General features: G+C 60.5%; 101 protein-coding genes, 1 pseudogene and 1 riboswitch (2 of these 103 only partly in view). Of the genes and pseudogenes, 64 read left to right on the plus strand and 38 right to left on the minus strand.

The window, feature by feature from the left end; translation table 11 throughout:
• Together J2T09_RS08780 and J2T09_RS08785 are read left to right on the plus strand one after the other, a co-directional pair.
• On the plus strand, positions 1 to 715 hold the 3' portion of the coding sequence (locus tag J2T09_RS08780) for a c-type cytochrome (protein ID WP_306833348.1). The gene continues 338 nt to the left of window position 1, outside the view; 715 of the gene's 1,053 nt are visible here — the last part of the coding sequence; the start codon falls outside the window, past its left edge; its stop codon occupies positions 713 to 715.
• An 83-nt stretch (positions 716 to 798) separates the two neighbouring features.
• Entirely contained in the window at positions 799 to 1,296 is a 498-nt protein-coding gene (locus J2T09_RS08785) for an RNase H family protein (protein WP_306833350.1), read from the plus strand.
• Positions 1,297 to 1,375: 79 nt separating this feature from the next.
• Here J2T09_RS08785 and J2T09_RS08790 read toward each other — a convergent pair whose 3' ends face one another.
• On the minus strand, positions 1,376 to 1,771 hold the full coding sequence (locus J2T09_RS08790) for a hypothetical protein (protein ID WP_306833352.1): 396 nt from the start codon (positions 1,769 to 1,771) through the stop codon (positions 1,376 to 1,378).
• Positions 1,772 to 1,975: 204 nt separating this feature from the next.
• On the opposite strand from J2T09_RS08790, the gene J2T09_RS08795 reads away from it, so the two are divergent.
• The gene (locus tag J2T09_RS08795; RefSeq protein WP_306833354.1) at positions 1,976 to 2,989 is read left to right on the plus strand and encodes an NADP-dependent oxidoreductase; all 1,014 of its coding nucleotides are present in this window, start codon (positions 1,976 to 1,978) and stop codon (positions 2,987 to 2,989) included.
• Positions 2,990 to 3,022: 33 nt separating this feature from the next.
• On the opposite strand, the pseudogene J2T09_RS08800 reads toward J2T09_RS08795, so the two are convergent.
• A pseudogene (locus J2T09_RS08800) lies at positions 3,023 to 3,274 on the minus strand (DUF1206 domain-containing protein); the annotation flags it as partial.
• A gap of 236 nt (positions 3,275 to 3,510) precedes the next feature.
• Between J2T09_RS08800 and katG the strand changes: the two are divergent.
• The 6 genes from katG to J2T09_RS08830 all read left to right on the plus strand — a co-directional run bounded on the left by katG (position 3,511) and on the right by J2T09_RS08830 (position 11,490).
• A complete protein-coding gene (katG, locus tag J2T09_RS08805) occupies positions 3,511 to 5,712 on the plus strand; it encodes a catalase/peroxidase HPI (RefSeq protein WP_306833356.1) in 2,202 nt (733 codons plus the stop codon).
• Between the two features lie 290 nt (positions 5,713 to 6,002).
• Positions 6,003 to 6,881, plus strand: a complete 879-nt coding sequence (locus tag J2T09_RS08810) for a DMT family transporter (protein WP_306833358.1) — start codon at positions 6,003 to 6,005, stop codon at positions 6,879 to 6,881.
• Between the two features lie 175 nt (positions 6,882 to 7,056).
• Positions 7,057 to 7,971 carry an ABC transporter permease gene (locus tag J2T09_RS08815; protein WP_306833360.1) on the plus strand — a complete coding sequence of 305 codons (915 nt, stop codon included), beginning with the start codon at positions 7,057 to 7,059 and terminating at the stop codon, positions 7,969 to 7,971.
• A gap of 3 nt (positions 7,972 to 7,974) precedes the next feature.
• Complete coding sequence (locus J2T09_RS08820; RefSeq protein ID WP_306833362.1) at positions 7,975 to 8,904, plus strand: ABC transporter permease; 930 nt, start codon at positions 7,975 to 7,977, stop codon at positions 8,902 to 8,904.
• The gene (locus J2T09_RS08825; protein ID WP_306833365.1) at positions 8,897 to 10,546 is read left to right on the plus strand and encodes an ABC transporter ATP-binding protein; all 1,650 of its coding nucleotides are present in this window, start codon (positions 8,897 to 8,899) and stop codon (positions 10,544 to 10,546) included. Before J2T09_RS08820 ends, J2T09_RS08825 begins: the two co-directional genes overlap by 8 nt.
• On the plus strand, positions 10,543 to 11,490 hold the full coding sequence (locus J2T09_RS08830) for a 2-hydroxyacid dehydrogenase (protein WP_306833367.1): 948 nt from the start codon (positions 10,543 to 10,545) through the stop codon (positions 11,488 to 11,490). Before J2T09_RS08825 ends, J2T09_RS08830 begins: the two co-directional genes overlap by 4 nt.
• 253 nt (positions 11,491 to 11,743) lie before the next feature.
• On the opposite strand, the gene J2T09_RS08835 is transcribed toward J2T09_RS08830, so the two are convergent.
• Positions 11,744 to 12,463 carry a GntR family transcriptional regulator gene (locus tag J2T09_RS08835; RefSeq protein WP_306833369.1) on the minus strand — a complete coding sequence of 240 codons (720 nt, stop codon included), beginning with the start codon at positions 12,461 to 12,463 and terminating at the stop codon, positions 11,744 to 11,746.
• A gap of 178 nt (positions 12,464 to 12,641) precedes the next feature.
• Between J2T09_RS08835 and J2T09_RS08840 the strand changes: the two genes are divergently transcribed.
• The 6 genes from J2T09_RS08840 to J2T09_RS08865 all read left to right on the plus strand — a co-directional run bounded on the left by J2T09_RS08840 (position 12,642) and on the right by J2T09_RS08865 (position 20,593).
• The gene (locus J2T09_RS08840; RefSeq protein ID WP_306833371.1) at positions 12,642 to 13,832 is read left to right on the plus strand and encodes an L-talarate/galactarate dehydratase; all 1,191 of its coding nucleotides are present in this window, start codon (positions 12,642 to 12,644) and stop codon (positions 13,830 to 13,832) included.
• 124 nt (positions 13,833 to 13,956) lie between these two features.
• Positions 13,957 to 15,474 (plus strand): aldehyde dehydrogenase (NADP(+)), encoded by a 1,518-nt coding sequence (locus tag J2T09_RS08845; protein WP_306833373.1) that lies wholly within the window; start codon positions 13,957 to 13,959, stop codon positions 15,472 to 15,474.
• Positions 15,475 to 15,498: 24 nt separating this feature from the next.
• Positions 15,499 to 16,404 (plus strand): 5-dehydro-4-deoxyglucarate dehydratase, encoded by a 906-nt coding sequence (locus J2T09_RS08850; RefSeq protein ID WP_306833375.1) that lies wholly within the window; start codon positions 15,499 to 15,501, stop codon positions 16,402 to 16,404.
• A 194-nt stretch (positions 16,405 to 16,598) separates the two neighbouring features.
• Positions 16,599 to 18,119, plus strand: coding sequence for an ABC transporter substrate-binding protein (locus J2T09_RS08855; RefSeq protein WP_306833376.1), 1,521 nt, complete (start codon positions 16,599 to 16,601; stop codon positions 18,117 to 18,119).
• A gap of 75 nt (positions 18,120 to 18,194) precedes the next feature.
• Positions 18,195 to 19,250 carry an Ldh family oxidoreductase gene (locus J2T09_RS08860; protein WP_306833379.1) on the plus strand — a complete coding sequence of 352 codons (1,056 nt, stop codon included), beginning with the start codon at positions 18,195 to 18,197 and terminating at the stop codon, positions 19,248 to 19,250.
• Between the two features lie 203 nt (positions 19,251 to 19,453).
• A complete protein-coding gene (locus J2T09_RS08865) occupies positions 19,454 to 20,593 on the plus strand; it encodes a polysaccharide biosynthesis/export family protein (RefSeq protein ID WP_306833380.1) in 1,140 nt (379 codons plus the stop codon).
• Between the two features lie 22 nt (positions 20,594 to 20,615).
• Here J2T09_RS08865 and J2T09_RS08870 read toward each other — a convergent pair whose 3' ends face one another.
• From J2T09_RS08870 to tssA, 14 genes are all read right to left on the minus strand, one after another.
• On the minus strand, positions 20,616 to 21,512 hold the full coding sequence (locus tag J2T09_RS08870) for a serine/threonine-protein kinase (protein ID WP_306833382.1): 897 nt from the start codon (positions 21,510 to 21,512) through the stop codon (positions 20,616 to 20,618).
• A complete protein-coding gene (gene tagF, locus J2T09_RS08875; protein WP_306833383.1) occupies positions 21,502 to 22,974 on the minus strand; it encodes a type VI secretion system-associated protein TagF in 1,473 nt (490 codons plus the stop codon). Before tagF ends, J2T09_RS08870 begins: the two co-directional genes overlap by 11 nt.
• Positions 22,975 to 22,985: 11 nt before the next feature.
• Positions 22,986 to 26,474: a type VI secretion system membrane subunit TssM gene (gene tssM, locus J2T09_RS08880; protein WP_306833385.1), complete on the minus strand. Its 3,489-nt coding sequence runs from the start codon at positions 26,472 to 26,474 to the stop codon at positions 22,986 to 22,988.
• Positions 26,471 to 28,003: a type VI secretion system protein TssL, long form gene (gene tssL / locus J2T09_RS08885; RefSeq protein ID WP_306833387.1), complete on the minus strand. Its 1,533-nt coding sequence runs from the start codon at positions 28,001 to 28,003 to the stop codon at positions 26,471 to 26,473. Before tssL ends, tssM begins: the two co-directional genes overlap by 4 nt.
• The gene (tssK, locus tag J2T09_RS08890) at positions 28,000 to 29,340 is read right to left on the minus strand and encodes a type VI secretion system baseplate subunit TssK (RefSeq protein WP_153357261.1); all 1,341 of its coding nucleotides are present in this window, start codon (positions 29,338 to 29,340) and stop codon (positions 28,000 to 28,002) included. Before tssK ends, tssL begins: the two co-directional genes overlap by 4 nt.
• Positions 29,330 to 30,547 carry an FHA domain-containing protein gene (locus J2T09_RS08895; protein ID WP_306833390.1) on the minus strand — a complete coding sequence of 406 codons (1,218 nt, stop codon included), beginning with the start codon at positions 30,545 to 30,547 and terminating at the stop codon, positions 29,330 to 29,332. Before J2T09_RS08895 ends, tssK begins: the two co-directional genes overlap by 11 nt.
• Positions 30,537 to 31,583 carry a type VI secretion system baseplate subunit TssG gene (gene tssG, locus J2T09_RS08900; RefSeq protein WP_306833392.1) on the minus strand — a complete coding sequence of 349 codons (1,047 nt, stop codon included), beginning with the start codon at positions 31,581 to 31,583 and terminating at the stop codon, positions 30,537 to 30,539. Before tssG ends, J2T09_RS08895 begins: the two co-directional genes overlap by 11 nt.
• A 26-nt stretch (positions 31,584 to 31,609) precedes the next feature.
• Positions 31,610 to 33,391 carry a type VI secretion system baseplate subunit TssF gene (gene tssF / locus J2T09_RS08905; RefSeq protein WP_306833396.1) on the minus strand — a complete coding sequence of 594 codons (1,782 nt, stop codon included), beginning with the start codon at positions 33,389 to 33,391 and terminating at the stop codon, positions 31,610 to 31,612.
• Positions 33,384 to 33,893 (minus strand): type VI secretion system baseplate subunit TssE, encoded by a 510-nt coding sequence (tssE, locus tag J2T09_RS08910; protein ID WP_306833398.1) that lies wholly within the window; start codon positions 33,891 to 33,893, stop codon positions 33,384 to 33,386. The genes tssF and tssE overlap by 8 nt, the downstream gene beginning before the upstream one ends.
• Entirely contained in the window at positions 33,886 to 34,713 is an 828-nt protein-coding gene (locus tag J2T09_RS08915) for a type VI secretion system accessory protein TagJ (protein ID WP_306833400.1), read from the minus strand. Before J2T09_RS08915 ends, tssE begins: the two co-directional genes overlap by 8 nt.
• Positions 34,710 to 36,101, minus strand: a complete 1,392-nt coding sequence (gene tssC, locus J2T09_RS08920; protein WP_306833884.1) for a type VI secretion system contractile sheath large subunit — start codon at positions 36,099 to 36,101, stop codon at positions 34,710 to 34,712. Before tssC (J2T09_RS08920) ends, J2T09_RS08915 begins: the two co-directional genes overlap by 4 nt.
• 79 nt (positions 36,102 to 36,180) lie before the next feature.
• Positions 36,181 to 37,662 carry a type VI secretion system contractile sheath large subunit gene (gene tssC, locus J2T09_RS08925; protein WP_306833403.1) on the minus strand — a complete coding sequence of 494 codons (1,482 nt, stop codon included), beginning with the start codon at positions 37,660 to 37,662 and terminating at the stop codon, positions 36,181 to 36,183.
• 129 nt (positions 37,663 to 37,791) lie between these two features.
• On the minus strand, positions 37,792 to 38,304 hold the full coding sequence (gene tssB, locus J2T09_RS08930) for a type VI secretion system contractile sheath small subunit (RefSeq protein WP_306833406.1): 513 nt from the start codon (positions 38,302 to 38,304) through the stop codon (positions 37,792 to 37,794).
• A gap of 89 nt (positions 38,305 to 38,393) precedes the next feature.
• Positions 38,394 to 39,464 (minus strand): type VI secretion system protein TssA, encoded by a 1,071-nt coding sequence (gene tssA / locus J2T09_RS08935; protein WP_306833408.1) that lies wholly within the window; start codon positions 39,462 to 39,464, stop codon positions 38,394 to 38,396.
• Between the two features lie 233 nt (positions 39,465 to 39,697).
• On the opposite strand from tssA, the gene tssH reads away from it, so the two are divergent.
• The 5 genes from tssH (at position 39,698) to J2T09_RS08960 (ending at position 45,081) form a co-directional block, all read left to right on the plus strand.
• Positions 39,698 to 42,481 carry a type VI secretion system ATPase TssH gene (tssH, locus tag J2T09_RS08940; RefSeq protein WP_306833409.1) on the plus strand — a complete coding sequence of 928 codons (2,784 nt, stop codon included), beginning with the start codon at positions 39,698 to 39,700 and terminating at the stop codon, positions 42,479 to 42,481.
• Between the two features lie 39 nt (positions 42,482 to 42,520).
• On the plus strand, positions 42,521 to 42,997 hold the full coding sequence (locus J2T09_RS08945) for an Hcp family type VI secretion system effector (protein WP_306833411.1): 477 nt from the start codon (positions 42,521 to 42,523) through the stop codon (positions 42,995 to 42,997).
• Positions 42,998 to 43,076: 79 nt separating this feature from the next.
• Complete coding sequence (locus J2T09_RS08950) at positions 43,077 to 43,955, plus strand: RNase A-like domain-containing protein (RefSeq protein WP_306833413.1); 879 nt, start codon at positions 43,077 to 43,079, stop codon at positions 43,953 to 43,955.
• Between the two features lies 1 nt (position 43,956).
• Positions 43,957 to 44,274 carry a contact-dependent growth inhibition system immunity protein gene (locus J2T09_RS08955; protein WP_306833415.1) on the plus strand — a complete coding sequence of 106 codons (318 nt, stop codon included), beginning with the start codon at positions 43,957 to 43,959 and terminating at the stop codon, positions 44,272 to 44,274.
• Positions 44,275 to 44,424: 150 nt separating this feature from the next.
• Positions 44,425 to 45,081, plus strand: a complete 657-nt coding sequence (locus tag J2T09_RS08960; protein ID WP_306833418.1) for a peroxiredoxin — start codon at positions 44,425 to 44,427, stop codon at positions 45,079 to 45,081.
• Between the two features lie 162 nt (positions 45,082 to 45,243).
• Here J2T09_RS08960 and J2T09_RS08965 read toward each other — a convergent pair whose 3' ends face one another.
• The 9 genes from J2T09_RS08965 to J2T09_RS09005 form a co-directional block, all read right to left on the minus strand.
• Complete coding sequence (locus J2T09_RS08965; RefSeq protein WP_306833420.1) at positions 45,244 to 46,293, minus strand: lipoate--protein ligase family protein; 1,050 nt, start codon at positions 46,291 to 46,293, stop codon at positions 45,244 to 45,246.
• A 26-nt stretch (positions 46,294 to 46,319) separates the two neighbouring features.
• The gene (locus J2T09_RS08970) at positions 46,320 to 47,138 is read right to left on the minus strand and encodes a MetQ/NlpA family ABC transporter substrate-binding protein (RefSeq protein ID WP_306833422.1); all 819 of its coding nucleotides are present in this window, start codon (positions 47,136 to 47,138) and stop codon (positions 46,320 to 46,322) included.
• Positions 47,139 to 47,281: 143 nt separating this feature from the next.
• Positions 47,282 to 48,190, minus strand: coding sequence for an ABC transporter ATP-binding protein (locus J2T09_RS08975; protein WP_306833423.1), 909 nt, complete (start codon positions 48,188 to 48,190; stop codon positions 47,282 to 47,284).
• Positions 48,187 to 48,990, minus strand: a complete 804-nt coding sequence (locus tag J2T09_RS08980; protein WP_306833426.1) for an ABC transporter ATP-binding protein — start codon at positions 48,988 to 48,990, stop codon at positions 48,187 to 48,189. Before J2T09_RS08980 ends, J2T09_RS08975 begins: the two co-directional genes overlap by 4 nt.
• Positions 48,987 to 49,865 carry an ABC transporter permease gene (locus tag J2T09_RS08985; protein ID WP_112727605.1) on the minus strand — a complete coding sequence of 293 codons (879 nt, stop codon included), beginning with the start codon at positions 49,863 to 49,865 and terminating at the stop codon, positions 48,987 to 48,989. Before J2T09_RS08985 ends, J2T09_RS08980 begins: the two co-directional genes overlap by 4 nt.
• 1 nt (position 49,866) lies before the next feature.
• On the minus strand, positions 49,867 to 50,844 hold the full coding sequence (locus J2T09_RS08990) for an ABC transporter permease (protein ID WP_306833430.1): 978 nt from the start codon (positions 50,842 to 50,844) through the stop codon (positions 49,867 to 49,869).
• Positions 50,845 to 50,908: 64 nt separating this feature from the next.
• Positions 50,909 to 52,555: an ABC transporter substrate-binding protein gene (locus J2T09_RS08995; protein WP_306833432.1), complete on the minus strand. Its 1,647-nt coding sequence runs from the start codon at positions 52,553 to 52,555 to the stop codon at positions 50,909 to 50,911.
• Between the two features lie 39 nt (positions 52,556 to 52,594).
• Positions 52,595 to 53,617 (minus strand): glycoside hydrolase family 3 N-terminal domain-containing protein, encoded by a 1,023-nt coding sequence (locus J2T09_RS09000; protein ID WP_306833434.1) that lies wholly within the window; start codon positions 53,615 to 53,617, stop codon positions 52,595 to 52,597.
• 15 nt (positions 53,618 to 53,632) lie between these two features.
• A complete protein-coding gene (locus J2T09_RS09005; protein WP_306833436.1) occupies positions 53,633 to 54,118 on the minus strand; it encodes a GNAT family N-acetyltransferase in 486 nt (161 codons plus the stop codon).
• Positions 54,119 to 54,430: 312 nt separating this feature from the next.
• On the opposite strand from J2T09_RS09005, the gene pip reads away from it, so the two are divergent.
• From pip to J2T09_RS09055, 10 genes are all read left to right on the plus strand, one after another.
• Positions 54,431 to 55,405, plus strand: a complete 975-nt coding sequence (pip, locus tag J2T09_RS09010) for a prolyl aminopeptidase (RefSeq protein WP_306833438.1) — start codon at positions 54,431 to 54,433, stop codon at positions 55,403 to 55,405.
• A complete protein-coding gene (locus tag J2T09_RS09015; protein WP_306833441.1) occupies positions 55,402 to 57,210 on the plus strand; it encodes a S9 family peptidase in 1,809 nt (602 codons plus the stop codon). The genes pip and J2T09_RS09015 overlap by 4 nt, the downstream gene beginning before the upstream one ends.
• A gap of 27 nt (positions 57,211 to 57,237) precedes the next feature.
• A complete protein-coding gene (locus J2T09_RS09020) occupies positions 57,238 to 58,668 on the plus strand; it encodes a M20 family metallopeptidase (RefSeq protein ID WP_306833443.1) in 1,431 nt (476 codons plus the stop codon).
• A gap of 81 nt (positions 58,669 to 58,749) precedes the next feature.
• Positions 58,750 to 60,366 (plus strand): ABC transporter substrate-binding protein, encoded by a 1,617-nt coding sequence (locus tag J2T09_RS09025; RefSeq protein WP_373458415.1) that lies wholly within the window; start codon positions 58,750 to 58,752, stop codon positions 60,364 to 60,366.
• Between the two features lie 12 nt (positions 60,367 to 60,378).
• Positions 60,379 to 61,455 carry an ABC transporter permease gene (locus J2T09_RS09030; protein WP_306833447.1) on the plus strand — a complete coding sequence of 359 codons (1,077 nt, stop codon included), beginning with the start codon at positions 60,379 to 60,381 and terminating at the stop codon, positions 61,453 to 61,455.
• Between the two features lie 7 nt (positions 61,456 to 61,462).
• Positions 61,463 to 62,407, plus strand: coding sequence for a nickel transporter permease (gene nikC, locus J2T09_RS09035; RefSeq protein WP_306833449.1), 945 nt, complete (start codon positions 61,463 to 61,465; stop codon positions 62,405 to 62,407).
• Between the two features lie 4 nt (positions 62,408 to 62,411).
• A complete protein-coding gene (locus J2T09_RS09040; protein ID WP_306833886.1) occupies positions 62,412 to 63,278 on the plus strand; it encodes an ABC transporter ATP-binding protein in 867 nt (288 codons plus the stop codon).
• Positions 63,279 to 63,286: 8 nt separating this feature from the next.
• Complete coding sequence (locus tag J2T09_RS09045) at positions 63,287 to 64,072, plus strand: ABC transporter ATP-binding protein (RefSeq protein WP_306833451.1); 786 nt, start codon at positions 63,287 to 63,289, stop codon at positions 64,070 to 64,072.
• Positions 64,069 to 65,094, plus strand: a complete 1,026-nt coding sequence (locus J2T09_RS09050) for a serine hydrolase domain-containing protein (protein WP_306833453.1) — start codon at positions 64,069 to 64,071, stop codon at positions 65,092 to 65,094. Before J2T09_RS09045 ends, J2T09_RS09050 begins: the two co-directional genes overlap by 4 nt.
• A gap of 92 nt (positions 65,095 to 65,186) precedes the next feature.
• Positions 65,187 to 66,545, plus strand: coding sequence for an MmgE/PrpD family protein (locus J2T09_RS09055; RefSeq protein WP_306833455.1), 1,359 nt, complete (start codon positions 65,187 to 65,189; stop codon positions 66,543 to 66,545).
• A 17-nt stretch (positions 66,546 to 66,562) separates the two neighbouring features.
• Here J2T09_RS09055 and J2T09_RS09060 read toward each other — a convergent pair whose 3' ends face one another.
• The 3 genes from J2T09_RS09060 to J2T09_RS09070 all read right to left on the minus strand — a co-directional run bounded on the left by J2T09_RS09060 (position 66,563) and on the right by J2T09_RS09070 (position 69,516).
• Positions 66,563 to 67,498, minus strand: coding sequence for a LysR family transcriptional regulator (locus J2T09_RS09060; protein WP_306833458.1), 936 nt, complete (start codon positions 67,496 to 67,498; stop codon positions 66,563 to 66,565).
• Between the two features lie 166 nt (positions 67,499 to 67,664).
• On the minus strand, positions 67,665 to 68,795 hold the full coding sequence (locus J2T09_RS09065) for a M24 family metallopeptidase (protein WP_306833460.1): 1,131 nt from the start codon (positions 68,793 to 68,795) through the stop codon (positions 67,665 to 67,667).
• Positions 68,796 to 68,814: 19 nt separating this feature from the next.
• The gene (locus tag J2T09_RS09070) at positions 68,815 to 69,516 is read right to left on the minus strand and encodes a type 1 glutamine amidotransferase (protein WP_306833462.1); all 702 of its coding nucleotides are present in this window, start codon (positions 69,514 to 69,516) and stop codon (positions 68,815 to 68,817) included.
• A 123-nt stretch (positions 69,517 to 69,639) separates the two neighbouring features.
• Here J2T09_RS09070 and J2T09_RS09075 point away from each other — a divergent pair, with 123 nt between their 5' ends.
• Complete coding sequence (locus J2T09_RS09075; protein ID WP_306833464.1) at positions 69,640 to 70,407, plus strand: LamB/YcsF family protein; 768 nt, start codon at positions 69,640 to 69,642, stop codon at positions 70,405 to 70,407.
• Positions 70,408 to 71,219: 812 nt separating this feature from the next.
• Here J2T09_RS09075 and J2T09_RS09080 read toward each other — a convergent pair.
• Genes J2T09_RS09080 through J2T09_RS09100 form a run of 5 tightly spaced genes read right to left on the minus strand, consistent with a single transcriptional unit; the run spans position 71,220 to position 75,839 of the window.
• A complete protein-coding gene (locus J2T09_RS09080) occupies positions 71,220 to 72,179 on the minus strand; it encodes a 5-oxoprolinase subunit C family protein (RefSeq protein WP_306833467.1) in 960 nt (319 codons plus the stop codon).
• Positions 72,176 to 72,913, minus strand: coding sequence for a 5-oxoprolinase subunit PxpB (gene pxpB, locus J2T09_RS09085; protein WP_306833469.1), 738 nt, complete (start codon positions 72,911 to 72,913; stop codon positions 72,176 to 72,178). Before pxpB ends, J2T09_RS09080 begins: the two co-directional genes overlap by 4 nt.
• Positions 72,897 to 73,844: an NAD(P)-dependent oxidoreductase gene (locus J2T09_RS09090; RefSeq protein ID WP_306833471.1), complete on the minus strand. Its 948-nt coding sequence runs from the start codon at positions 73,842 to 73,844 to the stop codon at positions 72,897 to 72,899. The genes pxpB and J2T09_RS09090 overlap by 17 nt, the downstream gene beginning before the upstream one ends.
• 1 nt (position 73,845) lies before the next feature.
• Positions 73,846 to 75,159, minus strand: a complete 1,314-nt coding sequence (locus J2T09_RS09095; RefSeq protein WP_306833473.1) for a hydantoinase/carbamoylase family amidase — start codon at positions 75,157 to 75,159, stop codon at positions 73,846 to 73,848.
• Entirely contained in the window at positions 75,159 to 75,839 is a 681-nt protein-coding gene (locus tag J2T09_RS09100) for a GntR family transcriptional regulator (RefSeq protein ID WP_306833475.1), read from the minus strand. The genes J2T09_RS09095 and J2T09_RS09100 overlap by 1 nt, the downstream gene beginning before the upstream one ends.
• 194 nt (positions 75,840 to 76,033) lie before the next feature.
• On the opposite strand from J2T09_RS09100, the gene J2T09_RS09105 reads away from it, so the two are divergent.
• From J2T09_RS09105 to J2T09_RS09175, 15 genes are all read left to right on the plus strand, one after another.
• The gene (locus J2T09_RS09105; protein ID WP_306833477.1) at positions 76,034 to 77,212 is read left to right on the plus strand and encodes a M24 family metallopeptidase; all 1,179 of its coding nucleotides are present in this window, start codon (positions 76,034 to 76,036) and stop codon (positions 77,210 to 77,212) included.
• 83 nt (positions 77,213 to 77,295) lie between these two features.
• Positions 77,296 to 78,837 carry an ABC transporter substrate-binding protein gene (locus J2T09_RS09110; protein WP_306833479.1) on the plus strand — a complete coding sequence of 514 codons (1,542 nt, stop codon included), beginning with the start codon at positions 77,296 to 77,298 and terminating at the stop codon, positions 78,835 to 78,837.
• 4 nt (positions 78,838 to 78,841) lie between these two features.
• Positions 78,842 to 79,792: an ABC transporter permease gene (locus J2T09_RS09115; protein WP_306833481.1), complete on the plus strand. Its 951-nt coding sequence runs from the start codon at positions 78,842 to 78,844 to the stop codon at positions 79,790 to 79,792.
• Complete coding sequence (locus J2T09_RS09120) at positions 79,785 to 80,603, plus strand: ABC transporter permease (RefSeq protein ID WP_306833483.1); 819 nt, start codon at positions 79,785 to 79,787, stop codon at positions 80,601 to 80,603. Before J2T09_RS09115 ends, J2T09_RS09120 begins: the two co-directional genes overlap by 8 nt.
• The gene (gene nikE, locus J2T09_RS09125; protein ID WP_306833485.1) at positions 80,600 to 82,276 is read left to right on the plus strand and encodes a nickel ABC transporter ATP-binding protein NikE; all 1,677 of its coding nucleotides are present in this window, start codon (positions 80,600 to 80,602) and stop codon (positions 82,274 to 82,276) included. Before J2T09_RS09120 ends, nikE begins: the two co-directional genes overlap by 4 nt.
• Entirely contained in the window at positions 82,273 to 83,487 is a 1,215-nt protein-coding gene (locus J2T09_RS09130; protein WP_306833487.1) for a M24 family metallopeptidase, read from the plus strand. The genes nikE and J2T09_RS09130 overlap by 4 nt, the downstream gene beginning before the upstream one ends.
• Positions 83,488 to 83,500: 13 nt before the next feature.
• A complete protein-coding gene (locus J2T09_RS09135) occupies positions 83,501 to 84,427 on the plus strand; it encodes a dihydrodipicolinate synthase family protein (RefSeq protein ID WP_306833489.1) in 927 nt (308 codons plus the stop codon).
• 215 nt (positions 84,428 to 84,642) lie between these two features.
• Positions 84,643 to 85,509: a transporter substrate-binding domain-containing protein gene (locus J2T09_RS09140; RefSeq protein WP_306833491.1), complete on the plus strand. Its 867-nt coding sequence runs from the start codon at positions 84,643 to 84,645 to the stop codon at positions 85,507 to 85,509.
• A gap of 147 nt (positions 85,510 to 85,656) precedes the next feature.
• On the plus strand, positions 85,657 to 86,400 hold the full coding sequence (locus tag J2T09_RS09145; RefSeq protein ID WP_306833493.1) for an amino acid ABC transporter ATP-binding protein: 744 nt from the start codon (positions 85,657 to 85,659) through the stop codon (positions 86,398 to 86,400).
• Between the two features lie 6 nt (positions 86,401 to 86,406).
• On the plus strand, positions 86,407 to 87,081 hold the full coding sequence (locus J2T09_RS09150; RefSeq protein WP_306833495.1) for an amino acid ABC transporter permease: 675 nt from the start codon (positions 86,407 to 86,409) through the stop codon (positions 87,079 to 87,081).
• Positions 87,082 to 87,090: 9 nt separating this feature from the next.
• A complete protein-coding gene (locus J2T09_RS09155; RefSeq protein WP_306833497.1) occupies positions 87,091 to 87,756 on the plus strand; it encodes an amino acid ABC transporter permease in 666 nt (221 codons plus the stop codon).
• A gap of 22 nt (positions 87,757 to 87,778) precedes the next feature.
• Positions 87,779 to 88,705, plus strand: a complete 927-nt coding sequence (locus tag J2T09_RS09160) for an N-carbamoyl-D-amino-acid hydrolase (RefSeq protein WP_306833499.1) — start codon at positions 87,779 to 87,781, stop codon at positions 88,703 to 88,705.
• A 10-nt stretch (positions 88,706 to 88,715) separates the two neighbouring features.
• Positions 88,716 to 90,176 (plus strand): dihydropyrimidinase, encoded by a 1,461-nt coding sequence (hydA, locus tag J2T09_RS09165; RefSeq protein ID WP_306833501.1) that lies wholly within the window; start codon positions 88,716 to 88,718, stop codon positions 90,174 to 90,176.
• Positions 90,173 to 90,841 carry an aspartate/glutamate racemase family protein gene (locus J2T09_RS09170; RefSeq protein WP_306833504.1) on the plus strand — a complete coding sequence of 223 codons (669 nt, stop codon included), beginning with the start codon at positions 90,173 to 90,175 and terminating at the stop codon, positions 90,839 to 90,841. Before hydA ends, J2T09_RS09170 begins: the two co-directional genes overlap by 4 nt.
• Complete coding sequence (locus J2T09_RS09175) at positions 90,838 to 91,755, plus strand: LysR family transcriptional regulator (RefSeq protein WP_306833506.1); 918 nt, start codon at positions 90,838 to 90,840, stop codon at positions 91,753 to 91,755. Before J2T09_RS09170 ends, J2T09_RS09175 begins: the two co-directional genes overlap by 4 nt.
• Positions 91,756 to 91,784: 29 nt before the next feature.
• On the opposite strand, the gene ribB is transcribed toward J2T09_RS09175, so the two are convergent.
• The 3 genes from ribB to J2T09_RS09190 form a co-directional block, all read right to left on the minus strand.
• Positions 91,785 to 92,414 (minus strand): 3,4-dihydroxy-2-butanone-4-phosphate synthase, encoded by a 630-nt coding sequence (ribB, locus tag J2T09_RS09180; RefSeq protein ID WP_306833508.1) that lies wholly within the window; start codon positions 92,412 to 92,414, stop codon positions 91,785 to 91,787.
• 127 nt (positions 92,415 to 92,541) lie between these two features.
• Positions 92,542 to 92,687: riboswitch (FMN riboswitch) on the minus strand.
• A gap of 99 nt (positions 92,688 to 92,786) precedes the next feature.
• On the minus strand, positions 92,787 to 93,569 hold the full coding sequence (locus J2T09_RS09185) for a glucose 1-dehydrogenase (protein ID WP_306833510.1): 783 nt from the start codon (positions 93,567 to 93,569) through the stop codon (positions 92,787 to 92,789).
• A 26-nt stretch (positions 93,570 to 93,595) separates the two neighbouring features.
• The gene (locus J2T09_RS09190) at positions 93,596 to 94,552 is read right to left on the minus strand and encodes a sugar-binding transcriptional regulator (RefSeq protein ID WP_306833512.1); all 957 of its coding nucleotides are present in this window, start codon (positions 94,550 to 94,552) and stop codon (positions 93,596 to 93,598) included.
• A gap of 347 nt (positions 94,553 to 94,899) precedes the next feature.
• Here J2T09_RS09190 and J2T09_RS09195 point away from each other — a divergent pair, with 347 nt between their 5' ends.
• From J2T09_RS09195 to J2T09_RS09245, 11 genes are all read left to right on the plus strand, one after another.
• Positions 94,900 to 95,715, plus strand: coding sequence for a transketolase (locus J2T09_RS09195; protein WP_306833888.1), 816 nt, complete (start codon positions 94,900 to 94,902; stop codon positions 95,713 to 95,715).
• The gene (locus J2T09_RS09200) at positions 95,715 to 96,671 is read left to right on the plus strand and encodes a transketolase family protein (RefSeq protein WP_306833514.1); all 957 of its coding nucleotides are present in this window, start codon (positions 95,715 to 95,717) and stop codon (positions 96,669 to 96,671) included. Before J2T09_RS09195 ends, J2T09_RS09200 begins: the two co-directional genes overlap by 1 nt.
• A 3-nt stretch (positions 96,672 to 96,674) precedes the next feature.
• The gene (locus tag J2T09_RS09205; protein WP_306833516.1) at positions 96,675 to 98,192 is read left to right on the plus strand and encodes an FGGY family carbohydrate kinase; all 1,518 of its coding nucleotides are present in this window, start codon (positions 96,675 to 96,677) and stop codon (positions 98,190 to 98,192) included.
• 48 nt (positions 98,193 to 98,240) lie between these two features.
• Positions 98,241 to 99,221 carry an ABC transporter permease gene (locus tag J2T09_RS09210; RefSeq protein ID WP_306833518.1) on the plus strand — a complete coding sequence of 327 codons (981 nt, stop codon included), beginning with the start codon at positions 98,241 to 98,243 and terminating at the stop codon, positions 99,219 to 99,221.
• Positions 99,222 to 99,312: 91 nt separating this feature from the next.
• Complete coding sequence (locus J2T09_RS09215; protein WP_373458405.1) at positions 99,313 to 100,239, plus strand: substrate-binding domain-containing protein; 927 nt, start codon at positions 99,313 to 99,315, stop codon at positions 100,237 to 100,239.
• A 62-nt stretch (positions 100,240 to 100,301) separates the two neighbouring features.
• Positions 100,302 to 101,813: a sugar ABC transporter ATP-binding protein gene (locus J2T09_RS09220; RefSeq protein ID WP_306833520.1), complete on the plus strand. Its 1,512-nt coding sequence runs from the start codon at positions 100,302 to 100,304 to the stop codon at positions 101,811 to 101,813.
• A gap of 9 nt (positions 101,814 to 101,822) precedes the next feature.
• Positions 101,823 to 102,599 (plus strand): SDR family oxidoreductase, encoded by a 777-nt coding sequence (locus J2T09_RS09225; RefSeq protein ID WP_306833891.1) that lies wholly within the window; start codon positions 101,823 to 101,825, stop codon positions 102,597 to 102,599.
• Positions 102,600 to 102,604: 5 nt separating this feature from the next.
• Complete coding sequence (tpiA, locus tag J2T09_RS09230; RefSeq protein ID WP_306833522.1) at positions 102,605 to 103,357, plus strand: triose-phosphate isomerase; 753 nt, start codon at positions 102,605 to 102,607, stop codon at positions 103,355 to 103,357.
• 1,069 nt (positions 103,358 to 104,426) lie between these two features.
• Positions 104,427 to 105,434 carry a D-xylose ABC transporter substrate-binding protein gene (xylF, locus tag J2T09_RS09235; RefSeq protein WP_306833523.1) on the plus strand — a complete coding sequence of 336 codons (1,008 nt, stop codon included), beginning with the start codon at positions 104,427 to 104,429 and terminating at the stop codon, positions 105,432 to 105,434.
• Between the two features lie 63 nt (positions 105,435 to 105,497).
• Positions 105,498 to 107,030 carry a xylose ABC transporter ATP-binding protein gene (locus J2T09_RS09240; RefSeq protein WP_306833525.1) on the plus strand — a complete coding sequence of 511 codons (1,533 nt, stop codon included), beginning with the start codon at positions 105,498 to 105,500 and terminating at the stop codon, positions 107,028 to 107,030.
• Between the two features lie 31 nt (positions 107,031 to 107,061).
• Positions 107,062 to 108,225 (plus strand): sugar ABC transporter permease, encoded by a 1,164-nt coding sequence (locus J2T09_RS09245; protein WP_306833527.1) that lies wholly within the window; start codon positions 107,062 to 107,064, stop codon positions 108,223 to 108,225.
• Positions 108,226 to 108,251: 26 nt separating this feature from the next.
• On the opposite strand, the gene pcaQ is transcribed toward J2T09_RS09245, so the two are convergent.
• The gene (gene pcaQ / locus J2T09_RS09250; RefSeq protein WP_306833529.1) at positions 108,252 to 109,178 is read right to left on the minus strand and encodes a pca operon transcription factor PcaQ; all 927 of its coding nucleotides are present in this window, start codon (positions 109,176 to 109,178) and stop codon (positions 108,252 to 108,254) included.
• Positions 109,179 to 109,268: 90 nt separating this feature from the next.
• Here pcaQ and pcaD point away from each other — a divergent pair, with 90 nt between their 5' ends.
• The 7 genes from pcaD to J2T09_RS09285 all read left to right on the plus strand — a co-directional run.
• Positions 109,269 to 110,066, plus strand: a complete 798-nt coding sequence (gene pcaD, locus J2T09_RS09255) for a 3-oxoadipate enol-lactonase (RefSeq protein ID WP_306833531.1) — start codon at positions 109,269 to 109,271, stop codon at positions 110,064 to 110,066.
• Between the two features lie 3 nt (positions 110,067 to 110,069).
• On the plus strand, positions 110,070 to 110,492 hold the full coding sequence (pcaC, locus tag J2T09_RS09260; protein ID WP_306833533.1) for a 4-carboxymuconolactone decarboxylase: 423 nt from the start codon (positions 110,070 to 110,072) through the stop codon (positions 110,490 to 110,492).
• Positions 110,489 to 111,229, plus strand: coding sequence for a protocatechuate 3,4-dioxygenase subunit beta (gene pcaH / locus J2T09_RS09265; RefSeq protein WP_306833535.1), 741 nt, complete (start codon positions 110,489 to 110,491; stop codon positions 111,227 to 111,229). Before pcaC ends, pcaH begins: the two co-directional genes overlap by 4 nt.
• Position 111,230: 1 nt before the next feature.
• On the plus strand, positions 111,231 to 111,848 hold the full coding sequence (pcaG, locus tag J2T09_RS09270) for a protocatechuate 3,4-dioxygenase subunit alpha (RefSeq protein WP_306833537.1): 618 nt from the start codon (positions 111,231 to 111,233) through the stop codon (positions 111,846 to 111,848).
• A 21-nt stretch (positions 111,849 to 111,869) separates the two neighbouring features.
• On the plus strand, positions 111,870 to 112,925 hold the full coding sequence (locus J2T09_RS09275; protein ID WP_306833538.1) for a 3-carboxy-cis,cis-muconate cycloisomerase: 1,056 nt from the start codon (positions 111,870 to 111,872) through the stop codon (positions 112,923 to 112,925).
• Between the two features lie 143 nt (positions 112,926 to 113,068).
• Positions 113,069 to 114,241 carry an ABC transporter substrate-binding protein gene (locus J2T09_RS09280; RefSeq protein WP_306833540.1) on the plus strand — a complete coding sequence of 391 codons (1,173 nt, stop codon included), beginning with the start codon at positions 113,069 to 113,071 and terminating at the stop codon, positions 114,239 to 114,241.
• Between the two features lie 331 nt (positions 114,242 to 114,572).
• Positions 114,573 to 115,343 carry the 5' portion of a branched-chain amino acid ABC transporter permease gene (locus J2T09_RS09285; protein ID WP_306833543.1) on the plus strand. The gene runs 96 nt beyond the window's last position, so 771 of the gene's 867 nt are visible here — the first part of the coding sequence; its start codon is at positions 114,573 to 114,575; the stop codon falls past the right edge of the window.

The following is a 115,343-nucleotide window of genomic DNA, read 5'->3' on the forward strand; positions in this document are numbered from 1 at the left end:
ATGGTCGGATGGTGAACTGTTCGAGATCGTCAAGCATGGCGTGCGGTTCACCGGCATGCCGGCATGGCCGACGCAGTCACGCGATGACGAAATCTGGTCGATGGTCGCTTTTCTCAAGAAGCTGCCGGAGATGGATGCCAGCGCCTATATCAAGGCTTCCGGCTTGCACGGAATGGGGCAGGCGGGCGAAGTCTCGCCATTGCCAATCACCTGCGAAAGCTGCCATGCCGAAAGCAAGCTGAATGATGGCAGTCTCGTCCCGCGCCTCGCCGGCCAGTCGGAAGCCTATCTTCTCAGTGCGTTGAAGGCATACACAGGAAAACAACGCCCAAGCGGCATCATGCAGGTCGCAGTTGGCACCTTGCCCGCCGAAAGCCTGCCGGAACTCGCCGCCTATTACGCCCGGCAGACACCCTCGGTTCGTGAAGCTGTCGCCCAAGATCCGGCCTTGATCGAAAAAGGCAAAACGCTCGCAGAAGTCGGCCGGGCCTCCGACAAGGTGCCTGCCTGCCTCAGCTGCCACGACAAGGCAGGCGCCAATCCGGCCTATCCAAAACTGTCCGGCCAGAATTCCGCTTATTTGCGTCAGCAGCTGTTGCTGTTTCAGGCCGGAACGCGGGGCGGTTCGTCCTACGGGCACCTGATGTCGGAAGCTGCCAAGGGTTTGACGCCGCAAGACATGGACGCGCTTGCAGCCTATTTCAGCCAGCGATAAGGCTGTCTCGATTCACCGACGCCGAGGCGGCGGCTCCACCAGTCATTGGTGTTTTCGTCACAATAGGTCCGACACGGGAAGGTATGAAATCCATGCATCCTGCAGATGCGCTGCAAGTCTTCACAGATGGCTCGTTCGATGTCTGTAGCCGAACGGGCGCATGGGCATTCGTGGTGTTTTACGATGATGAGCGGATTCACGCCGAGCGCGGTTCAGGGGAGGGCTTATCCAATAACGCATTCGAGGTGCTCGGGGTGCTGAACGCGCTTTCCTGGTTGGAAACGTCGGCTGCCGGGCGTGCCACCACCGTTTGGACCGACTCCCGACATGTCGTTGAAGGTGTTGATCACTGGCGGATGATCTGGCGCGGAAACGGATGGAAGCGCGTCAATCCCAATCCTCGTGCGCGACGACGTGAAATTCCTGATGCTGTGCATTGGCGAATGCTTGACGCGTCGCTCGACCGTAATCCGCATGTGACTGTCAGATGGTGCAAGGCGCATGTAGGCAATGCCGGCAACGAGTTCGCCGACGCGCTGGCTGCCGGGAAGACGCATGTCGAACGTCCGAAAGATCAGTAGCGCAGAACATAACGGCCGTCCGACGTTCCGAGAGGATGGCCCTGCATCCTGCTACCCGCCATTTTTACAGGCTCATCGTTTATCGCACCATTCCGCAAACGAAGCCGAGCAGTGCCGCGATGCCGATCGCCTGTAGCGGCTGTCTCCTGATACGTCTCCTAACATCGGCGAGCGCATCTGCCCCGCGGTCACCCAGGCTGAGAGCTTCGTCACGTAGGGCAGCGGCATGCTCTCGCGGTTCGACATAAGGGTCGTCGCGATGCTTTAGGATCGATTGCAGCGCTTCATCGACGCGCGGCGCATCCGCAACGCCTTTCTCTGCTTGGCCGGTCGGCACACCGGCTGCCGTGGCGGTAATCGGATCGGGTGTCGGAAATGTGGCTTCCAGGCTGGTATCGATGTCTTGTCGCCGACCGCCAAGAGCCTCCTGTTCGGTTTGCAATGACGTGACGGAGGGTGATTTGAGGTTGGACATTGCGGCTTCCTTCTGTGAGCATCGCCAGAACCTGACAGACGACACGATGTTCCCGTTGCTAGCCGATCATGTGCGGCATTAGCGGGACTGGTGCCTCTGCCAATTTTGTCGTCTCCTTGTTTTCGGAACCGCGCATCGCACCATTCGTTCTTGCAAACACGATTTCTCGCAAATCTCTTTTCAGTCCAATACGGAGGATCCGATATGACCACCGCACAGCAGATTGTCTTGGCCAGCCGTCCAAATGGTGCCCCGAAACCTGAAAACTTTCGGCTTGAGAGTTTCGACTTGCCGCAGGCCGATGAAGGTGAAGTCACGATCCGTGTGCTCTATCTCTCGCTCGATCCCTACATGCGCGGGCGCATGAGCGATGCCAAATCCTATGCGGCTCCGGTGCCGATCGACGGTGTCATGGAAGGCGAGACCATCTGCGAAGTACTTAAATCCCGGCACAACGATTTTTCACCCGGAGATATCGTACGCGGGCGGACCGGCTGGCGCACGATGGCAGTCCTGAAGGGTGATGGGTTGCGACATGTGGAAACGCATGGAGCACCGCTCACCACCGCCGTCGGGGCGCTGGGCATGCCGGGCTTCACGGCGTGGAGTGGCCTGAAATTTATCGGCCAACCGAAGGAAGGTGAGACGGTTGCCGTCGCTGCAGCGTCCGGTCCGGTCGGCTCCATGGTCGGGCAACTGGCCAAACTCTGGGGTGCCAGGGCGGTTGGCATCGCCGGTGGCGCGGATAAATGCGCTTATGTGAAAGACGAACTCGGTTTTGACGCGGTCATTGACCACCGTGCAGACGATTTCGCATCCCGGCTCGCCTCTGCCTGCCCGGATGGCATCGATGTCTATTTCGAAAATGTCGGCGGCCACGTCTGGGATGCTGTCCTGCCGCTGCTTAACAAATATGGACGCGTGCCGGTATGCGGGCTGGTTGCGCATTATAACGGATCATCGACCTCTGAAACCGATCGCCTGCCTGCCACGATGTCGGCAATCCTGCGGCAGAGCCTGCTGGTTCGCGGCTTCATCCAGACCGAGTTCGCGCCGGATCATTTCGACGAATTCCTCAGCGATATTGGGCCGCGCGTTGCATCCGGCGAGATCAAGTATCGTGAAGATATCGTCGAGGGTTTCGAGAATGCACCCGCCGCATTCACGTCCATGTTGACGGGTGGGAATTTCGGGAAACTGATCGTCAAGGTTTCCTGAAGTCGGAAATGCTGCAGGCGGCAGGCCGCCGCATTAAAATGGAATGGCACGGCCGAGGTTCGCGATCTTCGGACCGCGGACCACCCGATATCGCGCTTCGATAAGATTATAGACGCCGAATGCAGCCAGTCCTGCCGCGACAACCATGTAGATCAGCGATCCGAAGGGCAAGTGGCGCAGCCATGTCAGGGCATCCGACATGCTGTCCGCCTGATCCGGATCGACACGGAAGCCGGCATAGGCGAAGAGGATGCCGGTGACCGCAAAAACGATACCGCGGGCAATCCATGCGACAGAGTCGGATGTTGATATGAAAAAACTATCGAGATCATTCATAAATACGAATTAATGTGATCGATTTCGTGAGCTAAGAACGTTGCGGGAAGCGATTGCCACCCGCCCGGTCGGCCTTACATAGCTGGTAAGGCCGTCTTTTGTTCCGCCCCATCAAGGGCTGACATGAACCATGAGGGCCGGCGATCGTTTCCCCAGTGCATGTCCGAGCAATCAAGGAGAACGTCATGGATACGAAAACAGACACCTCGGGCCAGTGTCCCGTCGCACATGGCCAGGGCGCGAAGGGTGCCTCCCCGCGTGGCCGCTCCAACCGCGACTGGTGGCCGAACCAGCTTAACGTGCAGATCCTTCACACCCATTCCTCACTCGCCGATCCGCTGGGTGATGCATTTGATTATGCGGAAGAATTCAAGAAGCTCGATCTCGAAGCCGTCAAGCAGGACCTGCATGCGCTGATGACCGACAGCCAAGACTGGTGGCCGGCCGATTTCGGTCATTACGGCGGCCTGTTCATCCGCATGGCCTGGCATTCGGCCGGCACCTATCGCATCACCGATGGCCGTGGCGGTGCCGGCATGGGCCAGCAGCGTTTCGCGCCGCTCAACAGCTGGCCGGATAACGTCAATCTCGACAAGGCCCGCCGTCTTCTCTGGCCGATCAAGCAGAAATACGGCAACAGGATTTCCTGGGCCGACCTTCTGATCCTCACCGGCAATGTCGCGCTGGAATCCATGGGCTTCAAGACCTTTGGTTTCGCCGGCGGCCGCGCCGATGTGTGGGAGCCGGAAGAACTCTATTGGGGACCGGAAGGCACCTGGCTGGGGGACGAACGTTACAGCGGTGAGCGTGAGCTTTCCGAGCCGCTCGGCGCCGTGCAGATGGGCCTCATCTACGTCAACCCGGAAGGTCCGAACGGCAACCCCGATCCGCTTGCCTCTGCCCGCGATATTCGCGCAACGTTTGCCCGCATGGCGATGAATGACGAGGAAACCGTGGCACTGGTGGCCGGTGGCCACACATTTGGCAAGACCCATGGTGCGGGCGATCCGTCCTTTGTGGGTGTCGATCCGGAAGGGGATGAACTGGAGGCGCAGGGCCTCGGCTGGACCAGCAAGTTCAACAGCGGCGTCGGCCGTGATGCGATCGGCAGTGGTCTTGAAGTCACCTGGACGCAGACGCCGACCCAGTGGAGCAATTATTTCTTCGAAAACCTGTTTGCTTTCGAATGGGAACTGACGAAAAGCCCGGGCGGCGCGCATCAGTGGGTGGCCAAGAACGCCGAAGCTTCCATTCCAGATGCTTTCGATCCGTCGAAAAAGCAGCTTCCGACCATGCTGACCTCCGACCTGGCACTTCGCGTTGATCCGATCTACGAAAAGATTTCGCGCCGTTTCCTTGAAAACCCGGCGGAATTCGCCGATGCCTTTGCTCGCGCATGGTTCAAGCTGACCCACCGCGACATGGGGCCGAAGGCGCGGTATCTTGGTCCGGAAGTGCCGGCCGAAGATCTCATCTGGCAGGATGTCGTGCCCGCCGTCGATCACCCGCTGGTCGATGAGGTCGATATCGCTTCGCTGAAGGAAAAGGTGCTGGCATCCGGTCTTTCGGTGCAGGAACTGGTTTCGACCGCCTGGGCGTCCGCTTCCAGCTTCCGTGGCTCCGACAAGCGCGGCGGCGCCAATGGCGCGCGCATTCGCCTTGCTCCGCAGAAGGATTGGGAGGCCAACCAGCCGGCGCAGCTTGCCAAGGTTCTGGGCGTGCTCGAAGGCATCCAGCAGGCATTCAACGCGGCCCAGACGGGCGGCAAAAAGATCTCGCTTGCCGATCTGATCGTGCTGGCCGGTGCTGCCGGTGTCGAAAAGGCGGCGAAGGCCGGTGGTCACGATATCGTCGTGCCGGTCACGCCCGGCCGCACCGATGCCTCCGATGCGCAGACGGATGTGGAATCCTTTGCCGCGCTCGAGCCGCGTGTCGATGGTTTTCGCAACTACGTGAACGAAAACCGCCTCCAGTTCATGAAGGCCGAGGAAGCACTGGTCGATCGTGCGCAACTGCTGACGCTGACGGCGCCGGAAATGTCGGTGCTCGTCGGTGGTCTGCGTGTGCTGACCGTCGGTCAACCGAAACACGGCGTGTTCACCAACCGGCCGGAAGCGTTGACCAACGACTTCTTCGTCAACCTGCTGGACATGGGCACTGTCTGGAGCCCGCTTGCCGGTGCCCGTGGCATCTATGAAGGCCGTGACCGTAAGAGCCACGAACTGAAATGGACCGGCACGCGTGTCGATCTGATATTCGGTTCGCATTCTCAGTTGCGCGCCATTGCCGAAGTCTATGGCCAGTCCGACGCAAAGGAAAAATTCGTTCGTGACTTCGTGTCCGCCTGGAACAAGGTGATGAACGCCGACCGTTTCGATCTTCTCTGATCGACAAGCCCGCCCGGACGCGCACCCCTGGCGTCCGGGCATCTTTCGTTTTTCGCAAACTGATATTCTTGTATTTCAGTCTGGACGCATAATGCCACGTCCGCCATAGTGGGTTGGATAGCCGCGCTACGGGAGGAGTGTTCGAGCCAGCGCTTGTCTGCGTTCCGATTTTCGTTTCTTCCTCGCATGCGCCAGCAGAGCGATTCGGAGACGAACATGCCATCCCAGTCCGCATTCATTGTCCGAAACCGTCCGGCCGCGAAAAACGACATCCCTCTGGTAGTCTCCCGATGATCGCCAATCGCACTGGCCTTGCAGTCGCCATCATGGTTCTGGCGGCATGTCTCAACAGTCTTGATGCGGTGATCGTGCGTCTGCTTGCGGGCGAGGTACATCCGCTGATGATCGGTTTTTTCCGCTCGTTTTTCGGTTTGATAGCCGTCACGCCGTGGATCATCCGGGGTGTCAACCTGACGGCCTCTCCCTTCCGCACCCTGCATGCCGCGCGTGCCGGCCTGAAACTGATGGCGATGGTCTGTCTATTCGTTGCCTTTGCGCATGCGCCGTTGGCGGATGCCACTGCCATCAATTTTACCATGCCGATTTTTCTCGTGTTGGGCGCCTGGCTTTTTCTTGGCGAAAAGGTCGGCCGCGGCAGCATTCTGGGCGTTTTGGCAGGTTTTGTGGGGGTGACGATCATTATCCGGCCGAGTGGCGCCCAAGGGTTTGATCCATGGTTGCTGTTTGCTTTGGCCGGCGCGGTGCTTACGGCATGCAGCCAGTTGCTGCTCAGGCGCATGGCACAGCGCGATACGACCGACCGCCTGGTTGCCTGGAATCTCATAACCATGGTGCCGCTGGGGCTTGTGATCATGCTGCCCGTCTGGTCGATGCCGACCTGGACGCAGCTTGGCCTTCTGGCTTTGCAAGGCATGCTCGGCGCGTTCAACATGACCATCATCACGCGCGCCTTCGCCATGGCCAATGCCAGCGTTCTGGCGCCGCTGGATTTCCTGCGTCTGCCCGTCGTGGCGCTGATGGCGTTCTTGGTCTTTGCCGAAATTCCGGTGATCCAGATGTGGATCGGTGCCGCCGTCATCATCGGCGCGACCGTGATTGCGACGGGCGGTGCGGCGCGCCGCAAAAAGCGGCCTGTGGACGAGATTTGACGATTTTCAGAAAAAACAGTTCACAAAAATTCTAGATGCACTAATATTTCAGTGGAAGCCTTCGCCGGCTTTTGCGGTTCCGCTCGTTACTGGAGGGTGACGGGCCGGGTTCCTGTCCGGCGAAAAAGAGAAACGGGGCGTCACTGCCCGCATGCAATCACCCGGGAGGAGTGGCATGAAGAGTTTCATCGGCAAACGAGCGATCGCCAGTGGCGTGTCCCTCGTCGTGCTCGTCGTCATCGTGTTTTTCCTGTCGCGGCTGACGGGTGATCCCACCAATCTTTATCTGCCAATCGATGCCACGCAGGAAATGCGCGACCAGTTCCGCCAGATGCACGGGTTCAACGATCCGCTGATCGTGCAGTTCGGGCGCTACGTGATGGATCTGGTTCAGGGCAATTTCGGCAATTCCCTGCGCCAAGCCCGTCCGGCCATGGATGTGGTGCTGGAGGCCTTCACCTGGACGCTGTGGCTGGCGGTCATCACCATGGTGCTGGTCACCATCGCCGCCATCGTCATCGGTTCGCTGGCTGCCTTTCGGGTGGGCGGCGTGTTCGATCGCCTCGCCACTTTCTTTTCGCTGATCGGCGCTGCCGCCCCGGATTTCTGGGTGGCGATCGTCGCCATCGTCATCTTTGCCGTCAATCTGCATGTCCTGCCGACATCGGGCACCGGCAGTGTGTGGCACTGGGTTCTGCCGGTGTCGGTCCTGTTCATCCGCCCCTTCGGCCTCATCCTGCAGGTGGTGCGCGGCTCGATGATCAGCGTGTTGTCGTCTGCCTATGTGAAGACGGCGCGGGCCAAGGGCGTGCAATCCCGTTCGATCATCTTCGTGCATGGCCTGCGCAATGCCATGCTGCCGGTCATTACCGTCATCGGCGATCAGGCGGCCGCCATTCTCAACGGCGCCGTCGTCGTGGAAACCGTGTTCGGTTTTCCGGGCATCGGCAAGCTGATGATCGACAGCATTCTTCTTCGCGATTTCGCCGTCGTGCTGGCCGTCATCATGGTCTCGGCACTGGCGATTTTTATCATGAACCTGTTGATCGACCTCGCTTATGCGCTGCTCGATCCGCGTATCCGGTATTGAGCGATGACGATGACAGACACCCAGATCCTCGCTGAGCGCAAGAAATCGAATGGGCCGATCGGCCGCTGGTTCTCCCTTTTGTGGGCCGATAAATTCGCCTTCTTCGCCGCTCTTTTTCTTCTCATCGTCGTGCTCTGTGCGCTGTTCGGCCCGCTTCTTCTGGATGCGGTCGCCACCAAACAGAACCTGCGCGGCCGCAACGCGCCGCCTTTCGATATCACGCGGGGCTGGCTTTATATTCTCGGCGCCGATGCGCTCGGCCGTCCGCTGCTGGCCCGCGTCATCGTGGCGGCACAGAACACCATGCTGGTGGCGGCCGCAGCCGTGCTCGCATCCTCTGTTGTTGGCACGGCGCTCGGACTGATCGCCGGGTATAGCCGGGCATCGGCGGCACAGTGGATCATGCGTCTCGGCGATGTCATCATGTCGTTTCCGTCGCTGCTTCTGGCGGTGATCGTGCTCTACATGCTGGAACCGTCGGTCGCCAACATCGTGCTGGTTCTCGCCATCACCCGCATCCCGATCTATCTGCGCACCACCCGCGCCGAAGTGCTGGAAGTGCGCGAGCGCATGTTCGTGCAGGCCGCCAAGGTGATGGGGGCGTCGCATTGGCGCATCGTTTTCTGTCATATCCTGCCGGTGATCTTTCCGACGCTGGTGACGATCGCCACGCTCGATTTCGCCTTCGTCATGCTGGCGGAATCCTCGCTCTCCTTCCTCGGCATCGGCATTCAGGCACCGGAAATCACCTGGGGCCTGATGGTGGCGCAGGGTCGACCTTACCTCACCAATGCCTGGTGGCTGTCCTTCTGGCCGGGTCTGGCGATCATCCTCACCACCCTGTCGCTCAATCTTCTGTCCAATTGGATGCGTATCGCGCTCGATCCGACGCAGCGCTGGCGCCTTGAAATGGGAGGTCGCAAACATGCCTGAACGTCCTACGACTGAACATCTGCTCGAAGTCCGTGACCTCTCGGTCGAATTCCATACCGCCGCCGGCACCGTCAAGGCCGTGCAGAATGTCAGCTGGCATCTCGATCGCGGCGAAACGCTCGCCATATTAGGCGAAAGCGGTTCGGGAAAATCCGTCTCGGCCTCGGCGATCATGAACCTCATCGACATGCCGCCGGGAAAAATCACCAGCGGCACCATCCTCTTCAACGGCCGCGACATGCTGAAGATGACGGCGGAGGAGAGGCGGGCGATCAACGGCGCAAAAATCGCCATGATCTTTCAGGACCCGCTCGCCCATCTCAATCCGGTCTATCCGGTCGGCTGGCAGATTGCCGAGATGATGACGACGCATGGCAAGCCCGGAGCCGACGCCTCGGCGCGTGCGCTGGACCTGTTGAAACGCGTCGGCATTCCCGAGCCGGAAGCGGCGATGCGCAAATATCCGTTCCAGTTTTCCGGCGGCCAGCGGCAGCGTTTGATGATCGCCATGGCGATCGCCTGTAAACCGGACATTCTGATTGCCGACGAACCGACGACGGCGCTCGATGTTACCGTGCAGGCGCAGGTTCTGGCGCTACTGGAAGAGTTGCAGCGCGAGACCGGCATGGGCCTGCTGCTCATCACCCACGATCTCGGTGTGGTCGCCGAAATCGCCGACCGCGTCGTGGTGATGAATTCCGGCCATATCGTCGAGACCGGTAATGCCGCGGAGGTCTATCGCAATCCGCAGCATGCCTATACGAAAAAGCTCATCGACGCCGCGCCCGGCAAGGGCGAAATCCCGGCCGAGCGTGAGCGGCAGGGCGAGCCGCTTCTGAAAGCGGTGGGGCTGAAAAAGACCTATGGCGCTTTCCATGCCCTGAAAGGTGTCGAGTTTTCGATCATGCCCGGCGAAACCGTGGCCGTGGTCGGCGAAAGTGGCTCGGGCAAATCGACGCTGGCACGGGCTATCGTGCGGCTCGATGATCCGCAGGAAGGGCAGGTGCTCTATCGCGGCAAGGATCTTCTCGCCATGTCGGCGAAAGAGGTTTTTGGCCTGCGACGCGATCTGCAAATGGTGTTTCAGGATCCGACGCAATCGCTCAATCCGCGCATGAGCGTTTTCCGGCTGATCTCTGAGGCCTGGGTCATTCACCCGGACATCCTGCCCAAGGAGAAATGGAAGGACCGCGTGGCTGAACTGCTGGTCAAGGTGGGCCTCAAACCGGACATGGCGGATCGGTATCCGCACCAGTTTTCCGGTGGTCAGCGCCAGCGTATCGCCATTGCCCGCGCGCTTGCCATGGAGCCGAAACTGATCGTCTGCGACGAGGCGGTGTCGGCGCTCGATGTTTCCATTCAGGCACAGGTAATTGCACTGCTGGATGGCTTGCGCCGCGAGTTCGGCCTGTCCTATCTTTTCATCGCGCACGACCTGCCGGTGGTTCGCGACTTCGCCGATCGGGTCATCGTCATGAAGGCGGGCGAGATTGTCGAGGAAGGCACCGTCCGGCAGATTTTCGATGCGCCGCGCCATCCCTATACACAGGCGCTGCTTGCCGCGAGCCTCGATCCTGACCCGCAGGTTCAGGCCGCCCGCCGCAGCGCTCGCCACAATCTGGAAGGACTTGTCCCCGCATGAAACCCGATGTTCTGATTGCCTATCCCCTCCGCAGCCAACAGATGGACATGCTGGAGGAGCGCTACACGCTGCACCGTCTGGACCTTGCCAAGGGGGAAGAACGTGAGGCGGTTTTCGCCAAGGCAGGGCCTGTCTGCACGGCCATGGTGGTGAATGGCCATGTCACGGTCGACAAGGCGTTTCTGGACAAGATGCCGGCGCTGAAACTCGCTTCCTGCTCTTCTGCCGGTTACGAGCCGATCGACGTGAACGAGATGACGCGTCGGGGCATCACGCTCACCAATACATCCGAAGTGCTGCTTGATGACGTTGCCGATATGGCGCTGCTTTTGATGCTGGCGGCGCGCCGGCGTTTGCCGCAGGGCGATGCCTATGTGCGCTCGGGCGATTGGGGCAAAAAGGGCATGATGCCGCTCACCACCTCCACCTTCGGCAAGAAAGCCGGCATTGTCGGCCTCGGACAGATCGGTCTCGCCATCGCGAAACGCTGCGAGGCGGTGGGCCTGACGATCGGTTATCACACGCGCACCAAAAAATCCGGCAATGACTACACCTATTTCGACGATCCGGTACAACTGGCTGAATGGGCAGATGTGCTGATCGCGGCAACGCCGGGCGGCGCTTCGACGGAAGGCCTGATCTCGGCCGAGGTTCTGGATGCGCTCGGTCCTTCCGGCAGTTTCGTGAACATTGCGCGCGGCACGGTGGTCGATGAACCGGCCTTGATCAAGGCGCTGGAAGAGGGGCGCATCGCCTCTGCCGGTCTCGATGTCTATCTCAACGAACCGAACCCCGATCCGCGTTTCGCAAAGCTCGATAATGTCGTGCTCTATCCGCACCATGCCAGTGGCACGGAAGAAACCCGTGAACGGATGGCGCAGTTGGCCGTCGATAATCTCGATGCGTTTTTTGCGGGCAGGCCGCTGCTGACGCCGGTGAATTGACACGAAACGCGTCTGGAAACGAGGTGTTGCCGCTTGCTCCCAATGATCTCCCCCCTTGAGGGGGAGATGTCACCGAAAGGTGACAGAGGGGGGGTGAGCAACGGCGCGGCGGATTGGGTGAAAGATGAATTTGCGCCAGCATCACCCCCCTCTGCCCTGCCGGGCATCTCCCCCTCAAGGGGGGAGATCGGCTGGGCGCACCGTTGTGTTTCCCTATGTGATATCCGCAGTGGCGGGATGGATGAGCGTCGTCTCAGATAAAATAATGCGGAAATTCTTTCCGCATGTCTTCCACCTTGGCCACCGTGCGGCTCAGGTGTTCGCGGATCGCTTCCACGGCTGCCCGTTCGTCACGGGCGGCGATCGCTTCGACAATCGCCTGATGGCCGTCGAGAATGCTGACGATCTTGCCCGTTTCCGGCAGGTGCAGGCGGCGGATGCGCTCCAGATGGCCGGAGCGCTCGCGCACCAGCTGGTGCAGGTTGCTGCGCTTGACGCCGGCAAACAGGGTCTGGTGGAAAAGCTCGTCCAGCTCCTGAAAGATGGTGATCTGTTCGGGATCGTCGGCGACGGCGCGCTGCATCTTGATGATCGAGCGGGCGCGCGTGATGATCGCCGGATCAAGCTCGGGATCGGCGGCAAGACGGCGGCAAACCTCTGTCTCCAGCGCCACGCGTAAAAAATGGGCTTCGTAGATCTGCAGCACGTCGATACGGGTGACGACGGTGCGCGATTGCGGGTAGATGCGCACAAGCCCTTCCTGCTTGAGGAGTTGCAGCGCCTCGCGGATCGGCGTCTGGCTGACCTCGTAGGTCTCGGTCAGTTCGCCGCGCGACAGGGTCGTGTCCGGCGGCAGCTGGATGGTGATGATACGCTTGCGCAGGTCGTCATAGACGCGCTGCACCGTGCCGCCGACGGCAACGGGAAAACCGGGTGCTGGAAGGCCAAAGGTCGCGGCAAGCTGCGAGTTCATGGATCAAATCCTTTTACGGCATTCATAACGACGGCGTGACTGATACACAAGAATACAAAATTGCGATTGATATATGAGTCTAACTGAAATATTAGTTTGAAAAAAGGGTGCTGGCGGTCTTCTGTCTTTGCAACTTTGCGGCAGATGTCCGAACCGGCGAACAGCTGAGGAGGAAGCCATGTTCAATCCCGATAAACGCCTGATCCCTGCCCAGCCTCCCAAGGCTGGCTTTGCTGCCGGCCCGTCCAAACTGGACGCCATTCGCTCGGTCACACTCTCGCTTGCCTATCTCCCGCTGGCGCGTCCGATCAGCGATGCAAAGGTTCTGACGGGCCGGCAGAAGCCGCTCACCCAGGTGGCTTTCCTGTTCTGCGAGATCACCACGGAAGCCGGCCATAGCGGCCTCGGTTTCAGTTATTCCAAGCGTGCTGGCGGTCCCGGTCTTTATGCGCATGCCTGCGAAATCGCCGACAATCTGATCGGCGAAGATCCGAACGACAACGCCCGTCTCTGGGACAAGCTCTGCTGGGCCGGCGCTTCGGTCGGCCGCTCAGGCATTGCCACGCAGGCGATTGCCGCCATGGATATCTGCCTGTGGGACCTGAAGGCCAAACGCGCCGGTTTGCCATTGTCCAAACTGCTGGGCGCACATCGTGATAGTGTCGCCTGTTACAACACCTCTGGCGGCTTTTTGTCCTCAAGCGTCGAGGAAATTCGCGATGCCATCGATCATTCGCTGGCATCGGGTATCGGTGGCATCAAGATCAAGGTCGGCCAGCCTGACCCGATGGTGGATATTCGTCGTCTCGACGCCATCACCACCCATTTGGATGGCCGCGTGCCGCTGATGGTCGATGCCAACCAGCAATGGGATCGCACCACCGCTCTGCGCTTCGGCCGTCTTGTCGAGCCGCTCAATCTGGAATGGATCGAGGAACCGCTGGACGCCTACGACGCCGAAGGTCATGCGGCACTGGCGCGTGAACTGGCAACGCCGATCGCAACCGGCGAAATGCTGGCCAGCGCCGAAGAGCACATGGCGTTGATCCGTGCCGATGCGGTCGATTTCATCCAGCCGGATGCGCCGCGTGTCGGCGGCATCACGCCGTTCATGCGCATCTGCACGCAGGCGGAAGCCAAGCGCATGCGGCTTGCCCCGCATTTCGCCATGGAGATCCACGTTCATCTGGCCGCAGCTTATGCGCATGAGCCATGGGTCGAACATTTCGACTGGCTGGCGCCGCTGTTCAATGAAGAGCTGGAAATCAAGGATGGCCGCATGATCGTGCCGGGTCGTCCCGGCCTCGGTTGCAGCCTCACCGGTCAGGCGCGCGACTGGACGGTAGAGACCAAAAGTTTCGGTGGCTGACGGCCGGATATTTCCAAGGGCGCGGTAAGTGTTTCTTGGCATGGATGAAGGCGCGTCCGCATGTTAGGCCTTCTTCCGCACAATAAGAGGAAACCGAAGCTAAGTCTTCGGAAGGAGAGCATTGATGACCTGGACCCCAACGGGCAAACATTTTATCGCCGGCCAGTGGACGCCCGGCACCTCGACATTCAAATCGGAACCGGCGCATGGCCCCGCGCATGACTTTGCCGTCGGCACCGTCGATCTCGTCGATCAGGCCTGCCGCGCCGCAGAAGGTGCCTTCGCGGCCTATTCTGCCAAGTCGCGTGAAGAACGCGCCACCTTCCTCGAAGCCATTGCCGAAGAAATCGACAAGCGCGGCGAAGCCGTCACTCTCATCGGCACGCAGGAAACCGGTCTGCCGGAAGGTCGCCTCAATGGCGAACGTGGCCGCACCACCGGCCAGCTGAAACTGTTCGCCGACCATATCCGCAAGGGCGCTCATCTCGATGCGCGTTTCGATGCCGCGCAGCCGGATCGTCAGCCGGCGGCCCGCCCGGAGATCCGTCTCGTTCAGCGGCCGATCGGCCCGGTCGCCGTGTTCGGCGCCTCCAATTTCCCGCTCGCCTTCTCCACGGCCGGTGGTGACACCGCCGCGGCCCTCGCTGCCGGTTGCCCGGTCGTCGTGAAAGGCCATTCCGCCCATCCCGGTACCGGCGAAATCATCGCCGAAGCCATTGCCGCCGCCGCTGAGCGCACCGGCATGCCGGCCGGCGTGTTCAGCCTCATCCAAGGCGGCCGTCGTGATGTCGGTACCGGCCTCGTCACCCATCCGGCCATCAAGGCCGTCGGCTTCACCGGCTCGCTTGCCGGCGGTCGCGCCCTGTTCGACCTTTGCGCCCAGCGCCCGGAACCGATCCCGTTCTTTGGCGAACTCGGCAGCGTCAACCCGATGTTCCTGCTGCCGGATGCCACCTCGGCGCGCGGCGAAGCGATCGGCAGCGGTTGGGCAGGCTCGCTCACCATGGGCGCCGGCCAGTTCTGCACCAATCCCGGCATTGCCGTCGTTGTCGAAGGCCCTGAAGCCGACAAGTTCGTGGCTGCCGCCAAGGCCGGTCTCGAAAAGGTGGCGGCCCAGACCATGCTGACCGATGGCATTGCCTCGGCCTACAAGGACGGTGTCGAGCGCATGCGCTCCAGCAATGCCGTGTCCCCGGTTCTTTCCACGGAGAGCGACGGCCGTAATGCCAGCCCGAACCTCTTCGAAACGACAGGCGCGACATGGCTTGCCGATCATGCTCTCGGCGAAGAAGTGTTCGGTCCTCTCGGTCTGGTCGTGCGCGTTGGCTCGACCGAAGAAATGGTCAATCTGGCGGAAAAATTCGCCGGCCAACTGACCGCCACCATGCATATGGACGACAGCGACCTGCCGCTTGCGCAAAAGCTGCTGCCGGTTCTGGAGCGCAAGGCCGGCCGCGTGCTGGTCAACGGTTTCCCGACCGGTGTCGAAGTGGTGGATTCCATGGTTCACGGCGGTCCGTATCCGGCCTCGACCAATTTCGGCGCCACCAGCGTCGGCACGATGTCGATCCGCCGTTTCCTGCGTCCGGTATCCTACCAGAATTTTCCGGAGGCCCTGCTGCCGGCAGATCTGCGCAACTGAAATAAAGCTTAGGAGGAGCCCTTCATGATTGCACCGAACGACCTGCGAGAAATCATCCGCAACGGCCTTTTGTCCTTCCCCGTCACCCCTTTCGACGCGGAGGACAAATTTGCCGCAAAACCGTTCTCGGCGCATCTTGAATGGCTGTCTTCTTACCCCGTCGCCGGCCTGATCGTGGCCGGCGGCACCGGGGAACTGTTTTCACTGACCCCCGGCGAAGTCGTGGATGTGGTGAAAACCGCCCGTGCCGTGTCCGGTGATGCGCCTGTCATCGCCGGCTGCGGTTACGGCACGCGCATTGCCTGCGACATGGCCAAGGAAATCGAAAAGGCCGGCGGTGATGGCATTCTGCTTTTGCCGCATTACCTCACCGAAGCGCCTGCCGATGGCATCGCCGCCCGCGTGCGCGCCGTGTGCAAATCCACCAATATGGGCGTCATCGTTTATAACCGCGGCCAGGCCCGCGTGTCCGCCGAACAGCTGGCGCAGCTGGCCGACGAATGCCCCAACCTGATCGGGTTCAAGGATGGCACCGGCGATATCGACACCGTGCGCCGCGTCACCGTCGCGCTGGGTGATCGTCTCTCTTATATCGGCGGCATGCCCACGCATGAGCTTTTTGCGCAGGCCTATCGTGGCGCCGGCATGCCGACCTATTCGTCTGCTGTCTTTAATTTCGTGCCAGAAACGGCGCTGAAATTTCACGCCGCCTTCACCGCGGGTGACGACGCCACTTGCGAACAGATGCTGCGGGATTTCTATTACCGTTTTGCCCGCATTCGTGACCGCAAGGCCGGTTATGCCGTTTCCGCCATCAAGGCGGGTGTGCGTCTTCGCGGTTTCGATGCCGGCCCGGTGCGCGCGCCGCTGGTCGATCTCACCGAGGAAGAGGTCGAGATGATGCGCGAATTGATCGCCTCGGCGAACTGAGTTTTCGAACTGACCGGGCGGGTTGTTCATCCGCCCGATCGCTGCTTCGGGCGTCATGCACAACACGCTCATGCATTAGTGTTTATGTGCCGTAATCGGGTTCGTTGGCAAAGAGGAGCTGCCGACGGATCACTGCCAAAAAGGGAATGCCATTCACTGCAAACCGCGCTTGATGCGCATGGGAGGAGACTGACATGAAATCCAATTTAGCAACTGCCTGCCTGTCCACGGCCATGATCGCCATGGCCTGTAGCCCCGCCTTGGCGCAGGACGCCAAGAAGAATGTCACCGTGGTTCTTGCCGAAACCGTCGATGTGGTCGAGCCCTGCATGGCCGCCCGCCAGGATGTCGGTCGCGTCATCTCGCAGAATGTCAACGAGATGCTGGTGGAGTTCGATTATACCAACAGCGAATTGAAGCCGCGGCTTGCCACCGAGTGGAAGCAGATCAACGACGCGACCTGGGAATTCAAGCTGCGGGAAAATGTGAAATGGCATGACGGCAAGCCGTTCACTGCCAAGGATGTGCAGTTCACGCTGGAGCGCAACAAGAACAAGAAGATCACCTGCGAAGTCGGCGGCAAATATCTCGGCGGTACCGAATTCTCGTTCGAAAGCCCGGATGAAAACACCATCCGCATCACCACCAAGCCTGCTCAGCCGATCCTGCCGCTGCTGATGACCGTCATCCCGATGGAATCCGCTGAGGCGACACCTGCGGATGAATACACGCGTAAGCCCATCGGCACCGGCCCTTATACGTTCGACCAGTGGACTGTTGGCCAGAACATCGTTCTGAAGCGCAATCCGAATTACTGGGGTGAGCAGCCGCAGGTGGAGCAGGCGACCTATCTGTTCCGTTCCGACAGTGCCGTTGCTGCGGCCATGGTCGAAGCGGGTGAAGCCGATATCGTGCCGGCCGTTGCCGTGCAGGATGCCACCAACAAGGAAACCGATTTCGCCTATCCGAACTCGGAAACCACGTCGCTGCGTATCGATACGCGTGAGGCGCCGACCAATGACCGTCGTATTCGCGAGGCGATGAACCTTGCGATTGATCGCCAGGCCATGCTCGGAACGCTGTTCCCGGTCGAGGCCAAGATCGCCACCCATCTCGTGGTGCCGACCACGATCGGCTATAACCCGGATGTTCCGGCTTGGCCTTACGACCCGGAAAAGGCAAAGGAACTGGTGGAAGCGGCGAAAGCCGATGGCGTGCCGGTCGATCGCGAAATCCGTATCATCGGCCGTAACGGACAATATCCGAATGCCACCGAGACGATGGAAGCGATCATGGCGATGCTTCAGGAAATCGGTCTCAACGTCAAGCTCGACATGTATGACGTATCGGTCTGGAACGGTTATTTCGTCGCTCCCTTCGTCAAGGATTCCGGACCGACGCTGACCCAGTCGCAGCATGACAATGCCACCGGCGATCCCGTCTTCACCGCGTTCGTGAAATACGCTTCGGGCGGTTCACACTCGATGGTGCGTGATCCGGCTGTCGACGACCTGATCTCCAAGGCAACCGCCGCCACCGGCGAAGAGCGTACGAAACTCTGGAAGGAGCTGTTTTCCAAGGTCAACACGGACATCATCGCCGATATCCCGATGTTCCACATGGTTGGCTTCACGCGTGTTTCCAAACGTCTGGATTTCAAGCCGACGATTGCCACGAACTCGGAACTGCAGTTGTCGCAGATCCGTTTCAAGTGATCCGCAGCTGAATGAAGTGGGCCGCATCGCGTGTGCGGCCCACACCCATTTCCCCACGAGACCATGGATGAACCGATGCCGCTGATCGAACGCGCCGCCCTGACCGATTTTGCCCAAGACATGCTGACCCGCGCCGGCATGGAGGCGGACAAGGCCAAAGCCACCGCCGCCATTCTCGTCGAAGGCGACATGATCGGTCACGAAACCCATGGTGTCAGCCTTCTCCACTGGTATGTCGAGGCGTTGGAAGACGGTTCGCTTGCCAAGGCCGGCGATTATGAAGTGGTCAATGATCGCGGTGCTGCCTTTGTCTGGGACGGCAACTCGCTGCCGGGCGCGTGGCTGTTGTCCGAAGCACTGGATCAGGCCTGTGAACGTGTCGGACAATATGGCGTGGTCACGGCGGCCATCCGCAACTGTCACCATACCTGCGCGCTCTCCGCATTCATGCGGCAGGTGACGGAACGCGGGCTGATCGTGCAGATTTCCGTTTCTCACCCCGCCGCCAGCCGCGTCGCGCCCTATGGCGGCACAAAACCGCTTCTGACACCGAATCCGATGGCCGCCGGTTTTCCGACATCCGCCGACCCGATCCTGATCGATGTTTCCGCTTCGATCACCACCACGACGATGACGCAGACGCTGGCCAAGGCCGGCCAGAAATTTCCTGAGGCCTGGGCACTGACCGCCTCGGGCGAACCGACCGACGACCCGCGTGAGGTGACTGAACATGGCGGCACGATGATGCCGCTTGGCGGGCAGTTGAAGGGGCACAAGGGTTTTGGCCTCGCGCTGATCGTCGAACTTTTGGGGCAGGGGCTTTCCGGCAAGGGCCGCGCCAATGCGCCGGCCGGCGTTTTTTCGCAGAGCGCCTTCCTGCAGGTCATCGATCCCGAATTTTTCGCGGGCCTTGATGCCTTTACTGCTCAATCTGACTTTTTGAGCGATGCCTGCCGCAGCAATCCGCCGGCGGCATGGAACAATGGCCCGGTGCGTATGCCGGGAGACAGCGCCGCCCGCAAGCGCCGTGTGGCGCTCGAAAAAGGTGTGCCGGTGGGCGATCTCGCATGGGAAAAACTGACCCGCGATGCCAAACGTCTGGGTATCGACATTCCATCAGTATTTGCTTGAAAACATTCCGAAAACGGATGGTCCGTCGGGAACAGGGTAAAACTATTGCGGCTTTTACCCTGCTTATCCTTGGGCGCGTTGCGGATAAGTCACAACCCCGGCCGCGAAACGGTCACAATTGGTTTTTTCCCGCTTGAAGTGTTGCCGCGTCAAACCTCGCTGATACTTATCGTTGAACCGATTCTTTTATTCAAGGATACGTGATGCGGAAGCTTGCGCCCTTCGTTGTTTTAGCTCTTTTGAGTGCATGCGCCAGTCCTTCCGACGGCCCGGGCGCTGGTGCTTTTTACAATACCGTTGATCCTGTTACCAAAGAGCGCGTGCCGGTCACCCGTCTGGCGGATGCGCCGATGGCGCCGCCGATCACGCAGCCCATGTCCTACGCGCCGACCGATCTCGGTCTCGCCGGCATGCGCTCGGGTGGTTATGTCGATCAGCGCCTGCGTCGTGGCGATGTCATCGAGGTCACCATTCTCGATACCGGTGAAGAGGGCATGTTCTCCTCCACCCAGAGCAAGACGCTCAATCTCGGCAAGTTCACGGTCGATTCCGCCGGCACGGTCACGATGCCTTTCGTCGGTCGCCAGCGCGTGCTGGAATCCTCGCCGGAAGCGCTGCAGTCGCGCATCGTCAACGGCCTCAAGGGTTCTGCCGTCAATCCGCAGGCGGTCGTTACAGTTGTCGATAAGCCGTCCACCGGCTTTACCGTCAATGGCGATGTCCGCTCTGCCGGTCGTTTCCCGCTGACAGCCCGCAAGGAGCGTGTGCTCGATGCCATCGCGCTTGCCGGCGGTTCGTCCTCGGCACCGGGTTCTGCCACGGTCACGCTCATCCGCGGCGGCCAGCAGGCCAGCGCGCCGATCCAGCGCCTGATGAACGACAATGCCCAGAACGTCTATCTTCTGCCGGAAGATCAGGTTTTTGTCGGCAAGGATTCTCCGACCTTCACCGCATTCGGCGCCTTCAAGAGCGTTGGTGAGTTTGAATTCGAGCCGGGCAAGCTGACGCTCGCCCAGGCATTCGGCCGCGCCGGTGGTCTGCTGGATGACCGCGCCAATGCCCGCAACGTTTACCTCCTGCGCAACGAAACGGTCTACAGGCCGCTGCCGGGCGCTGCCGAAAAGCAGAAGCTGGTCACCACCTACAGCGTTTCGAACAAGCCTGCCGTCTACCGCATCGACATGAAGGACATTTCCAACCTGGCGTTGATGCAGCGTTTCCAGATGGCCAAGGGTGACATGCTGTATGCCACCAATGCCGGCATGGTCGATTTCGCAAAACTCTTCACCATCTACCAGAAGAGTGTTGCCACCGCCGCAGCACCGCTGCCGGGCGCAAACTGATCCGATTTAAAACTGCTTGATTTCAAAGGCCGCCGAGCATCTGCAAGGCGGCCTTTGCATTTTCAGGCCTATCTTGCGGCAGCGGCTGGGAAAGACGGCCGGCGAGGGCGTGAAGGTCTATCGCTTCCGCATCACCACAGTTTCGCAGCATCAGCGACAGGATACGGCCGGCCGCAAACAGATCGGCACGGTGGTCGATCACCCCGCCCTCCTTTTGCTCTGGCGCTGCAAAATCCGGATGGCCGGCGAAGGAAATATCGAGATCGCGATGGGCTTCGCCGCTGCGCAGCGCAATACCGAAATCGGCGATCCTCAATGTGTCGGACGATTGTCCGGCGAAAAGGATGTTGGCGGGCGAAAGGTCGCAATGCACGAAACCGCGCTCATGAATGGCGGACAGCCCCTCCAGCATGGCGGTCATGATCACGCGAATTTCGTCCGGTGAGCTTGGCGTCGAGGCAAGTCGGTCTGCGAGACTGTTTTCGCACCATTCCAGCACCAGGGCGGGGCGACCATCGTCCAGCCGCAACAGGATCTGCGGCTGGATGATATGCGGATGGCCCAGGGCGAGGCCGATTTCCGCTTCCTGCAACAGCATGCGTCGCGCGATCGGATCGTGAGAATGGTCGGAATGTACCGTCTTCACGGCATGCTGTGAGCCCAGATCACGATGACGGGTGCGGAAAATTTCGGTCAATCGGCCGCCGGCCGACCGTTCTTCGATCACGAACGTATTGCCGATGATGTCGACCGACGCCTCACTCAGGCGGTGTTCACCCCGATCCAGCGCGTCGCGCACACGATCGATGAGCATGCGACGATCTTCGTCGCTGCGTCTTCCGCCGTCATCATGCACGAGGCTCTGCCAGAGGTCGGCAAAGCGTTTTTGGATGTCGGCGAAACCCGGATTACCGGCCATTGCCATCCTTCACGTCGATCACGACGGCGCTGAGGTTTTCGCGGCAATTGGCGATGAGGCCTTCCTGGATCAGCGTGTTGGCAATATCGTCGATGTCACCGGACAGCAGGATCTCGGCGATATTGCGCTCCGGTATCACCCGCGACAGCGGATGGCTGCAGAGAAGAAAACGATCGCCGGCCTGTAATTCATCCAGAATGACTTCCGGCGAAAGCTGCCCCGCAAGACCGATGGCGCGTGAGAGGGAACGGCGAAGACCAACCGACACATGGTCTCGTGTCAGGCAGCGCATCATGCCGTCGCGCAGCAGATAGGCGCGTGCATCGCCGGCCCAGATCAACGCAAACCGGTCCTCGACCACACCGAGCGAAACGAGGCTGGCGCTCGGCGGCTTGCGCCCCCAGGACCCGCCCGTCGATTGCAGGACACCGTTGGCGCGGCCGAGCTTGCCTTTCATTTCCTGAACAAGGCTTTCGATCGTGTCCTGCGGTGCCGTATCCGACAGCATGGCGATGGTCTGTCGGCTCGCTTCCACAGCCTCATTGCCGTCGCCAACCCCATCGGCTACCGCAAACAGGAATGGCGTATGCTGCGCCAAAACGGCGTCCGCATTCAGGCTGAGACGCGTGCCGGCATGGGTCGCCTTGTCGTGTCGCAGGCGAAAATTCCGGGGGGTGGCAACCGGGAGAGGCGCAGGCTCAAGGCTTGGTTCATTTGCAGGCTCGGCTTCGACCCTGTTCAGATTTGCCGCGGCCGGCGGTTGCGGCTGAACCGGCGCGGGTTCCGGTTCGACTATTGGCGGCGCAGCCGGTTCCGGCTGCGGAGGGCCGGAAGCCTCCATGCCGGCCATCAGTAGTTCCAGAAAATCCGTCGGCTGCGGCGCACCGCCGCTGCGAAACCCCTTGTTCTGGCGATCATCGGGATCGAAACGCCACCAAAGTGTGTCCGGTCTCTGGCTTCTGCCGGCGCGTGGTTCGAAATGCTGGTCCGATGGGCGCAGGTGTCGAAGCCGTTTCAGACTTGCCGTAAATGTGTCGAGATCGAAATCACGGCGGGAAACCGTCTCGGCAAGCGCCTCCAGCGCCAGAAACCATGTTTCGTCCAGGCAGAGTTTTCGCGTGTCGTCGGCAAATTCGTGCAATTGCGCGGTGATGACCAGCGGAAAACTTCTGCCCACGCGGTCACGGCTGGGGACGATGACGCCGGCAACCGTCACTGGTCCCCAGACGCCACGTTCTGCCACGAACCGCCATGCCGGCATGTTGCGAAAGATCGCTTCCCAGTTTTCGCCGGCATGCTGATGCGCCTTGGCGATGCCGGCCTGCAGCCAGGCATCAAGTGCATCCTGAACCGAGCGGCGAAGACCGGTCGAGACAAAATCGCCATGGCTTGGAAGCTTGCCGAAAAAGCCGATCCGGTCGGCCTCCATGCTGACCGGATCGAGAGCGGAACGTGCCGGCATGATCGGCGTCCTCAAAACTGTGTCGGGCAGGCAAACGCATTGAGCGCCGCCAGCCGGAACGGGTTGAGCACGGAGCCGAACTGCACTTCGAACTCGGCGGTTTTCCCGGCCTGGGTGAAGCGGGCGCGGAACAGGTCATCACCTTGCGAGGTGATGTTGGCGCTGTCGAACAGCCGGAACGGCGACCAGTCGCCGTTTTCGGTGATCGCCTGCTGCCAGCCGCCGGGCTGGAAGGCGATGCGCGACAGGTTGCTGGCGTCCGTCGAGGGCCAGGCGATCGATTTCGCCTGAACGGGCCCATGGAAATAGACGAGACGTTCCGCCTCGATTTCCAGCATCACGGCATTGGCATTGTCCGACAGCGACACCGGCTTCACGTTGATGGCGATCGACGGGTTCTCGCTGCCTGCAGGGAAGAAGGCGCGATTGATCTTGTCGGCATTTTCGAACTGGGCGATCGCCTCGCTCGGAATGCTGGCCGCGCCAAACGTGCCCTTCCAGCCCCATGGCGACGAACTGGTGTCGACAAAGGCGGAAAGGCGTGCGTCGAAGAAGCTCTTGAACAGGCCTTTCGGGCCGAACAGTCGCACGAAATCGGTCATGGCCACATCGCGCGGCGATTCCCGTTCGAATGGATAACGGCCGGTAATGACGTTCGAGCAATAGCTCGCGCCTTCCGCCGCCCAGGCGTCGTTGATACGGGCGCGCGCCGATTTGACAGCGAGTGACCCGACATCGGCGGCAACACCTGCCATCCAGGCATCGACCGGATTAGGCAGACGGCGGGCCTGCTGCAACAGATCCTGGTTGGCATCGGTCAACTGGCTATCGACGTCAAAAACCCTGGCGACTTCAGCCGTTGATGTGGTGGCGCGGAAGAGTTGATCCGCAACCTTTTGCAAGGCGGCCTGAAGCTGGCCGATCTGCGATTTCGGGCCATCGGCGGGTTGGCCGGTGCCTGCTGCGGCAGCGCCATCGGTTGGTTCGGCCAGCGCTTCGCGAAGGCCGGCATAAGGATCCGGCGCATTGGTGACACCCGCCAGCGCCGTGGATGATACGGCGCTGCTTGTGGCAGCCGAGGCGATCTCGGTACCGGCATTGCGCAGATCCGTATTCTCCGCGATCGACCGTGCGAGCATTTCGACCGGGGTGACAGGTTTTGTCGCCAGATTCCGGGTCGTCTCGGCTGCATCATTGATCGTCTGCGAGGGTTTTACCCGCATGTCGGTCAGAAGCGTGGACCAGCGTTTTTCGAAATTGTCGAAATAAAGCTGCATGGTCGACTGCGTGATGGCCTCGATCGTGCTGCCCGCGGGGTTCTCCTCGTTGCGGACCCAGGTTTCTTCGATAGCGGTGCGAGCCGCATCGGAAACTTTTGGCAGGACGACGCTGCGATAACCATTGCTGGAAAACAGGCCGGGAATGCCCTCACGAAGCGGCGCGCCGGAACTGCGCTCGAAGGCCTCTTCGCCGACCGGGCCGAGAGACGTTCCCGGGTTCCAGGCCGGAAGCGCGCGCGCGGCGCGATAATCGTTGAGAATATCGTAGGCGCGGCTGGCAAGGCTTTGGGAACGGATCGTTTCACGCGCCTTGGCGATCAGGTAGGGATCGAGAGCGACCGGCGGCAGAGTGCCGCGTGCCATGGCCGCCGCATGGGCGTTCAGCGACTTTCGGGCGTTGGCGCGGCCATCGCCGGGATAAAGCGCATTGAACATGTCCTGCGTTTCAAGCTCGATGAATTCGCGGTCCATCGATCCGAGGCCGCCCAGCATGCCGTAAAGCTTGAGCGCGTTGAAGGTTTTCGCAACATCGCCGCCATCGGCCATGTCCTTCTGCAACTGCACCAGAATACGTGGCAGGAGCAGCGCATTCAGCGCGCGCTGATAGGCATCGCGATGACGGCCGGCCACCTTGTCTTCCTGGTCGAGACCAAAGCTGACTGGCCAGACACGATCCTTGGAAAAATCGCCGGTCACCGCTGCCAGATTGTCCAGCGCCGGCATGATGCGCAGGAAATCCGCATCGGCAACGTCACGCACGGTGATGCCCTGAGCCAGTTTCTCATAGGCATCGATATGTTCTTCGGCGGCGATGAGTGCAGCCTTGTTCTGGAAATAGGTGACCGTCCAGCTTGTCAGCACCACCGCCAGTACCAATACGGCAGCGGCATAGGCGGCACGGCGGAACAGCAACTGCCGACCGGAAAGACGGCGATCACGCGAAACCAGCGAGGCTTCGTCGAAGATGACATCCTTGAACAGGCGAGAGAGGAAATAGCTGCGACGTGCCCGGCCGGAGGTCGAAACCGCCGTTTCGTTCACCTGCGTGCCGGAGGCGAAATAGATGCCGCGCAGCAGCGGCGGCTCCACCAGCTTCGAGCCGGTGCACAGCTCGCTCATCACATCGTGCAGGCGTTCCTTCAGCGCCGCCAGTTCCGCCGGAAAGCGGAAGATGCGGCCGCGCAGTTCGGCATTCGGTTCCTGCTGCAGGCGTTCGATCAGCATCGAGCCGACGCGTTCCTGCAGAAGGGTGAACTCTTCCGTGAACCGGTCCGGGAGATCGATCGTCTTGTAGCTCTCGTCGAGGCCGAATGTCGTGCCCCAGACCTGTTCGCGGTCCGACTTATTGAAGCCATCGAAGAACTCGACGAAACCGGTCAGAAGGTCCGCCTTGGTCAGAACCAGATAGACCGGAACGCGTGCCTGCAGCTTTTCGTCCAGTTCCGACAGGCGCTGGCGGATGACGCGGATTTCCTCGCGCTGCGCTTCCGGATCACGGGTCAGAAGGTCGCCGATCGAAAGCGTGACCAGCGCGCCATTGATCGGCTGCGAGCGGCGATATTTTCGCAAGAGGCCGAGAAAACCCTCCCAGCCGGCCTTGGCCGAGCCGTTGAGATCGTCCTGTGTCGTATAACGGCCGGCGGTATCGATCAGGATCGCTTCGTCGGTAAACCACCAGTTACAGTTACGCGTGCCGCCGATGCCCTGCACGGAATTGCTGCCCAGCGCATCGCCGAGCGGGAATTTCAGGCCGGAATTGGTGAGCGCCGTCGTCTTGCCGGAGCCGGGGGCACCAAAAATGACGTACCAGGGAAGCTCGTAGATATAACCGAAGCGCTTCTTGCTGACGCGGCGCAGCAGCTGCAGCGCCTCCTTCAGGCGGTTATGGATGTCGTTGACCTCAGCCTGCTGGCTGGCGGCGGCTTCCGATTCCGCATCGCGCTCGATGCCTTCGACAAGCTGTTTGTCGCGGCGGCGGTCGCGAATGACCGAATAGATCAGATAGGCCAGCCAGACGGCGATGATCACGCCGATCAGGATGATGCGATTGGTGGGGCTCGCCAGCGGCTTGAAGTCGCCGAAGGCTGCCAGATAACCATAAAACCAGATGACGATACAGATCGCCGCCACCCAGATGACCGAGATGAACCTCCGTCCTATCAGGCCCGCATAGGCCTCGACATAGGAACGGAGCGTGTAAAACATACCAATCGGGTTCATGGCAAGACGCCCCCTGCTGCCGGGTTGGCCGGCATATTTCGAATATCCACTTCAAGAGGCGGCGAGACCGCGCCCGCACCAGTCAGTTCCTCATCCGGATCGGCCAGAACGAGAATTTCCGTGCGGCGGTTCTTTTCCCGACCTTCGGGGGTGGAGTTGCTGGCGATCGGATCCGCTTCGCCGCGACCTTCGGCAATGATGGCGCCGGGGCCGGTGAAGGCGGCCAGGATATCGGCCACGGATTTGGCGCGTGCCTGCGACAGATGCCAGTTGGACGGGAACTGGATCGTGTTGATCGGTACATTGTCGGTATAACCAACGACGACCGCGCGGAAGTTTTCCTGTGCCAGTGCCCCGCCGATGCGGGAAATCAGCATCTTGAACTCGTCGCTGACTTCGGCGCTGCCGACATCGAAGAGGCCGGCATTGTTGATGCGCACCAGAACGCGGTTCTTGGCGGTTTCCCGCAACGACACCAGGTTCTGTTCGACTTCCGGCTGCAGGAAACGCATGAAGTTTTCAAGCTTGGTCGGCTTCGCCGGCACCAGTTCCGGCCTGACCGGCGGCTCCGTGATCTTGGCAATGATCTCCGGTTCGGCCTCTTTCGGCGGTGGGTTGATGAGAATGCTGGGTGCGTCGGCCGGCGAAAGTTGCGCCAGTTGCTGGAAGGTATTGTCCGATGCGTTGTTCAGCGAGAAGGTGAAGAACAGATAGCCAAGCGCAAACACCAGCGCTAGCAGAGACATCAGCGTCCACAGCGCCACGGCGGTTCTGAGCGGCTTGTGTTTGGCCGAAACACCCTTCCAGTGTGGCGAAAGCTCGCGTTCGAACACGCCATATTGGCCGAGCAGCGTTTTGTAGAGACTGTCGCGGATACGGCCGAGCTCGAGATTGCCGCGTGCGGAGACACGCGTACGGCCCTCGAAGGCAAGCGACAGCGACAGGTAGATCAAGAGCAGCAGGTCCTTGTTGGTGCCCGGGCTCTGATGGAAATGGTCGAGAAGATCGAAAACGCGGTCGCCGCCGGTCACATCCATATGGAATGTGGAGACGAGGCCGGAACGCGCCCAGCCGGCGCGCACGCCCCAGGGCTTGCTCAGCACCACGTCATCCACGGTGGCGCAGATGATGTAGTGGGCGGCACGCGCCCGTTCCGGGCTGATGCGTGAACCGGCGAGATCACGCTCGTAACGGCCAACAGCTTCCACCGCCACGCGGCGCAGCTGTTCCATGTCCGGCTGTTCGTCGGTGTAACGCAGCGCATGCGCAAGGTTTAGCAACGGGGCCGCCGAGCGCACCAGCGTCGGCACTTCCTCGCCGCCGAAGCGGAAATCGCGCACCAGCGTTTCCACCGACCAGCCGCCTTTCGGCAGCGGTTTCGGCGCAAGGTCGTCAATGCCGGGCGTGTCGAGCACGTCGTCCAGCATTTCCGCCATGCGCGCAGCGGATTGCTTTTTCTTGATCCCGTCTTCGGTCAGTTCGACGACGGTCGGCAGGTTCTGCCACTTCGATGCGGGTTCGTTGGTCATTCTCTAAGGGCCCACATTTCCATTTCGAGACCAGGGAAATCACCTGCGAGATGCAGGGCGATGGCGCCCGAGGTTTCAAGCTGCTTCCAGAGCGGATTTTTCGTATCGAGTTCGAAATAGATCGTGCCGGAGCGGTACGGCAGCTGGCGCGGCAGAACCGGCAGCGGACGAACCGGAATGCCCGGCAGCGCGACATTGACCAGTTCTGCGATACGCTCGACCGGGCCGACCTTGATCTGCGACGGCAGTTTTCGACGGACATCTTCCGCCGACATTTCGGCGCGCACGGCCAAAACGAAACCGGCATCCTTGAGCAGCGAACGGTCGTTGATCGTGCCGACGCGAACGCCATGGCGGCGTTCGGCAAGCTCGATCGAAACGGCCGCCTGTTCCAGAACCGATGAAAGCGAGGCGCGCAGGTCTTCATAAACTGCTGCAAAAGTCGCCTTCAGATCGTCGTGACGGTAGGGCGGAAAATCGGTTGCCCGCTTGCGCTCGGTGGTGAAGGTGGCGAGTTCGCCGGCGAGCTGGATGCAGGTCTCGTAGAAATCGATCGGATGGATGCGCGTGGCGTTGGCCGAAATATGTTTCAGCATCGGGTCGGCGCGATTGAGGATCTGCAGCAGAAAGTAGTCGCCCACCTCAGCCGTGCCGCGAATGGTCGGATCGCCGATACGCTCGGCAATCGCCTCGGCGCGGTGGCGCACGATACCCAGCAGTTCCGTCATCAGTTCGGAAAGCCGTGGTTCTGCGGCGCAGTTGAGGCTTGGCGCGATGAAATCGGGATCGAGAATGACGGCGCGGTCGGAACGAACCTCGATCACGCGGGCAAGGCCGATGAGTTCGTAACCGGCAAGGTCGTCACCGGTCTTCAGGTAACGCAGGCTCAACCGGCTGACGTCGATCGGGGCCATGAAATCGGTTTCGACATTGGCATCCGGCGCTTCGTAATTGGAAGCGGTCATGCGCACGCTGTTGAACCGGGCGCCGCCGTTGAGCGCTACATCAGGCTTGCCCGGCTGACGGGCCGGAAGCGCCAGATAGATGATGGCGTTCTTGACACTTTCATCGAGATCGACGGCCGGCGGCAGGTCGGTGTCGAGCGGCGCTTCGAACGGCGTGCCATCGGGCAGGATGCCGCGCAGGTTGGCGAGCGCGAACTGGCCGATGGCAAGCGCACTGCGGTCTATGCCGATTTCGGCAACGCCCCACGGATAGGCGGAAAGGCCGCGCGTCGTGGTACGCACCAGCCTTTCCGTCCAGCGGTCCGCCTGCTGGAAGTGCTGGACGCGAAGGAACATGCCTTCGCTCCAGGCGACCCGGTTCTCATTTCTCATCGTTGAGGTCTTCTCTCTCTGCTTTCGGCAGGTTCGCCATGCGGTTCCCGTCTTCCGTTCGCATCATGGCGTCGCGGAAAACGTCCTGAACCGACAGCGTCCTGCCGTCTTTTTCGAATTGATTTTTGTAGGCATGCCAGTAGTCGCGGCCACGCAGGAAACCGAAGGACGTCATTGAGCCTGCCGCGTCGATGCGGGATTCGATGATGCGTGGCTCCATTTCCTGGGCGACGTGATGCACGAGATTTTCCAGCGCCGCCTGCAGTCTGGCCTGGCGGTTTGCCAGTTCCTCGATCCGGGTCACCAGCGTGTCCGAGTTTCCGCTGTTGAAGAAATCCTGTTCGATTTCAGGCATAGGCAGATCCAACCCGAACGTGGCAAAGCTTGCCTCAAGCGCATCTTCCACGCGCTGCAAGAGCGGGCTGATTTTCGCTTCGATATCGACATTCCGCGCCGGCGCAACGGCTTGCTGCGGTGCCTTGACGGGTTCGATATCCGGCTGTGGTGCATTGTCGTTGACGGTCTGCAACGCCTCGACCGGGCGCGCCCTGGCCACCGGAATGGTCACATGCGTCGCCGAGTTGTGCTCGAGGTAATTGCCGTATTCCGAGTGATCCGACTTGTCGGCGTCGAGGTTCCAGTCGTCCGGCAGGAGATTGCCGGTAGAGCGCACTTCAGGCGGGCCGTTCCAGCCGATATCGACATTGCGCGAAGGCGAGGGGCCTTCCTTTTTGGCAATCGGCTCCAGCCAATCCTCGGACATCTTGTTGCCGAGAACACCGGTTGCCGTGCGGCCGCCCGGCGCGATGTCGGCGAGGATGGCGGAAATCGTCAGCGTCTCGTCGCTCATCGCGTAATTGGTATCCGGGTCCTCCACATCGCGATGCACCTCACCGGTGATGACCACGGAAAATGCGATGGGGCCGACTTCCAGCCGCGACTGGTCGGAAAGCCGCGCCGTCTCGCCCTCATGCACGACCACGCCATCGACACGCGAACCATTGGCGCTCTGGTCGCGCAGCACAAAGCCACGCGCATCACGCTCGATCGTGCAATGCAGTTTGGAGATCGACCGCTGGTCCTCCGGCAATTGCCAGTCGCAATCCGGCGAACGGCCCAGCGTGCGCTTGCCCTGTTCGAAAAACCACTTTGTCCGGCTGGCCGGCAACATGCTGGCACCTGCGATCGCTTTCAGTTCAAGCCGCATGTTCGCCTCCTAAAACCGCCGCCGGTCGGGGTTCTACGATCACGGCATCGTCACTGTCCTTCGCGGCCGGTGCGACGCGTGCCCAGCTGTTCCAGCCCAGTCGCGGCTGATCGGCGCTTTCCTGACCAAGCTGGCAGAACGGCACGTCTTCTTTCCTCAGGATGACCTGAATGTCGAAATCGAGCGCCGAGCCGACATAAAGCCGTGTCAGCGCAAACAATTCGGTGATGTTGCGCCCACCCGGCGTCAGCGACAGGTAGTCGCGATAGGCCAACGGACCGACGATGACGCGAAAACCGCCGCTGAAATCATGGATGGCCGAACCGGCGGATGCATTGACGCCAAGCTGGACGCCCTGCGGCGCGCCCATCCTGCTGCGCTCCTTCATCGGAATGGTCAGCCAGCGCGGACGGAACAGCTCGATTTCCACCGGCAGGCCGCTGAACTCGCTCAGCATGGCGCGCAGATTGGCGGGATTGCGGTTGCGTGAGGCGAAAAAGCCGGAAAAACGCAGCACGACATCCTCGTCGATGCCGCTGGTTTCCTTGAGCTTGCGGGTGCCGAAACCGGTCAGCGCAAACAGCGTGGTGATGAAGCCGTTATCCTCGCGTCGCTGGCCCCAGCGCAGGCGCCGCGCGATGCGATATTTTTCGGAGGCGTCGGCAAAAAGCTCTGCCATGCGTGCGCTGAACAAGTCGAAAAAGGCTGCCAGCCCCTTCGACTTGTTCCGCTCCTCGCGCATGATCAGTTCATTGTAGTTGGCCGGCATCGAGCCGAGCGGCCCGGTCAACCCGGCAAGCGCGCTGCGGATCGAAGCGCGCGCGCCCTTCTGGCGAAAACCGCTGACAGCGAGCGGTGCCGGCGAAACGCCCATATGCGATGCGATCTCAAGCTCGCCGCTCGCCTCACCCGTGCCGGCAGCCGTCTGCGCGACACGGAAAGCCGTTACCGCATCGAAGCGGCCTGGGTCGCGTTCGAGCAGGTCGACAAGCGTGTCGCGTGGTGCGTCGGGTTGGCGTAGCCTCGAGAGATCCATAGGGCGATCGCGGTCCTTTCTGTCGTTCAAAGCAGCGGGCGTTCGGCCGCGCGGGCCGGCCAGTGGGCAATCGGTTTCGACTGACCTTTCATCGAAATAGTCAGTCGTGTGAAACTGTTGACGGATGTGTAGAGGCTGAAGAAACGGTCGAGCACGGCACCGAACAGATAGGCGGACGGACGGTCGATCGCGGCCGGATCAAATTCCAGCGCGATCTCGGTGCCCGGTACCATGCCACCGCTTCCGAGACGCGCTGTCGAACTTTCGGCGCGGATCTTGATCAGTGCATCGACCAGCTGCTTGGTTTCCGGGCTGTCGCGAAAGGCATAAAGCGAGAGCACATCCTTCAGCGCCGCACCTTCATTGTCGAACAGCGACAGGTGGTTGAGCAGAAGATGCGAAACGAGGCGCCAGTTGCGGCCGTCCTGATCGTTCATGCGCACGGATGGCGTCGGCGGCATCAGCGCTTCCACGCCCGAGACCGCTTCATGACCCGATGCCAGCTGCAGGAAGGGATGGCCGCCGCCGAAAGGCAGCTGTTCCGGCAGTTCGCGGTTGAGGCACAGCGTGTCGATACCGGCAACGGCGTCGATCGGGCCGGCAAACCGTCGGTCGCGATCCACAAAGGCGATGTCCATGTCGCTCGTGCCGTCTTCCTCGTCGAAGCGGCGATAGGCCTGCCAATAGGCGGTGCTGTTGCCGGCACGCTGGCTGCGGCCGAAAAACGGCTGGCAATGTTCTTCCTGTCCGCGCGAACCGGTCAGAAGAACCCGCTCGACCGAATAGATCTCACGGGTCTTCTGGCGTCGGGCGTCCGGCAGAAGCCGATATTCGGTACGAGTTCCATCGACCGTAATCGGCTCGCAGGTCTGCCGGAACAGGTTGACGACCGGCGTCGCGTTCAAAACGAAATCGCGGGCGGACACCGTGCGCTCGAGCTTGGTATCGGTTTCCTTGAGATAGATGAAGATTTCCAGCGCCTGATCCTTCCAGGCGCTCAATCCCTCGATATCGAGGAACAGGTATTTCTGCGGCAGCGCGAAAAACTCGGTCAGCAGGCGGTAACCGATAAAACTCGGGGCCGGATAGGGAAGCATCGCTTCCTTCTCGTCAAAGCCAACCGATTTCAGATTGCGCGCCGGCAGGAAGACCGGGTTGCGGTCGTCGCCGTGACGGGCCAGTGCGATGCCGAGCGTGTGGTTGGCGAGAAGCTCGTAGATCGCTACCGCCTGGCCCCAGGCGGACGGGATGTGCAGGCGCAGGCGATCGATGCCCAGTTCGCCGAACGGCTTTCTGGCATCGAGCGTGCGCAGCGACAACCGCAGACAACCGGCAACACCATTGTATGGCGAAAGCGGTGCATTGATCGGCTGACCCTGAAGGGTCGCGCCGGTGATCTCGATCGGCGCCATCTCCACGTCCTGCGTGGTGCGGAAACGGCAGGATTCGCCGCCGATCGGTTCGGCCAGAATTTCGGTGTGGCGCGGCACTGTCTGCACCGAAGCCAGCGTGTCGCTCGGATTGAAGCGCACGATGCTCATCGACGGCAGCGGTGCGAGATAATGCGGGTATAGCGTTTCCAGAAGCCCGTCGGTCAGTTCCGGAAACTCGTCGTCGAGTTTCTGGCGCACACGCGCTGCGGAAAAGGCAAAGCTCTGGATCAGTCGCTCGACATGCGGATCGTCGGCGACATCGCCGGTCATGCGCAGTCGGCCTGCGATCTTTGGAAAGGCGTCGGCAAACCGGGCGGCGCGCTTGCGCAGCGCACCGAGTTCCTCGTTGTAACGATTGAGAAAACCGTCAGCCATTGGCCGCCTCCACGAGGAAACGCTGTGTGGACGGATCAATGGTGGATTCGAAACTGATCGGCGGCATGCCTTCATGCAGGCGGAAGCTCGCCTGGATGCGCATGCGCAGCGCCCGTTCGGTCATCGTCCGGCTTTTCAGGATCGTGACCCGCACTTCCGACAGTCGCGTCTCGAACATGGAAATGCGGCGCTCGATCATGCGGGCAAGCGAAAGCTTTGCCTCGTCCGTGACCAGATTGGCTGACACCATACCGTCGAGACCGTAGCTTACCAGCGCATCCTTCAACTCCGTCAGTTCGGAAGGTGGGGCAGAGGGGCAGCGGCGTGTGTTGAGCAATGACTCGAGGTCGCGACGGATCGCTTCCCGCATCTGGCGGGTCTGATCTGTCACGCTTGCCGGCGGGTCGAAGTCGCGATCGGGCGCGTCGTCGATCAGCCGGTCCAGAATGGACCGGGACAGAACGCGGTCACGCGGCCGATAGCGCTCCAGCGGGTCAACCATGCGCAACCTCGCGGGCAGCATCGACCGTCGCCGTTTCCAGGCTTTCCGTGTCGTGGAAGGAGGCCAGATCGTCACCGGCGAGGAACGAGCGCTGGCCGCGGCCGGTGGTGATGCCGGTTGGCTCCTCCACCCATTCGGTTTCGCGGCCCAGCCGCAGTCGGTCATCCGTGCCGGTGCCATGATAGATGGCCGGCAGCAGGACGGGCGCGACAGCACCGTCGATCAACGACAGTTCGGCACGGCGGAAGGCGAGATCACGCGGACGGGCGATCGGCTCGATGGTCAATTCGGCGATCTTGGCGAAATCGATCCACAGATAGGCGCCACCGGTCATGATCACTTCCAGCGCATGCGGCGTGCGGTCATCGAGATCACGGAAATCGTCGATGCGCTTGCCGTTCATGATGATGGCGCGTTCGCCGCGCAGTTCTTCGAGGCGCTGCAGTTCTGCGACAGCCTCTTCACCATTGCCTTCGCGGTGGGCGATGCCGACCTTGACGGCCAGCTTGTCGAGTTCGCTCGGGCCTTGCGGAAATTCCGGCACGGCGCTGGTTTCATACCATGCATTGCGGGCAGCCATGCCGCGCAACTCGTTGCGTAAAAGCGCAAAGCCCATCGTCGCATCCGGCGCAAACGTGACGGCGAGGCCGCACTGGTTGTCGGCACGCTCGTAATCGCCTGCCAGAACAAGCAGGTCGATATAGAGATTGCGGGCGTCCTGATCGGACGGTTTTGCTTTCAGGTGCGCCTTGGCTGCATCGAGTGCCTCATCAAGAGCGTTTTCGCTGAGCAGGCGGGCGATGCTTTCGGACAGCGTCATGCGGACATCCTTCTGGGTTGCGAACCTTCATTCGCGGAAGCGGTACGGCTGCCACTCATCGTTTCGGCGATGAGGTGGAAGCTGGTGGAAACGTCGTCGAGCTGGAAATGCGGCTGCAGACGAACGGTACAGGAGAACGTGCCCGGCTTGCCGGGGATCTCGGCCACAGTGATTCCGGCAGAACGCAGCGGGAAACGCGTGCGCAGCGCCAGATCGGCATCGTCGTTTCCGAGCGTGTAGGCGGTCAGCCAGTCTTCCAGCTTCCGCTCGATCGAGCGCGCATCGGATAGCTGGCCGATCTCGTCGCGCATGATCACCTTCAGGTAATGCGAGAAACGCGAGGCGCAGAGCACATATTGCAGCATGGCGGCGATGCGGGCGTTCTGGCGGGCATTTTCGTTGGAATAATGCTGCGGCGCATGCATCGACTGGTTGGAGTTGAAGATGGCAGATGCCGAAAGATAGGTGGTGGCGACCGGCACGATGCCGAGTTCGCAGAACTGCTGTTCCTGGCCGGTCGTCAGGCGAATTTCCACCGGCGCCTGCGCCGACAGGCCTTCGCTCTCGGTGCCGAAATCATAAGGTGCCAGTTCCGACGTGCTCAGCATGCCGCCATCAATGGCATCCTGCGTGACGCCACGGATATCGGCAAACCAGCCTGAATCGATGAAATTGCGGATGACCACGGTGGCGAAGGCAAAGGCCGCATTGCCCCACAGAAGCGAACTGCCATCCTCGGCAATCTCCTCGCGGAAGGGAAAGCGGTCGTCGCGATGGCGGGCAAACGGTTCGAACGGCGCGCGCATCAGGATACGCGGTGCTACGAGGCCGAGAAAACGGGAATCGTCGCGTGCGCGAAGACCGTTCCAGCGGATGCGGGTCGGGTCGCTCGCCAGCCAGGAGAAATCTTGCACGCGGCCGAGTTCCTGAAAATCCTCAAGCCCCAGCGCTCCGGCCGAGGCACCGGCCACGAAGGGACAAAAGGCGGCAGCCGCCACCATGCCAAGCTGCGTCAGCGTGCTGACCGGATCGCCGCCCTTCGGTTCCTCGTGGGAAAAATGGTAATCACCGACCAACAGCCCGTAAGGCTCGCCGCCCGGCATGCCGAATTCACGGCTGTAGATCAGCTCGAACAGATGGCTCTGGTCGAAATCCGGGGCGCGTTCCATGCTGCGCGCCAGTTCCTTCCAGCTCAGGCTCAAAAGCTTGATCTTGACGTCACCGCCACGGGTGGATTCGCGCACGAGCATGGCAATACCGCGCCACCGTGCCTCCATCGCCTGAAAATCAGGGTGGTGCAGGATCGCGTTAACCTGAACGTTCAGCGCCTCGTCTATCAACGAGATCAACTGGTCCGCCCGGCGCCGCCATTCTGTGCTGGAACCCATGGTCATTATGTTTTGCCGAAATATCGAATGAAAAAAGGAGAAGACGCGCGGCGAAATTCGCCGCGCGTGTCGTCAGGTTTTAAGATTTGGAAGGAATGCGGGCGACCATGCGCAGCGAGGTCGTCAGTTCTTCCATCTGCAGCCACGGACGCATCCAGGCCACCGCATTGTAGGAACCCGGGCGGCCCGGAATTTCCTGCACGGTCACCTTGGCATCGCGCAGCGGATATTTCGCACGCGATTCTTCGCCGGCATCGTCATTGGCGTTGACGTAGTTGGAGATCCAGCGGTTCAGCCAGTTCTGGCAATCTTCCGCTTCCATGAAGGAGCCGATCTTGTCGCGACCCATGACCTTGAGGTAGTGGGCGAAACGCGAAGTGGCCATCATGTAGGGCAGACGGGCCGAAACCGCGGCGTTGGCCGTTGCTTCCGGACGGTCGTAAAGCTTTGGCTTGTGGGTGGTCTGTGCACCGAAGAACACGGCGTAATCGGTGTTCTTGTAGTGGCATAGCGGCAGGAAGCCGAGCTTGCCGAGTTCGGCATCGCGACGGTCGGTAATGCCGACTTCGGTCGGGCATTTCAGGTCCAGATCGCCGTCATCGCTGGCAAAAACGTGCATCGGCAGGTTTTCGACCTTGCCGCCGTTTTCCGCGCCACGGATGGCCGTGCACCAGCCGCTCTTGGCAAAGGCGTCGGTCAGGCGCGTGCCCATCACATAGGCCGCGTTCATCCAGCAATAGTTTTCGTGCGGCAGTTCACCCGTCTGCGAGCCGCCGGTTTCATCATAGTTGAAATCGTCGACCGGGTTGGTCTTCGGACCATAGGGCATGCGCGACAGAACGCGCGGCATGGCAAGCGTGACAAAACGCGAGTCGTCGCTGTCACGCAGGCTGCGCCACTTGGCGTATTCGACTGTTTCAAAGATCTTTTCGAGGTCGCGCGGCTTGGAAAGCTCGCGGTAGTCATCGAAGCCGAACATGCGCGGGCTGGCGGCCGAGATGAACGGCGCGAAGGCGGCCGCTGCGATCATCGAAACGCCCTGTAGCGTCTGCACGTCATCGAACGAATTGTCGAATTCGTAATCGCCGATAATGGCGCCCATCGGTTCGCCGCCCGGCGTACCGAATTCGTCTTCGTAGATCGACTTGAACAGACGCGACTGGTCGAATTCAACCGCCTTGGAAAGGTCGCGGCTGATGTCACGCTTGGAGGCATTCAGCACGCGGATCTTCAGGTTGACGCTGGTCTCGGAATTCTTGACCAGATAGTTCAGGCCACGCCATGTGCCCTCGAGCTTGACGAATTCCGGAGCCTGCATGATGGCGGCAAGCTGGGTGGAGATCGTCTTGTCGAGTTCGGCGATCGCGTTGTTGAGCGTGATCGTCAGGTTGCGGTCATAGGTGACTGTTCCCTTGAGGGCCTGGTCGGTCAGCGTGCGAAGCAGGTCCTGCGCACGGTTCGGTTCGGTCTGGCGGGTCGCCGCGACGACCTGGGAAAGAAGGTTCTGTTCCTCAACAAAACCGGCCTCTTCCTTCCTTTGCACTTGCGTGTCAGCGCTCATGTCTCAAATCCTTTTTTATGAGCAGCGCGCCGGAAGGTTTGTCCGGGATTGGGCGATACTCAAAACAAATAGACGGGCATTTTCTGATGCGCGACCGGCGTTTCGTCCGTTGCCGCGCACCGCCGGCACTCAGTTGACGGCGTCTTTCTTGTCGCCGCCAAGCTGGGCAACGAGCTGGGAAAGATCGGCCTTGTTCTGCAGAATGTCTTCGAGCAGACGTTCCAGTTCTTCCGAACGGTCGGCTTTGCTCATCAGATCGCGCAGTTCGTTGCGGGCGTCGAGGAGGGCCTTCAACGCTGGAACCTGATTGACCACCGAACCCGGCTCGAAATCTTCCATGCTTTCGAATTTCAGCGAAACCGGAAGCTGGGTGCCGTCACCCTGCAGGGTGTTGTCGACCGAAATCGTCAGGCCCGGCGTCATGCGGCGCATCACGTCATCGAAATTGTCGCGGTCGATCTGCACGAACTTGCGCTCGCCGAACGGTTTGAGCGGCTGGGTGGGGTTGCCGGAAAAATCACCTAGAACGCCAACAACGAAGGGCAGTTCCTTCACCACCATGGCGCCTTCGGTTTCCACTTCGTACTTGATGTGGACGCGGGGCTTGCGAACCCGTTCCAGCTTTTCATGTACACTTGCCATCAAAAGTCTCCTTCATGCCATCGGCAAAATTACGAATTCAGATTGTTGCGTAAGCCAATCGGACAAGGCCCGATTGCAATTAAATCTTCTCAACCCCCTCTGTTTTCGGTGGAGGGTTGAATGCCGGCGGCCGTCAACACGGCGTGACGCGCATGCTGTTCGGGCAAAAGCTCGGCAAGAAGCTCGGAAAAATCCATGCGGCCACGACGCACCAGCGTCTCGATCGACATGGAAATGGGGGAATGCGGCTCGGTGCGACGGAAATAGCGCGACACCGCGATCAGAAGCTCGAAGGCTTCTTCACGGGAGCGGATGCTGTCGGCCGTCACCGGGCGTGTGCGTGCCTGATCGTCCGCGGGCGCTGCCGATGCAGCGTCCGTCTGTCCGGTTTCCGGAGAGATTTCAATCGCTTGCACCGGTTCTGCATCGCTGATGCCGGCCAGAACGCGGATCGCCGATGCGGCCTCTTGCAAAACATTGCGTGTATTCGAACTCGGCGGAGCCTGCCTGCCGCAGCGCTCGTCAAGTATTTCTACCATTCGGTCAAAAGCGGAAATGCACTCCATGAGAACGTGCAAATGCGCTGACATATTCGCGACACCGGCTTCCAGCGCCGCCTGCTGCAGATCTTCGCGACGATCGTCTTCGCCGGGTCGCTGGCCAAGCTGGAAATCCCACAGCGAAAACTGTGCGAATTTTCCCCCCGGTATCAACGAACTCAAACGAATAGCCTGGATGATCGTGCCTTCCGACCCGACACCGTTCAAGCCGGCAAAGGGGCTGAAACGCTCCTCGAAATCCTCGTCGCCGATCGAGTGAAGGTCGTCGAAATAGTTTTCCAAAAGCGACACGATGGACTGGTAGACATCGCGCAGGCCTTCGAAGCCGCGCAGTCGCACCTGGGCTTCTGCAACCCATGCTAATACTTCTACATCCTTACTCTCTGAAGTAAGAATCTGCAATCCAAGGTTGCTTACGTCTTGCCAGATAGGTGACAAGCCAATATTCTCACCCGGTGTTATTCCTCGTTCTGCAGCTCTCGCGGCATTACGGGCGTCTTTAATTCTATAGTATATTGGACGTGCAGAAGTACTTTCCCTGACGTTTTCTCCGCAGGGGCGCATTTCATCAAGTGGATCTACGATCTGGCGCACATTCACGCGACGATTATCTCCGTTTATATAAGGTATTTCGTAACTAAGGCTATAATGTTGGGCGATATAACGTCTTGTCAACCTCAGACAAGAGGTGTCAATTTTATGACGAAGACATGAGATACTTTTTCGAAAAATAGGGGATTTTTACGACTGGACAAGGTGAGATGATCGCCCTAGTTGTCGCCGGACATCTCGAAAAGAGCACCGTACAGCCAACAGCAAACAGGACTTGCCTGATGTCGCATATCGATCTCAACCGTCTGATCAGAACGCTTGAGCCTAATCTGCGTGTCGGTCTTGAGACAGCGGCATCGCTTGCCGCGCGTCACCAGCATGCTGCCGTGGACATTGCCCACTGGTTGCGTGCGCTGCTCGATCAGCCGGCATTTTCCGCCGTGTTCGAAGAACTGGACGTGCCATCCGAGGCTTTGCGTACGGAACTGGATGCTTCGATTTCCGATATACGCCGGGAAGACGGCGCGTCACTTGCGCTGTCCCAGAACTTGCTGTCGTTGGCGCGTGAAGCCTGGCTTTCTGCTTCGCTGCAGTCCGGTCGTTCCATCGTTATTCTTGGCGATCTTCTGTCCGCATTGAATGCGGATCAATCGCTGCGCGTTGCCGCCCGCGGTATTGCGCCGTCGCTGCGTTCGCTCAACCGAGCGAAACTCGACGGCTTGCTGGAAAAGGCACAGACAGAACCGGGCGGACAATCGGAGCCGGCGTTGAATGCGCCGGCTTCTGCGTCCCAGGGCAACGAATTCCTGCGTCTTTATACCCGCGACATGACCGAGGATGCGCGCTCCGGCAAGATCGACCCGGTCATCGGGCGCGATGGCGAATTGCGCCAGGTCGTCGATATCCTGATGCGCCGCCGCCAGAACAATCCTATCCTCGTTGGCGAAGCCGGTGTCGGTAAAACAGCCGTGGCGGAAGCCTTCGCGCTTGAAATCGTTGCCGGAAACGTGCCGGAACGTCTGAAGGACGTCAAACTTCTGCTGCTCGATCTCAGCCTTCTGCAGGCGGGCGCCGGTGTGAAGGGCGAGTTCGAACGCCGCCTTCATGGCGTCGTTGATGCCGTCAAGGCGTCCGACAAGCCGATCATCCTGTTCATCGATGAGGCGCATGGCCTGATCGGTGCGGGCGGCCAGGCGGGCAATGGCGATGCCGCCAATATCCTGAAGCCCGCGCTGGCGCGTGGCGAGCTGCGCACCATCGCGGCCACCACCTGGAGCGAATACAAGCGTTACATCGAAAAGGATGCGGCGCTGACCCGTCGTTTCCAGACGGTTCTCGTCAACGAGCCGGATGAAAAGACCGCCGTGCGCATGCTGCGTGGCGTGGCCGGAAACCTGAAGCTTCACCACAAGGTCCGCATTCGCGACGAGGCAATCGTCGCCGCCGTGCAGCTTTCGGCGCGTTATCTGCCCGCGCGCCAGTTGCCGGACAAGGCGATCAGCATTCTCGATACGGCTGCCGCCGCTGTGGCATTGGCACGCCAGACGGTGCCGGAAGCGCTGAAAAGCCTGAAAAGCGAAAGCGAAATGCTGGAGGCGGAAGCCACCTGGCTGGAAGCCGAGCCGCAGACGGATGAAACCGCCGCACGTCTTGTCGAGATCAAGGCTGAGCGCGAGGATATTTCGCGAGAAATCGAAGCGCTCACCGGAAAATACGACAAGGAAATGCAGCTGGCCCGCGAGGCGGACCGCCTCGAAGAAGCGTTCTCCGAAGACAATGCAGTGGCGCCACTGTTGGCAGATGATGCCGCGACCGATGGCGCCGCCAATGTCGCGCCGTTCCCGTCACAGGCGATGACGCCGGAAAGCGCGCGTGCGGCTCTCGTGTCCGCCGAGCGCAGCCTTGCCGTCACGGCTGGTGAAGCGCCGCTTATTCCGCGCGTGGTCGATCGCGATGTGGTTGCGACCATCATCGCCCGCTGGACCGGTATACCGGTCGGCAAGCTGCTGACCGATCAGGTCGAAACGGTAAAGACGCTGGATGCGCGCCTGAAGGAGCGTGTTCTCGGTCAGGATGCCGCCATCGACCGTATCGCAGCCGCCATGCGCGCTGCCCGTGCTGGCCTGAACGATCCGCGTCGCCCGCCTGCCGTTTTCCTGCTGGTCGGCATGTCCGGCACCGGCAAGACCGAGACGGCGCTGACACTGGCCGACATGTTTTATGGCGGCAGCCAGCATCTCACCACGATCAACATGTCGGAGTTCAAGGAGGAGCATAAGATTTCCATGCTTCTCGGCTCTCCGGCCGGTTATGTCGGTTACGGCGAAGGCGGCGTGCTGACCGAAGCCGTTCGCCGCCGGCCTTATGGCGTGCTGTTGCTCGACGAGATCGACAAGGCGCATCCGGGCGTTCAGGAAATTTTCTACCAGGTATTCGACAAGGGAACGCTGCGTGACGGCGAAGGCCGCGACATCGATTTCAAGAACACCACGATTGTCATGACGGCCAATACCGGCTCGGAGCTTTTGACATCGCTGGCGGCAGATCCGGACACGATGCCGGAAGGCGAGGCGCTGGAGCAATTGTTGCTGCCGGAGCTGCAAAAACATTTCAAGCCGGCTTTCGTCGGTCGCACCACGGTTCTGCCCTTCATGCCGCTGACGGCGGAAACGCTGTCGGGCATCATCGATATTCAGATCGATCGCATCCGCCAGCGCGTAAACGGTACTTACGGTTCTGCCGTGACGCTGTCTGCGGAAGCACGGGACGCATTGGTTTCGCGTGCGAAAAGCAGCGAGATGGGTGCGCGTGCCATCGAGGTGATGATCGCTCGCGATCTGCTGCCGGTTCTTTCGACCTTCTTCCTCGACGTCATCACCGAGGGCCGCAAGGTCAAGCATATTACAATCAATTTTGACGGCCAGCACTTTGGCATCGATGCCGAAGACGCAAAGCCGCAACAGGAATTCGCTGCGCCGGACGGGGGTCGGGGTCGGCAGGCGGATGAAGAAGCCGGGGGACGCAAACGCGCCCCAGGACGATCGCGAAAGGCAACCACGCCTTAGGCGCAACTAGGCAAAGACCTTTAAACAGGAGCTGATAGCATGCCGATTTATCTCCAGATCGACGGTATTCAGGGTGACGCAACGCACGAGCAGCACCGCAAGTGGATGGACATCGAAGCCATTCACTGGAACGTGTCGCGTAACCTGAACACTGCAGCCGGTTCGGCCGCAAACCGCGAAGCTTCCGAGCCGACCATTTCGGAAGTCATCCTCACCAAGGTCAGCGATTCCTCGTCGACCAAGCTGTTCCAGGAAGCGTGCTCGGGCCGTCAGGGCAAGCGCGCCACCATCCACCTGGTCACGACCGGCAACCCGGGCGAAACCTACATCGAATATCTGCTGACCAACACGCTGATCGCCAGCTATTCGATCGACTCGAACGGTGACCGTCCGGTCGAAACCATCAAGCTGAACTTCACCAAGCTCGAAGTGAAGTACACCCCGTTCGACGAACAGCAGCAGCCGCAGTCGCCGATGATCGCTTCCTACGATCTCGCGACCACCAAGGCCGCCTAAGCCTTTTCGACAAGGCCGGTGCCGGCGGTTTTCCGCCGGCGCCTTCCATTTCCCCTTTTGGTTGATGATGAGGCGAACAATGTCCGGGTTGGCAGCGACGCGAACGGGAAGTGCAGAAAATGATGAACCGGATGAGGGCCTGAAGATCGCCCTTTCGGCGGCTCAACTTGCGGCCGTTCTCGAAAATGAAGACCTTGAGCCGGGCGGCACGCTGGGCAACCGTCTGATCGGCGGTTTGCGGTTGCTGGGTTGCGGCGGCGAACTGATTGGCGCGGGAGCACTGCTTCTGGCGCCCGAACCCACCATGGTGACCAAGGTCGGCGGTGTGGCACTCGGTGCCCATGGGGTCGATCAATGCATCACGGGTGGAAAACAGATATGGACCGGCAAGGACGTGCGTTCGTTCACGGATCGCGGCGTCAGTGCGCTGGCCGAGAACCTGGGCGCTTCACCGGGTGCTGCGCGAAACGCCGGTCTTGCAGCAGAAATCATGGTGCCCGTTGGCGGCGCACTTCTTGCAAACGCAGTACGGACGGGCGCGATACGCGGTGGACGGATTGTCCTGCTGCGCCACGAGGCTACCAATCAGGCGTCACGGCTTGGCGGGCATACGATTGCCCGGCATGTCGGTCGAACGGAAGCACAACTGCGCCAGCGGCTCGTCGATACGGCGGCCAGTCGCAGGCCTATGGCAATGGTTTCGACCTTCGATGACCTGGCTATTGCCGAGCGCTCGATTACACGCGGACTTCAGGTCCACAAGAATGCGATCCGGTCCTGGGCGCAATCCGGTGCCAATACGAACCTTGTGCTTGATTTTCCGTTCGGCAGGGAAGTCGGCTTTGGTATCGCAAGAGCATCGGGCCAGGTGCAGCGCCTGAGCAAGATCAAGATTGTCCTCAAGCGGGAAACATATAATGGTATGCCGCATTACATTTTGACCGCTTACCCGATTTGACATGACTGGCCAGGATTTTCATTTTCTCGCTCAAATGATCGGCGGCTATCTGCATCAGGACATGGATCTTGAAGCGGATAGCGTGCCGGAAGCTATCAGCGTGTTTGCTGGCAAAGCCGATGCGTCCACACGTGCCGGGGTCATGTCCGACATGCAGCGTTTTCTTGAAACATACGACAACCGGCTTGCTGAAGAATTCGCATCGCGTTTCGGGCATGATTTTACGCCGGATGAAATAGGCCAGTCCGTCGGCGCGTTTTTCGACATGGTGACAGTCTTGCTGGATGATCCGGCGGCCTACACGAAATATCTGGACTGAGCGCACCGCATCCTTGCGATTGCGAAATACGTCTAAGATCATTGCGGAATGAAGCGCGTTTATTTTCCATCGGCCGCGCAATTCAGAACGTGCGAACTCCTTTCCAAACCGGTTTTGCGATCTATTTGTCTGCAAAACAGGAGGACCGAGATGAGCTTGCGCATCAACGATATCGCACCGGATTTTCAGGCCGATACCAGCCAGGGGCCAATCTCTTTCCACGAGTGGATCGGCGACAACTGGGCGGTTCTGTTCTCGCATCCCAAAAATTTCACGCCGGTCTGCACGACCGAGCTTGGCACGATGGCCGGGCTTGAAGGCGAGTTCCAGAAACGCGGCGTCAAGATCATCGGCATTTCCGTCGATCCGGTCGAAAGCCATGCCAAGTGGAAGGGCGATATCCGCACCGCCACCGGTTATGATGTCGAATACCCGCTGATCGGCGACAAGGACCTGAAGGTCGCCAAGCTTTACGACATGCTGCCGGCCGGCGTCGGCGAAAGCTCGGAAGGCCGCACGCCCGCAGATAACGCCACGGTGCGCTCGGTCTTCGTCATCGGCCCGGACAAGAAAATCAAGCTGGTCCTCACCTACCCGATGACAACGGGTCGCAATTTCGATGAAATTCTGCGCGCCATCGACAGTATCCAGCTGACGGCGAAACACCAGGTGGCGACACCGGCGAACTGGAAACAGGGTGATGATGTGATCATCACTGCGGCGGTTTCCAACGAGGATGCCATCCAGCGTTTCGGATCATTCGATATGGTTCTGCCGTATCTGCGCAAGACCAAGCAGCCGGCTTGATCGAGCAGGCCATCACGCACTTTCGTCATCCTCGGGCCTGTCCCGAGGATCTAATCACGCCGATAATGATGCTCATCAGAGCCTCGGGACAGGCCCGAGGATGACGGAGGAGGGAGGAACCTTCGGCGTCCGTCAACGACGGAACTTCAGCTCATTTCCTTCTCAAGGAACGTGCCGCAGCCATTCCTCGGTCGAAAACTTTTCCGCCGCCAGCTTCTCCGCCGCCGCATATTCCTCTTCCGAAATGCCGCCGGCCGTGCCGCCGTTCAGCGAAACGAATGTCTCTTTCATACGGCGAATGATCTCCTCACGCGGCAAGCCGGTCTGGCTGCGCAGCGGGTCAACGCGCTTGACGGCGCTGGTCGTGCCCTTGTCGGACAGTTTTTCGCGGCCGATGCGCAACACCTGCACCATCTTTTGCGCATCCATGTCGTAGGACATGGTGACATGGTGCAGCACGGCGCCAGACGAAAAGCGCTTCTGTGCCGCGCCGCCGATCTTGCCCTTGGAACTCGAAATGTCGTTGAGCGGCTTGTAAAAGGCGTCGATGCCCAGTTCGTTCAGTGCTTTCAAAACCCAGTCGTCGAGAAAGGCGTAGGAGTCTGCAAAGCTCATGTCGCGCACCAGCTCAGTCGGTGCATACAGCGAATAGGTGACGGCGCTGCCCGGTTCGACAAACATAGCCCCGCCGCCGGTCACACGCCGCACGGTCTCGACGCCGAACTGGTTTGCCGCTTCCAGATCCACTTCATTGCGCAGCGACTGAAACCCGCCGATGATGATGGCCGGGCGTTCCCATTCCCAGAAGCGCAGGCAAGGGCCGCGACGACCGGCCGCCACTTCGCGGGCCAGCACTTCATCCAACGCCAGATGCATGGCCGGGCGCTGCGGCGGTGCCTCGATGATCTGCCATTCGTAATCGCGCCATGTGACGGTCACGCCGAGAGCACGGCGGACCGCAATCGCCACCGCTTCCGGGCTGAACCCGATCATTTCCGCACCGGGGCGAAGCTTTGAACGGATCGCCAGCGTGATGTCTTCCACCTTGACGGTGACGGGCAGGCCTTCCAGCGCGCCGGAAATATCGGCCAGCGCTTCGGCGGGCTCCAGAAAGAAATCGCCGGAAACCTGCACGTTGGAAAGGCGGTCGTCGCTTGTTTCGAAATCGACGACAACGAGCTTGCCGCCCTGGACCTTGTATTCACCATGCATGGCGTTCTTCCTGTTCAAATATCTTCTTACGGGAATGAAACCATCGACCCGTAAAGCGACCGCAGCTTTTCCTTAACGGCTGCAGAGTTGCGATAAATCTCCACAAAACGTCGCAGCCTCTTGTCGTCACGCATATCGGGCCGCGTCACGAACTGGAAGGCATAGATCGGATCATTTTCGAAGATCAGCCCGGAAGACGCATCAAGACCGGCGAGCTTGGCAAAGGTCGGGTAGGTCGCGGCGGCATCCACATCATCCAGCGCACGGGCAATCTGCGGGCCGTCGAGCAAGGTGATCTTCAGCGGTTTGATCCATTTCACCACGTCCTCCAGCGTCGCATTGGTGCCGACGCCGGGTTTCAGCTCGATCAGCTTGGCCTGCTGCAGCAGAAGCAGCGAACGGGCGGTGTTGACGGCATCGCCGGAAAAAACGATCTCGGCATTGTCCGGCAGCTCGGCCAGCGTCTTCACCTTCTTGGAATACAGGCCGAATGGCGTGCTGAAGGCGGGCGCGATGGCAACAAGATCATTGCCGGTATTGGCATTGGTGAATTGCAGATAGGGCACGTGCTGAAACAGATTGGCATCCACCTCACGGTCGGCCACGGCGCGGTTCGGCGTGTTCCAGTCGTTGAACTCGATCAGTTCGACCTTCAGCCCCTCGGCTTCCGCTTCCTCGGCCGCGATCTCTGCCGCCTGATTGGAAATGCTGGTGGCGAGCGCGATGCGCAACGGTTTTGTCTCCTGCGCGCAAGTGCCGGTTGCCATGAGCAGGGTCAATATTCCGGCGACGAGTGCGCCGATACGGCCTGAAACTGTGGTGTTGAAAAGTGTCGTCGATGCCATCGCCGTTCTCGCTCCCGAAAGGATTTGAGGCAGGCTATGGCATGTCTGCATGCCTCGCCTCAAGGTCGCGAGTGGCTTTCTACGAGTGGCAACAAAAGTCAACCGCAATTATCAAGTTTGATTTTTGTCACGCCGTTTCGTGCTCAGGCTTTTGCCGTCACTCTTGCGAAATGGCGCGGCGTCACCTCGATCAGGTCCCCGTCGGTTCTTGCTGAAAGGCTGCGCACCGCATCCACATGGTCCGGCTGCATGTCACTGCCGCCATCCTCGAAACGCATGTCGGGGTTGGGAACAGCGGAAAGCAGCAGGCGTGTATAAGGATGTTGCGGATTGTCGATCACCTCTGATGTCGCGCCCCATTCGACGATCTGCCCGGCATACATCACGGCGATATCCTCTGCCACGAAACGGGCGGTGGCGATGTCGTGGGTGATATACAGCATCGCAAGGTTCATCTCGCGCTTCATGTCGTTCAGCAGGTTCAGCACGCCGAGCCGCACGGACACGTCGAGCATCGAGGTCGGCTCGTCGGCGACGATCACTTCAGGTTTGACTGCCAGAGCACGGGCAATATTGACGCGCTGACGTTGACCGCCGGAAAGCTCGTGCGGATATTTTGGCGCGATGATGTCGGGGTCGAGCTTCACCCGTTGCAGCAGCTCGCGAATGGTGGCGGTAATTTCGGCCTTGCCGATTTCCGGCCGGTGTAGCTGCAGCGGCCGTTTGAGGTGATAGGCAATCGTCTGTGCCGGGTTGAGCGAGGCGAACGGATCCTGAAAGATCATCTGCACGGAACGCCTGTAGGAGGCAATCTCCTTGGCCGCCGCATCCTGCATCGGCTGGCCCTTGAACAAAACCCGGCCGGCATTGGGCAGATATTCCAGCATCGCCATGCGCGCGCATGTGGTCTTGCCGCTGCCGGATTCTCCCACCAAAGCCAGTGCGCGCCCGGCCTTCAGTGCAATTGAAATGTTGCGCGCAGCGTAAACGGTGGCAGCGCCATGGCCAAAGGTCTTGGTGGCATCGTCCAGCGCCAGAATGGTCTCGCTCATGCCAAAACACCTCCATGCAGCGACGGGAAGGATGCCCAGAGTTTTTTCGTGTAGTCGTGCTGCGGCGTCCGGTAGATGGCCTGCGCCGTGTTCTGCTCCACCAGCTTGCCACCCAGCATGATGCCGATGCGGTCACAGAACTGCACCATCAGCCCGAGATCGTGGGTGATGAACAGCACGGAAAAACCGAGTTTTTTGCGTAACTCGTTGATGCGTTGCAGGATTTCCCGCTGCACCACGACATCGAGCGCCGTTGTCGGTTCGTCCATGACAACCATTTTCGGCCCAAGTGCCAAACAGATGGCGATAACGATACGCTGGCGCATGCCGCCGGAAAACTGGTGTGGATAATCGCGCATGCGGTCGGGGTTGATGTCGACCAGTTTCAGCATTTCGGCGGTACGCTCGCGGGCCTGCGCCTTCGTCATGCCGAGGTGGGTTTTCAATACGTCGTAAAACTGCGCTTCGACACGCAGGACCGGATTGAGCGAGTTCATCGCGCTCTGAAACACCATCGCCACTTCGCGCCAGCGAAATGCGGCGAGTTCTTGTGGGTTAAGGTCGAGCACCTCGCGGCTATCAAGCAGGATTTCGCTCCCCGTGCGGATCAGCGCCGGCGGTCGGTGCAGGCGGCTGATGGCAAAGGCGATCGTGCTCTTGCCGCAGCCGGATTCGCCGGCAAGGCCAAAAACTTCGCCGGGCGCGACATCAAAACTGACATTGTCGACGGCACGGAAATCGGTCTCGTCACCGATATAGTCGATCGTCAGGTTCTTGACGGACAACAAAGGCTGGTTCACAGGCGACCCTCCCCATTGCGCACGAGAAGCGACCAGCGCCCGAGCCTGTTGCCGGTGCGCAGGCGCGGATTGGCGATTTCATCGACCGCAAAATTTAACAGCGACATGCCGATGCCGAGAAAGGCGAGGGCAAAACACGGCGTGAGAATTTCCCACCATGCGCCGACCGAAAGCGCCGATGCCTTTTGGGCTGCAAACAGCATGTTGCCCCAGGAGATTGCACGCGGATCGCCGAGCCCCAAAAATTCCAGCGTCGCCTGCGTGATGATCGCAAAAATCACGCTGCCGATAAAGTTGATGCCGACGATGGAGATGACATTCGGAAAGATTTCAAATGCCATGATGCGCCATTGCCGCTCACCCATCATCTCGGCGGATTTGACAAAATCCTTCTGCTTTACCGAAAGCGTTTCCGCCCGCGTCACCCGCGCGCCCCATGCCCATGAGGTGGCACCGAGAATGAGCGCGATCACCACTGGGCTTGCTTGGCCGATAAAGGCGGCGAGCACCAGCAGCAATGGCAGGTTCGGCACGACGAGCACCATGTTGGTGAAGAAGCTGATCACCTCGTCGGTCTTGCCGCCGCGATAACCGGCGACGATGCCAAGCACGGTGCCGACCAGTGTGATCAGCAGGCCCGCGCCAAAACCGACCATCAGCGAGGTGCGCGCGCCATAGAGTACGCGTGCAAACACATCCTGCCCGATGCGCGTCGTTCCGAGGATATGATCCATCGACGGCGCCTGATGCGGGCGGCCGGTGCGGGTGGCGGGGTTGTATTCGGTGAGCAGAGGTGCGGCGATCGCCAGAATGGCGATGGTGGCGATGATTGCCAGCCCCACAAGCGCCTTGCGGTTTCGAAGCAAAGTCTTCATCTCATGCCGCCTTCAATCGCGGGTCGAGCAGGACGTAACTGACATCGACGATAAAATTGGCGACCAGCATGGTGGCGGTCATGATCAGCAACTGGCCCTGAATGACGGGGTAATCGCGCGCCAGAATGGCCTGGTACAGCACATTGCCGAGGCCGGGATAATTGAACACCACTTCCGTCACCAGCGAGCCGCCCAAAATGGTGCCGATGGCAATCGCAAGGCTGGAAACCGTTGGCAGCAGAGCATTGCGGGCCGCGTACCAGAGCATGACGCGGCGGTCGGAGAGGCCCTTGGCGCGGGCCATGACGATATAATCCTCGCCCAGCAGGTTGATCATGTTGTTGCGCATGGTGACGGTAAAGCCGCCGATCAGCACGGTACACAGCGTCACCATCGGCAGCACGCCGTGATAGGCGACGCTGGAGATATATTGCAGTGTGAAGGCCGGATCGAGCGAGGGATCGGCGGCATATCCGTTGGGGAACCAGTCAAGCGTAAAGCCGAAAACGAACAGCACGATCAGCGAGGTAACCACCGCCGGCACCGAGGTCGCGAAAATGGCGCTGACCGAGACGATAACATCGAACCGGCTGCCGCGTTTCCACGCCGCCATTACACCCAGCCATGTGCCGAGGATAAAACTGATGATCGTCGCCGTGCCCATCAGCACCAGCGTCCAGATCAGCGCGTGGCCGAGAACCGAGGTGACGGGCAGCGGGAAATATTTGATCGAGCGGCCAAGATCGCCGGTAAAGATGCTGCCGAGATAGGTGAGATACTGCTGCCACAGCGGCCCGTCGACGAAGCCGAAGGTCAGTTTCAGCGCCTCCAGGCTTTCCGGCGGCAGTTCGGCGCCGGCGCTGGAAAACATCAGCTGGATCGGATCACCCGGCATCAGCCTGGGCAGAAAGAAATTGATGGTCGCCGCCGCCAGAAAGGCTGCGAGATAAAACGCCAGGCGGCGAAACAGAAAGGCCATGACCGGCTCCCTCAAGCCGGCAGCAGCATTTTTTCGCAATACCGCTGCCGTCGGATTGATGACCTCAGCCGGCTGGCTTGAGCGCCAGAAGATGCAGGATGCGGGCCGGGTTGGTGCGCGAGATCGACGGGTTCACGAACGGGTTTTCTTCCGTCGACCAGCCGGTAAAGCGCTTGGTGTTGTACTGGTACCAGTTCGGATTGTTGAAGACCGGGATCATCGGCATGTTTTCAGCCACGATCCGCTGTGCCTTCGCCATTGCTTCCTTCTGTTTTGCCGGGTCGGCGGTGTGGGTGAATTCCACCACCAGTGCTTCCAGCTCCGGGTTGAACCAGCGCTGCGCGGTAAAGCGCGTCTTGCCCTTGTCGGCGACGCTGAAGGCGCGCTTGTAGGGGTAATAGGGCGAGGCCGATGCCGGCAGGCTGTTGATCGCCGCGTCGAATTTGCCGGAGATTAGGTTGGAGGTCCAGACGGCTTCTTCCGGTGTCTCTATCTTGGCATCGACGCCCGCCGCCTGCATGCCCTCGATGGCGATGTTGACGGTATCGACCCAGTCGGTCCACGAGCTTGGCACGACGATCGAGAAGGAGAGCTTTGTGCCATCCGGGTTCTCGCGAAAACCGTCGCCGTCCTTGTCGGCGTAACCGGCTTCATCCAGCAGCGCCTTGGCGGCTTCGGCATCGTATTTGCCGAATTTGCCGAGATCGGCTGCGACCTTCTCGTCGGCCCAACTCTTGTAAAGCTCGCCCATCAGGCCGGGGTCTTCGTTGAGCGTCGGATAACCGTAACCGGCAATGTCGATCATCGTGGCGCGGTCGAGCGCCATGCTCATCGCCTGACGGAATTTCAGGTCGTTGAAGGCCTTTTTGTTGTTCTCGTTGGCGGTTTCCAGATTGAACAGGAAGGCCACCATGCTGCTCGGCGAATACCAGAAATGGTAATGTTCCGGGTCCTTGGCGACATAGACATTCTCGATGTCGGGAATGAAGGAAACGCCCCAGTCGAGCGTGCCGTCGGCGGTGGCGGTCAGGATCTGGTTGTTGTCGGCCAGCTGCGGAAAGCGCAGGCAATCGACCTTCAGGCTGGCGGCATCCCAATAATTGGGGTTGCGGCACTGGTCATAGGTCTGGCCGGTGAAACGTGGAATTTCGGTCAGCGCGCCGCTTGCCACCGGGTTTTCGTTGGCAAAGGTCACCGGATCGGCGATGTCCTTCCAGATATGCTCCGGCACGATCGGCAGCTGCGACAGCTGTTCGGCGGCAATCGAGCTGGGTTCTTTCAGCGTGAAACGAACCGTCTGGCCATCGACGGCTTCTACGCCGGTGATAAAGGTCCAGATGCTGACGAAATCGAGCGCCGGGAATTTCTTGATATAGTCATAGGTGAATTTGACGTCGGCTGCCGTGAGTGGCTTCCCGTCCGACCATTTCAGGTCTTTCCGCAGCTTGAAATCGATGCTCTTCAGGTCGTCGGCCAGCGTAAAACTTTCCGCCAGACGATAGACCGGCTTGTTATCGTCGAAACGGTTGAAGACGATCAGCGGCTCATACATGAAATCGAGCGTCGATTGCCGCGCAGAGGTCTGGTTGAACGGGTTGAAGTTGCGCACCCATGTCGTGGCCGGTTCGATATTGGCGGTCAGAACGGTCTGGGCTGAGGCCGTGCCGGCGAGAAGCGCCAGCGCGGTCGCAATAAGAACGGTATTTCTCATGTCGGTTCCCCTTGTTTTTTATAGTGGGCAGTCGAGGTGTCAGGCGGCGAGTTTTTCCGCAAAGATGGCTTCGATTTCCTCTTGCGCCCGGCGGTAATCGATCTTGAGATTGCCGAGACGCGCATTGCCGGCGGCGATGCGGTCGAGCGTTGCCTGCGTCACCGGGCGTGCCGCCTTCGCGGCCGCTTCGCTTTCGGCCAGATCGCCATGGCTGTGCAGGGCGATATCGGAGCCGGCGTCGAGCACCTGTTTGACGCGCTCAGGCAGGGTGCCGCGCAGGGATTCCATAAAAATGCAGTCGGAAATCAGCACGCCGTCATAACCGAGGTCGTTGCGGATCACCTCATGCATGGTCGACGAAATGGAGGCCGGAAGTTCGGCGTCATATTCGGAATAGACCACATGCGCGACCATCGCCCACGGTGTGTCCTTCAAGGCAATGAAGGGCGCAAAATCGGTCATCGTCAGGATTTCCCTAGAGGCATCGACGACCGGTCGTTCCTTGTGGCTATCCAGCGTCGCGCGGCCATGGCCGGGAATGTGCTTCATCACCGGCAGGTTGCCGGTTTCCAACAGGCCATCCACCACTTCGCGGCCAAGCGCCGCAATGAACTCCGGGTCAGGACCGAAGGAGCGCGCGCCGATGACATCGCTGGTCGTCTCGAACACCAGATCGAGAACCGGCGAACAGCCGCTGGACAAGCCCAGTTCCGCCATCATCGACCCCATCGCCTGCGAGGAAAGGCGCAGTGCCTTGCGGCCGGCTTCGAAATCCTTGCGGGCCAGTTTGGCGAATTCGCCAAAACTGCGAAACAGCGGCCATGGTCCACCATCGAGATGCTGCACCCGGCCGCCTTCCTGATCGGTGAAAACCGGCGCATCATCGCGGCCGACAGCTTCGCGAAAACGTTCGATGAGGATTTTGGCCTGTTCGGGATTGCGCAGGTTGCGGCGTCCGACAAACAGGCCGAGCGGATTGGTGTCGCGGAACAATTTGAATTCATCATCCGAAAGCGTCGGGTTGGGCAGGCCGACAAAAAGCGCCAATGGTGTCGAGGACATCAAATCTCTCCGTATTCAGGATTGGTTTTTCGGGCGCCTGAGCATGCCCTCGTAAAGCCCCTTATCGCGGGCCGGAATTTCGATTGCGCCGACAGCGCTCTTGTAGAAATCGACAGGCCCGGCATCGCCGATGAAGGCATAGGCATGGCCGAGCGTCTTCATCGTTTGCAGGCAATCGGAAAACAGCGAAAGACCGATGCCGCGACCGCGCGCCTCTTCCGCCACGCCGGTCGGGCCGAAAAAGCCGCGCGCCGTTGTGTCGTAACAGGCAAAACCGAGCAGTTTTCCGTCCTCGACGGCGATCAGGCAAGCAATCGGCTGACGGGAAAAGGCGACGGAGACCTCGCTTGCCCAATTCTCGCTGAAATGCTCTCGCACCCATTCGACAACCACATGCATTTCCGGAGGAAGGCCAGGGCGAATGGTCACGGAATGGCCATTGGCCTTCTCCGCCAGCGCTCTACATTCCGACCCATACAGGTTCACCAGCATGTCCGGCATCTTACCTCCTGCTTCCATAAAAATGGAATAGACGCCATTATTTTGATCTAAGTTCGAACATAGGTCTTGCGTTGTCAAGTGGACAGGGTATCGCATTGACGCGGCCCGCCTGTGTATAATGCCGGTGGGTTTCAGCCCAAAAGCCGCGGGCTTCGGGGCTCAAGGCGAAAACTATTCCAAATCGGAATGGGTCATTTCGTTTTATCATTAGACATCGCCGCAAATCGCGTTCCATCATGCTTAAAATATCGGCGTGCACATAATGTGTGCATTGCGGTATCCTTTTGTCTTGAGCAGGGGCGGTTTGCGGAAATGCAGGAGCAGGGTGCAAGGGACAGTTTTTACCTCGAGGTCGATGCGCGGCATCGCCTTTATGTCGAGGAATACGGGAACCCGGCAGGCATTCCCGTTGTCATCCTGCATGGCGGGCCGGGTGCCGGCCTGTCGCGCAAGCAGATCGAAACCTTTGACCTGTCAGTCTTTCGCATCGTCATTTTCGATCAGCGCGGCGCCGGTCGCTCCACGCCCTCGGCCGATATCACCGACAACACCACCGACGCCCTGATAGGCGATATCGAGACGATCCGCGAAAAGCTCGGCATCGACCGCTGGCTGGTGACGGGCGGCTCCTGGGGCAGCTGCCTTGCGCTCGCCTATGGCCAGAAACATACCGAACGCTGCCTTGGTTTTCGCCTGCACGGCATTTTTCTGGCCGGCAAGGATGATATCGACTGGTGGTTCAACGGCATCCGTTCGATCTTCCCGGATCAATGGGAGGATTTTGCCGGCTTCATCCCGGAAGAAGAGCGCGAAAATCTTCTCGAAGCCTATTATCGCCGGCTGACCAGCGGCAATGCCCATGAAGAGGCGGCAGCGGCGCTCAGCCTGCGCGGTTTTTCCGCCCGTACACAGACCTTTCTGCCCGATCCCGGCCATGTCGCGGCGCTGCTGGAGCCGAAGGCGGCACTCGCGGTTGCCCGTCTCTTCACGCATTATTGTATGCACGGCGCCTTCCTCGAGCCCGGCCAGCTTTTGCGCGATATCGAGCGCATCAGCCATCTGCCATGCGAGATTGTGCAGGGGCGTTACGACACGGTGACGCCGATGGCCTCGGCATGGCGGCTGCACAAGGCATGGCCGGAAGCCGCCTTCGTCATCGTCACCGAGGCCAACCACCAGTCGACCAAGGGGCCATTGTTCGATGAGCTGAAGAACGCCACCGCACGGTTGCACAACAGATTGCTGGCCGCCGCGCCGGTCACGCATATGAAAGGTCTCGGCGCATGACAAAAGCTTTTGACGCGGCCGCGATCACGCCCTTTCTCGAAATCCGTTCGGTCAAATCGCCTGCCGTGTCGCCGGATGGCCAATGGCTCGCCTACCTGTCGGATGCCACGGGTTTTCACCAGCTCTGGATCAAGCCCCTTGCCGGTGGCGAAGCACGGCAGGTGACCGATCTGCCGGAACCGGTCGGCGCGTTCGCCTTCAACCCGAAAGGGCCGGAAGTTCTCTTCACCATGGATTGCGGCGGCGACGAGCGCCATCAACTCTGGCTGCTGCCCGATCTTGATGCCGCGCCCGTGCTGCTGACACAGGCACCCGCCGTCGTGCACATGTGGGGTGCATGGTCGCCGGATGGAAAGCGCATCGCCTATGTCTCCAATGCCCGCTCGCCTTACGACATGGATGTGCATGTCATGGAGATTGCCACGCGCGACGTTGCAACGCTGCATATCGGCCGCGGCATGCGCGAAGTGCTGGCCTTCTTCCCCGACGGAAAATCGCTGCTCGTGCGCGAGTCACTGCGCTCCGGCAATGATCAGGATCTCTATCGCCTCGACATCGAAACCGGGTCGCTTCTTCCCCTGATGCCGCATGAGGGCAGGGCGCGGTATCTCGCCGCCCGCCTGTTCAAGGATGGCAGCGGCGGGGTGACGGTGTGCGATCAGGACAGTGATTTTATGCTGATCCGCCCGTTTGGTGCGGAGGGCGGCAGCGCCGCGCCGGTGGTTGAGCTCCCCGGCCGCAATGCCGAAGCGCTGGCGCTGTCGCCCGATCAGACCCGTATCGCGTTTTTGATCAACGAGGACGGCTGGAGCCGCATCGCCACCGCCAACCGAGATGGCGGCGATATAAAGACGTTCGAAAACCAGCCGGTCGGCGTCATCACCTCGGTTGCCTTCACGCCGGATGGTCAGTCGCTGGTCTTTCCGCTCGAAAGCGCCTCGAAACCGTCGGGCATCTGGAAACTCGATTTTTCCGGCGGCCATTTCGAGCAGCTTGTTGCAGCTGATACGCACGGTTTCGATGCCGCCGGTTTTATCGAACCTGTCGTCGAATGGTTCGAAAGTTTTGACGGCCAGAAAATACCGGCCTGCGTCTACACGCCCGCATCCCCGCCACCGACAGATGGTTATCCGGCGCTGTTCATCATCCATGGCGGACCGGAAATGCAGTGGCGGCCGGATTTTCGCGCTGACGTGCAATTCCTGCTGAGCCAGGGCGTTATGGTGATCGCACCCAATGTGCGTGGCAGCACCGGTTATGGCCGAACCTTCCATCAGCTCGACGACCGAGAAAAGCGCATGGATTCCGTCGCCGATCTGCGCGCCATCCGTATCGCCATCGGTGGCCGTGACGACGTGAATGCCAACCGCATCGGCGTGTTCGGCCGCTCCTATGGCGGCTTCATGGTTCTCTCGGCGCTGACCGAAGATCCTGACCTCTGGTCAGTCGGCATCGATTTTTACGGCGTCGGCAACTTTCTCACGCATCTGATGGCAACCGGCCCCTGGGGGCGCCAGCAGCGCGTTGCCGAATATGGCGACCCGACAGTCATGCGCGAAAAGCTCGAGCGTTTCGCGCCGATCAACCGCATCGGCCGCATCAAGACGCCGCTTCTCATCGTCCACGCCAATCGCGATCCGCGCGTGCCGATGGGCCAAAGCGAGGATGTCTATTCCTGCCTGAGCGGCCTCGGACACGATTGCGAATATCTGCGCATCGACCACGAAGGCCACGGTTTTGCCCGGCTGGAAAACCGGCTGACCGTGTTTTCCACCTTCGCCCGCTTTCTTGAAAAACACCTTTGAACACACGTCTTATTGGAGAGAGAAGACATGCAGAACAGTGAGCCGATCTGGGATCTCGTCGACGAACACAGGAAAGAGTTCGAAGCTCTGAGTGACCGCGTCTGGGGCATGCCCGAGATCGCCTATACCGAATATGCCTCGGTTGCCGAACATGCTGCCATGCTGCGTGAACAGGGTTTTTCCGTCACGGAAAATGTCGCCGGCATTCCGACCGCCGTCATGGGCGAAGCAGGCGAGGGCGGGCCTATCATCGCCATCCTCGGCGAATATGACGCGCTGCCCGGCCTCAGCCAGGAAGCCGGCATTGCCGAGCCAAAGCCCATTCCGGGCACCGGCCACGGTCACGGCTGCGGCCACAATCTGCTCGGATCGGCCGCCATGCTGGCCGCAACCGCCATCAAGGACTGGTTGGAAAAGACCGGCAAACCCGGCCGCGTGCGATATTACGGCTGCCCGGCGGAAGAGGGCGGCGCGGCAAAATCCTTCATGGCCCGCGAAGGTGCATTCGATGGCGTCGATGCCGCGATCACCTGGCACCCGAGCGCTTTCACGGAAGTGGCCAAGGCGCAGTCGCTCGCCAACACCCGCATGGACTTCAAGTTCACCGGCCGCTCTTCGCACGCCGCCGCTGCCCCGCATCTCGGCCGTTCGGCGCTCGATGCCGTCGAGCTGATGAATGTCGGCGTCAATTATCTGCGCGAACACGTGCCGGATTCCAGCCGCATCCATTATGCCATGCTCGATTCCGGCGGCATCGCCCCGAACGTCGTGCAGGCCAAGTCCGCCGTGCGTTACGCCATCCGTTCGCGTGACCTGAAAGGCATGCTCGACCTCAACGAACGCGTCAAACAGGTGGCGCTGGGTGCCGCGATGATGACCGGCACCACGGTCGATATCTCCATCATGAGCGCGGTGTCCAACCTTCTCGGCAACCGCCCGCTGGAAGAGGCGATGCAGCGCAATCTCGAGCGTCTCGGCCCGGTGCCGTTCGATGCCGAGGACAAGGCGTTTGCCACAAAGATCCAGGCGACGCTGAGCGACGAGGATATCGACAACGCCTACCTGCGCACCGGCGTGCCGCGCCGCGAAGACACGCCGCTCTGCGATTTCATCGTCTCGCTCGACACGCACGGCGAACCGATGATCGGATCGACGGATGTGGGCGATGTCAGCTGGCTGATGCCGACCGTGCAGGCGCATGCCGCCACCATCGCCATCGGCACGCCGGGCCATTCCTGGCAGGTGACGGCGCAGGGCAAGACGCCGGCCGCCCACAAGGGCATGACCCATGCCGCCAAGATGATGGCCGGCACCGCGATCGATCTTCTCGAAGATGCTGACCTGCTGGCCGCCGCCAAGGCCGATCATCAGGCGCGCGTCGGCAAGACCGCCTATGTTTGCCCGATCCCGGCCGATGTGCAGCCGCCTTTGCAGCCGCGCCCGAAGGAGGCCGCCTGACACCAAATAACCGGGGGCGAAACACGGCCCCCGGCCCAAAATCAGCGTTCAAGATTCAAAACAAGGGGAACTGAAAGCATGATGACGAACCGTTTTTCCAAGCATAAGAAGGCAATCGCCACCGCTGCTGCCGCAGCGCTTCTCTCCTCCATCGCTCTGCCGGCTCAGGCGGCAACGCCGGCCTCGGCGCTGGTCATGGCCTGGAATATCGATGCCATCAGCACCTTTGATCCGGCCCAGGTCGGCGAAGTCGTCACCAACGAACTCTTGCAGAACACCTGCGATTCACTGGTGGATTTCGATCCGAAGAACGAATCCAAGGTTGTGCCGCTGCTTGCCAAAAGCTGGGATGTTTCCGAGGACCGCAAGCAAATCACCTTCCATCTCAACGAAGGCCTGAAATTCCCGAGCGGCGAAACCGCGACCGCCAAGGAACTCGCATGGTCGATGCAGCGCGTCGTCGCTCTCGGTTACGGCAATGCCGCAACGCTGACCGAATACGGTTTCAACAAGGACAATGTGAAGGATCGCATCGTCGCCAAGGATGACAACACGCTCGTCCTCACGCTCGACAATCCTTACCCGACCAATCTCATCCTTCAGGCGATCGGCGCCAACCGCGTCTCGGCGCTGCTGGATCAGGCGACGCTCACCAAGAACGAGGTGAACGGCGATTTCGGCAACAAGTATCTGGCCACCAACACCGCCTGCGTCGGGCCTTACAAGCTGGCGCAGTGGAATGCCGGCGAGTCCATCGTGCTGCAGGCCAATGAGGATTATTATGGCGAAGCGCCGAAATTGAAGCGCGTGCTGATCCGTCACGTCGCCGAGCCGGGCACCCAGCGTCTGCTGCTGCAGCAGGGCGACGTCGATATCGCCCGCGACCTGTCGCCGGACGATCTGGCCGATCTCGATGGCAAGCCGGGCCTGAAGGTGGAGCGGGTGCTGAAGCCGCAGCTGTTCTTCTGGACGTTCAACGCGCTTGATCCGGTCTTCAAGGACGAAAAGGTGCGCCTCGCGATGCGTTACCTGATCGATTATAATGGTCTTGGCCAGTCGGTGATGAAATATCTCGGCGTGCCGCGCGCAAGTTTTGCCCAGCTGGGTGCCACCGGCGCCCTCGATGCAGAAGAAGGCCAGCCCTTCAAGCTCGATATCGAAAAGGCCAAGGCGCTGTTGACCGAAGCCGGTTATGCCAACGGTTTCGAAGCCAATGTGCTGATCGGCACGCTGCCGCATTCCGCGCCGATCGCCCAGAGCATCCAGCAGAACGCCTCCAAGGTCGGCGTCAAGCTGAACCTCGAGCGCATGGCCAACGCCCAGCTGTTTGCCCGTATCCGCGGTCGTGAATTCCAGACCGGCATGCTCGCTTGGCAGACCGGCGTTCCGGATGCGCACGGCAATGCTTCGCGCCTCGTCTACAATCCGGACAACCGTCCGGAAGCCAAGCTGACGCAGATCCCGGCATGGCGCTCCGCGTACCAGAACGAGGAGTTCAATGCGCGCGTGAAGGAAGCGCTTCTTGAAGGCGATCCGGCAAAGCGCAACGAGATCTACTCGAAGCTGCAGAAGGACGTCATGGAAAAGGGGCCGATGGCGATCATGTTCCAGATGTATAACATCCTGGGCATGAGCGATAAGGTTCAGAATTGGACCTGGAACGGTTTCCGCGTTTATTACGATCTGGCTTCCAAGTAAGGCGGCCCGATCATGGCGGACCTCACCCATTCGGTTCCCCGCAGCGATGCGGGGAACAGGACGAAGCCCAATCCGGTTCTTGTCGTCTTGAGCATCCTCGGCAAAACCCTGTTGCCGGTCTTCGTCACCCTTTTCGGCCTTGCGGCCCTGACATTCTTCATCGGCAGAATGCTGCCGATCGACCCGGTTGCTTCCATTCTCGGCGATAATGCCACGCAGGAAGCATACGAAAAAATGTCGGCGGCGCTCGGCATGGACAAGCCGCTCTGGTATCAGTTCGGTGTCTACGTGAAGGGCATCTTGTCCTTCGATTTCGGCGATGCGCTGACGACCGGCAAGCCGGTCATCGACGATATCGCCCGCGTGTTTCCGGCAACGATCGAACTCGCCACCCTGTCGATCATCATCGGCACCGGTTTCGGCATTCCCGCCGGAGTGCTCTCTGCCATGTACCGCAATTCATGGCTCGACAACGCCATCCGCTTCACCGGCCTGATCGGTTATTCGGCGCCAAACTTCTGGCTGGGCCTGATGGGGCTGGTCCTCTTCTACGCCACGCTCGGCTGGATCGGCGGGCCAGGGCGCATCGATTTCATCTACGAATTCGATATCGAACCGATCACCGGTTTCTACCTGATCGACACTGCCATCGTCGGCAATTGGGAAGTTTTTCGCAATGTCTTCGGCCACATCATCCTGCCGGCCTCGATCCTCGGTTTCGGCGCGCTTGCCTATATCAGCCGCATGACCCGCTCCTTCATGATCGAGCAGCTGTCACAGGAATATATCGTCACGGCCCGCGTCAAAGGCCTGTCATGGGCGCGTACGGTCTGGATCCACGCGTTTCGAAATGTCGCCGTGCAGGTGATGACCGTGGTGGCGCTTTCCTATGCCTTCCTTCTCGAAGGCGCAGTGCTGACCGAAACGGTTTTTGCGTGGCCCGGCTTCGGCCGTTACCTCACCAACGCGCTTCTCGTCGGTGACATGAATGCCGTGGTCGGCTGCTCGCTCCTCGTCGGCGTCATTTTCGTCACGCTCAACCTGATCTGCGATCTTCTTTATCGCGTCTTCGACCCCAGAACCCGCTGAGGCCGCCATGACAGACAAAGCTATTACTTCTCCGGCCATACCAACCGCTCAACCGACGGCCGGCCTTGGCGCATGGCTGCGCGCGCCGGTGCCGACCTCGCCCTTCCACGCCCGCATGCAGCAGTTCTGGCTGCAATGGCGCCGATTGCGCGCCAACGGTTCGGCGCTGTTCGGGCTCTGCGTCATCGTTTTCCTGCTGATCGCGGCCACGTTTGCGCCGCTTCTCGCCACGCATGACATTTTTGAGCAGAACCTCGCCACCCGCCTGCTGGCTCCTTCGACTGAACACTGGCTCGGCACGGATGAACTTGGCCGCGACGTTTATAGCCGTCTTCTGTTCGGTGCCCGCATTACCCTCTATATCGCGCTGCTGACCACCGTTATCGTCGCGCCGATCGGCCTCATTGTCGGCACCACGGCCGGTTATCTCGGCGGCTGGGTCGATACGGTGCTGATGCGCATCGTCGATGTGTTTCTGGCCTTCCCGAACCTCATCCTCGCGCTCGCCTTTGTCGCAGCGCTCGGGCCGGGCATTGAAAACGCCATCATCGCCATTTCGCTGGCATCATGGCCGCCGATCGCGCGTCTTGCACGCGCCGAAACGCTCACCATCCGCAAGTCGGATTATATCGCAGCCGTGCGCCTGCAGGGCGCATCCAGCCTGCGCATCATCTTTGGCCATATCATGCCCATGTGCATTCCCTCCGTCGTGGTACGCGTCACGCTCAACATGGCGGCCATCATCCTCACCGCCGCCGGCCTCGGTTTCCTCGGCCTCGGCGCCCAGCCGCCAAGCCCGGAATGGGGCACGATGCTGTCTTCCGGCCGCGAATTCGTGATGACCAGCTGGTGGATCGCCGCCATTCCCGGCACAGCCATCCTGATCACCAGCCTTGCCTTCAACCTGTTGGGCGATGGCCTGCGCGACGTACTGGATCCCCGCCATGGATAAGCCGCTGGTTAAACCCCTGATTGACGTCAAGGATCTGACGATCCGCTTCGAGACCCCGCAGCGCACGTTCGATGCGGCGCGCGGTGTGTCCTTCACCATCGGCCGGGAAAAGGTCGGCATTGTCGGCGAAAGCGGCTCGGGCAAATCCCAGACCGGTCGCGCGCTGCTGAAACTGACGCCAAAGGTGGCGACCATCAGCGCCGGTCACATGCGGTTCAAGGATACCGACCTGCTCGCCGCCAGCGAAAGGGACATGCGAAAAATTCGCGGCAATCATATCTCGATGATCCTGCAGGACCCGAAATATTCGCTGAACCCGCTGATGCGCATCGGCCAGCAGATCGTGGAAGCTTACCGGCTGCATCACCGGTCCCCCAAGGCGGAGGCGCGGGAAAAGGCACTCGCCATGCTGGAATCGGTACAGATCCGCGATCCCGAACGCGTTTTCACCCTTTTCCCGCATGAAGTGTCGGGGGGCATGGGCCAGCGTATCATGATCGCCATGATGCTGATCCCCGAACCGGACCTGATCATCGCCGACGAACCGACTTCGGCGCTGGATGTCACCGTGCGCCGTCAGGTCCTGACCATTCTGGATGAACTGGTGACACGGCGCGGCACCGGCCTGATGTTCATCAGCCATGATCTCAATCTTGTCGCCGGTTTCTGCGATCGTGTTCTGGTCATGTATGCCGGCCGCATCATGGAAGACCTGCCGGCCAAGGAACTGCCCAAGGCGCAACATCCCTATACGCAGGCGCTGCTGCAGAGCCTGCCGCGTCTGGATGCCGAAACCGAAGAGCTGAAAGTGCCGGTGCGCGATCCGTCCTGGCTCGATGGCCCCGTCTACCGCAATGGAGTTCTGGCATGAAATCGCCCATGAAACCGACGAGACCGCTTATCGAGGCAATCGGCCTTTCCATCAGTTTCGGTCCGCTGCATGCCCGCAACCGCGTTGTCGATGACGTGTCCTTCCGCATCAACAAAGGCGAGGCTTACGGGCTGATCGGTGAATCCGGCTGCGGCAAGTCCACCATTCTGCGTGTCCTGTCCGGCCTCAACGGGGATTATGAAGGCGCGCTCACCCTTAACGATCGCGAACTGCCGAAAAAGCGCGACAAGGATTTTTTTCGCCGCGCACAGATGGTGTTTCAGGATCCTTATGGTTCGCTGCATCCGCGCAAGATCGTCGAGAAGGTGTTGTCCGAGCCGCTGAAAATCCACGGTTTCGACCGCCATTCCGAACGCATCGCCGAAACGCTGGATGCCGTCGGTCTTGGGGCGTCCTTCCGTTACCGTTATCCGCACGAACTGTCCGGTGGCCAGCGTCAGCGCGTGGCGATCGCCCGCGCCCTCATCATCGAGCCGGAAATCCTGCTGCTCGACGAACCGACTTCGGCGCTCGACGTTTCGGTTCAGGCGGAAATCCTCAACCTGCTGAAACGTCTGCGGGTGGAGCGAAATCTCACCTATCTGATGGTCAGCCACGATCTTGCAGTCATCGCCCATATCTGCGAACGCGCCGGCATGATGTTTAAGGGCCGTATCATCGAGGAGTTGACATCGCAGCAGATCCGCAAGTCCGAAGCCAGGGAAGATTACACGCGCGAATTTCTGCAGGCGAGCGTGGAGGCGGTCGAGCGCGGGCCGGAGGTGGCGGCATGAGCAGTTCGCAAGCCTCTGCCACGACACCACTCACCAATCCGGGTGCCGATTGGCAAGTGTACGAAAATCCCGCCGCCGCAGGTTTCAGCGAGACGAAACTGGAGGCGGTGCGCGCTGTCGCTGTATCGCAGGCCACCGACATGCTGCTCGTCATCCGCCACGGCAAGGTGGCGCTGTCGATCGGTGATGCGGAAAAAAAGTTTCTCTGCCACTCGATGCGCAAAAGCTTTCTGGCTGCACTGATCGGGTTCGAGGTCGAGGAAGGCCGCATCGATCTGTCGGCCACGCTGGAAGGCCTCGGCATCGACGATCGTGAAGGTCTGAGCGCGGTCGAAAAACAGGCGACGGTCTACGATCTCCTGACCGCACGTTCCGGTATCTATCACGCGGCGGGTTATGAGACGCCATGGATGCGTCGCATCAAGGAGAGACGCCATTCGCACGCGCCAGGCACTTTCTGGTGTTACAATAACTGGGATTTCAACGCGCTCGGCACGATCTTCGAGCAGTTGACCGGCGAGACCGTGCATCAATCCTTTGTCCGCCGCATCGCCACGCCGATCGGCATGCAGGATTTTGCGCTTGATGGCGACAAGCCGGATGGCTGGCACGAAAAGTTCGATATCAGCGATCACCGCGCCTATCCGTTCCGCATGTCCAGCCGCGATCTCGCCCGTTTCGGCCAGCTCTATCTGCAGGATGGTGTCTGGAACGGCATGCCTGTCCTGCCGCCGGGTTGGGCTCAGGAATGCGTTCTGCCCTATTCGCATGCCGGCACCCATGGCGGTTACGGTTACATGTGGTGGCTGGAGCGCGATGGCGTGTTCCTGCCCGGCGTCGTCACGCCGAAAGGCAGTTATGCCGCCATGGGGGCAGGCGGCCATTATTGCCTGGTCATGCCGGCGCTCGACATGGTCGTCATCCACCGCGTCGATACCGATGTGAAAGGCCGTGAGGTGTCGCGCTTCGGCGTTGGAAAACTGTTGCGACATCTTCTTTCCGCCCTCGACGACACGTCCTGACATCGTCGCTTCCCGATCCGCCTTCCAGCAAACGCGCCATCAGGTGCGACAGCAAACATGCGTCCGGAATTTTGAAAAAAGGTTTTGTCCCCATGACCGTCATCGAAACCATCGCCACCTGGTGCGCCGCACCGCCCGCCACCAGCGAGACCGCCCGCCGTCTGGCCCGCGAAGCGATCACCGATACGATCGCCTGCCTGTATGCCGGCCGCAACGACATGAGCACGCTGGCCGTTGCGCGCGCGCACGGATGGCAGCTGGCCGGTGAAGCCGCACTCGTCACCGGTGGCCGGCAATCGCCCTCGGTCGCGGCACTGGTCAATGGCACGGCGGCGCATGCGCTCGATTACGACGACAATTTTCGCCCCGGCATGAGCCATGCCTCGGCCGTGATCGTACCGGCGCTGCTGGCGGTGGCGGATCGCGTCAATGTCAGTGGCAAGGCTCTGGTCGATTCCTATCTCGTTGCCTTGCAGGCGCAGGCCTTTGTCGGCAGCGGCGTCGCCGGCTCGCATTACACCGCCGGCTGGCACGGCACCTCGACGGTCGGCAGCATCGGCACGGCGGCCGGCGTGGCAAAACTCATCGGTCTCGATGCCGCCGGCATTGCCCGCGCTCTGTCGCTGGGCGCCAGCATGGCATCCGGCACCAAGGGCCAGTTCGGCACGCCGGTCAAACCATTCCATGCCGGCATGGCGGCGCGCAATGCGGTCGAAGCGGCGCTGCTGGCGGCGGAAGGTCTGCGTGGCCGTCTCGATATTCTCGAAGGCGAACAGGGTTTTCTGGAAATGTTCGGCGGCGCAGACCCCAAAGGTTATGACCTCGCCGAAATCGCCGAGACGCGCGACCACACGGTGGAAACGGTCGGTGTCATGCCGAAACTGCATCCGTGCTGCGGCTCCACGCATCTGATCGTCGATGCGGTCCTCGACCTGATGAAGGAAACGCCGATCGATCCGGATGCGGTGGTTTCGGCGGAATGCCATGTCGGCATCGCCAATTATCGCAACCTCGCGTACCCAGAGCCGAAGGACGAGATGCAGGCGCGTTTCTCCATGCAGTATTGCCTGGGCCTGGCGCTGCGCAACAAGGCGCTGTCTCTTTCCGATTTCACGCCGGCCGCGGTTGCGCGTTTTGCCGCCGATCCGCTTCTCTCGAAAATTTCCATGACCCATTACAGCGCCGCCGAAGAGACCGAGGCGAAAACCTATCTGCCGCACAAGCTGAAGATCACGCTCGCCGATGGTTCCGTTCTGGAAACGCAACGCGCGGCAGCACGCGGCGGCGTCGCCGATCCATTTTCGGAAAGCGATTGCCGAACGAAATTTTTCGATTGTTTCGCAGGCGTCGCCGCCGTCGAAACGATCCATGCCCGCTTGCAGGCACTGGATGAACAGAGCGATCTTCGTTTCCTCGGTACATTGTTCGACAGGCAGTCCGTCACGGCCTGATTATCGTCACGGCCAGATCAGGGGAGGGCGACACGGTCAGACAACATGCCGACCTCTTCCGCCCGCCGCCAGAATCGCCCCGCACTTTTGCTGCGCGGGCGAAATGAGCGGTACAGCCTGATCTCCGGCACGATATCGAATTCCGGGTCTGCGGCCCGGACCAGCTGTCCGCTCTTCAATTCGCTGATGGCAAGGCTTTCCGGTATCCAGGCAAGGCCGTGGCCGGCCACCGCCATGGCCTTCAACGCGGCCGACATGGCGTTTTCGTAAACGGTATTCAGCCGGAAGGGCGCCTTTTCGAAAATCGCCTTGGGCAGCGCCTGCGCGAAAAACGAGCTGTCGCGATAGCTCAGATAATTCACCGGCGCGCCATCGAGCGTCAGCCGGTGCAGTGGTTCGCCATTGTTGTCCGGCGCCGAAATCGCGATCACCCGTTCGGAGCCGAGCGTCAGGCAGGGGTATTCGGAAAGATCGCGGATCGCCGGCACGCAGTCATGCGCGAAGGTCAGCAGAAAATCGCATTCGTTGCGAAACAGCTTTGAGACATTGCCGGAAAACGACGAGTAGGCTTCGGAAAAACGTGTGCGAAACGGCTCGCCATTCGCTTCGATCCTTTCCATCCAGACAGGAAAGAAAGTCAGGACCAGCGTGCTCATCGTCGCAAACGACAGGATCTCGTCGGTTGCTTCATGGCGCTGACGGGTTTCTTCGCGCAGGGCCACGATGGAATCCACCGCCTTGCGCGCCCGCGGCAAAAAGCTCTCGCCCGCCTCTGTCAGCCGAACCGGATAGGTGGAGCGATCGATCAGCGGCAGGCCGGCCCATTCCTCCAACTGGCGAATGCGGCGGCTGAGCGCCGATTGGGTGATGTTCCGATCATTCGCCGCAAGCGTGAAATTCATGAAATGCGAGAGGCTCAAAAAGTCTTCCAGCCATTTGAGCTCCATCGCCATGTCCCCGCTTTGTCCGGTCGGCCGCGCAAGGGCGGTGACCGATGTCGAGCAAAATCAACGCGGCTACCATGCGGCTTGGTGCCGGGCCTTGCAAGTGCGTGGCCATGCCTCCCGAAGGTTTGATCGCCGCCCATTGTGTACGGGCGGCGACGGCAAGACGGAATGCCTATTTTACGAACAATTGCCTCGGGAAATTGGTGAGTTTTTCATATCCGGTTTCGGTAATCGTGATCGTTTCAGACATGCCGAAACCACGCGCCAGAACATAGGTATGAAACGTCTGGCCCGGTTCGAAAACCCAGTCGCAACCCGGTGCCGCTTCCAGCGGTTCGCCGCCATTCGGCTGCAACAACAGGCCGACGGAATAAAACGTCTTGTTGGTATAGGTTTCGCGCAGACCGGCAGACAGTACGCCGTCGCGATAGATCGCATCGGGAATGACGGCCGCAACACCCGGTTTCACCGCGCGCATGGCTGCATCCTGAATGGCGATCAGCTGCTCGACAATTTTGTGATCATCATCCTGCACGGGGCCGACGCGGATCGGCCGCATGAACCGGGCGTGGTAATGCTTCACGTTCGGCGTCGTCTCGATCTGCACGATATCGCCGGCCTCGAGAATGCGGTCGGAATAACCGCCATGCAGGTGAAAGGCGCGTTCGCCGGACGACATGACGCCGGGACCGGGCAGGTCGCTGCCGGCGCGGATCATCGCGGCACACACTTCGGCGGCCATTTCCCGCTCGCTGACGCCGACGGCGGCGCTGTCGATCGCTGCCTGCATGCCCGCTTCTGCAGCGTTTGCGGCGCGGCGCTGATAGGCGATTTCCGCCGGCGACTTGATCAGCCGCATGCGCGGCGTCATCAGGCTTTCGTCCTGCCATATTATGCCGGGCAGTGCCGATTTCAGGTATTCATAACGGCCGGCGGACAGCGGCCATGCGGACAGTTCGATGCCGAGTCTGGCGGCTTTGCCGATCCGGCTGGCAATGGCGTTTGCCGCCACTTTCATGCGGTCGTCGCTGTCGCTCCACATTACCCGGTCGGAAAACACGCAGGTGCTGTCGAGATAATATTCCTCGACATCGCGGCAGAACAGCGTCGGTTCGCCTTCGGCCGGAATGATGGCGAATTGCAGCGTGCCATAGGCGCGGGTGAAATAGCCGGTCAGCCACGTCACGGTTTCCGGCAGAAAGGCGATCAGGCCATCCAGCTGCTTTTCGCGCAACGTCGTCTGGACACGGGCGAGACGCTCAAGGAATTCTGCACGTTCGAACCAGTAGGCGGTTTTTACCATTGTCATCTTTCCTTGAGGATCAGCCGTTCTGGACGAGTTCGGCAAAGCGTGTGAGCATCGTCTTGGCTTCCGCCGCCTCATGCGCCTGCGCCTTCAGGTCGTCGATATCGGCGCCGTCCTTTTCCATCCGCTCGCGGTTCTCTTCAAACCAGATCACGGCTTGCGACTTTGTCACTTCCGGGTGGCCCTGAATGCCCCAGATATCGGCTTGCCTGTAACGCCAGATCTGGTTCGGGCAGTCGTCTGAGGTGGCCAGCACCGTCATGTCAGGATGCTCTGCCTTCACCTCGTCATTGTGCCAGACGAACATGTGGACGTTGTCGACGAGATCGCGGGACAGTTTATCGGTGGCGGCAGCTTCCGTCAGCGGCAGGTCCTTGTAGCCGATCTCGCAAGAAGTGCGGCGAAACACCTGATCCTTGCCGCAGAGCGCAGAGGCGAGAATCTGGCTGCCGAAGCAGATGCCGAGCATCGGGATTTCCTTAGCCGCCGCCTCCTCAATCAGCGCGTGTTCGCGGTGGATGAAGGGCACATCCTCATAGGCGCCATGGGGGCTGCCGGAGAGAAAGATACCGTCATATCCCTCCAGCGAGGCCGGAAACTGGCCGTCATAAGCCCAGTAACGGTCCACTTTCAGGCCCCAGGCCTCGAACCGGTCGTCGAGCTTGGCAATCGACTGAAACTTGCGGCCATTGCCGAGATAAAGAAGGCGTCCCGCCATGTCGTTCCCCGTTTTTGATTTCTGAACACCATTGGTATACCGATGGTGTTCGTGGCGCAATCGCGAAATCCATGCTGCGGGCGGGCCATTGTGCGATAGTGCGAAAACAGCGAAAGGGCAGGCATGCGCATCGATCTCAATTCCGATCTCGGCGAAGGGTTTGGTCCGTGGGCAATGGGGGATGACGCCGCCATGCTCGATGTCGTCAGCACGGCCAATATCGCCTGCGGTTTTCATGCCGGCGATCCTGATATCATGCGGGGCACGGTGCGGCTGGCGAAAGAGAAGAGTGTCGCCGTCGGTGCGCATCCGGGGTATCGCGATCTCATCGGTTTTGGCCGCCGCCGTCTGCCGGGCATTTCCATCTCAGAAGTGGAAACGCTGGTGGCCTATCAGGTCGGTGCACTGGCGGCGGTCTCCGCATTGGAGGGCCATCCGATGACGCATGTCAAAACCCACGGCGCGCTCGGCAATGTCTGCGCTGATGATGATGCCATGGCGCTTGCCGTCGTGCGTGCCATCAAGGCGGTCGATCCAAAACTGGCCTTCATGGTCATGCCGGGCACAGCCACCGCGCGGGCCGCCGAAAACCTTGGCCTGACCGCCATCAACGAGATTTATGCAGACCGTACCTATGCCGACACGTTCAATCTAACGCCGCGCTCCGAACCCGGATCGGTCATCCATGATCCGAAAATGCTGGTCAAACGCGTGATGGCCATGGTGTCCGAAGGGCGCATTATTTCGACGTCCGGCAAAACCCTCTCCGTTCCGATCGATTCCGTCTGCGTGCATGGCGACACGCCGGGCGCGGTCGAGATGGCAAAGACCTTGAGGATGGGGCTGGAGAAGGCCGGCTGGACGATCGGGTCCGGGTTGCCGAAAGCCTGATTTTTATCCATGTCTCCTCCTGCTCCTCTTTCTGCTCTGCCGCCACGCCCCTTTTCCTCCGCCACGCCGGCTCTCCTTTCTCCGTCATTCCGGCCTTGTGCCGGAATCCGGCAGCGTCGCCTCTGCGACGCATCAGGCTCGCGACTTTCACCGAGAAGAAAAAGTTCTCTCACCGCGCAGACTCGCGGTAGCTGGATTCCTGGGACGAGCACAGGAATGACGCAGAGAAGAGGGCGTCACCGCTCATTACCCACCTGCAAAACCGGCGTAATCTGTCGCAAACAGAACATTAGGTGCGGACGATATACGGGTCGGATTCAACGAAATCAGTATCTTGACTCCGAGTTCATCCCCGCATTTCGAGCCCGTGCGATACTTCGCGTGTTCCATCGTGGATACACCGGGAGGCGTCCCGGCGAGTTGAGCCGGCGCAGGGTATGAGGGTGAGACGCAAAACCTCATGCACTGGGTTCGCGGAAACTGGTTCTCCTCCGGCGACACGGGGGAGGTGTTGCGGGCATCAAACCTCGCAATGCCTCTGAGGCCCGAAGGAAGCGCGCCGGGCGTGCCTGTGCGGCACACATGATCGCCAGTCGGTGGAAACACCGGGATGGCTTTCGCAGAGGAACCGAAGTCGCGGGCATAAACCGTCGAACGGGGCACTGAGAGGTGTCAATTACTAACTAAATTACGAGGCAGCTTTCAGTGCCCCGACCGCATGCCCCGCAAAACGCGGGTGTTTTTTGAAAATCTCAAGATCGCCAAGGGACGAATCTGCTTTTTCCGGAGCGGTCGGTTCGACAATGACAGCATCAGGTCCAGTATCGCTTGGCGCCCGGCTGGCAAACACTTTCGAGAACGGTGTCGAGACGCCGCTTTTCATCGATAAAAAGATCTTCGGCGGCGTCGGCGGAAATCGCCCTGAACCGAAATTGCTGTCCGCTCGGCAATTGCGCCAGGCGAGCGAGATCGACCGAGGCAACCGTCGCGATCTTCGGGTAACCACCCGTCGTCTGGCCATCCGCGGACAGCACGATCGGCTTGCCGGAGCCCGGCACCTGAATGGAGCCGACCACGGTCGCGTCCGAGATGATGTCATGGCCCTTGGCTGCCGTCAGTGACGGTCCGTCCAGCACCATCGCCATTCGGTCACGAGAGGTGGTCACCGTGAACGGTGCGCTGGTGAACGTCGTCCATGTCTCACGATCGAAATAATTATCCTGCGGACCCGGCACGACCCTGATCGCTCCCGGCCTGCGAAACCAGGGCAGACCCAGCGTCCGGAGTTCCAGAGCCGCCGTTGCACCGAGCGTCAGCATGTCGCCAGCTATCAGGTTTCGCCCATCGAGGCCGCCAAGTCCGGTGCGCAAATGTGTGGACCGGCTGCCCAGCACCGGTGCCGTGCTGATGCCGCCCGAGATGGCGAGATATCCCCAGACGGCGCCGCGCAGGGCGCCGATTTCCAGTTTTTGGCCCTTGAGCAGGATATGGCTCTCCCAAGGTGGCGCCGACTGCCCATCGATCTCGATCCGGCAGGCGCCGCCCGTCACCGCGATCACGACGTCCTCATCGGCTTCGATCACGCCACCGGCCAGCGCAAACTCGATGGTTGCGGCCTCGCGATCATTGCCGACAAGTGCATTGGCAATGGCGTGAGATGCGCGGTCGATCGCGCCGGACGTGGAAACGCCGAAGGCGCGAAAACCGTAACGTCCGCCGTCCTGAATGGTCATCAGCGGGCCGTGGCGCAGGATTTTCAGGGTGTTGCTCACGCGGCAATCTCCCGCACGATGATGTCGCCGCGTGCGACGCGACGATCCAGATCGTTTGCCTCGTCCTCGCTTATACGTCGAAAACGGATGCGGTCTCCGGCCTTGAGCAGGAATGGTAGGTCGCGCCTGACATCGAACAGTTTTGCCGGTGTACGCCCGATAAAACGCCAGCCGCTAGGGCCGGGCAGCGAACTGATGCTCGATTGCTGGCCGCCGATACCGATGGCGCCCGCCTCGATGCGCTGGCGGGGAACGGCAAGTCGTGGTGTGTGCAGGATTTCCGGCAATCCGCCGAGATAGGCAAAACCGGGAGAAAAACCGATCATGTAGACGCGGTATTCGGCCTCAAGATGCAGGCGGATAATGTCCTCGACTGAAAGGTCCTTCATCCGCGCCAGATCATCGAGATCGGCCGCATGTTCGCCGCCGTAGAGGATCGGGAATTCGAAAAGCCGCCCGCCCGTATCTGAAGAAGCCTGCAAGGCGGCGCGGTGCCCGAGTTCCGTCGCCATTGCCGCGCCCCGCACGACCTGCGGATCATAGATCACGGTGAGCGATCGATAGGTCGGAACCGTTTCCAGCATGCCGGCCGGCGGATTTGTCGAAAGACAGGTGTCGAGCGCCAGAACCTGCCGGTTCGAAACCTCGTCGATCGTGCTGGAAAACTCCACTGTAACGGCGCGGTCACCGGCGCGGATGATGCGTGGATAGTTGATGTCAGGCGGGTTGTGCATCGCCCAGCTTGTCCAGTTCGGCCAGCACTTTCGTTGCCACCTGCATGCCGGTCTTTTCCAGCGCTTCTTGGGTCGAGCCGCCGATATGCGGCGTCAGGATCAGGTTGGGGCAGGCGAGAAGCGGATGACCATCCTCGATCGGTTCATGATGCAGGACGTCCAGCCCGGCACCGGCGATGGTGCCGGCGTTGAGGGCATCCGCCAGCGCCCTTTCATCGATCAGCGGGCCGCGCGCCGTGTTGATCAGAAGACCTTGCGGACCGAGCATGGCAAGCCGGCGGGCGTCGATCGTCGGTGTCGCTTCGGGCACGCCGTGCAGGGAAAGAATGTCCGCCCATTCGCAGAGCTGGTCGATGTCCTGCATCGGCAGGATGCCTTCCCTGATCAGGTCCGTTTCCGGTGTGAAACGCGAGGAGGCCGCGACCTGCATGCCAAAAGCCAGCGCCAGCCGTGCGACCAGCTTCGAAATATTGCCGTATCCGATCAGTCCGAGCTTGCGACCGGAGATTTCGAATGTCGGGTGAGTGACGCGAAAATTGCCATTGCCGGTACGCGAGGCATGGTCGGCTGCAAGCAGCGCGCGGGAGCAGCCAAGGATGAGGGCGATCACCAGTTCGGCGACCGATTGTGCATTGGCGCCCGGCGTGTTGACCAGCGGAATGTTGCGCGCCAAAAGCGAGGGCTTGTGCACCTTGTCGGTGCCGGTGCCATGAACGCCGACCACCTTCAAGAACGGTGCCGCTGCAATCTCGTCAACGGAAAGCCCGTGATTGCGGGTGATGACCACTTCGGCTTCGGCCAGAAACGGCCGCAGCGTATCGAGCCGCGTATCCACTGCCGTGTGAACCTCAAGTCCCCGGCCTTCCAGAAGCCGCACCGCAGTTTCGGCAATCGGCTGGACGATCAGGCACTTTCGCGGCGAATGCTGCATTTCATCTCTCCAGTGGCGGATCGAGGCAGAGCGCGGAAAGCAGGCGGGCGGCCTCGGCAAAGTCTGCCATCTCCATCTGCTCGTCCGGATTGTGGCTTCCATTGGCGTTGCGAATGAAGATCATGCCGGTCGGAACACCGGCATCGGCAAACACCGCCGCGTCGTGACCGGCGCCACAGGCCATGGTCAGCGTGTCGATCCCGTGTTCACCGGCAAGTGCTTCGAAGGATTGAACGATAGCATCGTCCATTTTTGCCGGTTTGCTGTCGGTCAAACGTCCAAGCTCGAATGTCACCTGATGCGCGGTTTCGATGCGGGCAACGGTGTCGCGGACGATGCTCTGCATCGCCGTCAGCGTTTCCGGCTCCTGACTGCGGATGTCGAGTGCAAAGCTCAGTTTGCCGGCAACCTTGCTGAAGGCCGCTTCATTGGCGTCGGTGGAAAACTGGCCGAAGGTGATGACCAGATCCGCACCGGCTTCGGCGAGTGCGATCCACGCCTTGTCGAGTTCCGTCACCAGCGCTGCCGCTGCCCGCACCGCGTCGCTGCGATATTCCCGCGGCGTTGCCCCGGAATGTGCGTAGACCCCGATGCATTTCGCATCGCGATACCGGAAGGAGCCGCGAATTCCGGTGACAATGCCGAGCGGGATGTCACGTTCGATCAGCACCGGCCCCTGTTCGATATGCGGTTCGATGAACATGGCGATATCGGCCGGATCGAGATAGGATGTGCCGGTCTTGAGAAAGGCGGTGTCGCCACCCGCTGCATCGATGGCGGCACCGAGTGTTATCTGGTCCGAAGAGCGCGTCACCTGATCGAGTTCGCGCGCCGTCAGCCGGCCGAAGGCCGCGCGGCTGCCGATATAGGAGGCGCCGAACCATGTGCTTTCTTCGGCGCGGATCGCCATGATGGTGATGTCGCGCGGTGGGCGGATGTTGCTGCGGACGTAACCGGATACGACGGCAAGGCCCATGAGGACGCCGGCCGCGCCATCGAAATTGCCGCCCATGGGCACGGAATCCAGATGGGAGCCGATGAAGATGCCCGGTCCCTGATCGCGGCCTTTCAGCGTCATGTAGAGATTGCAGCCGGGATCGGTGCGGGTTTCAAGGCCGAGCTTACGGGCTTCGCGGCGCACCATGTCATGAGCGATCTGCTCGCCGAGGCCATAGGAAGTTCGTGTGATACCGCGAAGATTGCCGGTGCGGCGCTTCAGCTCTTCGAACAGTCTTTCAGCAAGCGCGATATCGACCGGTACGTGGTTCGATTGCTCTGTCGCCTGGCGTTGCGCTGCGTCTGAATGGGCAGTCATCAGCGGGCCAATCTTTTGATAATGCTGTCACGGACATGCGCAAGGTGCTGGCGCATCGCATCGGCGGCATCGTCTGCCCGGCCGTCGCGCAGGGCGGTCACGATGTCGAGGTGTTCCTGACAGGTTACCTCGAAGCGTTCGGGAATGCTTCTGAGGTCAAAAATCTGCGTCTGACGTCTAAGTGTGCGGATGATCTGCGCCAGTTGCGGATTGCCGGCGGCCTCGCCGATGCCGTCATGCAGGCGGTCGTCCACATCGCGAACCGATCCACGATCCGGCTTGCCATCGGGTGCTGTCGCGCTGTGCAGCAAATCCTTGAGGTCGGCCTCTAGCGCTCCCAGTATCTCCGGCGGCATGTGTCCGGCCGCGAGCCTCGCGGCCTCCGGTTCCAGCAACTGCCGGATCTGCAGCGCGTCCATGTAGTCCTCGATGCGCATCTGCTTGACCTGCAGACCGCTCCGCCCCTGCCGGATCAGCAGGCCTTCGCCCTCCAGCATCAAGAGCGCATCGCGGATCGGCGTGCGGGACATGTTCAGCGTTTCGGCCAGCCGCCGTTCTGTGATCATCATGCCCGGTTTCGCCTGTCCGGAAAGAACCAGATTGAGGATCTGTTCGTAAGCCTGAAGGGCAAGGCGCTTGTCGGTCTCGATCAGCATCGTCTCTGTCTCTTCCTCCCGCATTCCAGCGGCATCTCCGTGTGACGATTGGGTGCCACATCAACCTCGCATTGTCATCTCGCCAGCCTATCCGCGAAGGTCAAGTGCACAGTTTTTAAGCTTGCCGAAAATTTGTATTCCGATGGTTGACGACTGGTATACCATTCCGTACGTTGACGCAACAACAGGCTTTGAAGCCGATAAGAGGGAATGTGATTGTGAATTCGATTGTCGCGCCCAACCTGCCTTTTTCACGCGAAGAACACCTTCAGCGTCAGGCCGTCCTCAGGGCGGAACTGGCAGAGCGCGGCGTCGATGCCATGCTCGTGTTCGCGCAGGAAAGCATGTACTGGCTGACGGGGTATGACACGGGCGGTTTCGTTTATTACCAGTGCCTCGTGGTGCCGACGGATGGCCGCGCCCCGATCCTGCTAACCCGTCGCCCGGATCTGGTGCAGGCGCGCCAGACCAGTATCATCGAAGATATTCGCATCTGGTGGGATGCCGAGGATGCCAATCCGGCGGCCGACCTGAAGGTCATTCTCGAAGAGTTGGGCCTTGAAGGCGCGCGTATCGCGATCGAACTCAACACCCATGGCCTCACCGGCTGGAACCTCTATCGCACCCAGCAGACGATCGGTGACTGGTGCAGACTGGAGGACGACCGTCACCTGATCCGCTGGCTGCGCGTGGTCAAATCCCCGGCCGAAATCGAATACACTCGCAAGGCAGCGCGCATTCTCGATACATCGCTGGAAGCGGTCATTGCGGCGGCCCGTCCCGGCGCGCTCGATAGCGATCTGAAGGCCGTCTACCTGACCTCGATTCTCGGGCAGGGCGCCGACATGCCGCCCAATGCGCCTCTGTTCAACTCCGGCCCGCGCGCCGTTTATGGTCGCGGTGTTTCCGATCCGCGCCGGCTGGAGGCGCAGGACCAGATACTCGTCGAATATCCGGTCGCCTATCGCCGTTACAATGTGAAGACCGAGTGGACGGTCCTGTTCGGCAAGGTCTCCGACGCGCATCGCAAGATGTACGACGTCGGCATGGAGACGCTTCGAAAAATGACCGAGATCGCCCGTCCGGGCACGACGCTTGGCGAGATTTTCGATGTCTACGCAGATGGCCTCGACAAGGGCGGTTACAAGCGCGCGCGTTACGGCGCCACCGGTTATTCGGTCGGCTGCACCTTTGCGCCGACCAGCATGGATGTGCCGCCGATGATCTATTCGGGCAATCCGACCGAGTGCCGTCCGGGCATGACGCTTTTCTATCACGTGATGAATGGTGACGCCGATACCGGCCTTGCCATGGGTGTCGGCCACACGCTGCTGGTGACGGAAGGCGCACCGGAAGTGCTGACCGGCCTGCCGGAGGATCTCACTGTCATCACCTGATGGATTTCAAAGATAGCCGGCGCCATAAAACAAAAAGCACAAGGCGCCCGGTGGAATGTCAAAACCAAACGACAGAGGGCGAAATGACGACTTTTATGATTAGCCGCCGCACGGTGGTGATGGGCATGGCCGCAACGGCAATGCTTCCCGGTATCAGTCTGGCGCAATCCGCCACGCCCAAGCCGGGCGGCATACTGAAGATCAGCCACTCGACGCGCATCGCGACGCTGAATGTGCTGAACTGCTCTGGTCCTGCCGAATATCCGGTGGTCGACATGATCTATTCCGGCCTGACCCGCATGGGGCCGGACAATAAGCCGATGGCAGACCTCGCCGAACGCTGGGAAGCCAGCGCCGACGCAAAGACCTTCACCTATTTCCTGCGCAAGGGCATCACCTTTCATGACGGTTCACCCTGCACGGCGGATGATATTGTCGCCACCTTCCAGGCGATCCTGAACCCGGATGTGCCGGCTGCGGCCCGTGCGGTTCTCAACATGATCGACACGATCGAGGCCGTCGACGCGACTACCGTGCGCTTCAACCTGAAGACTCCGTTTGCCGACCTGCCGATCTCGACGGCGCATGCCAATGCCCGCATCCTGTCCAAGGCCGCACTCTCCGGCCCGCGTGAAAAGCTGGATACGACCGCAAATGGTACAGGTCCGTTCAAGCTCGAAACCTATGACAGCGCCCGCATGGTGCGCCTCGTCAAGAACGAGAACTATTACATCAAGGGCAAGCCGTATCTGGATGGTGTCGAGATGCACCTCTTCCCGGATCTCGCCGCCGAAAGCGCCAACTTCCTCAACGGCGCCATGGATGTCATGCTGACCGTGCAGCAGGCCGATTTCGAGCGCATCACGGCTGCCAACGGCATTACCGCCAAACGCATTCCGTCCGGCCGTTTCGTCAACGTCACCATGCGTCAGGACCAGAAGCCGTTTGATGACGTGCGGGTGCGTAAGGCGCTTGCCATGTCGGTTGATCGTGGATTGCTGGTCGATATCGTGCTCGAAGGCCTTGGCCGTCCGGCCTATGACAACCTCGTCTCGCCGGAATTCCAGTACGCCATCGAAGCGCCCGAGATCGCCTATGATCCTGAAGGCGCCAAGAAGCTGCTGGCCGAAGCCGGTTATCCGGATGGCATCAAGGTCACGCTGGTTGCCTCGAACCGTCCGGCCATCCGCGCCCAGGTGGCGGTGGCGCTCAAGGAAATGGCAAAACCGGCCGGCTTCGACATCGAGGTCGAGACCATGTCGCACGATACCTACCTCGCCAATGTCTGGATGAAGGGTAACTTCTACATGGGCTACTGGGGCATGCAGGCCACGGAAGACGCCACGTTCAAGCTGCTTCTGACCTCTGACGCTTCCTATGAGGACACTGCGTGGAAAAATGCCGAATTTGACAAACTGATCGCCGATGCCCGCTCAACGACGGATAGCGAAAAGCGCCGCGAACTTTATGCCAAGGCGCAGGAACTGCAGTTGAAGGACACGCCTTACATCGTGCCTATCTTCGAAGACATCCTGACGGCCAGCGGCAAGGGCGCGGAAGATTGGACGATCGCTCCGCTGTCCCGTTATTATTATGTCGAAAACGTCTGGCTGAATAAGGCCTGATGCCATGACCAGGGGTTATCTGATCAGGCGTTTGCTCGCCATCTTCCTTGTGCTGGCCATCGTCACCTTCGCGGTCTTTGCGATCACGACGGTTCTTCCCGGCAATGCCGCCATCATGATCCTGGGCGAATATGCCACCCCGGATGCGGTTGCGGCACTCGAGCGGCAATTGAACCTCGATCAGCCCTGGTACATGCAATATTTCAACTGGGTCGCCGGCATTCTGCGCGGCGACCTGGGAATGTCCTTGCGTTTGTCCCTGCCGGTATCTCAGGTCGTCGGCGAGGCCTTTCTCAACTCGGCCTTGCTTGGCGCGACCGCGCTCGTCGCGGTCACCGTGATAGCCATTCCGCTCGGCGCGTTGGCAGCGCTCAAGCGCGGCACGGCCGTTGATCTCGCCATCGGCCTGTTCAGTTATCTCGGCACGGCCCTGCCGGAATTCGTGACGGCGACACTGCTTCTGGTGTTTCTGGCCGCGCCCAATTCCGGCATCTTTCCGGCCGGCGGCTTCGTCGCGCCATGGGGAAATATCGGCGGGTTTGCCTATCACGTGGCGCTTCCCGCCTTCACGCTCGGCCTTATCCTGCTTGCCCATATCTCGCGTCAGGTCCGCTCGGAAATGGCCGAGGTCCTGTCGTCCGATTATATCCGCGCCGCACGCCTCAAGGGGCTGACCGAACGCCGCGTCATTCGCCGCCATGCGCTGCCGAACTCGCTGGCACCGGCCGTTGCTGTCATTTCGCTCGATATCGGTTATCTGCTCGGCGGCATCATCGTCGTCGAGGAAATCTTTGCCTGGCCGGGCCTTGGCCGCCTGTTGATGTATGCGCTGGAAAACCGCGATCTGCCGGTCATTCAGGCCGTCACGCTGCTTCTCGCCGGTGTCTACGCTCTGTCCAATCTGATTTCGGACATCGTCATCGCCATGCTCGATCCGAGGGTTCGTTATGCGTGATTTTTTCAGTTCCCCGACTGCGGTGGTCGGCACGACCCTTCTTGTCATCGTGTTGACCGCCGCCCTTTTCGGCCCATGGATTGCGCCTTACGATCCGCAGGCTTTTCATCCGATCGCGCGTTTGCAAGGTCCGTCTGCCGCGCATTGGCTCGGAACCGACCAGTTCGGCCGTGATCTGCTTTCGCGCATTCTGCATGGCGCGCCGGCGACTGTGGCTTTCGGTGTGTTCGCCACGGCGCTTGGCGTCGGCGTCGGTTCGGTCATCGGCGTTATTGCCGGTGTGTCCGGCGGCTGGGTCGACAGTACGATCATGCGCATTCTCGACGGTCTTCTGGCCGTGCCGGATCTGCTTTTCACGCTGCTGATCGTCACCATGCTGGGTGGCGGCATGGAACATGCGCTGCTTGCCGTTGCCGTTGCCTTCACGCCCGGCATGGCGCGTATCGCCCGCAGTGCCGTCCTTTCTGTGCGCACCCGGGACTATGTGCGTGCCGCCATCGCCCGTGGTGAAAGCGGCTTCTACATCGTCAGTTGCGAAGTGCTGCCCAATGCGCTGAGCCCGATCGTTGTCGAAGCCACCATCCGCGTGTCTTTTGCCATCATGATCGGCGCAACGCTCGGCTTTCTCGGGCTCGGCGCGCAGCCGCCCAGCACCGAATGGGGGCTGATGGTCGCCGAAGCGCGGCAGTTCATGTTCCGCAATCCCTGGTGCGTGGCCATTCCCGGCCTGTCGATCGCCATGGCGGCGCTCGGATTCAACCTGTTCGGCGATGCCCTGCGCGATGCCCTCGATCCCCGGAGAAGCCATTGACCCCCTCGCTCAATCCGGCCGTGACCGAAACGACAAAGCCAGCGCTGGCAATCCGCAACTACTCGCTGTCCTACCGCACCGCGAACGGCATCGTCGCGGCGCTGAAGAATATCGATCTGACCATCGGCAAGGGACAGACCGTCGGTCTCGTCGGCGAATCCGGCTCCGGCAAATCCTCGATGGCCTGGTCGATCATGCGTTACCTGCCGCCGAACGCGGTGGAGGATGGCGGGGCGATCCGTCTCGCCGGCGAAGAAATCCTCGACTACACGCCGCGCCAGATGGCCGATATCCGTGGTCGCCGCATGGCCATGGTGTTTCAGGACCCGTCCACATCGCTCAACCCGACCATCCGGCTCGGTGAGCAGATCGGCGAAGTGTTGATGCGCCATCGCGGTCTCACCAAGGTCGAGGCCATGCAGGAGGCGGAAGCGGCGCTTGCCCGCACCGGCATCACCCGCCCGAAGGAAATGCTGCAGCGTTATCCGCATGAGGCATCGGGTGGCGAAAAACAGCGCGTCGTCATCGCCACGGCCTTTGCCTGCGAGCCGGAATTGATCATTTTCGACGAGCCGACCACCGCGCTCGATATTTTGACCGCCCGCCAGATCCTTGATCTGTTCAACCAGCTGCGTGAGGAAACCAATGTCTCGGCGCTCTACATCTCCCACGATCTCGGGCTGGTGTCGCGCGTGGTCGATGAGGTTTCGGTCCTGCACAAGGGGGGCATCGTCGAGAGCGGCAGGGTGGATGACGTGTTCCGTCGTCCGAAGGCCGATTATACCCGCCAGCTGATCGGCGCCGTGCCCAATCCCGACCGCTGGATCGGCATCGATGCGCCGGCCAATCCGGACCCGCTGATCAGCCTCGAAACGATCGGCGTGCATTACAATGCGCCGACCATGCTGCAAAAGATTTTTCAGCCCAAGGAAGCCGAAAAGGCCGGTTTCTGGGGTGCGAAAAATGTCAGCATGGAGGTCCGCAAGGGCGAGTTGCTGGGGGTCGTCGGCGAAAGCGGATCCGGCAAATCCACCATCGCCAAGGTTCTGGCGGGTCTTCAGGATTTCGACGGAAAGCTGCAATTCGACGGCAAGACCTTTGGCAGTCGCAAGGATATCGACCGCGCCTATCGCCGCCGCGTGCAGTTGGTCTTTCAGCACCCCGACGCCTCGCTCAATCCGCGCCAGACGATAGGCACGATTATCGGCCGCCCGCTGAAACTCTACGGCATCGTGCCAGCCGACAAGGTTGCCACACGGGTCGCCGAGCTTCTGGAAATGGTGAGGCTGCCGGCCGACTATGCCAGGCGCCATCCGCATCAGCTTTCCGGTGGTGAAAAGCAGCGCGTGGCGATTGCCCGGGCCTTTGCCGCCGAACCGGATCTCGTCATCTGCGACGAAGTGACGGCGGCGCTCGATGTGTCGGTACAGGCGGCGGTGGCCGAGCTTCTTGTCAAGTTGCAAAAGGAGACAGGAACGGCCTGCGTTTTCATCACCCACGATCTCAACCTCATTCGTCAGCTCGCCCATCGCATCGCCGTCATGCATCACGGCGCTCTGGTCGATTTCTTCGATGGCCCGGATGCCCGCGCGGATGATCGTGATCCCTATACCAAGGCGCTGCTCGATGCGGTGCCGGTGCACGCCGACATGGAGGCTTTCGACGTCGCATGACCATGTATGTCCCTCAGGAATTCGCCGGCACCACGCCCGGTGGTCGCAAGGTTTTGTTGAAATTCAGGCAGGCGGAATTCGCCGAGCGCCTCGCGGCGACGCGACGCCGCATGCGCGAACGCGGACTGGATGCGCTCGTCGTGTTTGCGCAGGAAAGCCATTACTGGCTGACCAGCTACGACACCGCCGGTTATGTCTTCTTCCAGGTCGGCCTTGTTCTGGCGGACGATGATAGCGAAACGGTTCTGCTCACCCGCACGCCGGATCTACGGCAGGCCAATGTCGCTTCGCTGTATGATGATGTCCGTGTCTGGCTGAACGCCGAGGATGCCAATCCGGCCGAAGACCTGCGCGCCATCATGGCCGAGAAGGGATTGCAGGGCAAAAAGGTCGGCGTCGAATATGCCACATACGGCCTTACCGGCGCCAATGCCCGTTTGGTCGACAAGGCGCTCGAAGGTTTCTGCGTCACCGAGGACGCATCCGACATTGTGCGCACCGGTCGTCTGGTGAAATCGGCCGCCGAGTTGCGGCATGTGCGCATAGCCGGCAAACTCGCGGACGATGCCGTACGGGCCGCGATCAAGGCGACCCGGCCCGGCATTCCCGATACGGTTCTGAGCGGTGCGGCGCTGACGTCCATGCTCGCCGGCGGCGGCGATATTCCGTCCGGTGGCCCGCTCGTCAATTCCGGATCACGCGCGCTTTACGGTCGCGGCATCGGCGGGCCACGGCTGATCGAGGAGCAGGACCAGATCCTTGTCGAACTCGCCGGCTCGCATTGCCGTTATCACGTCGTCGTCGAACACACGCTCGTCACGGGAAAACCCGATCCCCGCCAGATCGACATGCTCAAAGTCGCCGGAGACGCGCTCGACCAGATCAAGGATGCGGCAAGGGCAGGGGTAGCACTTGGCACGCTCGACGATATCCATCGTCGCGTGCTCGATGATGCCGGTTTCGCCAAGGCACGCTATGCCGCCTGCGGTTATGCGCTCGGCTGCACGTTCAAACCGACATGGATGGACGTGCCGCCGATGATCTATTCCGGCAATCCGTTGATCATGACACCGGGCATGGTGTTCTTCGTCCATATCATGATACCCGATGCAACGACTGGTCTTACGGCCGGTGTCGGACAGACATTTGCGATCACCGAAGGGGCACCTGAAGTTTTCAGCGACCTGCCGGTGCAGCTTTACTGCTGCTGAGAGGAGAACCAGCATGACATTCAGCGTTGAGTCAAAGGGCGTTTACGCCATCGCCGCCACCCCGTTCCTCGATGACGGCTCGATCGATTTCAACTCCGTCGACAGTCTCACCGATTTTTATCAGGACAGCGGCTGCACCGGTATCACCATTCTCGGCATCATGGGCGAGGCACCCAAGCTGGAGCCGGAAGAAAGCCGCGCCATCATCAAGCGGGTTATCTCCCGTGCCAGAATTCCGGTCATTGTCGGTGTTTCGGCGCCCGGTTTTGCCGGCATGAAATCGCTGGCCCGCACCTCGATGGATATGGGGGCCGCGGGTGTGATGATCGCGCCGACGCCCGCATTGCGTACGGATGACCAGATCATCAACTATTTTGCCGGCGCGGTGGATGCCATCGGCGATGATGTGCCATGGGTGCTGCAGGATTATCCGCTGACGCTGAGCGTCGTCATTTCGCCCGGCGTCATCGCAAATGTCATCAGCAATCACCCGTCCTGCCTGATGCTCAAGCACGAAGACTGGCCGGGTCTGGAAAAGATCTCCAAACTGCGGGCGATGCGGAAATCGGGTGAGTTGCGTCCGTTCTCCATTCTGTGCGGCAATGGCGGCATGTTCCTCGATTTCGAACCCGAGCGCGGCGCCGATGGCGCCATGACCGGTTACGGTTTCCCCGACATGCTGACTGAGCTGGTCTCGCTGTTTGCGCAAGGCAAGCGTGACGAGGCGCATGATCTGTTCGATGCCCATCTGCCGCTGATCCGCTACGAGCAGCAACTCGGCATAGGCCTTGCCGTGCGCAAGCATGTATTGAAGCGCCGTGGTGTCATCGCTTCGGATGCACAGCGCAAGCCGGCGCAGATGCTCACCCCGACAGCCCGCGCCGAGGTGGATTACCTGCTGTCGCGCGTCGCCAGACATGACAAGCGCGCGGCGGTGTGACGAAAGACGACCATATTGGTGCGCAAATCTGCGGCCGCGCCATCCGGTGCGGCCGTCTTTTTTCAGCCGTCAGACGACGTTTTTTCCTATTTGGAAATCGTATAATTCTAATCCGATTATTATCATCAATTATATTGCAGTGCGGCAGTCTCGGTGGAACACTGATCGGATAACAGGGTCATATAAGGCCCGGAACCGCCAGTAGGAGAACATCGATGAACCCCATGATCAAGGCCGGTCTTGCCGGCCTAACGACACTTATTGTCTGTAGTTCCGCCATCTCCACCCCGGCTTTCGCGATCGGCGATACGATCAAGACCGCGATCGACGGCACCTTCGCGCCCCATGCCATGCCAACGCTGGATGGCAAGATCGAAGGTTTTAATGTCGATCTGATCAACCTGATCGGCGAACGTCTCGGCAAGAAGGTCGAACTGACCGGAGCGCAGTTTTCGAGCCTCATCCCGGCCCTGCAGGCCGGTACCTACGACTTCCTTGCCGCACCGGTGACGGTCAACAAGGAACGTGCTGCCAGCCTTCTCTTCAGCGAAGGTTTCATGGATACCAATTTCAGCTTCGTCGTGCCGGCCAATGCGCCGGACTTCAAGACGCTGGAAGATTTCAAGGGCAAGACGATCGCCGTCAACAAGGGCTCTGCCTATGACAGCTTTTTGCGTGAGAAGGAGGCTGAATACGGCTGGAAGGTTGAAAGCTATGGCACCAATTCTGATGCGGTCGCAGCCGTGATGGCCGGTCGTGCCGATGCAAACCTTGCCGGCAATACGGTGGCCGCCTGGGCGGTCAAGCAGAATGCGCGGCTGAAACTGTCCTATGAATATTCCACCGGCCTCGTCTGGGCTTTCCCCTTCCGCAAGGGCGACGAAGCCAATCGCGATCTGGTCGAAAAGGCGATGGAATGCCTGAAGATCGATGGCTCGATGGCAAAGCTGTCGGAAAAATGGTTCGGCGTCACGCCGGCTGCAGGCACCACCATCGTCACGCCCACCAAGGGTTTTGGCACGCCCGGCTTTGAGGGGTATGTCGAGGATGAACACAAGCCATCCTGCGATAACCTGAAGTAACGTGCGTGGCGGACAGGTGGGCGCCTCCCGCCTGCCTGTCCGTGACCGTGTTCGACTGGAAAGCCTGTTGCTGCATGCTGTGGATAGGGTTCGATACCGCTCGCAGCCCTGCAACAGGAAACATCGCGCCTGCCGGAGTAGCCCTGAATGGCCAAACGCCCCATGCTGGAAATCGCCGCGCTGGAAAAGCGCTTTGGCGACAATACCATCCTCAAGCAGATCGACCTGAAAGTGGCGGAGGGCGAGCTCGTCTTCGTCATAGGCCCGTCCGGTTCGGGCAAAAGCACCATGCTGCGCTGTTGCAACAGGCTCGAGCAGCCGACATCCGGTGATATCATCGTTGATGGCCGCAATATCATGGCCGGTACCAGCCGCGATCTGGCACAGATGCGCCTGCAGATCGGCATGGTGTTTCAGGGGTTTCATCTTTACCCGCACATGAATGTGCTGAAAAACGTCACGCTTGCGCAGCGCAAGGCGCTGAAGCGCAGCAAGGCGGAAGCCGATGTGCGCGCCATGGATATGCTCGAACGTGTCGGCCTTGCTCACAAGGCGGATGCCTATCCATCCGAACTGTCGGGCGGCCAGCAGCAGCGCGTGGCGATCGCCCGCGCGCTCGCGCTCGATCCGAAAATCATGCTGTTCGATGAACCCACCTCCGCGCTTGATCCCGAACTCGTCGGCTCGGTTCTGAAAGTGATGAAGGATCTGAAATCCAAGGGCATGACGATGCTGGTCGTCAGCCACGAAATGGGTTTTGCCCGAGAAACGGCGGATCGGGTCGTGTTCATGGATGGGGGTGTCATCGTCGAAGAGGGCACGCCCGACGAAATTTTCGGCGCTCCCAAGGCCGAGCGCACCCGTGCCTTCCTCTCTCGCGTGGCTGGGTGAGGCGGGATGGAGCGCTTTCTCGAAACCTTCTTCAATCCGGTGGTGATGGCCAAATACGCACCTGACGTTATTGCCGGCATGGGCGTGACGCTCGCCATTGCAGCCGCCGTCATCGTCGCCGGTATCGCTCTTGGTCTGGCCCTTGCCTGCCTGCGCGCCTATCGCCGCAAGGTTTTGAATTTCTTCATCATCTGCTACGCCGACATTTTTCGCGCCCTGCCGCCGCTGGTGCTGATCCTCATCCTCTATTTCGGCTTCCCGTCAATCGGCATCCGCCTGTCCGGTGCCATGGTGCTTTTCATCGTCCTGTCTTTGACGCTGGCAGCCTTTGCCGAAGAGATTTTCTGGGCGGGTTTTTCCGCGGTGGAAAAGGGCCAATGGGAGGCGGGCATCGCAACAGGCCTCGGTTTTACCCGCACGCTCGCGTTCGTGGCGCTGCCGCAGGCCGTCAGGCTCGCCATGCCGCCGCTGGTCAATCGTGTGCTGGCCATCACCAAGATGACGGCGCTGGGATCGGCCATCGGCGTGGTCGAGATCCTGTCGGCCTCCACCACGGCCCAGAGTTTTTCCGGCAGTGCCACGCCGCTCACCCTGTCGGTCATCGCCTATCTGGTTATCTTCATGCCCATGGTGGTGCTGGCCCGCTGGCTGGAAAATCGCACCGCCTGGAAAAAGCGATAGGAGCCGGACATGGATATTTTGATCGACCAGTTCTTCAATGTCGCGATCATGCAGAAGGCATTTCCGCTGCTTCTCAAAGGGCTGTGGATGACATTGCAGCTCTGCGTTGCCGTCATCCTGCTCGGTCTTGTCGGCGGCCTGTTCGTGGCGCTCGGCAACCTGTCGCCGCGCCGCTGGCTGCGCTGGCCGACGATTGTCTATATCGATGTCTTTCGCGCGCTGCCGCCGCTGGTTCTGCTGATTTTCATCTATTCCGGCCTGCCCTTTGCCGGCATCAACGTGTCGCCATTCACCGCTGTCGTTATAGCCTTCCTGCTCAACAACTCCTCCTACTATGCGGAGGTCTATCGCGCCGGGCTGATCTCGGTCGCGAAAGGACAATGGGAAGCGGCGGCGTCGACCGGCCTCAGCCGCAGCCAGTCGCTGGTCTATGTCGTGCTGCCGCAGGCGGTGCGCAACGTCCTGCCGGACCTTCTGTCCAACACGGTCGAGGTCGTAAAACTCACCTCGCTTGCCTCGGTCATCTCGCTGTCCGAACTGCTTTACAGCGCCGACATGGCCCGGTCAGTCACCTACAATGCCTCGCCGCTGGTGCTGGCGGCGCTGTTTTATCTCGTGCTGTTGTGGCCGCTGGTGCGCCTCGTCAGCCATTTCCAGCGGCGGCTTGCCGCCTGATCGCATCGAAAGGATTTTTAAAATGACCGTCATGAAGATCGCAGGCGCTCAGCTCGGCGCCATCCAGAAGGCCGAAAGCCGCGAAAGCGTCGTCAAGCGCATGATCGCGCTGCTCGACGAGGCGGCGTCCAAGGGTGCCGACATGGTCGTTTATCCCGAACTGGCGCTCACCACCTTCTTTCCGCGCTGGTATATGGAGGATCAGGCCGAGATCGATGTCTGGTTCGAAACCGAAATGCCGAATGCCGCCACCCAGCCGCTGTTCGACCGGGCCCGTGCACTGAGCATCGCCATCACTTTCGGTTATGCTGAAAAGACCCCAGACGGCCACTATTTCAACACGTCCATCGTCACCGACCGTCAAGCCAATATTGTCGGCAAATACCGCAAGGTGCATCTGCCCGGCCATTCCGAATACGATATGGAACGTGCCTTCCAGCATCTTGAAAAGCGCTATTTCGAGCCGGGCGATCTCGGCTTCAACGTCTGGCGCAATGAGGGCGTCATCATGGGCATGGCGATCTGCAACGACCGCCGCTGGCCGGAAACGTTTCGCGTGCTGGGGCTGCAGGGCGTCGAACTTGTCACGATCGGTTACAACACGCCTTCGGTAAACAGCCAGATGAGCGCAGAAGGGCTGGAAAAGCGCCTGTTCCATTCCGACCTGTCGCTGCAGGCCGGCGCCTACCAGAATTCGACCTATGTCGTCGGCGTCGCCAAGGCCGGCAATGAGGATGGCCATCCGCTGATGGGTGGCTCTATTATCGTCGATCCGGACGGTTTTGTACTGGCGCGTGCGGTCACCGAGGAAGACGAGCTGATCATTGCCGAATGCGATTTCGAAAAATGCGCTTTTGGCAAAAAGACGATCTTTGATTTCGAACGCCACCGCCGTATCGAGCATTATGGCCGTATCACATCGCAGACAGGCGTGATCGTCGAAGTGTAAGGGGAGTGCGATGAGCGAGTTCGATACCGTCATCCACGGTGGCCGCGTCGTTACCGCGTCGGATGTCTTCGACGCCGATATCGGCATCACGAACGGACGCATTGCCGCGATTGCCGAAAAGATCGCCGGTGGTGATCGACGTATCGATGCGGGCGGCAAACTGGTCATGCCGGGCGGTATCGAAGCGCATGCGCATATCGCTCAGGAAAGTTCGAGTGGGCTGATGAGCGCGGATGACTATTACTCCGGCTCAGTGTCGGCGGCCTTCGGCGGCAATTCCTCGTTCATACCCTTCGCCGCCCAGCATCGCGGCCAGTCGATTGCGGATGTGATCGCCACCTATGACGGGCGTGCCGCGCCGAACTCGGTGCTCGATTATTCCTATCACCTGATCATCTCGGACCCGTCCGTGTCGGTTCTGGAGGAGCTGCCGGGCGTGTTTGCGCGCGGCATCACCTCGTTCAAGGTGTTCATGACCTATGACCTGATGAATATCGGCGATGGCGGCATGCTCGATATCCTGACGGTTGCCAAAACCCATGGCGCGCTCACCATGGTCCATGCCGAAAACAACGACATGGTCAAATGGATGAACAAGCGGTTCGCAGCCGCCGGTCTCACCGCGCCAAAATACCATGCGGTCAGCCGGCCGGAACTGGCGGAAGAGGAAGCCATCAACCGCGCCGTCTCGCTGGCAAAACTGGTCGATGCCGCGCTGTTCATCGTGCATGTCTCGACGGCGGGCGGTGCCGCCATCGTGCAGCGGGAAAAACTGGCCGGCACAAAACTATTCGCCGAAACCTGCCCGCAATATCTGGCGCTGACACGCAATGATCTCGACCGGCCCGGCATGGAAGGCGCAAAATTCATCTGCTCGCCGCCGGTGCGTGATGTGGCAACGCAGACGGCTTTGTGGCGGCATGTGCAGTCCGGCACGTTCGAAAGCGTGTCGTCGGATCATGCGCCTTACCGTTTCGATGCCAGCGGCAAGTTTGCTAATGGCACCGATGCACCTTATCCGAAAATTGCCAACGGCATGCCGGGCATCGCCATGCGGCTGCCCTATCTGTTTTCCGAGGGCGTCGGCAAAGGCCGCATCACGCTTCAGCAATTCGTGGCGCTGTCGAGCAGCAATGCAGCCAAAACTTTCGGCATGGCCAAGAAGGGCACGATTGCGCCCGGTTTCGATGCCGATATCGCCATATGGGACCCGGAAATGCGTCGCACGGCAACACTGGCAGATCAGCACGACAATATGGATTACACGCCCTTCGAAGGCATGGAGATCGAAGGCTGGCCGTTGCTGACCATGAACCGTGGTGATGTCATCGTCGAGAACGGTGAACTGAAGGCGGAGCGCGGTCGTGGCCGGTTCGTTGCGCGCAATCCGGTCGATCTGACAGGCAAGCCGGGTTACCGCGCCAAGGAATTCGACCCGGCGCAGAATTTTGGTGCGGAGATTGCCCCATGAGCACTATCGGTCCCATCCTCGTGATCAACCCGAACAGTTCGGAAAACGTCACCCAGGGTCTACGCGATGCGGTGGCCGGCATGCAGTTTCCCGGTGGCCCGTTGATCGAATGCGTCACGATAAAACACGGCCCGCCCGGTGTCGTAACCCAACGCCATGTCGATGAGGCAGCGCTCAACACTGCAGATCTCATCGAAAGCCGGCCGGATGCATCGGCCTATGTGCTGGCCTGTTATTCGCAGCCCGGTCTCGATCTAGCCCGGTCGATCACGACAAAACCGGTCTACGGCATTCAGGATGCCGGCGTGTTGAGTGCGCTCGCGCTTGCCGACCTGTTTGGCGTCATTGCCGTTGCCGAAGCTTCCATCCCGCGCCATCTGCGCAATCTGCGCCGCCTTGGTGTCGATGGTCGCCTTGCGGGGGAAGTGGCCTTGGAAGGATCGATCAGTGTTGCCGAAAGCGGCCATGGCGAAGAGAGTTACGCAGCGCTTCTGAAGGCCGGCACGAAATTGCGGCAGATGGGAGCGGGCGCCGTTGTGCTCGGTTGCGCCGGCATGTCCGGCCATCGCCAGCGGCTGGAGGATGAACTCGGTATTCGCATCATCGATCCGACGCAAGCGGCCGTTGCCATGGCGCTGGGCGGGCTGCTATCGCGAACGTCATGACCGAGCCCGACCAAAAGCCCGAAATCTCCCTGCGCCTCCTGGAAATCTTTGGGGCGATGATGCGCTGCGAGACGACAGTGGAAGCCGCCGAACAGCTGGGTATTTCGCAACCGGCGGTATCGAACGGTATTCGCCAGCTGGAAACCCAGCTGGGCGTCACCCTGTTCGAACGCCTGCACCGGCGGCTGGAGCCGACGGAAGAAGCGCTGCTTCTGTTCGAGGACGTACGTCCGGTCTTCAGCATGCTGCGCAATTTTTCCGCCCGCGCCCGCTCCATCCGCCATGGCACGTCGGGGCGCTTGCGGGTGATGTCGACGCCGCCGCTCGGCAATACGATCGGACCTCTGGCACTTGCGAGCTTCCTGAAGGATCGGCCGGATGTGTCCGTCGCCTATGATGTCCGCCGCCTCGAACATGTGGTGGATGCGGTGCAGAGCGGTGCTGCCGATATCGGTCTCGGTCTGGCGCTCGAACGCCATCCGTCCGTCAATATCGAGGTGCTTGCCCGCACGCATATGGTCGCCGTCGTGCCGAAAACCCATGTCATGGCACGCCGGCGCGAAATCACCGTCGGAGACCTGAGCGAACACGGTTTTATCGGGCTGGAAGCGGAATCGCGCATGGGGCAGATGCTGCGCGATGCTTTCGTGCGGGATGAAAAGAGTTATACGCCGCGTGTCGAGGTGCGCTACTGCGCAACGGCAGCGGTTCTGGCCGGCTCAGGCATCGGGGTCGCGGTGGTCGATCCTTACAGCGCTGCGCATCAGCTCTCAACCAGTCTGGTCCAAAGACCTTTCCAGCCGCCCTGTGAAGTTTCGGCGGTGCTGATCACCCGCAAGGGTGTGCCGCGTTCGCGGCTTCTCCACGGCTTCATCGCTGAACTGAAACGCACGATCACCGAATTCGTCGGGTGACCGTGCGCTTGTTTCAAACCACCTTATGATCAGGCGGCGACATCGACCTTTGCGGTCGTGTTGAGATATTCGATCAGGTCTTCGATGGTGACGACCAGAAGGCCGTGCTTTTCGGCAAACTTTTCCAGCTGCGGCAGGCGCGACATGGTGCCGTCATCATTGGCAACTTCGCAGATCACGCCCGAAGGTGCGCGGCCGGCAAGCCGTGCCAATTCGACGGCAGCCTCGGTGTGGCCGGGGCGGGCGCGAACACCTTCCGGGTGGGCGCGCAGCGGAAAAATGTGGCCGGGGCGGGCAAAATCGTCCGGCTTTGCGTCGCCGGCCGCCAGCGCGCGCACGGTGGCAGAACGGTCGCCAGCGGAAATGCCGGTCGTGGTGCCCGGGATGTAGTCTACCGATACGGTGAAGGCGGTCTTCAGCGATTCCGTATTGCGCGCCACCATCAGCGGAATGTCGAGCGCGTCGAGGCGCTCGCCTTCCATCGCCATGCAGACGAGGCCGCGCGCATGATTCATCATGAAGGCGATATCCTTCGGCTCCGCCGCATCGGCAGCGATAACGAGGTCACCTTCGTTTTCGCGATCCTCATTGTCGACGACAACCACCATCTCGCCACGGCGGATGGCTTCGATCGCATCTTCAATTTTCGAAATGGTCATTTCCAAGCCTTTCAAGGGTTATGCCGGCGGACCGACATCAAACTCGTGGCCGCTTCTTTCAAGTAAAGCGGACACAAACATCCCTTGGGCGAACAAGCGTCGCACACCCGGTGAAGGGTGGTCTTCGCATTGTCCTCTTCCATCCGGACTATACCGTCGGCTCCGGCATCTCACCGGATCTGCTGACCCTTCAGTTTCCTGAAGGCGCTCGCGGGCTCCGGAATTGCTTCCGATACCGCCGGTGGGGAATTGCACCCCGCCCTGAGAACAGTTTCAACATAAGTTCTTAATCAAGCAAAATGCAAGGGCTGACCCTCGCATTTTGCGTATTCGAACGGTCCGTTGCGGTGAACGGACCGTTCGAATTCCGTATTACGACATGATCAGGCCGCCATCGACATTGATCGTCTGGCCGGTGATATAGGCGGCATCGTCGCTAGCCAGGAAGGTAACGAGGCCGGCGACATCCTCGCCCGAACCGGCGCGCTTCATCGGGATTCCTTCAACCCATTCCTTCATCAACTCGCCCGGCGCATAGTTGCCGAGCAGTTTGCCCCATGCTTCGTCATTGTATGCCCACATGTCGGTTTCGATGATGCCCGGGCAAAAGGCGTTGACGGTGATGTTGTCGACCGCGACTTCCTTGGCAAGGCTCTGGGTAATGCCGACCACGCCCATCTTGGAGGCGGCATAATGCGGGGTGTAGATGAAACCGTCGCGGGCCTGGCCGGAGGCGGTGTTGATGATGCGGCCGCCCTTGCCGTGCTTGCGGATACGGGCAATGGCCTCCTGGGCGCAGAGGAACACGCCCTTGGTGTTGACGGCCATGACCTTGTCCCATTCGTTTTCGGTCATGTCTTCGATCTTGGCGATGGTGATGACGCCGGCATTCTGGATCGATACGTCGACCGAACCGAATTCCTTTTCGGCCGCGTCATAAAGCGCCACGACGCTTGCCTTGTCCGTCACGTCGCCGACGAAGGAGATCGCCTTGCCGCCATCGGCCCGGATCTGTTCGGCCACGGCATGCACCGATTCCTCGTTCGCGGACACGACGAGATTGGCACCTTCGCGGGCAAAACGCTTGGCGATGGCTGCGCCGATACCGCGGCTAGCGCCGGTGATGACGACGGTCTTGTTGGTGAAGCGAGACATGGGACCTCCCTGTATGGTTTGCTTCTTCAAGTGAATTCGCTCAGCCGTTCCGCCGTGAAGCGGTCGGTGATGAGGACGTCGATCAGCTTGCCGCGCAGCGCGCCGGCGATGGACGCCGTCTTGCGCTTGCCACCGGCAGTGCCGATCACGCGGGGTACGGCTTGCAGCTCTTCCAGTGTCATGCCAACCACGCGTTCATAGATTTCACCGGCCAGCGGCTCGCCATCCGCGGTGTAGAACCGCAGACAGATGTCGCCGACAGCACCTCGGCTGGCCAGTTCCTGCAGTTCCGCCTGGGTGAACGTGTTGCCGGAGTAGATGAGGTTCTGGGACGGCGACATGGCGCCGATCCCGACAAAGGCAGTGGTGACGCGCTTGAACTGGTCGACAGTCGCCTTCACCTGCGGGTCGGACACGAGAATGCGCTTGGATTCCGGAGAACCGGTCACGCAAGGGGCGGGCAAAAGCTGCGGTTCGCCGTTGATCAGATGCGCCAGCCGCGTCGTCAGTTGCGTGGCATGGATCTGCGCGCTCGGCACACCGATGCCGCCAAGCAGCTGGATGACACGTTCGGCGCGCACACGCTTGATCGGGTGGATGTTGTCCAGCATCTGCTGCAGCGTCGCGCTCCAGCTGGAAACGCCGATGACGTCTCCATCCTCCAGCGTCTGCTCCAGCAGGTGGGCGGCCGCCACGCCGATCGCGGAAAACACCGCGTCGTCATTGTCCTCGCGGCAATCGGCGACGATGACTTCGCTGATGCCGAATTTTTCGCGGATGGCGGATTCGAGATCGGGATAGGTGCCGCTCGGCGCAACGATCGACACGCGCACGATGCCTTCGGATTCGGCGCGTTTCAGCAGCCGCGAAACGGAGGCCTGCGATATCCGCAGCAGTTCGGATATGTCGCTCTGCTTCAAGCCTTCCAGGTGATACATCTGGGCGACACGCGTGATCATGCGCAGTTCGTTGGTGCGGCTCATGGCTGGCTGGCTCCTGTCTCATAAGCGTGAGACTCAACCTCTGCGGGCCGCCCGACGCGTGCCCGAGGCATAGAAAATAAACGTGGCCATTGGAATGCGCGCTTTGCGATTGCCGGCTGCAACTGCAGATTTTCAGCCATGCGCGGCGGCATCGTGAAGCTTCCGCTCCCCGATCCAGACTTGTTTAGAATTTTCAGAACCACGCTTGACATGGGGTGATCCTGCCGTATCATGAATATTAAATCAAGCGTGAATAAATATTCATGCGGAGGAAAACAGGAGGAGACGCCGTGACCATCTCAGTCTGGCCAGACAACAAGCCGCTCGACGTTGCGGCGATCCGCGACCTGCCGGAAGGCGAGCGCGCCGAACAGCTCAAGCTCGTTGCCAAGCAGGTCCGCCGCCTCGTCGTGCAGATGATCGACATTGCCCGCGCCGGCCATATCGGCGGCGATCTGTCGGTGACCGATGCGCTGGTGACGGCTGCTTTCGGCGTCCTCAACATCTCGCCAGAAACGGCTGACGATCCGGGCCGCGACCGTCTCATTCTTTCCAAGGGCCACTGTGCTGCGGCTCTTTATTCGGTTCTGGCGCTGCGCGGCTTTTTCCCGGTCGATGATCTCGAAACCTTCATGAAGCCGCTCTCGAAGCTCAACGGCCACCCGAACCGTCTCAAGGTGAAGGGTGTCGAAGCCAATACCGGTCCGCTCGGCCATGGCCTGCCGATCGGCGTCGGCTCTGCCGTCGCGTCAAAACTGTCGGGCAAGAACTGGCAGACTTTTGTCTTCACCGGCGACGGCGAATTGCAGGAAGGCTCCAACTGGGAAGCGGCCATGACCGCCGCCCACCGCAAGCTCGACAATCTGGTCGTCATCGTGGACCGCAACCGCCTGCAGCAGGGTGCGCGCACGGAAGACACCGCCTCGCTTGACCCGCTCGCCGACAAGTGGGCTTCATTCGGCTGGGAAGTCGCCGAAATCGACGGCAATGATACCGCAGCCCTGCTGAAAGCCTTTACCCAGAACCGCAACGGCAAGCCGCTCGCCGTGATCGCCAATACGCTCAAGGGCAAGGGTGTCTCGTTCATCGAGGACCGTGTCGAATGGCATCACAAGGTGCCGTCCAAGGAGCAGGTCGAACTCGCATTGAAGGAACTTGCCTGATGAACGCCCATAGCAGTGTTTCCAACGAAACCTTCGATTGCCGCGTCGCTTTTTCCGAAAAGCTGATCGCCCTTGCCGAAGCCGATCCCCGCATCGTTGCCGTCTGCAACGACTCGGTCGGTTCCAGCAATCTCAACGCCTTCCGTGATCGTTTCCCGGATCGCCTGATCAATGTCGGCATTGCCGAACAGAACATGGTCGGCGTTGCCGCCGGTCTCGCCAATGGTGGTTTCATTCCTTTTGTCTGCGCCGCAGGTCCGTTCCTGTCCGGTCGCGCTACCGAACAGGTCAAGGCCGACGTTGCCTATTCCAACTACGGTATCGTGCTCTGCGCCATGAGCCCCGGCATGGCTTACGGCGAGCTTGGCCCGACCCACCACTCGATTGAAGATTTGAGCTGGATGCGGGCGATCGACAATCTCGACGTTCTCGTTCCGGCAGACCCGGAACAGACCAAGGCCGCCATGGACTGGGCCGTTAAATCCGGCCGCCCGATCTACATGCGCGTCGGTCGCCACAAGGTGCCTTCGGTCACTCCGGCCGATCGCGATGTCGCCTTCACCTTCGGCAAGATCGACGTGACCGGCGATGGTAGCGATGTCGCGCTCGTCGCAACCGGCACGCTGGTGTCGCGCGCTCTCGAAGCCCAGGCCATTCTTGCTGCTGAAGGCATTTTGGCCCGCGTCCTCAACGTTTCCACCATCAAGCCGATCGATGCCGAGACGATCATCAAGGCCGCGAAGGAAACCAAGGGTCTGGTCGTTGCGGAAGAAGGGGTTCTGGAAGGTGGCCTCGGCGCCGCGGTTTCGATGACGCTGTCCGAAAACCATCCTGCAAAGGCGAAATTCCTCGGCGTCACCAGCTTTGCGCCGACCGGCTCCAACGACTTTCTGCTCGAGCATTTTGGCCTCACCGCCAAGGGCATTGCAGATGCAGCCCGCAAGCTGGTGGGCTGAGCCATGAGTGGCCCCTTCGTCCTCGCCATCGATCAGGGTACGGGCTCGACAAAAGCCCTGCTGGTCGATCGCGACAGCAAGGTCGTTGCCCGCGGTCAGCATCCGCTCGGCCTGTCGACGCCCCAGCCGGGCTGGGTCGAGCAGGATGCGGAAGAAATCTGGCAAAGCGTGCTCGCTGCCATTCGCGAGGCCGTGTCGCCCGAGACTACTGGCGATATCGTCGCCATCGGATTTTCGACGCAGCGTGAAAGCTGCCTGCTCTGGGATCGTAGCTCCGGCAAACCGCTGTCGCCGCTTCTTTCCTGGCAGGACCAGCGCACGCTGAGCCTTTGCGAAGCCGTGCCGGAAGCAACGCAAGCGATGATCCGGGCAAAGACCGGCCTGCCGCTCGATCCGATGTTTTCTGCCGTCAAGGCGCAATGGCTGCTGGATCGCGTCGATCCCGACCGTTCGCGCTCAAAGGCCGGAGAGATTTGTGTCGGCACGATCGACAGCTACCTGATTTTCCGCCTCGGCGGCGAACATGTGGTCGAAATCGGCAATTCGTCGCGCATGCAGTTGGTCGATCTGGAAAAGGGCGATTACGACTCCGATCTTCTGGCGCTCTTTAATATTCCGCGGGCTTCCCTTCCGCGCATCGTGCCGTCGCGTTACGACTTCGCAAAGGTCAGCGGCATCGCCCCGCTCGCCGACGGCACGCCAGTTACTGCCGTGCTGGCTGATAGCCATGCTGCCCTTTTCGCCCACGGCGCTTTCCAGCCGGGCAAGGTGAAAGCCACGCAGGGCACCGGTTCGTCAGTGATGGGGCTTTATGACAGCTCCGTGCCGGCCGATCAGATCGATCTCGGCGTCTGCCGTACCATCGCCTGGCAGGTGGATGACATCGCTTATGCCTTCGAGGGCAATATCCGCTCGGTCGGCTCGACCCTCGTCTGGCTGGCGGATTTCCTCGGCATCAGCACGGCAGACCTCGCAACGCTTGCGGCCAGCGTTCCGGACAGCAATGGCGTCACCATCGTGCCTGCCTTCGGCGGCCTTGGCGCTCCCTATTGGGATGCCAATGCGGTCGGCATTATCGGCGGCGTCGCACTTGGCACCTCGCGGGCACAGGTTGCACGTGCGGCGGTGGATAGCATCGCCCACCAGATCGTCGATGTTCTCGACCGCGTTCTGCTCTCGGGCCTCAAGGTCGATCAGCTTTATGTCGACGGCGGGCCGACCAAGAACGAACTGCTGATGCAGCTGGAAACGGATCTGGCCGGTGTGCCGGTCGTGCGTCCGCAGACGGCGGAACTGTCGGCCATGGGTGCTGCCCATCTGGCAGGGCTCGGTGCCGGCATCTGGACACTGGACGATCTCGCGGAACTGCTGCGCGAAGGAAACGTCTTTGAGCCGCAGATGGACGATCTCGCCCGCCAGCGGCAGCGCTTGGAATGGAGACGGATGGTGGCGCGCTCGCGCGGCCTGTCCGTTCACGAACGCCCGGAAAGCCGCGAGGCGGAGCGTTCGGGTACCTACTGATAATTTGATGATCGCACGCAGGAGAAGGTGTGCGGCAGGGAGGCTTTTATGAGTGAGATCACGGAACAGGCGGCGCCGAAGTCGGGCGTCGTCAGCATGTCCTTCGTGAAGAAGATGTCGGGACCGCTGGTCGGCCTCATCCTGTTATGCGTCTTTTTCTCGCTGACGTCGGAATTTTTCCTATCGGCGCGAAACGGCCTCAACATTCTCGATCAGGTCACCGTGCTTGGCATTCTCGCAATCGGCATGACGCTGGTCATCGTCATCGGCGGTATCGATCTGTCGGTCGGCTCGGTGCTGGCCTTCTCGATGATGATGATGGGTGTCATGCAACGGCAGATGGGCCTGCCGCTGGAACTGGCGATTATCGTCGGCATCGCCACCGGTGCGCTTTGCGGTCTGGTCTCGGGCCTGTTGATTACGGTCGCCAAGCTGCCGGCCTTCATCGCCACGTTGGCGGTCATGTCGGTGACCAGAGGTCTCGCCAATATCCTCACCGAAGGCAAGCAGATCGTCGGTTATCCCGACTGGTTTACCTCGCTTGCCACGGTTCGCCAGTTCGGCTTCCTGTCGATGACGGTCGCCACCTTCATCGTGCTCGCCATCATCGCCGCGATCATTCTGAAATACCGCCCGGCCGGCCGTAACCTGTTCGCCATCGGCGGCAATCCGGAAGTGGCGCGTCTGGCCGGCATCAACGTCAATCTCAATACCTGCATCGTCTATGCGCTCAGCGGCGCGCTGGCCGGCCTTGCCGCCGTCGCCTTTGCCGCCCGCCTCGACAGCTCCCAGCCCAGTGCAGGCCTTGGCTACGAACTCGACACGATTGCGGCTGTCGTGATCGGTGGCGCCTCGCTTTCGGGCGGTGTCGGCTCGATCTTCGGCACTGTCGTCGGCGTCTTCATCATCGGTGTCCTGCGTAACGGTCTCAACCTTCTCGGTGTCTCGCCCTTCATTCAGCAGGTGCTGATCGGCGTCGTGATCGCTGCTGCCGTTACCTTCGACACACTCGGAAGAAAGAGGAGATAACCGGCACCGGGGGAGGGTGCTCCTCAGTTCTCGCATACAAGCAGACCTTAAGCAGACCATAGAAATTGTCGTCAATTCAGTGGAGGAACACATGACGAAGACTTTCCGTATGCTCGCAGCCACCGTCGCCTTCTCGGCCATGGCTTTCGCCGCCCAGGCCCAGGAAAAGGTCACGATCGGCCTTGCCGTCGCCAACCTGCAGGCCGACTTCTTCAACCAGATCAAGGAATCGGTTGAAAAATCCGCCAAGGAACAGGGCATCGAAGTCGTCACCGTCGACGCCAAGGGCGATAGCGCCACGCAGGTCAGCCAGATCCAGGATCTGATCACCCGCCAGGTCAAGGCGCTGATCTACATTCCGGCTGGTGCGACTGCCGCCACCGTTCCGGTCAAGGCCGCCAAGGAAGCCAATATCCCGGTTGTGACCGTCGATCGTAACCCGGAAGGCGCACCCGGCGACACGTTCATCGCCACCGACAGCGTTGCCGCTGCCAAGGAACTCGGCGATTACGTTTGCAAGGTTTCCGGTGGCAAGGGTGTTCTCGCCATCATCCAGGGCCAGCTCGGCACCACGCCGGAGCAGGATCGCGACAAGGGTTTTGCCGAAGCCATGAAGGCATGCCCCGGGATCACGGAAGCCGGCCGTCAGGCATCGAATGCCTGGATGCAGGACGAAGGTTTTGCCATCGCTCAGGACATGTTGCAGCGTAACCCGACGATCAACATCTTCTTCGGCCGCGCTGATGCGCTCGCACTCGGTGCCGCACAGGCTGCCAAGGTCGGTGGCATTTCCGATGCCATCATCGTCGGTTTCGACGGTGACCGCGCCGGTCTCGAAGCCGTCAAGGCCGGTACGTTGAAGGCCACCATGACCCAGCAGACTCAAGGCATGGGCCGTCTGGCTCTGAAGTCCGCACTTGAGCTGATCAAGGGCGAAAAGCCGCCGGCAGAACAGCTGCAGCCGGCAACGCTGACCACGGCAGACAATGCCGAAGCCTTCATCAAGGAACATCCCTGATCGAAACACTGCGCCCCGGTTTTCTCCGGGGCGCAGGTCCCATGCTCGGAAAGGAGGCCCACATGCCTACTGAAAACCACAGCGTCGAAAACGCGGGCGAAACCATTTTGTCGGTTCGCAACCTGTCGAAAACCTATGGCAAGATCACCGTTCTCAAGAATGTCAGCTTCGACATCAAGCGCGGTGAAGTTGTGGCGCTTCTGGGTGAGAACGGCGCGGGCAAGTCGACGCTTTCCTCCATCATCGCAGGTCTGGTCACGCCGACCGACGGCAGCATGCAATGGCAGGGCGCAGCCTATTCCCCTGCAACGCCGTCCGATGCGCTGAATGCCGGTCTCGGTCTCATCCATCAGGAAATGCGCCTTCTTCCCGAACTGTCGATTGCCGAAAACATCTTTGTCGGCCGCCTGCCGACCCGCTCCGGCCGTGTCGACAATTTCGAAATGTATCGCCGTGCCGACGAGCAGCTGAAGCGCCTCGGCCTCAATGTTTCCCCGGCCACCAAGGTCAAATATCTGCGCGTTGCCGCCCAGCAGCAGGTGGAAATCGCCAAGGCGCTGACGCTCAACGCCCGTTTCCTCATTCTCGATGAGCCGACCGCCGCCCTCGGCGGTGAAGAAACCGACAAGCTGTTCGAGCAGATCGAACGGCTGAAAAACGAAGGCGTGTCCTTCATCTATATTTCGCACCGTCTCGAAGAGATCGCCCGCATCGCCGACCGCGTCATCGTCATGCGCGACGGCGAACTGGTGGCGAATTTCGACAGCGCCAAGGTGCCGGTGTCCAATCTCGTGGAAGCCATGGTCGGCCGTCAGCTCGACCGTATCTTTCCGCACCTGCCGGCCCCGACCCACAAGCCGCTGATCGAGGTGAAAAACCTATCTTCGGCGGAAGGTGATTTCCACGATGTCAGCTTCACTGTGTCTGCCGGTGAGGTGATGGGCATTGCCGGCATCGTCGGTGCTGGCCGCACGGAACTGGTGCGCGCCATTGCCGGTGCCGATCCGGTCAAAAGCGGCTCCGTCACCGTCGATGGCAAGGTTCTGACGCTCAAAAGCCCGGCCGATGCCATGGCTGCCGGCATCGCGCTTGTGCCGGAAGACCGCAAGCTGCAGGGCCTCGTGCTCGACCACACGATCGGTAACAATATTGCGCTCGGCAATTATCCGCGCATTACCTCGCGCAACTGGGTCACGCCGACCGAGATCCGCAATTTTGCCACCACTGCCATCAAGCGTTTCGGCATCAAGGGCAGCGCCGACCAGCGCGCCAACGAACTTTCCGGCGGCAACCAGCAGAAGATCGTCATCGCCCGCGCCATCTCGGCCGGGCCCAAGGTTGTCATCCTCGATGAACCGACCCGCGGCATCGATGTCGGCGCCCGTTCCGCCATCTACGACGTGATCGCCGAACTCGCCAAACAGGGCATGGCCGTCATCGTCGTCAGCTCCGATCTCGATGAGGTTCTGGGGCTTTCCCACAAGGTTCTGGTCATGGCCCGCGGCCGCAATCAAGGCATTCTTGCCGGCGAAGACGCGACGCGCCATGCCGTCATGGAACGGGCAACCGCATAAAAAACCGATATTCAGGAGACTGTCATGAAACTCTTCTCTCTCGCCGGCGATGTTGCCTTTGTCACCGGTGCCGGTAGCGGCATCGGTCAGGCGATTGCCATCGGTCTGGCGGAAGCCGGCGCAGACGTGGCGCTGTTCGATCTTTCCGCAAAAGGCCTGCAGGAAACGCTCGATGCCGTGAAGGCACACGGCCGCAAGGGCTTTGTGTTCGAAGGCAGCGTGTCGGACGAAACACATTTGGCCGCAGCCGTCGAAGGCGCCGAAAAGGAGCTAGGCGCCCTGACGGTTGCGGTCAACTCGGCCGGCATCGCCAACGCCATGCCGGCCGAGGATATGCCGCGCGAACGCTGGCAGCAGATGATGGACGTCAACCTCACCGGCGTCTTCCTCTCCTGCCAGGCTGAAGCCCGTGTCATGCTGCCGCGTGGAAAAGGTTCGATCGTCAACATTGCGTCCATGTCCGGCTCGATCGTCAATCGCGGCCTGTCGCAGGCGCATTACAACACGTCCAAGGCCGGTGTGATCCACCTGTCCAAGAGCCTTGCGATGGAATGGGTGGAGAAGGGTCTGCGCGTCAACGCCATCAGCCCCGGCTACACGCTGTCGCCGATGAACAAGCGCCCGGAAGTGGCAGACCAGCTGAAGATCTTTGCCAATGAAACGCCGATGGCGCGCATCGCAACCGTCGATGAAATGGTCGGCCCGGCGGTGTTCCTCTCCAGCGCTGCCGCCTCCTTCATCACTGGCCATGACCTTCTGGTCGATGGCGGCTTCACCGCCTGGTAAATGCCATGAGTGAAAAAATCCGTCCGCTGATCGCGGGAAACTGGAAGATGAACGGGCTTTCCGCTTCGCTGTCCGAAATCGCCCTCATTGCCGAGGGAGCCGATGCGCACAGCCAACGCCTCGATACGCTCATCTGCCCGTCGGCAACGCTGCTCGTGGCTGCCGGCGCCAGAACGGCAGGCACTTCGCTCGCCATCGGCGCGCAGGATTGCAGCAGTGAAACGCACGGCGCCTATACGGGTGACGTTTCTGCCGCCATGGTCGCCGATAGCGGGGCGCGCGCCGTCATCGTCGGTCACTCCGAGCGCCGCCAAGGCCGTGGCGAAACCAGCGCCGATGTAAAGCGCAAGGCGGAGCGCGCCGTCGAAGCCGGTCTGCAGGCCATCATCTGCATCGGCGAGACCGAAGAAGAGATGTTGAAGGGCGCCACACAGGACGTGCTGCTGCGGCAATTGCAGGGTTCCGTTCCCGCCCGCTCGAAATCCTCATCGGTTGTCATCGCCTATGAACCGGTCTGGGCCATCGGCACCGGCCGCACGCCGAGCATCGACAATATCGCCGGCCTGCATGCCTTCATCCGCACGTCGCTGATCGATCTGCTCGGCGAAGAGGGCAGGAGGATGCGCATCCTTTATGGCGGTTCGGTCAAGCCCGATAACGCCACCGAGATTGCCGGTATAGAAGACGTCAACGGCGCACTTGTTGGTGGTGCCAGCCTCAAGGCCAGCGATTTTCTGGCGATCGTCAAGTCATTTTGACGAGCGTGCGAGAGCCGCGGCCGGTCCGCGGCTCGTTTCCACCGATGCGTGTGCATTTGCGTCGATCTCTGCTCACAGTCGAACCGACAAGCCGTGTGCCGGTGCAGCCCGATCCAGTGCGAGTGTCGCTCGTCCCGAGCGCAGTCGTCCAATACGGCAGAGTCGTGCCTTGGTGATCTGCGATTTTCAAAAAACACCCGCAGCCATTTTGCGTTCTGGGCGGGTCATGCGGTCGGGGCACTGAAAGCTGCCTCGTAACTTAGTTAGTAATTGACACCTCTCAGTGCCCCGTTCGACGGTTTTTGCCCGCGACTTCGGTTCCTCTGCGAAAGCCGTGCCCGTGATTTCTCACGAACCGGCGATCATGTGTGCCGCACAGGCACGCCCGGCGCGCTTCTTTCGGGCTTCAGAGATGACATCGCCTCCTGCGAGATTTTGCCACCTCCCCCGTGTCGCCGGAGGAGAACCAGTTTCCGCGAACCCTGTTGCTGAAGACTTACGTCTTTTCTCCAACTTCAGCGCCGGCTCCAACTCGCCGGGACGCCTCCCGGTGTATCCACGATGGAACACTTCGAGTGTAGGCGCAGGTTTTCAGGGCGTGGACGAAGTAGGGTTCAACTTTTTTACAAGTCGTTGAATTCGCCTGAAACTATTTTCTGGAAATAAGGCAATTGGGGCAACGTGTTCTGGTTGCGACATGGTCGGTGAGGTCGCCAGGTTTCCGTCTGATAAAAATGTCGCGGAAGCTCGTCGTCGCTGACAGGGAAAATCCGCCATCCTCTGCATTGCTCCCAAGTACGCAGCCCTATCGTCGTGGCAAGATCGCGTCACAAGTTCGCACGTGAGGTACGTAAATCAAAAACTGTTTGCAACTTTTGAGAGTCGTCGTATCAATGGCTCAAGAGGATGGTGATCGGGCGCGTATTGGCAGTCGGTCGCAGATGTGGCGCGAGCCATATCAGGAGGCAATAGCCGCGGATTGAGCACGGCTCGTTCCGTGGTTCGGCATGCCCGCTGGGCATGATGTTGGGAGCGCGCCAATCACGGCGGCGATAGAGGAGGGTAGGATATGAAGAAGTTTCTGTTCACATGCGCGGCCATCAGCCTTGCTGTCGGTGCTTTTGCCGGCACCGCAAATGCGTCGCCGGAGAAGCCGGTCATCGGTTTTTCGATAGACGACCTTCGCGTCGAGCGCTGGGTTCGCGACCGCGACTATTTCATCGCGGCGGCCGAACAGCTGGGCGCAAAGGTCAGCGTGCAGTCGGCCGACGGCAATGAGGAAAAGCAGGTCAAGCAGGTCGAGAACCTGATCGCACAGGGCGTCGATGCCATCGTCATCGTACCGATGAACTCGAAAGTGTTCGATGCGGTCGTGGCCGATGCCAAGGCATCCGGCATCAAGGTCCTGTCCTATGACCGCCTGATCCTCAATGCAGATGTCGACGCCTATATCTCGTTCGACAACGAGCGCGTCGGCTTCATGCAGGCGGAAAACGTTCTGAAGGCGAAGCCGGAAGGCAATTATTACCTGCTCGGCGGTTCGCCGACAGACAATAACGCAAAGTATCTGCGTGCCGGTCAGGAAAAGGCACTCAAGGCCGCCGTCGATGCCGGCAAGGTGAAAATCGTCGGCTCGCAATGGGTCAAGGAATGGAGCCCGACCGAAGCGCTCTCCATCATGGAAAACGCGCTGACGGCGGCCGACAACAAGATCGACGCAGTCGTTGCCTCCAATGATGGCACCGCCGGCGGCGCCATCCAGGCGCTGGCGGCGCAAGGGTTGGCCGGCAAGACTGCCGTTTCCGGTCAGGATTCCGACCTTGCCGCCGTCAAGCGCCTGCTTGATGGCACCCAGACCGTCACCGTCTACAAGCCGCTGAAGCTGATCGCCTCGGAAGCCGCCAAGCTGACGGTTCAGATGGTCCGGGGCGAAACCCCGGCATTCACCTCGAAGATCAACAACGGCACCAAGGATGTCGATACGGTTCTGCTGACGCCGACCGCCGTCACCAAGGACAATATCAACATCTACGTGGAAGACGGCTTCTACACCAAGGAACAGATCGGCCTGAAATAATCCGGCCGGTTGGCCCCGGAGCCCCAAGCGGTTCCGGGGCCTCGTTTTGATGTGCGAGGTGTCATGAGCGATTTTCTTTTAGAGATGAAAAACATCTCCAAGAGCTTTTCCGGCGTGAAGGCTCTGGATGGCATTCATCTGCAGGTCCGTCCCGGCGAATGCGTGGGGCTGTGCGGCGAAAACGGTGCGGGCAAGTCCACGCTGATGAAGGTGCTTTCCGCCGTTTACCCTCATGGCACTTGGGAAGGTAAGATTTTCTGGGAAGGTCGCGAGCTGAAGGCGACGTCCATCCGCGAGACCGAAAAGGCCGGCATCGCCATCATCCATCAGGAACTGATGATGGTGCCGCATCTGTCGGTGGCGGAAAACATCTTTCTCGGCAACGAAATCAGCACCCACGGCTTTCTCGATTACGATGCGATGAATGCGCGGGCGCAGGAACTGCTTGCCAAGTTGAATGTCCATGACATCAATCCGGCGCTGCCGGTGCTGAACTATTCCGGCGGCAAGCAGCAGTTGATCGAAATCGCCAAGGCGCTCAACAAGAACGCCAAGCTGCTGATCCTCGACGAACCGACATCGGCGCTCACCTCGTCGGAAATCCGCACGCTGCTCGACCTGATCAAGCGCTTCAAGGCGGAAGGCACGGCCTGCGTCTACATCTCCCACAAGCTGGATGAAGTGGCGGAGATTGCCGATACCGTCACCGTCATCCGCGACGGCACGCATATCGGCACGCAGCCGATGGAAGAGCTGACCACTGCCAGCATCGTCACCATGATGGTCGGGCGCGAGATGAAAAATCTCTACCCGAAGGAAGACCATGCCATCGGTGAGGTCATTCTCGAGGCGCGCAACATCACCTGCTGGGATGTCACCAATCCCGATCGCAAGGTAGTCGACAATGTTTCGCTCACAATCCGCAAGGGCGAAATTCTCGGCATTGCCGGTCTTGTCGGCGCTGGGCGTACCGAACTGGTCTCCACCCTGTTTGGCGCCTATCCGACCGCGCATCAGGGCACGATCCATCTCGATGGCAGGGAAATGTCGATCAGGACGCCACGCGATGCCGTGCGAGCGGGCATCTGCATGGTGCCGGAGGATCGCAAGAAGAGCGGTATTCTCCCCATCATCGGTGTCGGCCACAACATGACGGTGTCGGTGCTCAGCCGTTTCGCGCGTTTCGGTCTGATAGACGAACATGAGGAACTGGCGCAGATCCAGACCGAGATCCTGCGGCTGAAGATCAAGACGGCCGATCCGATGTTGCCGATTGCCTCGCTTTCGGGCGGCAACCAGCAGAAGGCGGTTCTTTCGAAAATGATGCTGCCGGAGCCGCGTGTTCTGATCCTCGACGAACCGACGCGCGGTGTCGATGTCGGCGCCAAATACGAAATCTACAAGCTGATCTTCGCGCTCGCCAAGACCGGCGTGGCGGTGCTGATGGTGTCCTCCGAACTGCCGGAAGTTTTGGGCATTTCCGACCGTGTTCTCGTCATCGGCGAGGGGCAACTGCGCGGCGATTTCGTCAACGACAATCTCACCCAGGAACAGGTGCTGGCGGCCGCGATCGGCCATGCCGCACAGGTCGCCTGATCCTTGTGTCATTGCTGGTGAAGGTTTTGATATGACTGGCATAGTTTTGAGAAAATTCCTGTCCGAAAACAAGATCGTCGCGCTTCTGATCGTGGTGGCCCTGATCTGGGCGCTGTTCGGATATCTGACCTATAATACCGATACCGGCGTCTCCGGCTTCCTGACGGCCCGCAATTTTTCCAACCTGCTGCGGCAGATGGCGATCACCGGCATGCTGGCGGCGGCCATGGTGTTTGTCATCGTGGCGGGCGAAATCGATCTGTCCGTCGGCTCGCTGCTCGGGCTTCTGGGTGGCATCGCGGCCATTCTCGATGTCGTTTACGGCTGGCCGCTGGCTGGAACCATCGCTTTCGTGCTGCTAGCTGGTGCAGCTCTCGGCCTGATGAACGGCTGGCTGACCTCCTATCTCGGCATTCCCTCCTTCATCGTCACGCTTGGCGGGCAGCTCGCCTTTCGTGGCGCCGTGCTGGGTCTGACCGGCGGTATCACCATTGCGCCGGTCTCTCCGGGCCTGAAATATCTGGGTCAGGGGTATCTGCCCGGCTGGCTCGGCAATGGTTGCGCGATCCTGTTGTTTGCCGTGCTGCTGTTCATGGCGATCAGAACCCGGCGCAAGCGGCTGCAGCACAATCTGAAAGTGCCGACACCCGCCATGGAAGCCGCAAAACTGTTCGGCACCGGGCTGCTTATCCTCGGTTTCGTGTTGGTGCTGAATTCCTACCAGGGCATTCCGGTGCCGGTACTGCTGCTGCTGTTCGTGTTGGCCGTCTTCACGGTCATCGCCAAGGGCACGGTGTTCGGACGTTATATCTACGCCGCCGGCTCCAACTCGGAAGCGACGCGCCTCTCCGGCGTCAATGTCAATCTGGTCAAAATGTCAGTGTTCGGCCTGATGGGCCTGATGGCGGCACTGGCCGGTCTCACCACTACCGCTCGCCTTGCCGCCGGCACGCCGTCGGCGGGTTTCGGTGGTGAGCTCGATGCCATCGCCTCCTGCTTTATCGGCGGCACGTCCATGCGCGGCGGTGTCGGTTCGGTCATCGGTGCGCTGGTCGGGGCGCTGATCATGGCAAGTCTGGACAATGGCATGTCGATGATGGGCGTCGACACGTTTTGGCAGCAGATCATCAAGGGCATCATCCTCGTCATTGCCGTTTATCTCGACATCATCTCGTCGGGTGTGAAACGGCTCTGATATTTTGCTGTTGCCGGCGTTGACACTTAAGCGCCGGCAACCAACTCTTCCGCCGCCTGCCGGATCGTCTGCATCAGGATCGTCTGAGGCAGGGATGGTGTCGCATCGGCGCGGATGGTCAGGCCCACCGGCCCGCGCGTCTCCGACGTATCGATCGGCAGAGCCGCGAGAAACCCGTCGGCCAGATCGGTGGCGATCACGCCCTTCGAAATGATCCAGATCGCATCGCTCTGGCGTACGAAGGCGCGGCCGAATGCGTCGGACACCGTTTCAACCTGCGTCGGCAGATTGGCGACGCCATTGGCGATCAGGAACTGCTCGACATAAGGCCGGATGATCGAGCCGCGTGTCGGCATTAGGACCGGATAATCGGCAAATCCCTCGAATATGGATGTACCGGTCGCCAACAGCGGATGGCCGGCACGCACCACGAACACGACCTGCTCTGAATACAGGTGTTCGAAGGAAAAACCCGTCATCTTTTCCGGCGCTGCCAGCCGACCGACCACCAGATCGAGATCGCCGACCCGCAACTGTTCCAGAAGAACCGCATTGTCGCCGGTGACGATCTTGATGCGGCTGCCGGTCTTTTCCTTCAAGAACATCGACATGGCGCGTGGCATGATGCGTGTCGAAACGGTCGGTAGTGCACCGACCCGCACCGGAGGTGCTGCATCGAACAGTTCCTGCGAAACGCTGTCCACGCCCTGCCTGAGCGCCGTCAAAGCCGCACCTGCATGGCGCAGGAAAACATCACCATACCGTGTCAGCCGAATGCCGCGTCCATCGCGTTCCACAACGGCGACGCCGAGCGCCTCCTCCAGTTCGCGGATGGTTTTGGTCACGGCCGGTTGGCTGACGCTGAGAATATCCGCAGCTTTTGCCACGCTTTTCTGGCGGGCAACCTCCACAAAAGTCTGCAAATGCCGGAATTTGACCCGATTGGCCTTCAATTCATAATCCCCCGGTTAATGAAATGCGCCCAAAAATCATTTTACCTAACCATTTGATCGCCGCAATCTCCTTCGTGGAGGAGATTTGGCATGCAGTTCGTTTCGATCAACGACGTGGTCATTCGTTATGACGTGGCGGGCGCGGGAGACCGCAAGCCGGTCATCGTGTTCATCAATTCGCTCGGCACCGATGCCCGCATCTGGGATTTGGTCCTACCCAAGCTGACGGACGATTACACCGTCATCACCTATGACAAGCGCGGTCACGGCCTCTCCGATCTCGGCAAGCCGCCTTATCGCATCGAGGACCATGCCGCCGATCTCGCCGGCCTGATCGATCATCTCGGTTATGCCGATGTCATCCTCTGCGGCCTGTCGGTCGGTGGGCTGATCGCGCAGTCGCTTTATGTCGGCCGGCCGGATCTCGTTCGCGCGCTGGTGCTGGCCGATACCGCCCACAAGATCGGTGCCGCCGAGATGTGGGACGAGCGTATCGCCAAGGTCGAGGTGGAAGGGCTTGGCGGCATGGTCGATGGCATCATGCAGCGCTGGTTCACGGCCTCTTACCGGGTGCCGGAAAACGCCGCCTATCAGGGTTATTGCAACATGCTGCTGCGCCAGCCGGTTGCCGGTTATGCCGGCACCTGCGCCGCCATCCGCGATGCCGATTTTACCGAAGCCGCCAAAAACATCGCGGTGTCGACGCTCTGCATCGTCGGTGCCGAAGATGGCTCGACACCGCCCGATCTCGTGCGCTCGCTCGCCGATCTCGTGCCGGGCAGCCGCTACCACGTCATCGAAAATGCCGCCCATATCCCTTGCGTCGAAGCGCCGGCCGCCTTTGCCGCCGTGCTACGCGATTTTCTCGCGCAATTGCCCGGAGAGTGAACCATGGCCAATACCCAAAATTCCTCCGAGCGTTACCGCAAAGGGCTCGCGACTCGTCGCGCTGTTCTGGGCAATGCCCATGTGGACCGCGCGCTGGCCAATGAAACCCCGTTCGACCAGCCTTTTCAGGAGTTGATCACCGAAACCGCCTGGGGCAATGTCTGGTCGAGGGAGACCTGGTCGAAACGCGAACGCTCGATCGTCACGATCGCGCTGCTTGCGGCACTCGGCCAGCATGAGGAAGTGGCGATGCATGTGCGCGCCACGCAAAACACCGGCGCGAGCCGGGAGGATGTCTGCGAGGCGCTGTTGCATGTGGCGATCTATGCCGGCGTGCCGGCCGCCAATCATGCGTTCAAGATCGTCAAGGCAGCCTATGCCGAAATGGATGCCGCCGGTAAAACAGCCGGGGAGGAGGCGGAGTGAAGAACGAGAGACCCGAAACCGGCGCGTTTTTCGCACGTGACCGCACCATCCATCCGCCGGCCTATACGCCCGGTTACAAGACCTCCGTGCTACGCTCTCCGCAAAAGGCGCTGATCTCGCTGGATGGTACAAAAAGCGAGATTACCGGCCCGGTCTTCGGCCACAACATTTTAGGCGAGTTCGATAACGACCTGATCGTCAATTATGCCCGTCCCGGCGAAATGGCCATCGGCCAGCGCATTCTCGTGCATGGGCGTGTGCTGGATGAACGTGGGCGCGGCGTCGATGGCGCGCTGGTGGAATTCTGGCAGGCCAATGCGGGTGGTCGTTATCGCCACAAGAAGGAAACCTATCTTGCGGCCATCGACCCGAATTTCGGCGGTTTTGGCCGCACGATCACCGATGAAAACGGCTATTACTGGTTCAAGACGATCAAGCCGGGTGCCTATCCCTGGCCGAATGGCGTCAACGACTGGCGGCCGGCGCATATCCACTTTTCCGTCTTCGGCCATGGTTTTTCGCAGCGCCTGATCACCCAGATGTATTTCGAAGGCGATCCGATGATCTGGCTGTGTCCGATCGTGAAGACCATTCCCGACGAGCAGGCGATCCACCAGTTGATCGCGCCTCTGGACATGAATGCGACGATCCCGATGGATATGCGCGCCTACAAGTTCGACATCATCTTGCGCGGCCGCCGTTCCACCTTTTTCGAAAACCGCAAGGAGGGCAACTGACATGCCGCAACCTCTCGGTTACCTGAAGGAGTCAGCCTCGCAGACCGCCGGCCCTTATGTGCATATCGGCTGTACGCCGAATTTTACGGGCATCGAAGGGGTCTATGAAACCGATCTCGGTTCCGGTCCGCTTGTCTCGGAAAAGACCCGTGGCGAACGCATCACCATTCGTGGCCGCGTTCTCGATGGCACCGGCACGCCGCTCAAGGATGCGTTGATCGAGATCTGGCAGGCCGATAGCGACGGGTTTTACAACAGCCCATCCGAAACGCGTGGCAAGGCCGACCCGAATTTTTTCGGCTGGGGCCGTTGTCCCGCCGACATGACGACCGGCGAATTCCTCTTCGAAACCATCAAACCCGGTCGCGTGCCCTTCAACGACGGCCGGATGATGGCGCCGCATGTGACCCTGTGGATCGTCGCGCGCGGCATCAATATCGGTCTGCACACCCGCATGTATTTTTCCGACGAGGAAGAGGCGAACGCGCAAGACCCGATACTGATGCGGCTCGAACATCGCAGCCGGGTCAAAACCTTGATCGGCAGACGCGAAGGTGACACGGTGTCCTTCGACATTCATCTTCAGGACGAAGACGAGACCGTGTTCTTCGATATCTGAGCAGTTAAGGCATCGGTTTTCATGAGCGTATCCGCCTTCGATCATCCTTTCCTGTCCGGCCTCGTAGGCGACAGGGAAACGGCAGCCTTCTTCACCGCCAATGCCGATATCAAGGCCATGCTGGATTTCGAGATGGCGCTGGCCTCCAGCGAGGCGGCCGAAGGCTCGATCCCCGTGTGGGCGGCGGAACGCATCGCCGAAGTCTGCGCTCATTTTGCCCCGGATATGGAAAAGCTGCGTCTTGCCACTGCGCGTGACGGCGTTGTCGTGCCGGAGCTGATCCGGCAATTGCGGGAGGCCTGCGGGCCGGATGTCGGTCGCCATGTCCACAAGGGGGCGACCAGTCAGGACGTTGTCGATACCAGCCTGATGTTGCGGCTGCGCGGTGTCGCGGCTCTGCTGGAAGATCGGATGGAGAGGCTCGATGCTGCCTTTGCCGATCTCGACAGGAGTTTTGGCCATCACGTGATGATGGGCCATACCCGCATGCAGGCGGCCATCGAAATCCGCGTATCCGACCGCATCCGTGCGTGGTGCGAGCCGCTCGCCCGCCACCGCGCCCGCCTCGAAGCCTTTGCCGAAAGCGCCCTCGTGCTGCAATTCGGCGGTGCTGCCGGCACGCTGGATGGGTTGGGCGAGGAAGGCGTGGTGGTGCGCGAGGCGCTCGCCGAGGATCTCGGGCTTGGCAATCATGCACAATGGCAGAGCCAGCGCGACCGGCTGGGTGAACTTGCCGGCCTCCTGTCTTTGATAACCGGAAGCCTTGGAAAATTCGGTCAGGATATCGCGCTTCTCGCCGAAGCTGGCAGTGAAATCTCGCTGGTCGGCGGCGGCGCATCGTCGGCGATGGCGCATAAGCAGAACCCGGTGGCGGCGGAGGTTCTGGTGTCGCTCGCCCGCTTCAACGCCGCCCAGCTTTCCGGCATGCATCAGGCGCTTGTGCATGAACAGGAACGTTCGGGTGCCGCCTGGACACTGGAATGGCTGACCCTGCCGCAGATGGCGGTTTCGACCGGCGCATCGCTCCGGCTGGCACTGGAGCTGGCCGGCAATATTCGCTCACTCGGCCGGGATTAGTCTCGTGCGACATTGCCTTGAATCATAACCTTTTGCATATGGGTCATCTCGGCCAATTCATTTTACTTGGACGCGCCATATGACAAACTGCAATTTGAATGCGGAGGAGGAGGCCCGATGGGCTTCGCATCAGGGAGGGTAACATGAAGAGATTTTTGGGTGCCGCCATTGCGGCTCTTGCAATGAGTGTCAGCGCTGAAGCGGCCACGATCAAGGTCGGTGTCGTCGGTCCGTTTTCCGGCCCGTTCGCGCTTCAGGGCAAAAATTTTAAGGCCGGCATCGATGCCTATATGGCGGTCAATGGTGCCAAGATCGGCGATAACGATGTCGAGATCATCTATCGCGACGTGCCGCAGGCCGATCCGGCGCAATCCAAGGCGCTGGCGCAGGAACTGATCGTCAAGGAAGGCGTGCAATATCTCGCCGGCTTCTATTTCACCCCGGATGCGATGGCGGCAACGCCGATCCTCGAGCAGGGCAATGTGCCGATGGTGGTGATGAATGCCGCCACCTCGGCCATCGTCACCAAAAGCCCTTATGTGGTGCGCACCTCGTTCACCACGTGGCAGACGTCTACGCCGATAGCGCAGGTCGCCAAGGATGCCGGTGTCGACAAGGTCATCACCGTGGTCAGCGATTACGGCCCGGGCGTCGATGCCGAAAACGCCTTCAAGGCAGGTTTTGAAAAGGCCGGCGGCAGCGTCGTCGAGGCCATCCGCATGCCGCTATCGACCAACGATTTTTCGCCGATCATGCAGCGTATCAAGGATTCCGGTGCCGGCGCGGTGTTTGCCTTCCTGCCGTCGGGTCCGACCACGCTCGGTTTCGTAAAAGCCTATAACCAGAACGGCCTGAAGACCGCCGGCATCAAGATTTTTGCGCCGGGCGACCTGACGCAGGAATCCGACCTTCCGGCTCTGGGCGAAGCGGCGGCCGGCATGCAGACCACCTTCCATTATGCCGTCAGCCATGACAGCCCGGAAAACAAGGCCTTTGTCGAAGCTGCATCTAAAGCGATCGGCAACCCTGCCGAACTGTCCTTCCCGGCTGTCGGCGCTTATGACGGCATGCATGTCATCTACAAGATGATCGAGGCGACCGGCGGTGAGCAGGATGCCAAGAAGGCCGTCGATGCGGTCAAGGGGCTTTCGTGGGTGAGCCCGCGCGGCCCGGTCTCGATCGACGCCGAAAGCCGCCACATCACCCAGAATATCTATCTGCGTGAAGTGACCAAGGGGCCGGATGGCAACTACATCAACAAGGAAATCAAGACGTTTGAGCGTCAGGGTGATCCGGGACTGGCGGCTGTGAAATAGGGTTTTGGATGATGCCGCTTGGAAACTGAATGGCTCCTCATAGTTTGCCACAAGCGCTAGCGACTGGCATCTGAGACGGAGCGGAGCCGCAAACTCCCTTCGATCTCCCCCTTGAGGGGGAGATGTCACCGAAAGGTGACAGAGGGGGGTAAGCGACGGTACGGCAGACGGATCGAAAGCGGCATTTGTGCCAGAACACCCCCCCCTCTGCCCTGCCGGGCATCTCCCCCTCAAGGGGGGAAGTCGGCTGAACAGCACCGTATCTCCAGGCAAACCGTCGCTCCAGACAAGCCGACGTACCAGACATGACCACAAGGATCATCACCCAAGCATGCAGACAGTCCTGAGCATAGCCATCGACGCCCTTGCCTATGGCATGGTGCTGTTCGTGATCTCGATCGGGCTGTCGGTGACGATGGGTCTGATGCGGGTGGTCAATCTCGCCCATGGCGCCTTCGCCATGATCGGCGGTTATCTCGCCTCCTATGCCACCCGCGATCTCGGCCTCGGTTATGCGCCGGCGATCCTGATTGCCGTCATCGCCACCGCCATCATCGCCGTGCCGATCGAACGGCTGCTTTACCGCCGCATCTATGGCGCGCCGGAACTGACGCAGGTGCTGATGACCATCGGCATCACCTTCTGCGTCATCGGCATCGCCAACTACGCGTTTGGCCCGACGCTTAAAACCATTGCGCTGCCGCAGACGCTGTCCGGTTCCATCGACCTCGGTTTCCGCGCCATCGCCACGCACCGCATCTTTGCCATCGTCTGCGGCCTCGTCGTTGCCGGTGGCCTGTGGTTCCTGATCGAACGGACCGCCTTCGGCATACGCCTGCGCGCCGCTGTCGATAACGCGCCGATGGCCGCAGCACTCGGCGTGCGCACCCAACTGGTTTATGCCATCAGCTTTGCCGTCGCAGTCGGGCTTGCCGCCTTTGGTGGCGTGGTCGGGGCCGAGCTTCTGCCGGTCGAACCCTATTACGCACTGCGTTACATGGTCACCTTTCTCGTTGCCGTCTCGATCGGTGGTGCAGGTTCCATTCCGGGCGCATTGATCGCCTGTCTTCTGCTCGGCGCCATCGATACGACCGGGCGTTAT

Origin of the sequence: Neorhizobium huautlense (assembly GCF_030811685.1) — a bacterium.
GTDB classification, from domain to species: Bacteria; Pseudomonadota; Alphaproteobacteria; order Rhizobiales; family Rhizobiaceae; genus Neorhizobium; species Neorhizobium huautlense_A.

What these genes read in the sequence shown, in the direction of transcription:
- J2T09_RS08785 (WP_306833350.1), top strand. Translation starts at nt 799, where the DNA reads ATGAAATCCATGCATCCTGCAGATGCGCTGCAAGTCTTCACAGATGGC.
- J2T09_RS08790 (WP_306833352.1), bottom strand. Translation starts at nt 1,771, where the DNA reads ATGTCCAACCTCAAATCACCCTCCGTCACGTCATTGCAAACCGAACAG.
- J2T09_RS08795 (WP_306833354.1), top strand. Translation starts at nt 1,976, where the DNA reads ATGACCACCGCACAGCAGATTGTCTTGGCCAGCCGTCCAAATGGTGCC.
- katG (WP_306833356.1), top strand. Translation starts at nt 3,511, where the DNA reads ATGGATACGAAAACAGACACCTCGGGCCAGTGTCCCGTCGCACATGGC.
- J2T09_RS08810 (WP_306833358.1), top strand. Translation starts at nt 6,003, where the DNA reads ATGATCGCCAATCGCACTGGCCTTGCAGTCGCCATCATGGTTCTGGCG.
- J2T09_RS08815 (WP_306833360.1), top strand. Translation starts at nt 7,057, where the DNA reads ATGAAGAGTTTCATCGGCAAACGAGCGATCGCCAGTGGCGTGTCCCTC.
- J2T09_RS08820 (WP_306833362.1), top strand. Translation starts at nt 7,975, where the DNA reads ATGACGATGACAGACACCCAGATCCTCGCTGAGCGCAAGAAATCGAAT.
- J2T09_RS08825 (WP_306833365.1), top strand. Translation starts at nt 8,897, where the DNA reads ATGCCTGAACGTCCTACGACTGAACATCTGCTCGAAGTCCGTGACCTC.
- J2T09_RS08830 (WP_306833367.1), top strand. Translation starts at nt 10,543, where the DNA reads ATGAAACCCGATGTTCTGATTGCCTATCCCCTCCGCAGCCAACAGATG.
- J2T09_RS08835 (WP_306833369.1), bottom strand. Translation starts at nt 12,463, where the DNA reads ATGAACTCGCAGCTTGCCGCGACCTTTGGCCTTCCAGCACCCGGTTTT.
- J2T09_RS08840 (WP_306833371.1), top strand. Translation starts at nt 12,642, where the DNA reads ATGTTCAATCCCGATAAACGCCTGATCCCTGCCCAGCCTCCCAAGGCT.
- J2T09_RS08845 (WP_306833373.1), top strand. Translation starts at nt 13,957, where the DNA reads ATGACCTGGACCCCAACGGGCAAACATTTTATCGCCGGCCAGTGGACG.
- J2T09_RS08850 (WP_306833375.1), top strand. Translation starts at nt 15,499, where the DNA reads ATGATTGCACCGAACGACCTGCGAGAAATCATCCGCAACGGCCTTTTG.
- J2T09_RS08855 (WP_306833376.1), top strand. Translation starts at nt 16,599, where the DNA reads ATGAAATCCAATTTAGCAACTGCCTGCCTGTCCACGGCCATGATCGCC.
- J2T09_RS08860 (WP_306833379.1), top strand. Translation starts at nt 18,195, where the DNA reads ATGCCGCTGATCGAACGCGCCGCCCTGACCGATTTTGCCCAAGACATG.
- J2T09_RS08865 (WP_306833380.1), top strand. Translation starts at nt 19,454, where the DNA reads ATGCGGAAGCTTGCGCCCTTCGTTGTTTTAGCTCTTTTGAGTGCATGC.
- J2T09_RS08870 (WP_306833382.1), bottom strand. Translation starts at nt 21,512, where the DNA reads ATGGCCGGTAATCCGGGTTTCGCCGACATCCAAAAACGCTTTGCCGAC.
- tagF (WP_306833383.1), bottom strand. Translation starts at nt 22,974, where the DNA reads ATGCCGGCACGTTCCGCTCTCGATCCGGTCAGCATGGAGGCCGACCGG.
- tssM (WP_306833385.1), bottom strand. Translation starts at nt 26,474, where the DNA reads ATGAACCCGATTGGTATGTTTTACACGCTCCGTTCCTATGTCGAGGCC.
- tssL (WP_306833387.1), bottom strand. Translation starts at nt 28,003, where the DNA reads ATGACCAACGAACCCGCATCGAAGTGGCAGAACCTGCCGACCGTCGTC.
- tssK (WP_153357261.1), bottom strand. Translation starts at nt 29,340, where the DNA reads ATGAGAAATGAGAACCGGGTCGCCTGGAGCGAAGGCATGTTCCTTCGC.
- J2T09_RS08895 (WP_306833390.1), bottom strand. Translation starts at nt 30,547, where the DNA reads ATGCGGCTTGAACTGAAAGCGATCGCAGGTGCCAGCATGTTGCCGGCC.
- tssG (WP_306833392.1), bottom strand. Translation starts at nt 31,583, where the DNA reads ATGGATCTCTCGAGGCTACGCCAACCCGACGCACCACGCGACACGCTT.
- tssF (WP_306833396.1), bottom strand. Translation starts at nt 33,391, where the DNA reads ATGGCTGACGGTTTTCTCAATCGTTACAACGAGGAACTCGGTGCGCTG.
- tssE (WP_306833398.1), bottom strand. Translation starts at nt 33,893, where the DNA reads ATGGTTGACCCGCTGGAGCGCTATCGGCCGCGTGACCGCGTTCTGTCC.
- J2T09_RS08915 (WP_306833400.1), bottom strand. Translation starts at nt 34,713, where the DNA reads ATGACGCTGTCCGAAAGCATCGCCCGCCTGCTCAGCGAAAACGCTCTT.
- tssC (WP_306833884.1), bottom strand. Translation starts at nt 36,101, where the DNA reads ATGGGTTCCAGCACAGAATGGCGGCGCCGGGCGGACCAGTTGATCTCG.
- tssC (WP_306833403.1), bottom strand. Translation starts at nt 37,662, where the DNA reads ATGAGCGCTGACACGCAAGTGCAAAGGAAGGAAGAGGCCGGTTTTGTT.
- tssB (WP_306833406.1), bottom strand. Translation starts at nt 38,304, where the DNA reads ATGGCAAGTGTACATGAAAAGCTGGAACGGGTTCGCAAGCCCCGCGTC.
- tssH (WP_306833409.1), top strand. Translation starts at nt 39,698, where the DNA reads ATGTCGCATATCGATCTCAACCGTCTGATCAGAACGCTTGAGCCTAAT.
- J2T09_RS08945 (WP_306833411.1), top strand. Translation starts at nt 42,521, where the DNA reads ATGCCGATTTATCTCCAGATCGACGGTATTCAGGGTGACGCAACGCAC.
- J2T09_RS08950 (WP_306833413.1), top strand. Translation starts at nt 43,077, where the DNA reads ATGTCCGGGTTGGCAGCGACGCGAACGGGAAGTGCAGAAAATGATGAA.
- J2T09_RS08955 (WP_306833415.1), top strand. Translation starts at nt 43,957, where the DNA reads ATGACTGGCCAGGATTTTCATTTTCTCGCTCAAATGATCGGCGGCTAT.
- J2T09_RS08960 (WP_306833418.1), top strand. Translation starts at nt 44,425, where the DNA reads ATGAGCTTGCGCATCAACGATATCGCACCGGATTTTCAGGCCGATACC.
- J2T09_RS08965 (WP_306833420.1), bottom strand. Translation starts at nt 46,293, where the DNA reads ATGCATGGTGAATACAAGGTCCAGGGCGGCAAGCTCGTTGTCGTCGAT.
- J2T09_RS08970 (WP_306833422.1), bottom strand. Translation starts at nt 47,138, where the DNA reads ATGGCATCGACGACACTTTTCAACACCACAGTTTCAGGCCGTATCGGC.
- J2T09_RS08975 (WP_306833423.1), bottom strand. Translation starts at nt 48,190, where the DNA reads ATGAGCGAGACCATTCTGGCGCTGGACGATGCCACCAAGACCTTTGGC.
- J2T09_RS08985 (WP_112727605.1), bottom strand. Translation starts at nt 49,865, where the DNA reads ATGAAGACTTTGCTTCGAAACCGCAAGGCGCTTGTGGGGCTGGCAATC.
- J2T09_RS08990 (WP_306833430.1), bottom strand. Translation starts at nt 50,844, where the DNA reads ATGGCCTTTCTGTTTCGCCGCCTGGCGTTTTATCTCGCAGCCTTTCTG.
- J2T09_RS08995 (WP_306833432.1), bottom strand. Translation starts at nt 52,555, where the DNA reads ATGAGAAATACCGTTCTTATTGCGACCGCGCTGGCGCTTCTCGCCGGC.
- J2T09_RS09000 (WP_306833434.1), bottom strand. Translation starts at nt 53,617, where the DNA reads ATGTCCTCGACACCATTGGCGCTTTTTGTCGGCCTGCCCAACCCGACG.
- J2T09_RS09005 (WP_306833436.1), bottom strand. Translation starts at nt 54,118, where the DNA reads ATGCCGGACATGCTGGTGAACCTGTATGGGTCGGAATGTAGAGCGCTG.
- pip (WP_306833438.1), top strand. Translation starts at nt 54,431, where the DNA reads ATGCAGGAGCAGGGTGCAAGGGACAGTTTTTACCTCGAGGTCGATGCG.
- J2T09_RS09015 (WP_306833441.1), top strand. Translation starts at nt 55,402, where the DNA reads ATGACAAAAGCTTTTGACGCGGCCGCGATCACGCCCTTTCTCGAAATC.
- J2T09_RS09020 (WP_306833443.1), top strand. Translation starts at nt 57,238, where the DNA reads ATGCAGAACAGTGAGCCGATCTGGGATCTCGTCGACGAACACAGGAAA.
- J2T09_RS09025 (WP_373458415.1), top strand. Translation starts at nt 58,750, where the DNA reads ATGACGAACCGTTTTTCCAAGCATAAGAAGGCAATCGCCACCGCTGCT.
- J2T09_RS09030 (WP_306833447.1), top strand. Translation starts at nt 60,379, where the DNA reads ATGGCGGACCTCACCCATTCGGTTCCCCGCAGCGATGCGGGGAACAGG.
- nikC (WP_306833449.1), top strand. Translation starts at nt 61,463, where the DNA reads ATGACAGACAAAGCTATTACTTCTCCGGCCATACCAACCGCTCAACCG.
- J2T09_RS09045 (WP_306833451.1), top strand. Translation starts at nt 63,287, where the DNA reads ATGAAACCGACGAGACCGCTTATCGAGGCAATCGGCCTTTCCATCAGT.
- J2T09_RS09050 (WP_306833453.1), top strand. Translation starts at nt 64,069, where the DNA reads ATGAGCAGTTCGCAAGCCTCTGCCACGACACCACTCACCAATCCGGGT.
- J2T09_RS09055 (WP_306833455.1), top strand. Translation starts at nt 65,187, where the DNA reads ATGACCGTCATCGAAACCATCGCCACCTGGTGCGCCGCACCGCCCGCC.
- J2T09_RS09060 (WP_306833458.1), bottom strand. Translation starts at nt 67,498, where the DNA reads ATGGCGATGGAGCTCAAATGGCTGGAAGACTTTTTGAGCCTCTCGCAT.
- J2T09_RS09065 (WP_306833460.1), bottom strand. Translation starts at nt 68,795, where the DNA reads ATGGTAAAAACCGCCTACTGGTTCGAACGTGCAGAATTCCTTGAGCGT.
- J2T09_RS09070 (WP_306833462.1), bottom strand. Translation starts at nt 69,516, where the DNA reads ATGGCGGGACGCCTTCTTTATCTCGGCAATGGCCGCAAGTTTCAGTCG.
- J2T09_RS09075 (WP_306833464.1), top strand. Translation starts at nt 69,640, where the DNA reads ATGCGCATCGATCTCAATTCCGATCTCGGCGAAGGGTTTGGTCCGTGG.
- pxpB (WP_306833469.1), bottom strand. Translation starts at nt 72,913, where the DNA reads ATGCACAACCCGCCTGACATCAACTATCCACGCATCATCCGCGCCGGT.
- J2T09_RS09090 (WP_306833471.1), bottom strand. Translation starts at nt 73,844, where the DNA reads ATGCAGCATTCGCCGCGAAAGTGCCTGATCGTCCAGCCGATTGCCGAA.
- J2T09_RS09095 (WP_306833473.1), bottom strand. Translation starts at nt 75,159, where the DNA reads ATGACTGCCCATTCAGACGCAGCGCAACGCCAGGCGACAGAGCAATCG.
- J2T09_RS09100 (WP_306833475.1), bottom strand. Translation starts at nt 75,839, where the DNA reads ATGCGGGAGGAAGAGACAGAGACGATGCTGATCGAGACCGACAAGCGC.
- J2T09_RS09110 (WP_306833479.1), top strand. Translation starts at nt 77,296, where the DNA reads ATGACGACTTTTATGATTAGCCGCCGCACGGTGGTGATGGGCATGGCC.
- J2T09_RS09115 (WP_306833481.1), top strand. Translation starts at nt 78,842, where the DNA reads ATGACCAGGGGTTATCTGATCAGGCGTTTGCTCGCCATCTTCCTTGTG.
- J2T09_RS09120 (WP_306833483.1), top strand. Translation starts at nt 79,785, where the DNA reads ATGCGTGATTTTTTCAGTTCCCCGACTGCGGTGGTCGGCACGACCCTT.
- J2T09_RS09130 (WP_306833487.1), top strand. Translation starts at nt 82,273, where the DNA reads ATGACCATGTATGTCCCTCAGGAATTCGCCGGCACCACGCCCGGTGGT.
- J2T09_RS09135 (WP_306833489.1), top strand. Translation starts at nt 83,501, where the DNA reads ATGACATTCAGCGTTGAGTCAAAGGGCGTTTACGCCATCGCCGCCACC.
- J2T09_RS09140 (WP_306833491.1), top strand. Translation starts at nt 84,643, where the DNA reads ATGAACCCCATGATCAAGGCCGGTCTTGCCGGCCTAACGACACTTATT.
- J2T09_RS09145 (WP_306833493.1), top strand. Translation starts at nt 85,657, where the DNA reads ATGGCCAAACGCCCCATGCTGGAAATCGCCGCGCTGGAAAAGCGCTTT.
- J2T09_RS09150 (WP_306833495.1), top strand. Translation starts at nt 86,407, where the DNA reads ATGGAGCGCTTTCTCGAAACCTTCTTCAATCCGGTGGTGATGGCCAAA.
- J2T09_RS09155 (WP_306833497.1), top strand. Translation starts at nt 87,091, where the DNA reads ATGGATATTTTGATCGACCAGTTCTTCAATGTCGCGATCATGCAGAAG.
- J2T09_RS09160 (WP_306833499.1), top strand. Translation starts at nt 87,779, where the DNA reads ATGACCGTCATGAAGATCGCAGGCGCTCAGCTCGGCGCCATCCAGAAG.
- hydA (WP_306833501.1), top strand. Translation starts at nt 88,716, where the DNA reads ATGAGCGAGTTCGATACCGTCATCCACGGTGGCCGCGTCGTTACCGCG.
- J2T09_RS09170 (WP_306833504.1), top strand. Translation starts at nt 90,173, where the DNA reads ATGAGCACTATCGGTCCCATCCTCGTGATCAACCCGAACAGTTCGGAA.
- J2T09_RS09175 (WP_306833506.1), top strand. Translation starts at nt 90,838, where the DNA reads ATGACCGAGCCCGACCAAAAGCCCGAAATCTCCCTGCGCCTCCTGGAA.
- ribB (WP_306833508.1), bottom strand. Translation starts at nt 92,414, where the DNA reads ATGACCATTTCGAAAATTGAAGATGCGATCGAAGCCATCCGCCGTGGC.
- J2T09_RS09185 (WP_306833510.1), bottom strand. Translation starts at nt 93,569, where the DNA reads ATGTCTCGCTTCACCAACAAGACCGTCGTCATCACCGGCGCTAGCCGC.
- J2T09_RS09190 (WP_306833512.1), bottom strand. Translation starts at nt 94,552, where the DNA reads ATGAGCCGCACCAACGAACTGCGCATGATCACGCGTGTCGCCCAGATG.
- J2T09_RS09200 (WP_306833514.1), top strand. Translation starts at nt 95,715, where the DNA reads ATGAACGCCCATAGCAGTGTTTCCAACGAAACCTTCGATTGCCGCGTC.
- J2T09_RS09205 (WP_306833516.1), top strand. Translation starts at nt 96,675, where the DNA reads ATGAGTGGCCCCTTCGTCCTCGCCATCGATCAGGGTACGGGCTCGACA.
- J2T09_RS09210 (WP_306833518.1), top strand. Translation starts at nt 98,241, where the DNA reads ATGAGTGAGATCACGGAACAGGCGGCGCCGAAGTCGGGCGTCGTCAGC.
- J2T09_RS09215 (WP_373458405.1), top strand. Translation starts at nt 99,313, where the DNA reads ATGACGAAGACTTTCCGTATGCTCGCAGCCACCGTCGCCTTCTCGGCC.
- J2T09_RS09220 (WP_306833520.1), top strand. Translation starts at nt 100,302, where the DNA reads ATGCCTACTGAAAACCACAGCGTCGAAAACGCGGGCGAAACCATTTTG.
- tpiA (WP_306833522.1), top strand. Translation starts at nt 102,605, where the DNA reads ATGAGTGAAAAAATCCGTCCGCTGATCGCGGGAAACTGGAAGATGAAC.
- xylF (WP_306833523.1), top strand. Translation starts at nt 104,427, where the DNA reads ATGAAGAAGTTTCTGTTCACATGCGCGGCCATCAGCCTTGCTGTCGGT.
- J2T09_RS09240 (WP_306833525.1), top strand. Translation starts at nt 105,498, where the DNA reads ATGAGCGATTTTCTTTTAGAGATGAAAAACATCTCCAAGAGCTTTTCC.
- J2T09_RS09245 (WP_306833527.1), top strand. Translation starts at nt 107,062, where the DNA reads ATGACTGGCATAGTTTTGAGAAAATTCCTGTCCGAAAACAAGATCGTC.
- pcaD (WP_306833531.1), top strand. Translation starts at nt 109,269, where the DNA reads ATGCAGTTCGTTTCGATCAACGACGTGGTCATTCGTTATGACGTGGCG.
- pcaC (WP_306833533.1), top strand. Translation starts at nt 110,070, where the DNA reads ATGGCCAATACCCAAAATTCCTCCGAGCGTTACCGCAAAGGGCTCGCG.
- pcaG (WP_306833537.1), top strand. Translation starts at nt 111,231, where the DNA reads ATGCCGCAACCTCTCGGTTACCTGAAGGAGTCAGCCTCGCAGACCGCC.
- J2T09_RS09275 (WP_306833538.1), top strand. Translation starts at nt 111,870, where the DNA reads ATGAGCGTATCCGCCTTCGATCATCCTTTCCTGTCCGGCCTCGTAGGC.
- J2T09_RS09280 (WP_306833540.1), top strand. Translation starts at nt 113,069, where the DNA reads ATGAAGAGATTTTTGGGTGCCGCCATTGCGGCTCTTGCAATGAGTGTC.